Origin of the sequence: Shimia sp. CNT1-13L.2 (genome assembly GCF_024331145.1) — a bacterium.
Taxonomy (GTDB): Bacteria; Pseudomonadota; Alphaproteobacteria; order Rhodobacterales; family Rhodobacteraceae; genus Shimia.
Window position 1 is genome coordinate 514,922 of the sequence record NZ_JANDJO010000002.1, and the last position, 110,850, is coordinate 625,771.

Annotated in this window: 115 protein-coding genes (1 of these 115 running past the window's edge); 59 read left to right on the plus strand and 56 right to left on the minus strand. The window is 61.5% G+C overall.

Features of this window, described 5'->3' with window-relative positions:
* The 4 genes in view from NNA36_RS06185 to glmU are tightly spaced (each overlapping or abutting the next) and all read right to left on the minus strand, a layout consistent with a single transcriptional unit that may run on beyond the window.
* A protein-coding gene (locus tag NNA36_RS06185) for a DNA alkylation repair protein (protein ID WP_255105301.1) crosses the window boundary here: on the minus strand, positions 1-638 show its 5' portion. The gene continues 40 nt to the left of window position 1, outside the view; the window shows 638 of its 678 coding nt (coding positions 1-638); its start codon is at positions 636-638; the stop codon falls past the left edge of the window.
* A complete protein-coding gene (locus tag NNA36_RS06190) occupies positions 628-1,185 on the minus strand; it encodes a pyridoxamine 5'-phosphate oxidase family protein (RefSeq protein WP_255105304.1) in 558 nt (185 codons plus the stop codon). Before NNA36_RS06190 ends, NNA36_RS06185 begins: the two co-directional genes overlap by 11 nt.
* Positions 1,185-3,008 carry a glutamine--fructose-6-phosphate transaminase (isomerizing) gene (gene glmS / locus NNA36_RS06195; protein ID WP_255105306.1) on the minus strand — a complete coding sequence of 608 codons (1,824 nt, stop codon included), beginning with the start codon at positions 3,006-3,008 and terminating at the stop codon, positions 1,185-1,187. Before glmS ends, NNA36_RS06190 begins: the two co-directional genes overlap by 1 nt.
* Positions 3,008-4,363 (minus strand): bifunctional UDP-N-acetylglucosamine diphosphorylase/glucosamine-1-phosphate N-acetyltransferase GlmU, encoded by a 1,356-nt coding sequence (gene glmU / locus NNA36_RS06200; RefSeq protein WP_255105308.1) that lies wholly within the window; start codon positions 4,361-4,363, stop codon positions 3,008-3,010. The genes glmS and glmU overlap by 1 nt, the downstream gene beginning before the upstream one ends.
* A gap of 135 nt (positions 4,364-4,498) precedes the next feature.
* Here glmU and NNA36_RS06205 point away from each other — a divergent pair, with 135 nt between their 5' ends.
* Entirely contained in the window at positions 4,499-5,170 is a 672-nt protein-coding gene (locus NNA36_RS06205) for an HAD-IA family hydrolase (protein WP_255105310.1), read from the plus strand.
* Here the strand turns inward: NNA36_RS06205 and NNA36_RS06210 are convergent.
* Positions 5,143-6,453: an MmgE/PrpD family protein gene (locus NNA36_RS06210; protein ID WP_255105312.1), complete on the minus strand. Its 1,311-nt coding sequence runs from the start codon at positions 6,451-6,453 to the stop codon at positions 5,143-5,145. The two genes, NNA36_RS06205 and NNA36_RS06210, sit on opposite strands and share 28 nt — an antisense overlap.
* Before the next feature lie 154 nt (positions 6,454-6,607).
* Between NNA36_RS06210 and NNA36_RS06215 the strand changes: the two genes are divergently transcribed.
* From NNA36_RS06215 to NNA36_RS06370, 32 genes are all read left to right on the plus strand, one after another.
* Positions 6,608-7,801: a DegT/DnrJ/EryC1/StrS aminotransferase family protein gene (locus NNA36_RS06215; RefSeq protein ID WP_255105314.1), complete on the plus strand. Its 1,194-nt coding sequence runs from the start codon at positions 6,608-6,610 to the stop codon at positions 7,799-7,801.
* 184 nt (positions 7,802-7,985) lie between these two features.
* On the plus strand, positions 7,986-9,149 hold the full coding sequence (locus tag NNA36_RS06220; protein WP_255105316.1) for an isovaleryl-CoA dehydrogenase: 1,164 nt from the start codon (positions 7,986-7,988) through the stop codon (positions 9,147-9,149).
* Between the two features lie 49 nt (positions 9,150-9,198).
* A complete protein-coding gene (locus tag NNA36_RS06225; protein ID WP_255105319.1) occupies positions 9,199-9,699 on the plus strand; it encodes a lysozyme inhibitor LprI family protein in 501 nt (166 codons plus the stop codon).
* Positions 9,700-9,718: 19 nt separating this feature from the next.
* Positions 9,719-11,326, plus strand: a complete 1,608-nt coding sequence (locus tag NNA36_RS06230) for a carboxyl transferase domain-containing protein (protein WP_255105321.1) — start codon at positions 9,719-9,721, stop codon at positions 11,324-11,326.
* A 79-nt stretch (positions 11,327-11,405) separates the two neighbouring features.
* Positions 11,406-13,355 carry an acetyl/propionyl/methylcrotonyl-CoA carboxylase subunit alpha gene (locus NNA36_RS06235; protein WP_255105325.1) on the plus strand — a complete coding sequence of 650 codons (1,950 nt, stop codon included), beginning with the start codon at positions 11,406-11,408 and terminating at the stop codon, positions 13,353-13,355.
* Positions 13,352-14,011 (plus strand): glutathione S-transferase family protein, encoded by a 660-nt coding sequence (locus tag NNA36_RS06240; RefSeq protein WP_255105328.1) that lies wholly within the window; start codon positions 13,352-13,354, stop codon positions 14,009-14,011. The genes NNA36_RS06235 and NNA36_RS06240 overlap by 4 nt, the downstream gene beginning before the upstream one ends.
* A 3-nt stretch (positions 14,012-14,014) precedes the next feature.
* Positions 14,015-14,680 carry a glutathione S-transferase family protein gene (locus tag NNA36_RS06245; RefSeq protein ID WP_255105330.1) on the plus strand — a complete coding sequence of 222 codons (666 nt, stop codon included), beginning with the start codon at positions 14,015-14,017 and terminating at the stop codon, positions 14,678-14,680.
* Positions 14,673-15,530, plus strand: a complete 858-nt coding sequence (locus NNA36_RS06250; RefSeq protein WP_255105333.1) for a hydroxymethylglutaryl-CoA lyase — start codon at positions 14,673-14,675, stop codon at positions 15,528-15,530. Before NNA36_RS06245 ends, NNA36_RS06250 begins: the two co-directional genes overlap by 8 nt.
* 40 nt (positions 15,531-15,570) lie before the next feature.
* Positions 15,571-16,356 carry a crotonase/enoyl-CoA hydratase family protein gene (locus NNA36_RS06255; RefSeq protein WP_255105335.1) on the plus strand — a complete coding sequence of 262 codons (786 nt, stop codon included), beginning with the start codon at positions 15,571-15,573 and terminating at the stop codon, positions 16,354-16,356.
* 474 nt (positions 16,357-16,830) lie between these two features.
* Positions 16,831-17,196: an NADH-quinone oxidoreductase subunit A gene (locus NNA36_RS06260; protein WP_255105337.1), complete on the plus strand. Its 366-nt coding sequence runs from the start codon at positions 16,831-16,833 to the stop codon at positions 17,194-17,196.
* The gene (locus tag NNA36_RS06265; RefSeq protein WP_255105600.1) at positions 17,196-17,720 is read left to right on the plus strand and encodes an NADH-quinone oxidoreductase subunit B family protein; all 525 of its coding nucleotides are present in this window, start codon (positions 17,196-17,198) and stop codon (positions 17,718-17,720) included. Before NNA36_RS06260 ends, NNA36_RS06265 begins: the two co-directional genes overlap by 1 nt.
* Entirely contained in the window at positions 17,717-18,322 is a 606-nt protein-coding gene (locus tag NNA36_RS06270; RefSeq protein WP_255105339.1) for an NADH-quinone oxidoreductase subunit C, read from the plus strand. The genes NNA36_RS06265 and NNA36_RS06270 overlap by 4 nt, the downstream gene beginning before the upstream one ends.
* Positions 18,322-19,536 carry an NADH-quinone oxidoreductase subunit D gene (locus NNA36_RS06275; RefSeq protein ID WP_255105340.1) on the plus strand — a complete coding sequence of 405 codons (1,215 nt, stop codon included), beginning with the start codon at positions 18,322-18,324 and terminating at the stop codon, positions 19,534-19,536. The genes NNA36_RS06270 and NNA36_RS06275 overlap by 1 nt, the downstream gene beginning before the upstream one ends.
* On the plus strand, positions 19,536-20,663 hold the full coding sequence (gene nuoE / locus NNA36_RS06280) for an NADH-quinone oxidoreductase subunit NuoE (protein WP_255105342.1): 1,128 nt from the start codon (positions 19,536-19,538) through the stop codon (positions 20,661-20,663). Before NNA36_RS06275 ends, nuoE begins: the two co-directional genes overlap by 1 nt.
* A 3-nt stretch (positions 20,664-20,666) precedes the next feature.
* Positions 20,667-20,894, plus strand: a complete 228-nt coding sequence (locus tag NNA36_RS06285; protein ID WP_255105343.1) for a DUF5337 domain-containing protein — start codon at positions 20,667-20,669, stop codon at positions 20,892-20,894.
* Between the two features lie 4 nt (positions 20,895-20,898).
* Entirely contained in the window at positions 20,899-22,197 is a 1,299-nt protein-coding gene (nuoF, locus tag NNA36_RS06290) for an NADH-quinone oxidoreductase subunit NuoF (protein WP_255105345.1), read from the plus strand.
* Between the two features lie 3 nt (positions 22,198-22,200).
* The gene (locus tag NNA36_RS06295) at positions 22,201-22,596 is read left to right on the plus strand and encodes a hypothetical protein (protein WP_255105348.1); all 396 of its coding nucleotides are present in this window, start codon (positions 22,201-22,203) and stop codon (positions 22,594-22,596) included.
* A complete protein-coding gene (locus NNA36_RS06300) occupies positions 22,593-23,006 on the plus strand; it encodes a DUF5333 domain-containing protein (RefSeq protein ID WP_255105351.1) in 414 nt (137 codons plus the stop codon). Before NNA36_RS06295 ends, NNA36_RS06300 begins: the two co-directional genes overlap by 4 nt.
* 3 nt (positions 23,007-23,009) lie before the next feature.
* Positions 23,010-25,022, plus strand: a complete 2,013-nt coding sequence (gene nuoG, locus NNA36_RS06305) for an NADH-quinone oxidoreductase subunit NuoG (RefSeq protein ID WP_255105353.1) — start codon at positions 23,010-23,012, stop codon at positions 25,020-25,022.
* A gap of 6 nt (positions 25,023-25,028) precedes the next feature.
* Positions 25,029-25,445 carry a hypothetical protein gene (locus tag NNA36_RS06310; RefSeq protein ID WP_255105356.1) on the plus strand — a complete coding sequence of 139 codons (417 nt, stop codon included), beginning with the start codon at positions 25,029-25,031 and terminating at the stop codon, positions 25,443-25,445.
* 6 nt (positions 25,446-25,451) lie between these two features.
* Complete coding sequence (gene nuoH, locus NNA36_RS06315) at positions 25,452-26,492, plus strand: NADH-quinone oxidoreductase subunit NuoH (protein ID WP_255105359.1); 1,041 nt, start codon at positions 25,452-25,454, stop codon at positions 26,490-26,492.
* Position 26,493: 1 nt separating this feature from the next.
* Positions 26,494-26,988, plus strand: a complete 495-nt coding sequence (gene nuoI, locus NNA36_RS06320) for an NADH-quinone oxidoreductase subunit NuoI (RefSeq protein WP_255105362.1) — start codon at positions 26,494-26,496, stop codon at positions 26,986-26,988.
* On the plus strand, positions 26,985-27,392 hold the full coding sequence (locus NNA36_RS06325) for a carboxymuconolactone decarboxylase family protein (protein WP_255105364.1): 408 nt from the start codon (positions 26,985-26,987) through the stop codon (positions 27,390-27,392). Before nuoI ends, NNA36_RS06325 begins: the two co-directional genes overlap by 4 nt.
* Positions 27,389-27,997 (plus strand): NADH-quinone oxidoreductase subunit J, encoded by a 609-nt coding sequence (locus tag NNA36_RS06330; RefSeq protein ID WP_255105365.1) that lies wholly within the window; start codon positions 27,389-27,391, stop codon positions 27,995-27,997. The genes NNA36_RS06325 and NNA36_RS06330 overlap by 4 nt, the downstream gene beginning before the upstream one ends.
* 37 nt (positions 27,998-28,034) lie before the next feature.
* Positions 28,035-28,340, plus strand: coding sequence for an NADH-quinone oxidoreductase subunit NuoK (nuoK, locus tag NNA36_RS06335; RefSeq protein WP_255105368.1), 306 nt, complete (start codon positions 28,035-28,037; stop codon positions 28,338-28,340).
* 6 nt (positions 28,341-28,346) lie between these two features.
* A complete protein-coding gene (gene nuoL / locus NNA36_RS06340) occupies positions 28,347-30,488 on the plus strand; it encodes an NADH-quinone oxidoreductase subunit L (RefSeq protein WP_255105371.1) in 2,142 nt (713 codons plus the stop codon).
* Complete coding sequence (locus NNA36_RS06345) at positions 30,488-32,035, plus strand: NADH-quinone oxidoreductase subunit M (protein WP_255105373.1); 1,548 nt, start codon at positions 30,488-30,490, stop codon at positions 32,033-32,035. The genes nuoL and NNA36_RS06345 overlap by 1 nt, the downstream gene beginning before the upstream one ends.
* A gap of 15 nt (positions 32,036-32,050) precedes the next feature.
* Positions 32,051-33,499, plus strand: coding sequence for an NADH-quinone oxidoreductase subunit NuoN (nuoN, locus tag NNA36_RS06350; RefSeq protein ID WP_255105375.1), 1,449 nt, complete (start codon positions 32,051-32,053; stop codon positions 33,497-33,499).
* Between the two features lie 96 nt (positions 33,500-33,595).
* On the plus strand, positions 33,596-34,348 hold the full coding sequence (locus NNA36_RS06355; RefSeq protein WP_255105378.1) for a biotin--[acetyl-CoA-carboxylase] ligase: 753 nt from the start codon (positions 33,596-33,598) through the stop codon (positions 34,346-34,348).
* Between the two features lie 19 nt (positions 34,349-34,367).
* A complete protein-coding gene (locus NNA36_RS06360) occupies positions 34,368-35,144 on the plus strand; it encodes a type III pantothenate kinase (protein ID WP_255105381.1) in 777 nt (258 codons plus the stop codon).
* Complete coding sequence (locus NNA36_RS06365) at positions 35,141-36,808, plus strand: ribonuclease J (RefSeq protein ID WP_255105383.1); 1,668 nt, start codon at positions 35,141-35,143, stop codon at positions 36,806-36,808. Before NNA36_RS06360 ends, NNA36_RS06365 begins: the two co-directional genes overlap by 4 nt.
* A 91-nt stretch (positions 36,809-36,899) precedes the next feature.
* Complete coding sequence (locus NNA36_RS06370; protein WP_255105386.1) at positions 36,900-37,742, plus strand: phytanoyl-CoA dioxygenase family protein; 843 nt, start codon at positions 36,900-36,902, stop codon at positions 37,740-37,742.
* A 31-nt stretch (positions 37,743-37,773) separates the two neighbouring features.
* On the opposite strand, the gene NNA36_RS06375 is transcribed toward NNA36_RS06370, so the two are convergent.
* From NNA36_RS06375 to NNA36_RS06395, 5 genes are all read right to left on the minus strand, one after another.
* The gene (locus tag NNA36_RS06375; RefSeq protein ID WP_255105389.1) at positions 37,774-39,147 is read right to left on the minus strand and encodes a DEAD/DEAH box helicase; all 1,374 of its coding nucleotides are present in this window, start codon (positions 39,145-39,147) and stop codon (positions 37,774-37,776) included.
* Between the two features lie 162 nt (positions 39,148-39,309).
* On the minus strand, positions 39,310-40,284 hold the full coding sequence (locus tag NNA36_RS06380) for a glycosyltransferase family 2 protein (RefSeq protein WP_255105392.1): 975 nt from the start codon (positions 40,282-40,284) through the stop codon (positions 39,310-39,312).
* Positions 40,281-41,036 carry a hypothetical protein gene (locus NNA36_RS06385; RefSeq protein WP_255105394.1) on the minus strand — a complete coding sequence of 252 codons (756 nt, stop codon included), beginning with the start codon at positions 41,034-41,036 and terminating at the stop codon, positions 40,281-40,283. The genes NNA36_RS06380 and NNA36_RS06385 overlap by 4 nt, the downstream gene beginning before the upstream one ends.
* A gap of 46 nt (positions 41,037-41,082) precedes the next feature.
* Entirely contained in the window at positions 41,083-42,690 is a 1,608-nt protein-coding gene (locus tag NNA36_RS06390; protein ID WP_255105396.1) for a peptide chain release factor 3, read from the minus strand.
* Positions 42,691-42,814: 124 nt separating this feature from the next.
* On the minus strand, positions 42,815-43,837 hold the full coding sequence (locus NNA36_RS06395) for a Hint domain-containing protein (RefSeq protein ID WP_255105398.1): 1,023 nt from the start codon (positions 43,835-43,837) through the stop codon (positions 42,815-42,817).
* 147 nt (positions 43,838-43,984) lie between these two features.
* Between NNA36_RS06395 and NNA36_RS06400 the strand changes: the two genes are divergently transcribed.
* The 4 genes from NNA36_RS06400 to NNA36_RS06415 all read left to right on the plus strand — a co-directional run bounded on the left by NNA36_RS06400 (position 43,985) and on the right by NNA36_RS06415 (position 48,487).
* Positions 43,985-44,764, plus strand: a complete 780-nt coding sequence (locus NNA36_RS06400; RefSeq protein ID WP_255105400.1) for an SDR family oxidoreductase — start codon at positions 43,985-43,987, stop codon at positions 44,762-44,764.
* Positions 44,764-45,873, plus strand: coding sequence for a hypothetical protein (locus NNA36_RS06405; RefSeq protein ID WP_255105404.1), 1,110 nt, complete (start codon positions 44,764-44,766; stop codon positions 45,871-45,873). The genes NNA36_RS06400 and NNA36_RS06405 overlap by 1 nt, the downstream gene beginning before the upstream one ends.
* Positions 45,874-45,956: 83 nt before the next feature.
* A complete protein-coding gene (locus NNA36_RS06410; protein ID WP_255105407.1) occupies positions 45,957-47,330 on the plus strand; it encodes a sodium:proline symporter in 1,374 nt (457 codons plus the stop codon).
* Between the two features lie 65 nt (positions 47,331-47,395).
* Positions 47,396-48,487, plus strand: a complete 1,092-nt coding sequence (locus NNA36_RS06415) for an ABC transporter ATP-binding protein (RefSeq protein ID WP_255105410.1) — start codon at positions 47,396-47,398, stop codon at positions 48,485-48,487.
* On the opposite strand, the gene NNA36_RS06420 is transcribed toward NNA36_RS06415, so the two are convergent.
* Positions 48,484-49,137: a YafY family protein gene (locus tag NNA36_RS06420; RefSeq protein WP_255105414.1), complete on the minus strand. Its 654-nt coding sequence runs from the start codon at positions 49,135-49,137 to the stop codon at positions 48,484-48,486. The genes NNA36_RS06415 and NNA36_RS06420 overlap by 4 nt on opposite strands.
* Positions 49,138-49,340: 203 nt before the next feature.
* On the opposite strand from NNA36_RS06420, the gene NNA36_RS06425 reads away from it, so the two are divergent.
* The 4 genes from NNA36_RS06425 to NNA36_RS06440 all read left to right on the plus strand — a co-directional run bounded on the left by NNA36_RS06425 (position 49,341) and on the right by NNA36_RS06440 (position 52,085).
* Positions 49,341-49,559 (plus strand): twin-arginine translocase TatA/TatE family subunit, encoded by a 219-nt coding sequence (locus tag NNA36_RS06425; RefSeq protein WP_255105417.1) that lies wholly within the window; start codon positions 49,341-49,343, stop codon positions 49,557-49,559.
* 18 nt (positions 49,560-49,577) lie between these two features.
* Positions 49,578-50,063, plus strand: a complete 486-nt coding sequence (gene tatB / locus NNA36_RS06430; RefSeq protein ID WP_255105420.1) for a Sec-independent protein translocase protein TatB — start codon at positions 49,578-49,580, stop codon at positions 50,061-50,063.
* Entirely contained in the window at positions 50,060-51,010 is a 951-nt protein-coding gene (locus tag NNA36_RS06435) for a twin-arginine translocase subunit TatC (protein WP_255105423.1), read from the plus strand. The genes tatB and NNA36_RS06435 overlap by 4 nt, the downstream gene beginning before the upstream one ends.
* 235 nt (positions 51,011-51,245) lie before the next feature.
* The gene (locus NNA36_RS06440; protein ID WP_255105426.1) at positions 51,246-52,085 is read left to right on the plus strand and encodes an ATP-binding protein; all 840 of its coding nucleotides are present in this window, start codon (positions 51,246-51,248) and stop codon (positions 52,083-52,085) included.
* Between the two features lie 37 nt (positions 52,086-52,122).
* Here the strand turns inward: NNA36_RS06440 and NNA36_RS06445 are convergent, their stop codons facing one another.
* The 23 genes from NNA36_RS06445 to NNA36_RS06555 all read right to left on the minus strand — a co-directional run bounded on the left by NNA36_RS06445 (position 52,123) and on the right by NNA36_RS06555 (position 74,309).
* Positions 52,123-53,313: a peptidoglycan DD-metalloendopeptidase family protein gene (locus NNA36_RS06445; protein ID WP_255105428.1), complete on the minus strand. Its 1,191-nt coding sequence runs from the start codon at positions 53,311-53,313 to the stop codon at positions 52,123-52,125.
* Positions 53,314-53,420: 107 nt separating this feature from the next.
* Positions 53,421-54,071: a protein-L-isoaspartate(D-aspartate) O-methyltransferase gene (locus tag NNA36_RS06450; protein ID WP_255105430.1), complete on the minus strand. Its 651-nt coding sequence runs from the start codon at positions 54,069-54,071 to the stop codon at positions 53,421-53,423.
* A complete protein-coding gene (gene surE, locus NNA36_RS06455) occupies positions 54,068-54,850 on the minus strand; it encodes a 5'/3'-nucleotidase SurE (protein ID WP_255105432.1) in 783 nt (260 codons plus the stop codon). The genes NNA36_RS06450 and surE overlap by 4 nt, the downstream gene beginning before the upstream one ends.
* Before the next feature lie 212 nt (positions 54,851-55,062).
* Positions 55,063-55,707: an SDR family oxidoreductase gene (locus tag NNA36_RS06460; protein WP_255105434.1), complete on the minus strand. Its 645-nt coding sequence runs from the start codon at positions 55,705-55,707 to the stop codon at positions 55,063-55,065.
* Between the two features lie 149 nt (positions 55,708-55,856).
* Positions 55,857-56,111, minus strand: coding sequence for a hypothetical protein (locus tag NNA36_RS06465; protein ID WP_255105437.1), 255 nt, complete (start codon positions 56,109-56,111; stop codon positions 55,857-55,859).
* A gap of 176 nt (positions 56,112-56,287) precedes the next feature.
* Entirely contained in the window at positions 56,288-56,857 is a 570-nt protein-coding gene (locus NNA36_RS06470; protein ID WP_255105441.1) for a DUF2199 domain-containing protein, read from the minus strand.
* A gap of 12 nt (positions 56,858-56,869) precedes the next feature.
* Entirely contained in the window at positions 56,870-58,396 is a 1,527-nt protein-coding gene (purF, locus tag NNA36_RS06475; RefSeq protein ID WP_255105443.1) for an amidophosphoribosyltransferase, read from the minus strand.
* A 349-nt stretch (positions 58,397-58,745) separates the two neighbouring features.
* On the minus strand, positions 58,746-59,915 hold the full coding sequence (locus tag NNA36_RS06480; RefSeq protein WP_255105602.1) for a glycerophosphodiester phosphodiesterase family protein: 1,170 nt from the start codon (positions 59,913-59,915) through the stop codon (positions 58,746-58,748).
* Positions 59,916-60,121: 206 nt separating this feature from the next.
* Positions 60,122-60,676 carry a CvpA family protein gene (locus NNA36_RS06485; RefSeq protein ID WP_255105446.1) on the minus strand — a complete coding sequence of 185 codons (555 nt, stop codon included), beginning with the start codon at positions 60,674-60,676 and terminating at the stop codon, positions 60,122-60,124.
* Between the two features lie 32 nt (positions 60,677-60,708).
* On the minus strand, positions 60,709-62,076 hold the full coding sequence (gene radA / locus NNA36_RS06490) for a DNA repair protein RadA (protein WP_255105448.1): 1,368 nt from the start codon (positions 62,074-62,076) through the stop codon (positions 60,709-60,711).
* Between the two features lie 17 nt (positions 62,077-62,093).
* Positions 62,094-62,522, minus strand: a complete 429-nt coding sequence (locus NNA36_RS06495; RefSeq protein WP_255105450.1) for a paraquat-inducible protein A — start codon at positions 62,520-62,522, stop codon at positions 62,094-62,096.
* A gap of 462 nt (positions 62,523-62,984) precedes the next feature.
* Positions 62,985-63,731 carry an ABC transporter ATP-binding protein gene (locus tag NNA36_RS06500; RefSeq protein WP_255105452.1) on the minus strand — a complete coding sequence of 249 codons (747 nt, stop codon included), beginning with the start codon at positions 63,729-63,731 and terminating at the stop codon, positions 62,985-62,987.
* Positions 63,728-64,177 (minus strand): hypothetical protein, encoded by a 450-nt coding sequence (locus tag NNA36_RS06505; RefSeq protein ID WP_255105454.1) that lies wholly within the window; start codon positions 64,175-64,177, stop codon positions 63,728-63,730. Before NNA36_RS06505 ends, NNA36_RS06500 begins: the two co-directional genes overlap by 4 nt.
* Positions 64,174-64,956 (minus strand): ABC transporter permease, encoded by a 783-nt coding sequence (locus NNA36_RS06510; protein WP_255105456.1) that lies wholly within the window; start codon positions 64,954-64,956, stop codon positions 64,174-64,176. The genes NNA36_RS06505 and NNA36_RS06510 overlap by 4 nt, the downstream gene beginning before the upstream one ends.
* Entirely contained in the window at positions 64,953-65,987 is a 1,035-nt protein-coding gene (gene alr, locus NNA36_RS06515; protein WP_255105458.1) for an alanine racemase, read from the minus strand. Before alr ends, NNA36_RS06510 begins: the two co-directional genes overlap by 4 nt.
* Before the next feature lie 107 nt (positions 65,988-66,094).
* A complete protein-coding gene (locus NNA36_RS06520) occupies positions 66,095-67,042 on the minus strand; it encodes an isopenicillin N synthase family oxygenase (protein ID WP_255105460.1) in 948 nt (315 codons plus the stop codon).
* A gap of 10 nt (positions 67,043-67,052) precedes the next feature.
* Positions 67,053-68,003: a hypothetical protein gene (locus NNA36_RS06525; protein ID WP_255105462.1), complete on the minus strand. Its 951-nt coding sequence runs from the start codon at positions 68,001-68,003 to the stop codon at positions 67,053-67,055.
* Complete coding sequence (locus NNA36_RS06530) at positions 68,003-69,490, minus strand: replicative DNA helicase (protein WP_255105464.1); 1,488 nt, start codon at positions 69,488-69,490, stop codon at positions 68,003-68,005. Before NNA36_RS06530 ends, NNA36_RS06525 begins: the two co-directional genes overlap by 1 nt.
* Positions 69,491-69,782: 292 nt before the next feature.
* Entirely contained in the window at positions 69,783-70,463 is a 681-nt protein-coding gene (locus tag NNA36_RS06535) for an orotate phosphoribosyltransferase (RefSeq protein WP_255105465.1), read from the minus strand.
* A gap of 133 nt (positions 70,464-70,596) precedes the next feature.
* The gene (locus NNA36_RS06540; protein WP_255105467.1) at positions 70,597-70,896 is read right to left on the minus strand and encodes a hypothetical protein; all 300 of its coding nucleotides are present in this window, start codon (positions 70,894-70,896) and stop codon (positions 70,597-70,599) included.
* Positions 70,893-72,056, minus strand: a complete 1,164-nt coding sequence (locus NNA36_RS06545) for a hypothetical protein (RefSeq protein ID WP_255105469.1) — start codon at positions 72,054-72,056, stop codon at positions 70,893-70,895. Before NNA36_RS06545 ends, NNA36_RS06540 begins: the two co-directional genes overlap by 4 nt.
* 166 nt (positions 72,057-72,222) lie before the next feature.
* On the minus strand, positions 72,223-73,263 hold the full coding sequence (gene pyrC, locus NNA36_RS06550) for a dihydroorotase (RefSeq protein ID WP_255105471.1): 1,041 nt from the start codon (positions 73,261-73,263) through the stop codon (positions 72,223-72,225).
* 98 nt (positions 73,264-73,361) lie between these two features.
* Complete coding sequence (locus NNA36_RS06555) at positions 73,362-74,309, minus strand: phosphoadenosine phosphosulfate reductase (protein WP_255105472.1); 948 nt, start codon at positions 74,307-74,309, stop codon at positions 73,362-73,364.
* 179 nt (positions 74,310-74,488) lie between these two features.
* On the opposite strand from NNA36_RS06555, the gene NNA36_RS06560 reads away from it, so the two are divergent.
* Positions 74,489-75,397, plus strand: coding sequence for a MoxR family ATPase (locus NNA36_RS06560; RefSeq protein ID WP_255105473.1), 909 nt, complete (start codon positions 74,489-74,491; stop codon positions 75,395-75,397).
* Between the two features lie 39 nt (positions 75,398-75,436).
* Entirely contained in the window at positions 75,437-76,693 is a 1,257-nt protein-coding gene (locus NNA36_RS06565) for a VWA domain-containing protein (RefSeq protein WP_255105475.1), read from the plus strand.
* A gap of 67 nt (positions 76,694-76,760) precedes the next feature.
* On the opposite strand, the gene NNA36_RS06570 is transcribed toward NNA36_RS06565, so the two are convergent.
* The 8 genes from NNA36_RS06570 to NNA36_RS06605 form a co-directional block, all read right to left on the minus strand.
* Positions 76,761-77,180: a TerB family tellurite resistance protein gene (locus NNA36_RS06570; protein WP_255105476.1), complete on the minus strand. Its 420-nt coding sequence runs from the start codon at positions 77,178-77,180 to the stop codon at positions 76,761-76,763.
* A 632-nt stretch (positions 77,181-77,812) separates the two neighbouring features.
* Positions 77,813-78,106, minus strand: a complete 294-nt coding sequence (locus NNA36_RS06575; RefSeq protein WP_255105477.1) for a DUF1330 domain-containing protein — start codon at positions 78,104-78,106, stop codon at positions 77,813-77,815.
* A gap of 31 nt (positions 78,107-78,137) precedes the next feature.
* Positions 78,138-78,833, minus strand: coding sequence for a hypothetical protein (locus NNA36_RS06580; protein ID WP_255105478.1), 696 nt, complete (start codon positions 78,831-78,833; stop codon positions 78,138-78,140).
* 120 nt (positions 78,834-78,953) lie between these two features.
* A complete protein-coding gene (locus tag NNA36_RS06585; protein ID WP_255105479.1) occupies positions 78,954-79,712 on the minus strand; it encodes a hypothetical protein in 759 nt (252 codons plus the stop codon).
* A 29-nt stretch (positions 79,713-79,741) separates the two neighbouring features.
* The gene (locus NNA36_RS06590; RefSeq protein WP_255105480.1) at positions 79,742-80,707 is read right to left on the minus strand and encodes a DMT family transporter; all 966 of its coding nucleotides are present in this window, start codon (positions 80,705-80,707) and stop codon (positions 79,742-79,744) included.
* A gap of 82 nt (positions 80,708-80,789) precedes the next feature.
* Positions 80,790-82,433, minus strand: coding sequence for a CTP synthase (locus NNA36_RS06595; protein WP_255105482.1), 1,644 nt, complete (start codon positions 82,431-82,433; stop codon positions 80,790-80,792).
* A gap of 186 nt (positions 82,434-82,619) precedes the next feature.
* Positions 82,620-82,979, minus strand: a complete 360-nt coding sequence (secG, locus tag NNA36_RS06600; RefSeq protein ID WP_255105484.1) for a preprotein translocase subunit SecG — start codon at positions 82,977-82,979, stop codon at positions 82,620-82,622.
* 239 nt (positions 82,980-83,218) lie between these two features.
* Positions 83,219-83,791 carry a hypothetical protein gene (locus NNA36_RS06605; protein ID WP_255105486.1) on the minus strand — a complete coding sequence of 191 codons (573 nt, stop codon included), beginning with the start codon at positions 83,789-83,791 and terminating at the stop codon, positions 83,219-83,221.
* 171 nt (positions 83,792-83,962) lie between these two features.
* On the opposite strand from NNA36_RS06605, the gene nthA reads away from it, so the two are divergent.
* From nthA to NNA36_RS06620, 3 genes are read left to right on the plus strand one after another with little or no spacing between them, the layout of a single operon-like run.
* Entirely contained in the window at positions 83,963-84,586 is a 624-nt protein-coding gene (gene nthA, locus NNA36_RS06610; protein WP_255105489.1) for a nitrile hydratase subunit alpha, read from the plus strand.
* Entirely contained in the window at positions 84,583-85,251 is a 669-nt protein-coding gene (nthB, locus tag NNA36_RS06615; protein WP_255105492.1) for a nitrile hydratase subunit beta, read from the plus strand. The genes nthA and nthB overlap by 4 nt, the downstream gene beginning before the upstream one ends.
* Positions 85,248-85,562: a nitrile hydratase accessory protein gene (locus NNA36_RS06620; RefSeq protein ID WP_255105494.1), complete on the plus strand. Its 315-nt coding sequence runs from the start codon at positions 85,248-85,250 to the stop codon at positions 85,560-85,562. The genes nthB and NNA36_RS06620 overlap by 4 nt, the downstream gene beginning before the upstream one ends.
* Here the strand turns inward: NNA36_RS06620 and NNA36_RS06625 are convergent.
* On the minus strand, positions 85,559-85,954 hold the full coding sequence (locus NNA36_RS06625; protein WP_255105498.1) for a DUF6524 family protein: 396 nt from the start codon (positions 85,952-85,954) through the stop codon (positions 85,559-85,561). The genes NNA36_RS06620 and NNA36_RS06625 overlap by 4 nt on opposite strands.
* An 89-nt stretch (positions 85,955-86,043) precedes the next feature.
* Positions 86,044-86,334: a YciI family protein gene (locus NNA36_RS06630; RefSeq protein WP_255105501.1), complete on the minus strand. Its 291-nt coding sequence runs from the start codon at positions 86,332-86,334 to the stop codon at positions 86,044-86,046.
* A 187-nt stretch (positions 86,335-86,521) separates the two neighbouring features.
* Here NNA36_RS06630 and NNA36_RS06635 point away from each other — a divergent pair, with 187 nt between their 5' ends.
* From NNA36_RS06635 to NNA36_RS06645, 3 genes are all read left to right on the plus strand, one after another.
* Positions 86,522-87,835, plus strand: coding sequence for an adenylosuccinate synthase (locus NNA36_RS06635; RefSeq protein ID WP_255105505.1), 1,314 nt, complete (start codon positions 86,522-86,524; stop codon positions 87,833-87,835).
* Between the two features lie 14 nt (positions 87,836-87,849).
* On the plus strand, positions 87,850-88,092 hold the full coding sequence (locus NNA36_RS06640; protein ID WP_255105508.1) for a DUF2842 domain-containing protein: 243 nt from the start codon (positions 87,850-87,852) through the stop codon (positions 88,090-88,092).
* Positions 88,093-88,369: 277 nt separating this feature from the next.
* Entirely contained in the window at positions 88,370-89,608 is a 1,239-nt protein-coding gene (locus NNA36_RS06645) for a DUF4041 domain-containing protein (RefSeq protein WP_255105511.1), read from the plus strand.
* 126 nt (positions 89,609-89,734) lie between these two features.
* Here the strand turns inward: NNA36_RS06645 and NNA36_RS06650 are convergent, their stop codons facing one another.
* The gene (locus NNA36_RS06650; RefSeq protein WP_255105514.1) at positions 89,735-91,732 is read right to left on the minus strand and encodes a hypothetical protein; all 1,998 of its coding nucleotides are present in this window, start codon (positions 91,730-91,732) and stop codon (positions 89,735-89,737) included.
* Between the two features lie 138 nt (positions 91,733-91,870).
* On the opposite strand from NNA36_RS06650, the gene NNA36_RS06655 reads away from it, so the two are divergent.
* Positions 91,871-92,554, plus strand: a complete 684-nt coding sequence (locus NNA36_RS06655; protein WP_255105516.1) for a thiamine diphosphokinase — start codon at positions 91,871-91,873, stop codon at positions 92,552-92,554.
* On the opposite strand, the gene NNA36_RS06660 is transcribed toward NNA36_RS06655, so the two are convergent.
* The 6 genes from NNA36_RS06660 to NNA36_RS06685 form a co-directional block, all read right to left on the minus strand.
* On the minus strand, positions 92,478-93,419 hold the full coding sequence (locus NNA36_RS06660) for a DMT family transporter (protein ID WP_255105518.1): 942 nt from the start codon (positions 93,417-93,419) through the stop codon (positions 92,478-92,480). The genes NNA36_RS06655 and NNA36_RS06660 overlap by 77 nt on opposite strands.
* Before the next feature lie 159 nt (positions 93,420-93,578).
* Positions 93,579-94,334 carry an ABC transporter ATP-binding protein gene (locus NNA36_RS06665; protein WP_255105520.1) on the minus strand — a complete coding sequence of 252 codons (756 nt, stop codon included), beginning with the start codon at positions 94,332-94,334 and terminating at the stop codon, positions 93,579-93,581.
* A gap of 15 nt (positions 94,335-94,349) precedes the next feature.
* A complete protein-coding gene (locus NNA36_RS06670) occupies positions 94,350-95,105 on the minus strand; it encodes an ABC transporter ATP-binding protein (RefSeq protein ID WP_255105522.1) in 756 nt (251 codons plus the stop codon).
* Positions 95,106-95,117: 12 nt separating this feature from the next.
* Entirely contained in the window at positions 95,118-96,317 is a 1,200-nt protein-coding gene (locus NNA36_RS06675; RefSeq protein ID WP_255105523.1) for a branched-chain amino acid ABC transporter permease, read from the minus strand.
* Between the two features lie 3 nt (positions 96,318-96,320).
* Positions 96,321-97,352 carry a branched-chain amino acid ABC transporter permease gene (locus tag NNA36_RS06680; protein WP_255105525.1) on the minus strand — a complete coding sequence of 344 codons (1,032 nt, stop codon included), beginning with the start codon at positions 97,350-97,352 and terminating at the stop codon, positions 96,321-96,323.
* A gap of 176 nt (positions 97,353-97,528) precedes the next feature.
* Positions 97,529-98,866, minus strand: coding sequence for a substrate-binding protein (locus NNA36_RS06685; protein WP_255105527.1), 1,338 nt, complete (start codon positions 98,864-98,866; stop codon positions 97,529-97,531).
* A 218-nt stretch (positions 98,867-99,084) separates the two neighbouring features.
* Here NNA36_RS06685 and NNA36_RS06690 point away from each other — a divergent pair, with 218 nt between their 5' ends.
* The 5 genes from NNA36_RS06690 to NNA36_RS06710 all read left to right on the plus strand — a co-directional run bounded on the left by NNA36_RS06690 (position 99,085) and on the right by NNA36_RS06710 (position 104,931).
* Positions 99,085-100,383 carry a helix-turn-helix domain-containing protein gene (locus NNA36_RS06690; protein WP_255105529.1) on the plus strand — a complete coding sequence of 433 codons (1,299 nt, stop codon included), beginning with the start codon at positions 99,085-99,087 and terminating at the stop codon, positions 100,381-100,383.
* A 76-nt stretch (positions 100,384-100,459) separates the two neighbouring features.
* On the plus strand, positions 100,460-100,828 hold the full coding sequence (locus NNA36_RS06695; protein WP_255105531.1) for a response regulator transcription factor: 369 nt from the start codon (positions 100,460-100,462) through the stop codon (positions 100,826-100,828).
* Complete coding sequence (locus NNA36_RS06700; RefSeq protein ID WP_255105532.1) at positions 100,825-101,091, plus strand: hypothetical protein; 267 nt, start codon at positions 100,825-100,827, stop codon at positions 101,089-101,091. The genes NNA36_RS06695 and NNA36_RS06700 overlap by 4 nt, the downstream gene beginning before the upstream one ends.
* Complete coding sequence (locus NNA36_RS06705) at positions 101,092-103,782, plus strand: ATP-binding protein (protein ID WP_255105533.1); 2,691 nt, start codon at positions 101,092-101,094, stop codon at positions 103,780-103,782.
* 69 nt (positions 103,783-103,851) lie between these two features.
* A complete protein-coding gene (locus tag NNA36_RS06710; protein ID WP_255105534.1) occupies positions 103,852-104,931 on the plus strand; it encodes a FliM/FliN family flagellar motor switch protein in 1,080 nt (359 codons plus the stop codon).
* On the opposite strand, the gene NNA36_RS06715 is transcribed toward NNA36_RS06710, so the two are convergent.
* The 4 genes from NNA36_RS06715 to NNA36_RS06730 all read right to left on the minus strand — a co-directional run bounded on the left by NNA36_RS06715 (position 104,920) and on the right by NNA36_RS06730 (position 107,183).
* Complete coding sequence (locus NNA36_RS06715) at positions 104,920-105,348, minus strand: TIGR01244 family sulfur transferase (protein WP_255105535.1); 429 nt, start codon at positions 105,346-105,348, stop codon at positions 104,920-104,922. The genes NNA36_RS06710 and NNA36_RS06715 overlap by 12 nt on opposite strands.
* An 11-nt stretch (positions 105,349-105,359) precedes the next feature.
* The gene (locus NNA36_RS06720; protein WP_255105537.1) at positions 105,360-105,794 is read right to left on the minus strand and encodes a DUF6691 family protein; all 435 of its coding nucleotides are present in this window, start codon (positions 105,792-105,794) and stop codon (positions 105,360-105,362) included.
* On the minus strand, positions 105,794-106,219 hold the full coding sequence (locus tag NNA36_RS06725) for a YeeE/YedE thiosulfate transporter family protein (RefSeq protein ID WP_255105604.1): 426 nt from the start codon (positions 106,217-106,219) through the stop codon (positions 105,794-105,796). Before NNA36_RS06725 ends, NNA36_RS06720 begins: the two co-directional genes overlap by 1 nt.
* Positions 106,220-106,319: 100 nt before the next feature.
* Positions 106,320-107,183, minus strand: a complete 864-nt coding sequence (locus NNA36_RS06730) for an MBL fold metallo-hydrolase (RefSeq protein ID WP_255105541.1) — start codon at positions 107,181-107,183, stop codon at positions 106,320-106,322.
* A 134-nt stretch (positions 107,184-107,317) separates the two neighbouring features.
* Between NNA36_RS06730 and NNA36_RS06735 the strand changes: the two genes are divergently transcribed.
* From NNA36_RS06735 to NNA36_RS06745, 3 genes are all read left to right on the plus strand, one after another.
* On the plus strand, positions 107,318-107,647 hold the full coding sequence (locus NNA36_RS06735) for a TraR/DksA family transcriptional regulator (RefSeq protein WP_255105544.1): 330 nt from the start codon (positions 107,318-107,320) through the stop codon (positions 107,645-107,647).
* A 28-nt stretch (positions 107,648-107,675) separates the two neighbouring features.
* Positions 107,676-107,891: a hypothetical protein gene (locus NNA36_RS06740; RefSeq protein ID WP_255105547.1), complete on the plus strand. Its 216-nt coding sequence runs from the start codon at positions 107,676-107,678 to the stop codon at positions 107,889-107,891.
* A 140-nt stretch (positions 107,892-108,031) separates the two neighbouring features.
* Entirely contained in the window at positions 108,032-110,125 is a 2,094-nt protein-coding gene (locus tag NNA36_RS06745) for a 3-hydroxyacyl-CoA dehydrogenase NAD-binding domain-containing protein (RefSeq protein ID WP_255105549.1), read from the plus strand.
* Here NNA36_RS06745 and NNA36_RS06750 read toward each other — a convergent pair.
* Complete coding sequence (locus tag NNA36_RS06750; protein ID WP_255105551.1) at positions 110,122-110,337, minus strand: hypothetical protein; 216 nt, start codon at positions 110,335-110,337, stop codon at positions 110,122-110,124. The genes NNA36_RS06745 and NNA36_RS06750 overlap by 4 nt on opposite strands.
* Before the next feature lie 217 nt (positions 110,338-110,554).
* Here NNA36_RS06750 and NNA36_RS06755 point away from each other — a divergent pair, with 217 nt between their 5' ends.
* Positions 110,555-110,830, plus strand: a complete 276-nt coding sequence (locus NNA36_RS06755) for a DUF2312 domain-containing protein (protein WP_255105553.1) — start codon at positions 110,555-110,557, stop codon at positions 110,828-110,830.
* The last annotated feature ends 20 nt before the right edge of the window (positions 110,831-110,850 follow it).

The window sequence follows — 110,850 nt, forward strand, 5'->3', positions numbered from 1 at the left end:
TTGAGGCGGTCGCCGTAAGTTTCGAGGAAGGCGCTGGCGCGGGGCACGTCATGTTTCGAGAGGTCGCGCACCCACCATGCGACGGCCTTTTGAATGAACCATTCCGGATCGTCGACATATGACGCGGCCCAACCGAGCACGCGGTCGCGGGCTTGGAGTTCGGCCGGTTTGGGAAAGTTCTGCTTGGCCCAGGGCAGGGTGATCACGAGGGCCGCGCGGCGTGTCCACATGTGATCCGACGTTGTCCATGCCTCGACGGCATCAAGGCGGGAGGGATCGGCGACAAGGCGTTTCTGGCCGGCCATGCAGACGTGATCGGCAATGGCCCAGCCGTCGAAATCGGGCACCCAGGTCTGGATCAGGTCCCAGGCGGCATCATCCGGACGGATGCGGGCCTGCGTCAGGAGTTTGGCCGCCGCAATGCGCGCTTCGAAGATGTCGGTTTTCCAGAGGTCAGCCGCGAGAGCGACGCGCTCATCCACCGTCAGGGTCTGACGCCAGGCTTTTGTCACGTCGTTCAGGGCCGGATTCGGGATGCCCAGAACCTCGCGGGTCTGCTTGTGATAGGCCGCCATCTGTTCAGCGCGGCCGGGCTCGATGTGGGATTTCAGCTCTGCAAGCGCGTCGTCACGTGTCATCGGAAGGCCCCAGAATGTCGGTTGGCAACCCGTCGATGGTGTGCTGGTTGCGCTCTTCCCAGTAGGTGCGAATGCCGTCTGCACCGCGATCCTCGGCCCATTTGGCAAGGGTATCGCGTTCGCCGACGTGGTCATAGAAGGGCACGGCATAGCCGCAGGATGTCTGCACCATGTCGACGGTCATGTCATAGATCTGGCGGGCGCTGACGATCTCGGGGAACATGGCGTTCAGCTCGTCAAACTCGGCATCGCGGCGGTGCAGGGTGCGGGCGCTGCCATAGGCGCGCAGGATCATCGGGCGCTTTTCGAAGCCGCACCACATGAGGGTCATGCGGTTGGCAAGCTTGAGGTGGCCGGCGGTTTCATTGCCGCTGCCGGTGAGATTGCGCCAGATGATGCGGTTTTCCCCCAGCACCCGCAGGCTGTCCATGCCCTTGGGCGAGATGTTGACGCGGCCCGTGGGGGCGGCGCTGCCGACAAAGAACATGTGCTGCGCTTCGATGAAGGCGCGGTGCGGGGCTTCGATGCTGGGGAACTGTTTGGCCATTATTCCACCGTCACGGATTTGGCGAGGTTGCGTGGCTGGTCAACGTCGGTGCCTTTGGCAACGGCGGTGTGATAGGCCAGAAGCTGCGCCGGGATCGCGTAGAGGATGGGCGAGAGGATCGGGTCGACCTCGGGCAGGGTGACAACCTCCCAGGCCCCTTCGGCCCCTTCGTCTGCACCGGGGGTATCGGTGATCAGGAGCACCTTGCCGTTGCGGGCCATGACTTCCTGCATGTTGCTGACGGTCTTGTCGAACAGGGCGTCACGGGGGGCGAGAACCACCACGGGAACATGTTTGTCGATCAGGGCGATGGGGCCGTGTTTCAACTCGCCGCTGGCATAAGCTTCGGCGTGGATGTAGCTGATTTCCTTGAGTTTCAGCGCACCTTCAAGGGCCAGCGGATACATCAGACCGCGACCCAGGAACAGAATGTCGCGCGCCTCGGCGAGCTTGCGGGCAGCTGATTGCAGCTTGCCTTCGCGTTCGAGCGTGGCGTTCAGGATGCCCGGCAGGGTGCGCAGGGCCGAGAGTTTGTCCTGAATGTCCTCTGCCGACATGACGCCCCGGTCGGATGCGGCCTTGAGGGCAAGCATCAAAAGCACCGTCAGCTGGCAGGTGAAGGCCTTGGTCGAGGCGACGCCAATCTCGGTGCCGGCAAGAATGGGCAGGGCGAGATCGCTTTCGCGGGCGATCGAGCTTTCGGGAACATTGACGACCGAGACGATCTTGTCGGCCTTGCCGTCGCAGTAGCGCAGGGCGGCGAGTGTGTCGGCGGTTTCGCCGGACTGGCTCACGAAAAGGGCGAGGGTGCCCTCGGTGATCGGCGGTTCACGGTAGCGGAATTCAGAGGCGATATCGACCTCGACAGGCAGCTGCGCGACCTGTTCGAACCAGTATTTCGCGGTCAGGCAGGCATAGTAGGCGGTGCCACATGCCACCATTGTCAGGCGGTTCACCTTGGTGAAATCAATGCCATCGCCGGGCAGGACGACCTTGGCACCATCGCCGGACAGGTAGTGGCGCACGGCCTCGCCGATGACGGTGGGCTGTTCGGCGATTTCCTTGGCCATGAAATGCTTGTGGCCGCCCTTGTCGACGCGGGCCTGATCAATGCGGATGGTGCGCATCTCGCGGTTGGCAATCTCGCCGGCCTCATTGCGTATTTCAAGCGATGTGCGGGTGAGAACGGCGCTGTCGCCTTCCTCGAGATAGGTGATCCGGTCGGTCAGCGGGGCCAGCGCGATTGCGTCGGAGCCGACGAACATCTCTCCGTCCCCGTGGCCGATGGCGAGAGGAGAGCCCTTGCGCGCGGCAACGATCAGATCTTCCTCGCCCTCAAAGAGGAAAGCGAGGGCAAAGGCCCCCTCAAGGCGGGCAAGGGTTGCGCGGGCGGCGTCGACGGGCGACAAGCCCTGTTCGATGTGGTGCTGCGTCAGCAGGGCGACGGTTTCGGTATCGGTCTCGGTGGCAAAGTCGATGCCTGCTTCGGACAGTTCGGCCCGCAATTCGCGGAAATTTTCAATGATCCCGTTGTGCACCACGGCAACGGGGCCGGCGCGGTGGGGGTGGGCGTTGTCAACCGAGGGCGCACCGTGGGTGGCCCAGCGTGTATGGCCGATGCCGGCCTTGCCGCGCAGGGGATCATGCACCAGCAGGTCGGAGAGGTTGACCAGTTTGCCAACGGCACGGCGACGGGCGAGATCGCCTTCGTAAACGGTGGCGATCCCGGCGCTGTCATAGCCGCGATATTCGAGGCGTTTCAGGGCTTCAACAAGGATTGGGGCCGCTTCGTGGTTTCCGAGAACCCCTACAATACCGCACATTATTTGGCCTCCTTGTCGCGTTTGGCTTTCTTAGACTTTAACAATTCGAATAATTTTCGCGCCAGCCCCGGTTTGTTGACCTGTTCGGCGCGGGCAAGGGCCAGGGCCTCGGACGGCACGTCCTTGGTGATTACCGAACCGCTTGCCGTCATCGCGCCATCTCCCACGGTGACCGGAGCGACGAGCATGGTGTTAGAGCCGATGAAGGCATTGGCGCCGATGGTTGTCTTGTGCTTCATGACGCCGTCATAGTTGCAGGTGATGGTGCCTGCGCCGATGTTGGTCGCCGCGCCGACAGAGGCATCGCCGATATAGGTGAGGTGGTTGACCTTGGCGCCGGCATCCAGCGTGGCATTCTTGATTTCGACGAAGTTGCCGATCCGCGCGTCTTCTGCCAACTCGGCACCCGGGCGCAGGCGGGCGTAGGGGCCGACAATGCTGCCGCGGGACACGTGGCACCCTTCGAGGTGCGAAAAGGCGCGGATGTGGGCGCCGCTTTCGATGGTCACGCCGGGGCCGAAATAGACGTTGGGTTCGATCACCGTGTCACGCCCGATCACCGTATCGTAGGACAGCATGACGGTGTCCGGCTGTTGCAGGGTGACCCCCATTTCCATCAGCTCGGTGCGGGCGCGAGACTGGAAAACCGCCTCGGCCTGCGCGAGGTGCAGGCGCGAGTTGATGCCGAGGGTTTCGGCCTCGTCGCAGGCAACAGCCGTCACCGAAAGGCCGCGTTCGCGGGCAATTCCGACGATGTCGGTCAGGTAGTATTCGTCCTGTGCGTTGTTGGCTTCGACCGCGTCGATCATCGAAAAGAGCGTGCTTTTCTCAACCAGCATTACGCCACTATTACAGAATGTTATGGCGCGTTGCTCATCTGTCGCATCAGCGAATTCGACGATCGCTTCGAGGCTGTCACCCTGCATCACGAGACGCCCGTATTTGCCGGGGTCTGCCGCTTCAAAACCAAGAACGACAACCGCGTTGTCCTGACGGGCGGCGGCCATGCGCTCGAGGGTTTCGGGCTGTACGAAAGGCGTATCGCCGAAGAGGACAATCACGTCGCCTTCGAAGTCTTCAAGTGCCGCGCGTGCGGCGTCGACGGCGTGGGCGGTGCCCTTTTGCTCTTCCTGAAGGACGACCGTCGCCTCCGGGTCATATGCCTCGACACTTGCCTTGACCGCGTCGAACCCGTGGCCCGCGACGATGATAGTGCGGGCGGGGTCGAGAACCGCGCCGGACTGCATCGCATGGACGAGCATCGGCGCGTTGGCGATCTGGTGGAGGACCTTGGGTTGGTCCGAGTTCATCCGGGTGCCTTTGCCTGCGGCAAGGATGACGAGGGCAATGCTCATGTGTTTTCTCTTTGAATTTGTGTTGTGCCCGTTTTATCCGTTCACGGTATCGACGCAAGGCCGAGGCCCATCAAAAGGCATTACGGCGTGTAACAGCGTTGGGCGGAAACATGCCATTTCGAGGGGTAAGGGCAGATGCGAACAGTGGTCTTTGATCTGGATGGCACCTTGGCCGATACAAGCGGTGATCTTCTTGCCGCTGCCAATGCCTGCTTTCGCGATATGGGCGAGGGCGATGTTCTGAGTGTCGAGACCGACGCGGGCACGGCGCTGCGGGGGGGCAAAGCAATGTTATCCCTCGGCCTGACACGGATTGGCCGGATGGATCAGGCAACGGTCGAGAAATACTATCCGGTGCTGCTGGAGGCTTATGGCGCGGCGATTGATACGCATACCGTCATGTACCCCGGTGCGATGGAGGCCGTGGCCGTGTTGAGCGACATGGGCTATGGCGTCGGGATCTGCACCAACAAGCCCGAACGCCTTGCCGAGCAGTTGATGGCATCGCTTGGGGTGCGGGATGCGTTTGGCGCTTTGATCGGGGCCGACACGCTGCCGGTGCGCAAGCCTGATCCCCTGCCGCTTACGGAAACCGCGCGGCGGCTTGGGGGTGATCCGGCGCAGACCGTTCTGATCGGGGACAGCGTGACCGACCGCGAAACCGCGCGAAACGCCGGTGTGCCGTCTGTTCTGGTGACTTTTGGCCCCAGCGGCGAGGATATGGCGGCGCTGGAGCCGGAAGCCCTGTTGCAGGACTATGCCGACCTTCCCGCGCTGGTTCAGGCCTTGATTGGCGTGAATAGCTGATCTGTCAGGGGTGCCAGGCCGGTTTCGGCCAGCCCCATGATCGCCGTTTCCAATGCGCGGGCGCGATCCTTTCCAAAAACCGGTTCTGTTAGGCCGTGGAACTTATCGCTGAGGTCCTGAGGCGTGGGCGGATTGGTGTGATCCCAGCGCGGTTCGTTCCAGTCGCCTTCGTGGCGGGTGCCGTCTTTCAGGACCAGCGCCACGCGGGCAAGGCGTTTGGCGGGGAAGTGTTCGTTGGCGTGGTCGGACTCCTGCATGTCCATTGCATCCGACAGGCGCAGGATTTCCGGATCAAACAGGGCGTCGCCCTCAAGGTGTTCCGGGCGCACGGTGCCGTGGACGGCGGCGACCGCGGTGGGGAAGGACGTTGAGTATTGCGCCTCATCACCGCTTTGCGGGCGTTTCATGGCAAGGCGCACGGATTCGTGGAAGGTGTGGACTTCGATTTTGGCAATCTGGTCGGCGGTGACGTCATGCGCCTTTTGCAGGGCCATGGTGCCTTCCATCGGGGCCTGGGCCCAGCGGCAGACGGGGTAGGGTTTGTAGTATTGCTCAAGGCAGTACCAGCGGGTGCCGAGGTCGGTCCAATACTCGGATGCGTCCTCGACAGTGATGGCCGGCGCGCCGGTGAAACCCTTGGCGGCAAGGCGTGCAGCAGAGATGCCGCACATTGATCCCCAGCCGGCCCCATCCTTGACCATTGTCGGAAAGTCGATGCAGCGCATCATTTGGCTGCGCGGGCCGTGGTATTCGGCGATGCCAAGGGCGTGGCGGGTGGTTTCGCGGTCCAGCCCCATGAGGCGGGAGACGGCTGCTGCTGCGGCGACAGCCCCCCAGCTGCCCGAGGTGTGGTAATCGGGGGCGGTGGCGTGCTGGGCCATGGAAGTACGGGCGCCGATCTCGTAACCGACCACGATGGCTTCGAGAAGTTGTTTGCCGGATGCGCCAACTTCATGCGCCGCAGCGATAGCGGCGGGGATCATGGGGGCGGCGATGTGGCCCTTGGCCGGGTTGAAGCCGTCGTGACCATCAACCGAGTCGATGGTCATGCCTGCGGCCAGCGCAAAGCCGAGCGGGCTGCTCGTGCGGCCGTCGAACATCAGGGGGATTGTGCCGCCGAAATCTTCGTGAGCGTGGGTGCAGATGATGGCAGAGGTCTGGGTCTGGCTGCCGGCAACCCCGACGCCCAGAACATCAAGGAGGTTCAGGTGGGTCTGGGTGCGCACCTTTTGCGGCAGGTCTTCCCAAGTCAGCGTGTGAATGAAGTCAATTTGGTCAGCCATCGTTTTCTCCCTCTCATAAGGGGAAGCGTAGCAGCCCATCGTGAGTCCAGAAGTCTGTTCGCGACATGCAGATGTGGTTTTCAAGGCGGTTTTCGCCGATCTTGCGGTGGAATGGACGTTGACGGCGTGCGGGAAGGGCGACAATGCTGCGTCCATGACTGAGATATTCGAAGGCAATTTCACCCAGCAGGAACCGATCCCGGACGAGGCGATCGAGGCGGCGCTGCGCGTGATGCAGAGCGGACGTTTGCACCGCTACAACGTGGGGCCGGGCGAAGATGGCGAAGTGGCGCTGCTCGAGCAGGAGTTCGCGGAGCAGATGGGCGCGAAATACTGTCTTGCGGTGGCGTCTGGCGGGTATGCCATGGCCACGGCCCTGCGGGCATTGGGTGTGAAACCCGGAGACCGGGTGTTGACCAATGCCTTTACCCTTGCGCCGGTGCCGGGGGCGATTGCCAGTGTTGGTGCGGTGCCGGTGTTCGTTGGGGTGACCGAGGCGCTGGTGATTGATCTTGATGATCTTGAGGCCAAGGCAGGGCAGGCGGATGTTCTGATGCTCAGCCACATGCGAGGGCATCTGTGCGACATGGATCGCCTGATGGAGATTTGCGACAGCCACGGCATCAAGGTGGTCGAGGATTGCGCACATACGATGGGCGCCAAGTGGCGCGAGACCCTTTCGGGGCGTTACGGTGTCTTTGCCTGTTATTCCACCCAGACTTACAAGCACGCCAATTCGGGCGAGGGCGGTTTGCTGATCTCGGATGACGACCTGCTTATGGCGCGGGCGATCATGCTGTCGGGCTCTTACATGCTGTATGAACGTCACCTTGCGCGGCCGCCGGTCGAAGTGTTCGAGCAGGTGAAATACGTGACGCCCAATGTCTCGGGGCGGATGGATCATCTCAGGGCCGCCATTCTGCGCCCGCAGTTGCGTGATCTGGGCACGCAGGTTGAACGCTGGAACGCACGGTACCGCGTTGTTGAGGAAGGGCTGCGCGATACGCCGGGCCTTACGGTTGTCGAGCGTCCGGAAGAAGAGACCTATGTCGGGTCTTCCATCCAGTTCCTTTTGCTCGACTGGAGTGAAGAGAAGATCGCCGAGGTAGTGAAACGCTGTGCGGCACGGGGTGTCGAGGTCAAATGGTTTGGTGGCTCTGAGCCTGTCGCCTTTACCTCGCGCTATGACAGCTGGCGTTACGCGCCTTCCGAACGGATGCCGGAGAGTGATCGCGTTTTGGGCGGGATCATGGACATGCGCATTCCGTTGACGTTCAGCCTTGAGGATTGCGCGCAGATCGCGCGGATTATCCGGTCAGAGGTGGCGGCTGTTTTCCAGGGCGCCTAACGGGCGTTTCGCAATCGGTTTCATTGAATGGTGTCTGTTGGACCGGTCCGCTTTGGCGGGCCGGTCTTTCGCATTCTGCGTGACCCAACGTCGTAGTTATACGGGAGTCGGAATATTTCTTGAACGGAATCGGCTTGTCGCGTAGTTATATGAACAAGCGTTCAATAATGGGAGACTTTGAGCGATGTTCATGCACACAATGAATTTTGATCTGGGTGAAGACGTCAACGCGATGCGCGAGATGGTGCATCGCTTCGCCCAGGAGCGGATCAAGCCGATGGCCGCGGACGTCGATTTGAAAAACGAATTCCCCAACGAGCTTTGGAAAGAGTTTGGCGAGCTTGGTCTTCTGGGTGTCACGGTGCCCGAGGAATACGGTGGGGCGGGCATGTCCTATCTTGCGCACGTCATCGTGGTCGAAGAGATCGCCCGTGCCTCGGCCTCGGTTTCGCTGAGCTATGGTGCGCATTCGAACCTCTGCGTGAACCAGATCAAGCTGAACGGCAACGAAGAACAGAAGCAGAAGTATCTCCCACGTCTTCTGTCGGGTGACCATGTTGGCGCGCTGGCCATGTCGGAGCCGTCGGCAGGATCGGACGTGGTGTCGATGAAGCTGCGTGCGGAAAAGCGCAATGACCGCTTTGTCCTGAACGGCAACAAGTACTGGATTACCAATGGTCCGGATGCGGATACCCTCGTCGTCTATGCCAAGACAGATCCGGATGCGGGCCCCAAGGGCATCACCGCCTTCCTGATCGAAAAGGAAATGAAGGGTTTCTCGACCTCGCCGCACTTTGACAAGCTGGGGATGCGCGGCTCGAACACCGCCGAGTTGATCTTTGAAGACGTGGAAGTGCCGTTCGAGAACATCCTTGGCGAAGAAGGCAAGGGTGTGAAGGTTCTGATGTCGGGCCTTGACTATGAGCGTGTGGTTCTTGCCGGGATCGGCACCGGGATCATGGCGGCCTGCCTTGACGAGGTGATGCCCTACATGGTCGAGCGCAAGCAGTTTGGTCAGCCGATCGGTAACTTCCAGCTGATGCAGGGCAAGATCGCCGACATGTACACCAAGATGAACTCGTCCCGCGCCTATGTTTACGAGGCGGCCAAGGCCTGTGACCGTGGTGAGATCACCCGTCAGGATGCCGCTGCCTGCTGTCTCTATGCCTCAGAGGAAGCGATGGTTGTTGCGCACCAGGCCGTTCAGGCCTTTGGCGGTGCCGGTTACCTTTCGGACAACCCGGTGGGCCGTATCTTCCGCGATGCCAAGCTGATGGAAATCGGCGCGGGGACGTCGGAAATCCGCCGGATGCTGATCGGTCGCGAACTGATGGCGAAACAGGCGTGATCTGGTGGCGGGGAGACCCCGCCATCAAGACACTTGCGGAGGCCTAGCGATGAGACTAAAAGCACTGATTTTTCTGCCGTTTATGGCGATGCCTGCCATGGCGCAGGAGATGGTGTTCTCGGCTGCGGCGACGGAAAGCTGTCTTGCCGCACTTGATGAGACGGGTGACCCCAAAAGCTGTATCGGGTCGTCGGCCAATGCCTGCATGGAGGCCACGCCCGGCGGGTGGTCGACCGTGGGTATGGGGGGCTGTCTCGAACAGGAGCGCCTCTATTGGGACGCGCGTCTGAATGCGGCCTACGGGGCGGTTCGTGCTGGTGCCAAGAGCGTGGATGCGGAGATGCGCGAAATCGGGGCGAGCGCCCCGTCGCAGGCCGAGGCGTTGCTGGCGATGCAGCGGGCCTGGATCGCCTACCGCGATGCCTCCTGCGATTATGAACGCTCTCTCTGGGGCGGGGGGACTGGCGGTGGCCCGGCAACCGTGTCCTGCCAAATGTACCTGACCGGCGAGCAGGCGCTTTACCTAGAAGCGCAGCTTGTTGTGAACTGAATTCGAAGGATTTGAAATCATGGCGAAAATCCAATCCAAGGCTCTGACCACGTCAGACGATTTCCAGGCCAACCGTGCCGCGCATCTCGAGGCGCTGGGCGTGGTGGCGGAAGCGGCGGCCAAGGCGACCCAGGGCGGCGGCGAGCGTTCGCGCGAGCGTCACGTCAGCCGTGGCAAGATGCTGCCGCGCGAGCGGGTGGCGAACCTGCTTGATCCGGGCTCTCCTTTCCTTGAGGTCGGTGCCACGGCGGCGCATGACATGTATGGCGATGCCGCGCCCTGTGCCGGTGTGATTGCCGGGATTGGCCGGGTTGAAGGCCAGGAAGTCATGGTGGTCTGCAACGATGCCACCGTGAAGGGCGGCACCTACTATCCGATGACCGTGAAGAAACACCTGCGGGCGCAGGAGATCGCGGAAGAATGCAACCTTCCTTGCATCTACCTTGTGGACTCGGGCGGTGCGAACCTGCCGAACCAGGATGAGGTGTTCCCGGATCGCGAGCACTTTGGTCGCATCTTCTTTAACCAGGCGAACATGAGCGCCCAGGGCATTCCGCAGATCGCGGTCGTGATGGGCTCCTGTACGGCAGGGGGCGCCTATGTGCCGGCGATGTCGGATGTGACAATCATCGTGAAAGAGCAGGGGACCATCTTCCTTGCCGGCCCTCCGCTGGTAAAGGCCGCGACGGGCGAGGTTGTGTCTGCCGAAGACCTTGGTGGCGGTGATGTCCACACGCGCCTCTCTGGCGTGGCGGATTACCTGGCCGAGGACGACGCCCACGCGCTGGCGCTGGCACGTCGCGCGGTGAGCCACCTGAACCGCACCAAGCCGCAGACCGTGCAATGGCAATCGTCTGAAGAACCAGCCTATGACCCCGAGGAAATCCTTGGCGTGGTTCCGGCAGGGCTGCGGACGCCCTATGACATTCGCGAAGTCATTGCCCGCACCGTGGATGGGTCGCGGTTCGATGAATTCAAACCCCGCTTTGGCGAGACGCTGGTGACCGGTTTTGCCCATGTCAAAGGTTGTCCGGTTGGTATCGTGGCCAACAATGGCGTGCTCTATTCCGAAAGTGCCGCCAAGGGCGCGCATTTCGTGGAGCTGTGTTCGCAGCGGGGTATTCCGCTGGTGTTCCTGCAAAACATCACCGGTTTCATGGTCGGGCAGAAATACGAAGCCGAAGGCATCGCCCGCCATGGCGCAAAGATGGTGACCGCCGTGGCCACCACCAAGGTGCCGAAGATCACCATGCTGGTGGGCGGCTCTTTCGGGGCCGGCAACTATGGCATGGCCGGTCGCGCCTATAGCCCGCGTTTCCTGTGGACCTGGCCTAACAGCCGGATCTCGGTGATGGGCGGCGAACAGGCGGCTGGTGTTCTGGCCACCGTGAAACGCGACGCCATCGAACGGCAGGGCGGGGAATGGTCGGCCGAGGAAGAGGCTGCCTTCAAACAACCCACGCTGGACATGTTCGAGCACCAGAGCCACCCGCTCTATGCTTCGGCGCGCCTTTGGGATGACGGCATCATCGACCCGCGCAAGACGCGCGATGTGCTTGCCCTGTCGCTGTCGGCCTCGCTTTGTGCGCCGATCGAAGAGACCAGGTTCGGCGTGTTCCGGATGTAATCTTCTTCTTTGCTCAAATACTCCCGGGGGTCCGGGGGCAGCGCCCCCGGCTCCGTCCTAACCAACAAGGACCAACCCGATGTTCAATAAAATCCTGATTGCAAACCGTGGCGAAATCGCCTGCCGCGTGATGGAAACTGCCCGTGCGATGGGTGTGAAAACCGTGGCTGTTTACTCGGATGCGGATGCGCTTTCGAAACATGTCGCGATGGCGGACGAGGCCGTGCATATCGGCGGATCGGCGCCTGCCGAAAGCTATCTTAAGGGCGATGTGATCATTGCTGCCGCGCAGGAGACCGGTGCGCAGGCGATCCACCCCGGTTATGGGTTCCTCTCCGAGAACCCGGACTTTGTGGACGCGGTTGAAAAGGCCGGTCTGGTCTTCATCGGCCCCTCGGCAGATGCGATCCGCAAGATGGGGCTCAAGGATGCCGCCAAGGCGTTGATGGAAGAGGCCGGTGTTCCGGTGGTGCCGGGCTATCACGGCGACAATCAGGATGCGGCTTTCCTTGCATCAGAGGCCGAGAAGATCGGCTATCCCGTTCTGATCAAGGCGGTTGCCGGCGGTGGCGGCAAGGGGATGCGCCTTGTCGAGGCACCCGAAGAGTTCGCGGATGCGCTTGCCAGTGCGCAGGGCGAGGCCACCACGGCCTTTGGCAATGCGGATGTTCTGATCGAGAAATACGTGACCCAGCCGCGCCACGTCGAGGTGCAGGTCTTTGGTGATGGCACCCATGCGGTGCATCTGTTCGAGCGGGACTGTTCGTTGCAGCGTCGCCACCAGAAGGTGATCGAAGAGGCCCCCGCGCCGGGCATGAGCGCCGAGGTGCGTGAGGCGATGGGGCAGGCCGGTGTGCGTGCCGCCGAGGCGATTGGCTACAAGGGCGCGGGTACGGTCGAGTTCATCGTGGACGGCTCAGACGGGTTGCGGGCGGATGGGTTCTGGTTCATGGAAATGAACACCCGCCTGCAGGTGGAGCATCCGGTGACCGAGGCGATCACGGGCGTTGACCTTGTGGAATGGCAGCTGCGGGTTGCGGCAGGGGAAAGCCTGCCTGCGAGCCAGGAAGAGCTGACGATCTATGGTCACAGTTTCGAGGTGCGCCTTTATGCCGAAGATGTGCCCAAGGGCTTCCTGCCTGCGACGGGCACCCTGAGCCATCTGGATTTCCCGGAAGGGGCGCGCTCGGACAGCGGGGTTCGGACCGGCGACACGATCAGCCCGTTCTATGACCCGATGATTGCCAAGATCATCACCCATGGGCCAACTCGTGCAGTTGCGCTGTCGCGGATGCGCACGGCACTTGCCGAGACGCAGGTTGGCGGCACGGTGACCAACCTCGCATTTCTGGGTGCTTTGTGTGACCACGCGGGCTTTGCCGCGGGCGAAGTGGACACGGGCCTGATTGCACGGGATCTGGATGACCTGGTGCAGGAGGTGGCCCCGACCGCGGCCCAGACCGCATGGGCGGGAATGGTCGCGCTGGGTCTGAACGCGGCATCGGCCCCGGAAGGCGGGTTCAATCTCTGGGGACCGCTGGAGCGCAGTGTCACCATCGCGCATGGCGACGAAGAGGTCGTGGTCAAGGTGATGATGGATGGTGCCGACAGGGCAGAGGTTCTGGTTGGCGAGACAACCGTTGTTGCCGAACGCATCGGTGGCGGCTGGCATCTTGATGGCAAACGCGCCGCGCCCGTGGGCGTAAGTGACGGCAAGGTCAGCGTTTTTGCCCGCTACGGGATGGAGTTCGACGTGGTTGATCCGCTGGCGCGGGATGCCGATGGTGGCGCGGCGGGCAACGTGATTGCAGCACCGATGCCGGGCTTGGTGAAGGCGATCTTTGCCGAGCCGGGACAAGAGGTGAAGGAAGGCGATCGCCTTGCCATTCTGGAAGCGATGAAGATGGAACACTCGCTTTTGGCCGCACGCGATGGCATCGTGGCCGAGGTTCTGGCCCATGCTGGTGATCAGGTGCAGGACGGTGCCGCGCTGATCCAGCTGGTCGAGGAGGACGAGGAGGCCGCATGATCCTGTTGCACCACATTCCGTTTTCGCGATCGTTCCGCGTGCTCTGGCTTCTTGAGGAGATGGGGCTGCGCGCGGAGCTCAAGCACTATTCCATCACCGATGGATCGTTGCGTGCGGCGGAGTTCAAGGCGATTTCTCCGGTGGGACGTGTGCCCGCGCTGGAAATTGACGGGATCACCATCTTCGAAAGCCCGGCCATCATCGAATACCTTGCCGAGACCCGGCCCGAGCACGGGCTGGGACGGTTGCCGGGCGATCCCGAGCGGGTGGCGTATCTCGAGTGGCTGGGGTTTGGGGAAACGCAGGCCAGTATACTCGGCTCGCTCAACATGCAGCATCTGTTCATGGGGGATCCGACACCGGCCTCTCCGGTGATGATGAAACTTGAGGCGGCCCGTCTTGGTGCAACGCTGAAGGCCATGGACCGGGTGCTTGCGGATCGCGACTGGCTGTTGCCGTCGGGGTTTTCGGCGGCGGATACGATGATGGGGTTCAACCTGTTCTCGGCGCCTTACTATGTGCGGCTTGACCGTTTCCCGAATGTGCAGGCCTATATCGCGCGGATCGAAGCGCGTCCGGCCTATCAGAAGGCCCGTGAACTGGATGGGCAGCAGGAGTTCTACAAGCAGGACTTCTATGACGTGCCGGAGGCCTGAAGGATGAAAATCGTTTTGCACCATGCGCATGAGGCGCGTTCGATGCGCGTGCTTTGGATGCTGGAAGAGCTGGGCGTGCCCTATGACGTGGTGTTGCACAACTTTTTCGACAAATCGCTGCGCAGCCCGGATTATCTTGCCATCAACCCGGCGGCACGGGTGCCAGCGCTGGAGATCGACGGGCAGGTTATCTGCGAAAGCGGGGCGTCCATTGAATACCTGTGCGAGCTGTTTCCCGAAAAGGGGCTTGGTCGGCCCGCTGGCGATCCGGAGAGGATGGCGTGGCTGGATATGCTGCATTATGCCGAAAGCATTGGGCAGCATGTGGCGAACCTGACCCAGGCGCATATTGTTCTTTACAAGCCTGACATGCGGTCTCCGACCCAGATGAACCTTGAGGCGCGACGTTTGCTGAAGGTTCTGGGGCGGCTGGAAAACCGGCTTTCGGATGGGCGCGAGTTTGTCATGCAAAGCGGCTTCAGCGGTGCCGACTGTGCCGTCGGCTATGGCGTCGACGTGGCGCGCCGCTTTGTGGCCTTTGACGCATTGCCGCGCGTTGCGGCCTATCGCGACCGTCTTGTGGCACGCCCCGCATTCAAGGCTGCTCTTCCGCCAGAGGGGGTGCAGTGCATCTATACCCAGGATTTTTATGAGGCACCGGATGTCTGACTTTGTCGAAATCTTCGAAATGGGCCCGCGCGACGGGCTGCAGAACGAAAAACGCCTGATCCCGACCGAGGAGAAGATCGCGCTGGTGGATTGCCTGAGCGAGGCCGGGTTCAAACGGATTGAAGTGGCCAGTTTCGTGAGCCCGAAGTGGGTGCCGCAGATGGCGGATTCCGCCGATGTTCTGGCGGGTATTTCGCGGGCCAAAGGCGTGTCCTATGCGGCGTTGACCCCGAACATGAAGGGGTTTGAGGGCGCGGTTGCGGCAAAGGCGGACGAAATCGCCATTTTCGGGTCGGCGTCCGAAGGGTTTTCTAAGGCCAACATCAACGCGACGATTGCCGAATCCATTGAACGCTTTGTTCCGGTTGCCGAAGCCGCGAAGAACATTGGCCTGCCGGTGCGGGGCTATGTCTCTTGCGTGACGGATTGCCCTTATGACGGTGCGACACCGCCGGAACAGGTGGCAAGGGTCGCTAGGATGCTCGCCGATCTGGGATGCTATGAGATTTCGCTGGGCGACACCATCGGGCAGGGCACGCCGGAAACCATTCGCGCGATGCTGGAGGCGGTTCTTCAAGAAGTGCCAGCTGCAAAGCTGGCCGGACATTACCATGATACCGCGGGGCGGGCCTTGGTGAACATCGAGGCCTCGCTCGACCTTGGGCTGCGGGTGTTTGATGCGGCCGTTGGCGGGTTGGGCGGTTGCCCCTATGCGCCGGGGGCCAAGGGCAACGTGGCAACAGAAGCGGTGCACGAGCGCGTGCGTGCGCTTGGGTTTGACACCGGTCTGGATGCGGCGGTTCTGGCCAAGGCCGGAGCCATGGCGCGGGCGATGCGGCAGGAGGGGTAAGTGCTCTGCCTGAAGAATTCTCATCACGAGGGGAAGATGAATGTTTGAAACAGTGACCATTGAAACGGATGCACGTGGTGTCGCGACGCTGACGCTGAACCGGGCCGAAAAGCACAACGCGATGTCCGGCGAGATGCTGGTGGAGTTGAAGGCGGCGGCCGAGCAGCTTGCCGCCGATGATGCGGTGCGCGTGGTGATCCTGACGGGGGCGGGCAAGTCGTTCTGTGCCGGTGGTGATCTGGGCTGGATGCGGCAGCAGATGGAGATGGACGCCGCGACCCGGGGCAAGGAGGCCCGCAAACTGGCCGAGATGTTACAGGCTTTGAACACGCTTCCCAAGCCACTGATTGGTCGTGTGCAGGGCAATGCGTTTGGCGGCGGCGTTGGCATGGCCAGCGTGTGTGACGTGACAATCGGTGTCGACAGCCTGACGATGGGTCTGACCGAGACGCGGCTTGGCCTCATTCCGGCGACGATTGGCCCCTACGTCGTGTCGCGCATGGGTGAGGCGATGGCGCGGCGCGTGTTCATGTCGGCGCGCCTGTTCAAGGCGGATGAGGCAGTCACACTTGGGCTCTTGGCCAAGGCGGTTCCGATGGAAGATCTGGACGCGGCGGTCGAGGCGGAAGTGGTGCCGTATCTTTCGTGCGCACCGGGGGCGGTGGCCTCTGCCAAGGCGCTTGCACGGGCCTTGGGGCCCCGGATCGATGACGAGGTGATCGACATGACGATCGCGGCCCTGGTCAAGGCCTGGGAGGGGGACGAGGCGCCGGAAGGCATCGCGGCGTTCTTCGAGAAACGGAAGGCTGCCTGGATATCTTCGTAAGCGAACCCCTAGAATTTTTTCACCTGCGCCGCCCTAACATCGGGGCGGCGTTTGCCGTTTTGCGCCCTGTTGCAGGGGCGATTTCTGCAAAGAATGAGTCTCTGGCGTTCAATTCGTGCGGACCTTGGCTTTGGTTGTCGATAAATTGATCGCCAAGTTGACGCAGGGTGCCCAAGAAAATTAATTTCGCATTTTTCCTGCATCTTTGGGCTTGCGACGCGGCTGTGTGGTCGGCTTGGCGCATCAGCCGGCAAAAACGCCGTATTTCTTTATGAAATGGGGGTCGACCAATTGCCGCAGGATGGTTGAACAGAGAGTGTATACCTTTGTATGCAAGGGCGATGCGCCTTAATTTCATATTATTGAATGTGTGCGCGCTTGGTTGACCCTGCCATGGGGCAGGGGTAAACCCGCTCTAGTAAATACAGCCATCTGACTGCACGAATTTTTCAACGTGCATGAAAGGAGCCACCTGTGGAAGAGATGCTGAGGGAATACCTTCCCATCCTCGTCTTTCTGGCCATCGCCGTTGCCCTTGGCCTCGTTCTGATCCTCGCAGCTGTCGTTCTTGCCGTACGCAAGCCTGATCCTGAGAAGGTGAGTGCTTATGAGTGCGGTTTCAATGCCTTTGATGACGCGCGGATGAAATTTGACGTCAGGTTCTACCTGGTATCGATCCTGTTCATCATCTTCGATCTTGAGATCGCGATGCTGTTCCCCTGGGCCGTTGGCTTCAAGGACATCTCGATGGTCGGCTTCTGGTCGATGATGGTTTTCCTGGCTGTTCTGACCATCGGCTTTGCCTATGAATGGAAGAAAGGGGCGCTCGAATGGGAGTGATGACCGGAGCGAACACCGCCGGAGCGGACCGTGAGGTCGCCACCCAGGCGCTGAATGCCGAGCTTCAGGACAAGGGCTTTATCCTGACCTCGACCGAAGACATCATCAACTGGGCCCGTACCGGTTCGCTGCACTGGATGACCTTTGGTCTGGCCTGCTGCGCGGTTGAGATGATGCAGCTTTCGATGCCGCGTTACGACCTTGAACGTTTTGGCACCGCACCGCGGGCTTCGCCGCGCCAGTCGGACCTGATGATCGTTGCCGGGACACTTACCAACAAGATGGCACCCGCGCTGCGCAAGGTTTACGACCAGATGCCCGAGCCGCGTTACGTGATCTCGATGGGCTCCTGTGCGAACGGCGGCGGTTACTACCACTATTCCTACAGCGTTGTGCGTGGCTGTGACCGGGTTGTTCCGGTCGACGTTTACGTACCGGGCTGCCCTCCGACCGCGGAGGCCCTGCTTTACGGCATCATGCAGCTGCAACGCAAAATCCGCCGCACGGGGACGATTGAACGATGAGCGAAGCCCTCAAAGAACTCGGAGCTCAGATCGAGCTCAAGCGCCCGGACTGTGTTCTGGGTTGGGATGTGACCTACGGCGAATTGAACATTGACGTGGCCCCGGCGAACATCGCCGGGTTCGTCGAGTTTCTGAAGTCTGACGCGAACTGCAAGTTTACCCAGCTTCTGGACATTGCCGGTGTGGACTATCCCGACCGTGCCAAGCGTTTCGACGTTGTGTACCACCTGCTGTCGATGACCCAGAACCAGCGTATCCGTCTGCGTGTGAGCGTGCGCGAAGACGAGATGGTTCCCTCGGTGACCGGCGTGTTTGCCTCGGCCAACTGGTACGAGCGCGAAACGTTCGACATGTACGGCGTGATCTTCTCGGATCACCCCGACCTGCGTCGCCTGCTGACCGACTATGGCTTCCGCGGCCACCCGCTGCGCAAGGATTTCCCGACCACCGGTTATACCGAGGTGCGCTATGACGAAGTTCAGAAGCGCGTGGTCTATGAGCCGGTGAAGCTGCCGCAGGAATACCGCCAGTTTGATTTCATGAGCCCGTGGGAAGGTGCGCAGTACATCCTGCCGGGTGACGAGAAAGGGGAGGCGAAGTGATGGACGGCTCCAAAGGTTTCGAAGACGCCCTGACCGGCGAACAGAAAATCCGCAACTTCAACATCAACTTTGGCCCGCAGCACCCTGCGGCGCACGGCGTGTTGCGTCTGGTGCTCGAGCTGGACGGCGAGATCGTGGAACGTTGCGACCCGCATATCGGCCTGCTGCACCGTGGCACCGAAAAGCTGATGGAAAGCCGCACCTACCTGCAGAACCTGCCGTATTTCGACCGTCTCGATTACGTGGCGCCGATGAACCAGGAACATGCCTGGTGTCTGGCCATCGAGAAGATGACCGGCACCGAGGTGCCGCGTCGCGGCCAGCTGCTGCGCGTGTTGTGGTCGGAAATCGGCCGTGTGCTGAACCACCTTCTGAACATCACCACGCAGGCGATGGACGTTGGTGCGCTGACCCCGCCGCTTTGGGGCTTTGAAGAGCGCGAAAAGCTGATGGTGTTCTACGAGCGCGCCTGTGGTGCGCGTATGCACGCCAACTATTTCCGCCCCGGTGGTGTTCACCAGGATGTACCGGACGCGCTTCTGGATGACATCGAAGAGTGGGCGATCGAGTATCCGGCGAAGATTGACGATATCGACGGCCTGCTGACCGAGAACCGGATCTTCAAGCAGCGTAACGTTGATATCGGTGTCGTGACCCAGCAGGACGTGCTTGATTTCGGCATGACCGGCGTAATGGCGCGCTCAGCGGGCCTTGCCTGGGACCTGCGTCGCTCGCAGCCTTACGAATGCTATGACGAGTTCGACTTCCAGGTGCCTGTTGGCAAGAACGGTGACTGCTATGACCGTTACCTGATGCGCATGGAAGAAATGCGCCAGTCGACGTCGATCATCCGTCAGGCCATCGTCAAGCTGCGTGAAGCGACGGGTGACGTCATGGCACGTGGCAAGATGACCCCGCCCAAGCGCGGCGAGATGAAAACCTCGATGGAAAGCCTGATCCACCACTTCAAGCTCTACACCGAAGGGTTCCACGTTCCGGCTGGCGAATGTTATGCCGCCGTCGAAGCGCCCAAGGGCGAATTCGGCGTTTACCTCGTTGCCGATGGCACCAACAAACCCTACCGCGCCAAGATCAGCTGCGCCGGCTACCGTCACCTTCAGGCCATGGACCACATGGCCACGGGTCACCAGCTTGCCGACGTCGCCGCCATCATCGGCACGATGGACATCGTTTTTGGGGATATTGACCGCTAATGCTTCGTCGTCTTCATTCTGAACAACCCGAGAGCTTTGCCTTTAGCCCGGCCAACCAGGCCTGGGCGGAAGCGCAGATCACGAAATATCCCGAAGGCCGCCAGGCAAGCGCGGTTATCCCGCTGTTGTGGCGTGCGCAGGAGCAGGAAGGCTGGCTGACCAAGCCCGCGATCGAAGGCATCGCCGATATGCTTGGCATGGCCTATATCCGCGTGCTGGAAGTGGCGTCCTTCTACTTCATGTTCCAGTTGCAGCCGGTTGGTTCGGTGGCCCACATCCAGATCTGCGGCACCACGTCCTGCATGATCTGCGGTGCGGAAGACCTGATTGCCGTGTGCAAAGAGAAGATCGCCGAGAAGCCGCACCAGTTGTCGGCGGATGGCAAGTTCTCGTGGGAAGAGGTTGAATGCCTTGGTGCCTGCACCAACGCACCGATGGCCCAGATTGGTAAGGACTACTACGAAGACCTGACCGCCGAAGGTCTGGCTGCGATGCTGGACGAGATGGCGGCCGGCAAGGTTCCGGTTCCGGGGCCTCAAAATGGCCGGTATGCTGCCGAGCCGCTCTCGGGTCTGACTTCGCTGACCGAATATGACAGCGGCAAGACCCAGTATAACGCGTCGGCACAGCTGGCGACCGACATCGGTGACAGCATCAAGCGGATCGACGGCACCGAAGTGCCGCTGCGCACGCCTTGGGTTGGCGCGGATGGCACCGTTGCAGGCCGTAGCCCTTCGAAGCCGCAGGCCCCGGCCGAACCGGAAGCGCCGAAGCCTGCCGTGAAGCAGGCCGAGGAGGCCAAGAAAGCGGCGGCGCCCAAGAAGGCAAAACCGAAGGCCGAGAAAAAAGCGGCTGAAGCACCCGCGGCGGATGCCGGACCGGACGATCTCAAGCAGTTGAAGGGCGTTGGTCCGAAGCTGGAAAAGAAGCTGCACGCCGCTGGCGTGACGACCTTCGCGCAGATCGCGGCCTGGGGGCCGGACGATATTGCCGAGATGGACGACAAGCTGTCGTTCAAGGGCCGCATCGAGCGGGACGGCTGGGTCGACCAGGCCAAGACGCTTGCCGAAGGTGGTGCAACCGAGTTTTCCAAGCGCGTCGCCAAGGGCGGGGTCTACGAGGACTAAGACATGACGGGTGAGCAACAGGAACAGTATCTGGCAAAGCGGGGCCGTGTCGTGGCCATCGTGATTGCCGCGACGATGCTGATCTGGATGGCCGCCCAGTGGTTGGGACAGGCGATGGGGCTACCGGGACGGTATGCGCTGTTGTTTGATTTCGCCGCGATTGCCGCGCTGATTTGGGCGGTGGTGAACATTTATCAGATCTGGCGCCTGCGCCGGGAAATGCAAGGGTAACAAGATGCTCAAAGACCAGGACCGTATCTTTACCAATCTCTACGGTATGCACGATCGCACGCTGGCGGGCGCAAAGGCGCGTGGCCATTGGGATGGCACCGCGAAGATCATCCAGAACGGACGTGAATGGATCATCGACCAGATGAAGGCCAGCGGCCTGCGTGGTCGGGGTGGTGCGGGCTTCCCGACCGGTCTCAAGTGGTCCTTCATGCCGAAAGAAAGCGACGGACGTCCGGCCTACCTGGTCATCAATGCCGACGAATCCGAGCCGGGCACCTGTAAAGACCGCGAGATCATGCGCCACGATCCTCATACCCTGATCGAAGGGGCGTTGATCGCCTCTTTCGCGATGAATGCGAACACGGCCTATATCTATATCCGTGGCGAATTCATCCGCGAGCGTGAAGCCCTGCAAAACGCCATCGACGAAGCCTATGACGCGGGTCTTCTGGGCCGCAACGCTGCTGGCTCGGGCTGGGATTTCGATCTCTTTCTGCACCACGGGGCAGGGGCCTATATCTGTGGTGAGGAAACCGCGCTGCTGGAAAGCCTTGAGGGCAAGAAAGGCATGCCGCGCATGAAACCGCCGTTCCCGGCGGGAGCGGGCCTTTATGGTTGCCCGACCACCGTGAACAACGTGGAATCGATCGCCGTTGTGCCGACCATCCTGCGCCGTGGCCCGGAGTGGTTCACCTCATTTGGTCGTGCGAACAACGCGGGCACCAAGCTGTTTGGTATTTCCGGCCACGTCAACAACCCCTGTGTTGTCGAAGAAGCGATGTCGATCTCGTTCGAAGAGCTGATCGAAAAGCATTGTGGCGGTATCCGTGGCGGCTGGGACAACCTGTTGGCCGTGATCCCCGGCGGATCGTCGGTGCCCTGTGTGCGCGGTGAGAACATCCGCGACGCCGTGATGGACTTTGACTATCTGCGTAACGAGCTTGGCTCGGGTCTCGGGACCGCAGCCGTGATCGTGATGGACAAGCAGACCGATATCATCAAGGCGATCTGGCGTCTGTCTAAGTTCTACAAGCACGAGAGCTGTGGTCAGTGTACGCCGTGCCGCGAAGGTACCGGCTGGATGATGCGCGTGATGGACCGCCTTGTGAAGGGCGAGGCCGAGATCGAGGAAATCGACATGCTTTGGGATGTGACCAAGCAGGTTGAGGGCCACACGATCTGTGCCCTGGGCGATGCGGCTGCCTGGCCGATCCAGGGTCTGATCCGCAACTTCCGCGAAGAGATCGAGGATCGCATCAAGGCCAACAAAACCGGGCGCATGGGCGCCATGGCGGCCGAATAAGGAATGTCGGGTATGATTGGGCAGGACAAGATGAACAAACCGGGCAAGCGCGCCCGCATCGGTGTTTCGGGCATCGTTGCGCCGCTGTGTCTTGCGCTTGGGCTTTCCGCATGTGCCCAGTTCAGCAACGAAGACATCCTGACCTTCGACGGCTTTTACTTCCGCACGGATGTTGACCTTTTCGAGCGCAAGGTCCGAGACCACTTCCGCGTCGAAGTACGCAATCCGCAGCAATCGCTGGCCGGTGCGCGCGAAGCGGGGCGTCATCAGGCGATCCGACATTGCATTGAGCAATTCGGCACCTCGGCCATCGAATGGGTTTCCGGACCGGATGTAGAGGACGCCGAGTTGATCTTCGACAATGATAAACTTGTCTTCGAGGGGTATTGCAGGCCATGATCCGTCGTCTCTCGCATATGTTTGCCTGCGCCGCAGTGGCAGCCCTTGTTGCAGGGGCTGTTTCCGCGCGTCCGCATCTGAGCGAGGTTGATGAAATCAACGACGGTCTGTTCGTGATCGCCGTGGCCAAGGAAATCCGGGATTACTGTCCGGAGATTTCGGCACGCACCCTGAAAGCCTATGATTTCCTTTGGAAATTGCGCAAACAGGCGCGTGAAATGGGATACTCGGATACCGAGATCAAGGCCTATATCGGCGACGATAAGGAAAAGGCCAAGATGCGCGTACGTGGTGAGGCGTATCTGAAAGAACACGGGGTCACCTATGAAGACCCGCAAACCTTTTGCGCGCTTGGGCGCGTGGAAATCGAAAAATCGAGCCGGATCGGCGCGCTGTTGAGGGCGAAATAAGAGATGTCTGACCTACGCAAGATCGTTATCGACGATACTGAAATCGAGGTGGAAGGGGCGATGACCCTGATCCAGGCCTGTGAAGAGGCCGGGGTCGAGATTCCGCGCTTCTGTTACCACGAGCGCCTGTCGATTGCTGGCAACTGCCGCATGTGCCTTGTCGAGGTCGTGGGTGGCCCGCCGAAGCCGGCGGCGTCATGCGCGATGCAGGTGCGCGACCTGCGCCCCGGGCCGGAAGGCCAGCCGCCGGTGGTGAAAACCAACTCGCCGATGGTCAAGAAGGCGCGTGAAGGCGTGATGGAGTTCATGCTGATCAACCACCCGCTGGATTGCCCGATCTGCGACCAGGGCGGTGAGTGCGATCTGCAGGACCAGGCCATGGCCTATGGTATCTCGAACACCCGCTTTTCCGAAGCCAAGCGTGCCGTAGACGATCTGGATCTCGGGCCGCTGGTGGCAACCACAATGACCCGCTGCATCAGCTGTACCCGCTGTGTGCGTTTCACCACCGAGGTGGCGGGCATTGCCCAGATGGGCCAGACCGGTCGTGGCGAAGATGCGGAGATTACCAGCTATCTGAACCAGACGCTGGATTCGAACATGCAGGGCAACATCATCGACCTGTGTCCGGTTGGTGCCCTGACCTCCAAGCCTTATGCCTTCTCGGCCCGCCCGTGGGAACTGACCAAGACCGAAACCATCGACGTGATGGATGCGCTTGGGTCGAACATCCGCGTCGACACCAAGGGCCGCGAAGTGATGCGTATCATGCCGCGTAACCACGATGGCGTGAACGAAGAGTGGATTTCGGACAAGAGCCGTTTCGTCTGGGACGGCCTGCGCCGCCAGCGTCTCGACAAGCCCTATGTGCGTGTTGATGGCAAGCTGAAGCCGGCAACCTGGGGTGAAGCTCTGGCCGCCGCTTCGGACGCCATGAAAGGCAAGAAGGTTGGCGCGCTGGTGGGCGATCTTGCTCCGGCCGAGGCTGTCTTTGCCCTGAAGCAGATTGTTGATGGTCTGGAAGGCAATATCGAATGCCGCACCAACGGCGCGGTTCTGCCGGCCGGCAACCGCTCGGCCTATGTGGGCACGGCGGCGATTGAAGATATCGACAGCGCCAAGGCGATCTACCTGATCGGAACCAACCCGCGCGACGAGGCACCGGTGCTGAACGCGCGTATCCGCAAGGCTTGGGCCAAGGGTGCCGACGTGATCGTGGCGGGCACCAAGGGCATGGATCTGACCTATGACTATTCCTATGCCGGTCCGGGCCGTATGCCGCTGAACCGTCTGGCCGACGAAGCCGTGGCGCGTGAAGGTGCCATCGTGATCGTGGGGCAGGGTGCTATCTGCGAAGGCGACGGCATTGCCGTGCTTGGTCAGGTGATGACCCTGACCGAAAAGCTGGGCGGCAAGATGATGGTTCTGCACACCGCTGCAAGCCGTGTTGGCGCGATGGACCTTGGGGCCGTGACCGAAGGTGGTCTGGATACCGCGATGGAAGGTGCCGAGGTGGTCTTTAACCTTGGTGCGGACGAAGTGGAGATCGCGGACGGTCCCTTCGTGATCTATCAAGGCAGCCACGGCGACCGCGGTGCACACCGCGCCGACGTGATCCTGCCAGCCGCGGCCTATACCGAGGAAAACGGCCTGTTCGTGAACACCGAAGGTCGCCCGCAGCTTGCGATGCGTGCCGGGTTTGCGCCGGGTGAGGCCAAGGAAAACTGGGCCATCCTGCGTGCCCTGAGCGCGGAGCTGGGCGCGACGCTGCCTTATGACACGCTGGCGCAGCTGCGTCAGGCGATGGTGGCTGAGGTGCCGCATTTCGCGCAGATCGATCAGGTGATCGACAATGGCTGGGATGCGCTTCCGGGCAAGGAACTGGCGAAGTCGCCGTTCCAGGTTGCGGTCAAGGATTTCTACCTGACCAACCCGATTGCCCGCGCAAGCGAGCTGATGGCCGAGTTGAGCGCCAATGCCAAAGGGCGCAACGAAGCAAAGGTTGCGGCAGAGTAAGCACATATGCATTTGAACGCCCTCATATCCCCAGTTCTCCCGGCGCTTGCGCTGGGGGTCACTGCGTGCGCACCCGTTGATGGCAACGGCGTGACACGTAACGGGGGTGTTGCGGATCTGGATTACATCGGTGTGGAAACCCGTCTGCTTGAAGACGACCTGGTCAATTTCCGCGCCGCTCTGTCCGGTTCCGAAACGGGTGAGGACGTGCGTGCCTATGCCGAATGCGCTGCCGCGCAATACGCGTTGATTCGGGGATTTGGATTTGCCCGGCATCTGCGCACGAATGTTGAGATTGAAAACGGAATCTGGCGGGGTGACGCGGTCTATGTCATCTCGGCTTCGCTTCCCCGTGGTCTCAAGACGATCGACGCTGAGGTGATCGTCTCGAACTGCGAAGAGAACGGAATACCCACGGTGTGAGGACCCATGACTGAATTCTTTACCACCACCTACCTGGGGATCTTCCTGCTGATCGTAGGACAGGTTCTCCTGATCGTCGTGCCGCTTCTGGTGGCGCTGGCGTTCCTCCTTTACGCCGACCGTAAGATCTGGGCCGCCGTCCAGATGCGCCGTGGCCCCAACGTGGTGGGCACCTTCGGTCTATTGCAGAGTTTCGCGGACTTCGTGAAATACGCGGTGAAGGAAATCGTTTACCCTGCGGGTTCCGACAAGGTCGTGTTCCTGTTGGCCCCGATGGTATCGCTGGTCATGGCGCTGATCGCCTGGGCGGTGATCCCGTTCAATGATGGGTGGGTGCTGTCGGATATCAACGTCGCGATCCTATATGTCTTCGCGGTCTCGTCGCTTGAGGTTTACGGCGTGATCATGGGTGGCTGGGCGTCGAACTCGAAGTATCCGTTCCTCGGCTCGCTGCGCTCTGCTGCCCAGATGATTTCTTACGAGGTATCGATCGGCCTGATCATCATCGGTGTGATCATCTCGACCGGCTCGATGAACTTTGGCGACATCGTACGCGCCCAGGATGGGTCGTATGGCATCTTCAGCTGGTACTGGCTGCCGCACTTCCCGATGCTGTTCCTGTTCCTGATCTCTGCCATGGCCGAAACCAACCGCCCGCCGTTCGACCTTCCGGAAGCGGAATCGGAACTGGTTGCCGGTTATCAGGTTGAATATTCGTCGACCCCGTTCCTGTTGTTCATGATCGGCGAATACGTGGCCATCGTTCTGATGTGCGCTTTGACCTCGCTCCTGTTCCTTGGTGGGTGGCTGTCGCCGATCCCGGGCCTGCCGGATGGCATCCTGTGGATGTTCGCCAAGATCGGTTTCGTCTTCTTCATCTTCTCGATGGTGAAGGCGATCACCCCGCGCTACCGCTATGACCAGCTGATGCGTATTGGTTGGAAAGTGTTCCTGCCGATGTCGCTGGTCTGGGTTGTTGTCGTGGCGTTCCTTGCAAAATTCGAAGCCTTCGGCGGTGCTTATGCACGCTGGGCGATTGGAGGCTGATATGGCGAATATCGATTACAAACGCGCCGCAGGCTACTTCCTGCTCAGCGATTTCATCGGTGGCTTCAAACTGGGCCTGAAGTACTTCTTCGCGCCCAAGGCCACGATCAACTATCCGCACGAGAAGAACTATCTCTCGCCGCGTTTCCGTGGGGAACACGCCCTGCGCCGCTATCCCAACGGGGAAGAGCGTTGCATCGCCTGTAAACTCTGCGAGGCGATCTGTCCGGCACAGGCGATCACCATCGATGCGGAACCGCGCGAAGACGGCAGCCGCCGCACCACGCGTTACGACATCGACATGACCAAGTGCATCTACTGCGGTTTCTGTCAGGAAGCCTGCCCGGTGGACGCAATTGTTGAAGGCCCGAACTTTGAATTCGCAACCGAAACCCGCGAAGAGCTTTTCTATGACAAGGAAAAGCTGCTTTCAAACGGGGAGCGTTGGGAAGCCGAGATCGCGCGTAACATCGAACTGGATGCGCCGTACCGATGACCGATAAGACGAACCCTTTTGAAGCGATGATCCAGCAGGCACAGGAGATGGCCAAGGCCATGAATCCTGCGCTCGAGTCCTTCACTCCGAAGGGGTTCGAGAACCTGTGGCCAACAATGCCCAAGGACATGATGGAAATGTTCTTTGGCAACACGCTGAACAAGGACGGGCTTGATGCGAAAACCCGTCTTCTGCTGACGCTGGCGGCCATGACGGTTCTGGGTGCGCAAGCCGACGCACAGATCAGAATGACCGTGCGCCACCTCATCGAGGCGGGCGCCACGAAACAAGAAATTGTCGAGACCATCGGCCAGATGTCGATGTTCGCAGGCATCCCCGCCATGACCCGCGCCCTGGAACTTGCGCAGGATGTCCTGGCCGACCAAGAGGAAAGTGACACATGACCATCGCAGCGCTGGCCTTCTATCTGTTTGCGATCTGCGTGATCGCCGGCGGGCTGTTCACCGTCATCAGCCGCAACCCCGTACACTCGGTTCTGTGGCTTATCCTGGCCTTCCTGTCTTCGGCGGGGCTGTTTGTCCTGCTGGGTGCGGAATTCGTCGCCATGCTTCTTATCATTGTCTACGTCGGTGCCGTTGCGGTGCTGTTCCTGTTCGTGGTGATGATGCTGGATGTCGACTTTGCCGAGCTGAAAGCGGGCATGGCACAATACCTGCCGCTTGGCCTTCTGATCGGTGTGGTTCTGCTCATGCAGCTGGGCATGGCCTTTGGTGTGTGGCAGGCCTCGGACGTTGCCGAAGCGCAGCGCGCCGCCGTGACGCCTGAAGGTGTCGAGAACACCGCCGCCCTGGGCCTTCTCATCTACGACCAATATTTCCTGCTGTTCCAACTGGCAGGCCTGATCCTTCTGGTGGCCATGATCGGTGCCATCGTTCTGACCCTGCGCCATCGCAAGGACGTCAAGCGTCAGAACGTGCTCGAGCAGATGTGGCGTGATCCGGCAAAGGCCATGGAACTGAAAGACATCAAACCGGGGCAGGGCCTTTAATGGCCCGCCTCTGGAAGAATAAGACCGAGGGACGAACATGATCGGACTTGAACATTATCTAGGGGTGGCAGCGACGCTGTTTGTCATCGGTATCTTTGGCCTCTTCCTGAACCGGAAGAACGTCATCATCCTCCTGATGTCGATCGAACTGATGCTGCTTTCCGTCAACATCAACCTGGTCGCTTTCTCGAGCTTCATGAACGATCTGGTCGGGCAGGTGTTTACCCTGTTCGTTCTGACCGTTGCCGCGGCAGAGGCCGCGATTGGCCTGGCGATTCTGGTCTCGTTCTTCCGCAACCGCGGCACCATCGCGGTGGAAGACGTCAACGTAATGAAAGGCTGATCGGCAATGGAAAAGATCATTCTATTCGCACCGCTTGTCGGCAGCCTTATTGGCGGCTTCGGCTGGCGCTATATCGGGGAGAAGGGCGCGCAATACGTCACGACCGGGCTTTTGTTCCTGGCCTGCGCGCTGTCGTGGATCGTGTTCCTGACCCACGGGCCGGAAACCCAGCACATCCATATCCTCGACTTCATCCGCTCGGGATCGCTTGATACCTCCTGGTCGATCCGTCTGGACCGCCTGACCTCGATCATGCTGATCGTTGTCACCTCGGTTTCGGCGCTCGTGCACCTCTACAGCTTCGGCTACATGGCGCATGACGAGAACTGGAAAGAGGGCGAGAGCTATAAGGCGCGCTTCTTTGCCTACCTGTCGTTCTTTACCTTTGCCATGCTGATGCTGGTGACCTCGGACAACCTGGTCCAGATGTTCTTTGGCTGGGAAGGCGTGGGCGTCGCGTCCTATCTTCTGATCGGCTTCTACTACAAGAAACCCTCGGCCAATGCGGCGGCCATCAAGGCGTTTGTCGTCAACCGCGTGGGTGACTTTGGTTTCGCCTTGGGTATCTTCGGCCTGTTCTTCCTGACCGACAGCATCAACTTCAACGATGTCTTCGCGGCCGCACCGGCGCTGGCGGAAACCCAGCTTCACTTCCTGTGGACCGAATGGAACGCGGCAAACCTTCTGGCCTTCCTGCTGTTCGTCGGCGCGATGGGTAAATCGGCCCAGCTTCTGCTGCACACCTGGCTGCCGGACGCGATGGAAGGCCCGACCCCTGTGTCGGCCCTGATCCACGCCGCAACCATGGTGACCGCGGGCGTCTTCCTTGTCTGCCGCATGTCGCCGCTGATGGAATACGCGCCCGAAGCCACGGCCTTTATCACCTTCCTTGGTGCCACCACCGCGTTCTTTGCCGCGACCGTGGGCCTCGTGCAGAACGACATCAAACGCGTGATCGCATATTCGACCTGTTCGCAGCTTGGCTACATGTTCGTGGCGGCGGGTGTCGGTGTGTACTCGGTTGCGATGTTCCACCTGTTCACCCACGCCTTCTTCAAGGCGATGCTCTTCCTTGGTGCCGGTTCGGTGATCCACGGCATGCACCACGAGCAGGACATGCGGAACTATGGCGGCCTGCGCAAGAAACTGCCCTATACCTTCTGGGCGATGATGATCGGGACGCTTGCCATCACCGGTGTTGGCATTCCGCTGACGCATTTCGGTTTTGCCGGCTTCCTGTCGAAAGACGCCGTGATCGAAAGCGCCTATGCAGGCACCGCCGGCGGCTATGCCTTCTGGATGCTGGTCATCGCGGCGCTGTTCACCTCGTTCTACTCGTGGCGTCTGATCTTCCTGACCTTCTATGGCGAGGCACGTGGCAACAAGCACACGCATGACCACGCGCATGAAAGCCCCAAGGTCATGCTGATCCCGCTGGGTGTTCTCGCCCTGGGTGCGGTGTTCTCGGGTATGCTGTGGTACTCGTCTTTCTTTGGCGACAACGTGAACAAGTTCTTTGGCATCCCCGGTGGCGATCACCATGCCGAAGCCTCGGAGCACGGTGATGATCACGCCAAGGCAGACGATCACGGCGGCGACCACGCCAAGGCGGATGATCACGCACATGATGACCACGCGGCCAAGCATGACGATCCGGCGTACAAGCCCGTCATGGCCGCGCATCACGGCGAAGCTCCGCAGGGCGCGATCTTCATGCACCCCGACAACCATGTTCTGCATGACGCGCACTATGTCCCGAAATGGGTCAAGCTGAGCCCGTTCTTTGCGATGATCATCGGTTTCGTGGTGGCCTTCTGGTTCTATATCGTGAACCCGGCACTGCCGAAGCGTCTGGCCGAAGAGCAACGTCCTCTCTACCTGTTCCTGCTGAACAAATGGTACTTTGACGAGATCTATGACGCGATCTTCGTGCGCCCGGCGATGGCCCTTGGCCGCTTCTTCTGGAAGCGCGGCGACGGCAACGTCATTGACGGCTTCCTGAATGGCGTGGCGATGGGCATCGTGCCCTTCTTCACCCGCCTCGCTGGCCGTGCCCAATCCGGTTACATCTTTACCTATGCCTTTGCCATGGTGATCGGCATCGTTGTCCTGATCGCCCTGATGACGCTCAGCGGAGGAGCGCACTAATGAACGACAGCCTGCTCTCCCTTGTGACCTTTATTCCCGCGCTGGCGGCTGTGATCCTCGCAGTCTTCCTCCGCGGGGAAGAGGCAGCGGCGCAGCGCAACGCGAAATGGGTTGCGCTGGTGGCGACGGTGATCACCTTCCTGGTGTCGCTGTTCATCCTGGCAGAATTCGACGCCTCGAATACCGGCTTCCAGTTCGTCGAAGAACGCGAATGGCTTCTGGGCCTGAAGTACAAACTTGGCGTTGACGGTATCTCGGTTCTCTTCGTGATGCTGACAACCTTCATGATGCCGCTGGTGATCTGGGCATCCTGGGGCGTTGAGAAGCGCGTGAAGGAATACATGATTGCCTTCCTGCTGCTTGAGACGCTGATGCTCGGCGTGTTCATGGCGCTGGATCTGGTGCTGTTCTACCTGTTCTTCGAAGCAGGCCTGATCCCGATGTTCCTGATCATCGGTATCTGGGGTGGCGCCAACCGCATCTATGCCTCGTTCAAGTTCTTCCTCTACACCTTCCTTGGCTCGGTTCTGATGCTGGTTGCGATGGTGGCGATGTTCGCGGACGCGGGCACCACCGACATCCCGACCCTGATGAACCACCAGTTCGGCTCGGAAAGCTTCTCGGTGCTGGGTATCCACATCGTCGGCGGTATGCAGACGCTGCTGTTCCTGGCGTTCTTCGCATCCTTCGCGGTGAAAATGCCGATGTGGCCGGTGCACACCTGGTTGCCGGACGCGCACGTTCAGGCACCGACGGCTGGCTCGGTTGTTCTGGCGGCGATCCTGCTGAAGATGGGCGGCTATGGCTTCCTGCGCTTCAGCTTGCCGATGTTCCCGGTCGGCTCGGCCGTGATGACCGACCTGGTGCTGTGGATGTCGGCCATCGCCATCGTCTACACCTCGCTGGTTGCGATGGTTCAGGAAGACATGAAAAAGCTGATCGCCTATTCGTCGGTTGCGCATATGGGCTATGTGACCATGGGTATCTTCGCGGCCAACCAGCAGGGGATCGACGGTGCGATCTTCCAGATGCTGAGCCACGGCTTTATCTCTGGCGCGCTTTTCCTTTGCGTCGGCGTGATCTATGACCGGATGCACACCCGTGACATCGACGCCTATGGCGGCCTTGTGAACCGGATGCCGGCCTATGCGCTGATCTTCATGTTCTTCACCATGGCCAACGTCGGTCTTCCCGGTACCTCGGGTTTTGTGGGCGAATTCCTGACCCTGATGGGGATCTTCCAGGTCAACACCTGGGTAGCTCTGGTGGCAACATCTGGTGTGATCTTCTCGGCGGCCTATGCCCTGTGGCTTTATCGCCGCGTGGTCTTTGGCGACCTGATCAAGGAAAGCCTGAAAGCGATTTCGGACATGACCGCCCGTGAGAAGTGGATCTTTGCGCCGCTGGTGGCGATGACCCTGATCCTCGGTGTCTATCCGTCGCTTGTTACCGACATCATTGGCCCCTCGGTCGAGGCGCTGATTTCCAACTACGAAACCGCTCTGGCTGATGCCCCGATTTCGGGCACCCAGATGGCATCGCACTAAGGAGAGCTTGAGAAAATGATCCAGGCTGATCTGAATATTATCCTGCCGGAAATCATTCTGTCGATCTACGCGATGATTGCGCTGATTGCGGCGGTGTATACCGGCAAGGACAAGCTGGCGGGTATGCTGGTCTGGTTGACGGCGGTTGTCTTTGTCCTGGTTGCCGCATGGATCGGCATGTCGGGCGAGGGTGCCAACAGCGCCTTTGGCGGCATGTTCCAGGACGACGGCTTCTCGCGGTTTGCCAAGGTGACCATGCTTCTGGCCGGTGCCGCGGTGCTGGTGATGGGCCAAGACTACATGGCGCGTCGCGGCATGCTGCGCTTTGAGTATCCGCTGCTCGTGACCCTGTCGATTGTCGGCATGATGGTCATGGTCTCGGCAGGCGACCTGATGGCGCTTTACATGGGCCTCGAACTGCAATCCCTGGCCCTTTACGTCGTTGCGTCGATCCGTCGTGACAGCGTGAAATCGACCGAAGCCGGCATGAAGTACTTTGTTCTGGGCGCGCTTAGCTCGGGTCTGTTGCTGTTCGGCTCGTCGCTGGTCTACGGTTTTGCTGGCACCACGACTTTCGCGGGTATCATCAATGCGGCCGGAACCGGTCATGTTTCGCTTGGTCTGCTGATCGGTCTGACCTTTGTTGTGTCCGGTCTGGCCTTCAAGGTGTCTGCGGTTCCGTTCCACATGTGGACGCCGGACGTTTACGAAGGTGCGCCGACCCCGGTGACCGCGTTCTTCTCGACCGCGCCCAAAGTGGCGGCGATGGGTCTTTTTGCCCGCGTACTGCATGACGCCTTTGGCGGTGTTGTCGGCGACTGGCAGCAGATCGTTGCGCTGCTGTCGCTTCTGTCGATGTTCCTTGGTGCGGTGGCCGCGATCGGCCAGACCAACATCAAGCGCCTGATGGCTTATTCGTCGATTGCGCATATGGGCTATGCCCTGATGGGTCTTGCGGCCGGTACGGCCTTTGGTGTGCAGGCGCTGCTCATTTACATGGCGATCTACGTGACCATGAACGTCGGCACCTTTGCCTTTATCCTGAGCATGGAAAAAGACGGCCAGCCGGTGACCGATATCAATGCGCTCAACATGTATTCGAAGCGCGAACCCGGCAAGGCGCTGGCGGTTCTGGTTCTGATGTTCTCGCTGGCCGGTGTTCCGCCGCTGGTCGGGTTCTTCGGCAAGTTCTACGTGCTGCGCGCCGCCTATGACGCAGGTCTGGCATGGCTTGCGATCCTTGGTGTAGTTGCCTCGGTAATCGGTGCCTTCTATTACCTGCGTATCGTCTTCTACATGTACTTCGGTGAAGAAGGCGACAGCCTCGACAAGAACAAGTCGCCGGTGCTGTGGGCTCTGCTGATGGGCTCGGCTGCTGTGATCGGTCTGGCCTGGTTGCCGGGTCTGAACCTGCTTGGTCTAGAAACTATGGCACAGTCGGCGGCAACTGCGCTGCTGAACTAAGCATCCAACATCACCTGAAATTCGGAGCGCGCCCTTTCGGGCGCGTTTCTTTTTGGGTATGTGCCTTTGAACACGAGATTTCCAAGAGGTGCGGGCATGAGCGATTGGCCCACGGGATACAGCAAGCGGATACTGGACGAGGTGGATAGCACCAATGCCGAGGCCGGACGCATTGCGCCAACATTGACCCAGCCGGAATGGATTCTCGGACTGCGCCAAACTGCGGGACGTGGGCGGCGGGGACGTGCGTGGCGCGACCCACAGGGCAACTTTGCGGGGACACTGGTGATGCGCCCGGCCGAGCCACCAGACCGGATGGCCTTGCGGTCTTTCGTGGCCTCTCTGGCGCTTTACGATGCCTTTGTTGCCGCAACCGGTCGGACGGATGCCTTTACGCTAAAATGGCCGAACGATGTTCTTTTGAACGGCCGCAAGGTGGCGGGTATTCTTCTGGAAAGCGCCGGGTTCGCCGGCGGCATGGTTAGCCACATCGCCATTGGCATCGGCATCAACCTCGCGCAGGCACCTGATGCCGAGACCCTTGAAAGCGGCTCGGTCGCGCCGGTCTCGCTGTTTTCGGAGACGGGCGTCAAGGTCACGCCCGAGGCCTTTCTTGACCTCTTGGCACCGGCCTATGCGCGCTATGAAGAGCAGTTCCGCACCTACGGGTTCGAGCCGATCCGCACCGCATGGTTGGCCAAGGCGGCCAGGCTGGGAGAGGTGATCACCGCGAGGACGCAGCGTGATGAAACCGTTGGGACATTTGAAACAGTGGACACTGACGGCAATCTGGTGTTGAAGACCCCGAAAGGGTCTGTCGCCATTGCTGCGGCGGATGTATTTTTCTGACAGCCCAAAGGGGACACGTATGCTCCTGGCCATCGACTGCGGCAACACGAACACGGTTTTTTCGATCTGGGACGGTGAGAAGTTCCTGTGCACATTGCGGACTTCGACGCACCATGCGCGGACGGCAGACGCATACTTCACCTGGTTCTCGACCCTGATCAAACACTATGAAATTGATCTCGACATCACCGATGTGATCATTTCGTCGACCGTGCCGCGCGTGGTTTGGAACCTACGGGTGTTTTCGGATCGGTTTTTCAACTGCCGTCCCCTTGTTGTCGGCAAGCCGGAGTGCTTGTTGCCCTGTGAGGCCCGTGTGGATGAAGGCACGATTGTTGGCCCGGATCGCCTTGTGAACACTGCCGGTGCATTTGATCGGTATGGTGGCGATTTGATCGTGGTCGACTTTGGCACAGCGACAACGTTTGACGTTGTTTCTGCGGATGGCGCCTATATCGGGGGCGTGATTGCACCGGGTGTGAACCTGAGCCTTGAGGCACTGCACAATGCCGCTGCCGCCCTGCCGCATGTCGACATTGCCAAGCCGCAGGCGGTGATCGGCACCAACACTGTGGCCTGCATCCAATCCGGGGTGTTCTGGGGCTATGTCGGTCTCGTGCGCGAGATCTGTGAACGTATCAAGGCCGAACGCGAACGGCCCATGAAAATCATCGCGACAGGTGGCCTTGCGCCGCTCTTTCAACAGTCGGTCGATCTTTTCGACAGCTTCGAAGAAGACCTGACCATGCACGGCCTGACCGTGATCCACAATTACAACAAGGAACACACCGCGTGAGCAGTGAACGATTGATCTACCTGCCCCTTGGCGGGGCGGGTGAAATTGGCATGAATGCCTATGTCTATGGCTACGGAAAACCGGGCGAAGAGCGTCTGATCCTCGTCGATCTGGGGGTGACCTTTTCCGACATGGACACCAGCCCCGGAGTTGATCTGATCTTCCCGGACATGTCCTGGCTGATTGCCAACAAGGACCGTCTTGAGGCGATCTTCATCACCCACGGTCACGAAGACCACGTGGGCGCAGTTGGCCATTTCTGGGAGCAGCTTGGTGCGCCTGTCTATGCACGGGCCTTTACCGCGGCGCTGGCCCGGCACAAGATGTCGGATCGCGGTGCGCCAGAGGCCGAGGTTCTGACGGTGTCGGCCTGGCCCGAAGTCACCAAGGTCGGCCCGTTCTCCGTTGGGTTCCTACCGGTAAGCCATTCGATCCCCGAAAGTGCGGCGCTGGTTATCGACAGCCCCGCAGGGCGGGTGATCCATTCTGGCGACTTCAAGCTGGACACCAACCCGATTGTGGGCGAGCCGTTTGATGCTGAGTTGTGGACCGAGGTCAGCAAGGATGGCGTCAAGGCGCTGATCTGTGACTCGACCAACGTTTTCTCGCCGAATGCGGGCCGTTCGGAAAGCGAGCTGGGCCGTGAGATCGAAGCCCTTATCTCGGCGGCGCCCAATACGGTTGTGGCCACGACATTCGCGTCAAACGTGGCGCGGGTGAAAACGCTTGCCGAAGCCGGTGAGCGGGCGGGGCGTTCGATCTGCCTTATGGGGCGCGCGATGCGCCGCATGATCGAGACGGCGATTGAGACCGGTGTTCTGGACAGCTTTCCCAAGGTGGTCAGTCCTGAAGATGCACGTGCGATCCCGCGCGAGAACCTGATGCTTCTGGTAACGGGCTCTCAAGGCGAACGCCGTGCGGCTGCGGCACAACTGGCGCGAGGCAAGTACAACGGTATCCAACTGAAGGACGGGGATACGTTCCTGTTCTCGTCGAAAACCATCCCGGGCAATGAACGCGGCGTGATCCGCATCATGAACCAGTTCTCGGAAATGGGAGTCGACGTGGTGGATGACTCGTCCGGCCGTTACCATGTGTCCGGCCACGCCAACCGCCCCGATCTCGAAGCGCTGCAGGACATCGTGAACCCGCAGATGGTGATCCCGAACCATGGTGAACACCGCCACTTGCGCGAACATGTCAAACTGTCGAACAACCGTGGTCGTGCGTCCATCGTCGCGGTGAACGGTACGATGCTGGACCTCTCCGGCGATGAACCGCGCGTCGTCGACTATATCGAGACGGGCCGGACCTATCTGGATGGAGCTGTGAAGATCGGCGCTCTGGACGGGATCGTCCGCGATCGTATCCGCATGGCGTTGAACGGGCACCTTGTTGTGAACGTGATCCTTGACGAAGACGATGAGCCGCTGGGTGAAGCATGGTGCGAAATCAAGGGCTTGCCAGAGCAGGGGCGCAGCTTTGCGCCGCTGATCGACGTTCTGGAAGAAGACCTGACCCAGTTCCTTGGCCGCGCCAGCGAAAAGACCCTCGCGAATGATGACAAACTTGAGGAAGAGCTGCGTCGCATTGCCCGCAACACCTGTAACGATGAAATCGGACGCAAGCCCGAGGTCACCGTGATTGTCAGCCGGCTGAGCTGAACGCAGGTTCGCGACACGAATTCGTCGAAAACACGATAGATCGCGCAGGCGTCTGCGCGGTCGGATGGGGTATGGCAAGGGAGGAGATGCCGTGGCCCATGTTGCAAGAGACTTGATCGATCTTGAACGCTATCCCATTGATCGGGCCTGTGACGCCCGCGATGCCCTGATCAAGAGCGTGCGGGCCGATCTGGCGCGGGACGGTTGCGCGGTGATCAAGGGGTTTCTGACCCCCGAAGGAATCGATGCCCTGCGCCGAGAGGCGGATCGGGTGGCCGACAAGGGCCATCGCAGTTTCAACCGCACCAACGCCTATTTCACGCAGGATGATTCCAGCCTGCCAGAGGATGATCCGAGACGGCAGTTCTTTGATCGCTCGAACACCTTCATTCCCGCGGACAATTTTGCAGCGGATGGGCCGCTTCGCTGTGTTCATGACAGCGCCGGATTTGACGCGTTCATTCAGGATTGCCTGCAGGAAGAGAACTTCTTCCGCTATGCCGATCCGCTGGCGGATGTGATCGTGAACATGGCCGAAGAGGGCAATGGCTTTCCTTGGCATTTCGACACCAACAACTTCACCGTGACGCTGGCAATCCAGAATGCCGAGGAGGGCGGGGCCTTTGAATACGCGGCCGCGATACGGGAAGAAGGCGAGAACTTTGAGGAAGTGAGCCGTGTGCTGGCGGGGACGTCAGATCGGGTGACCGTGCTGGAACTGGAACCGGGTGATCTGCAGTTGTTTCGCGGCCGGTATTCGCTCCATCGTGTTGCCCCTCTCAAGGGGGCAACCCGCAGATATGTCGCGATTTTTTCCTATGTGGAAGAGCCGGGGATGGTGGGTTCGCCGGAGCGCACAAAGCAGCTTTATGGCCGTGTGTTGCCAATCCATCTTGAGCGCGCAGGTCTGCGCGCGGACAGCTATCTGGACTAAAAAAACGGACGCCCGAGGCGTCCGTTTTCAATTAGCTTGCGCGGCGTTCGTCGAAGCTCAGCGCGATGAAGCTGGGCATGTGATCGCCCATGCCGACAACGGGTTCGTCGCGGCCACGACCACCACCGCGCGAGCGGTTGGAGCCGGAGCGCGAGGAGGATCTGCTCTCGTCCCGCTTGGTGCTCTTGGTTTCCTTGGCCGGCTTCGGTTCCTTGGGGGCCTCGGGTTTCTCCGCCCGTGGTTTGCGGGCGGGCGCCTCGACCTTGACCTCGACGCGGGTGATCTGCTTCTGGATCAGGGTTTCGACGGCATCGAATGCCTTTTCGTCACGAGGCGAGCAGATGGTGAAGGCCTTGCCTTCGCGGCCCGCGCGACCGGTGCGGCCAATACGGTGCACATAGTCTTCGGCGTGGCCGGGAACATCAAAGTTGAACACGTGGCTCACGCTGGGAATGTCGAGGCCACGGGCCGCCACATCGGAGGCCACGAGGAACTGCAATTCACCGCTGCGGAAGGAATCGAGGGTCTTCATGCGCTGCGACTGATCCAGGTCACCGTGGATCGGGGCGGCGTTGAGGCCGTATTTCTTCATGGATTTCGCGCAGATATCCACGTCGGTCTTGCGGTTGCAGAAGATGATCGCGTTGGTGCAGGTTTCGCCCTCACGCTTGATCAACTCGCGCAGAACGCGGCGCTTTTCACTGCCTTCGCGATCGCGGCGCGAGGCTTTGAACATCACGACACCCTGTTCGATGGTTTCCGACGCTGTGGCCTGACGGGCCACTTCGATGCGGGCAGGCGCGGACAGGAAGGTGTTGGTGATGCGTTCGATCTCGGGGGCCATGGTGGCCGAGAAGAACAGGGTCTGACGGGTGAAAGGCGTCAGCGAGAAGATGCGCTCGATGTCGGGGATGAACCCCATGTCGAGCATACGGTCCGCCTCGTCCACCACCATGACCTGAACGCCTGTCAGCAGCAGCTTGCCGCGTTCGAAGTGGTCGAGAAGGCGGCCGGGGGTGGCGATGAGCACGTCAACACCACGGTCGATCAGCGCATCCTGTTCCTTGAAGGAGACCCCGCCGATCAGCAGCGCCTTGGTCAGTTTCAGGTGCTTGGAATAGGTATCAAAGTTCTCGGCAACCTGTGCGGCCAGTTCCCGTGTCGGGCACAGAACGAGGCTGCGCGGCATACGGGCGCGGGCGCGGCCGCGGGCCAGAAGGGACAGCATGGGAAGCGTGAAGCTTGCGGTCTTGCCGGTGCCCGTCTGGGCGATGCCCAGCACGTCCTTACCCTCAAGCGCAGGAGGAATCGCTCCTGCCTGAATGGGGGTGGGGCTTTCGTATCCCGTTTCGCTGATCGCTTTCAGCACCTTCGGGTTGAGGTTCAGGTCAGAGAATTTTGTCATGCGTATCCGTGGTTTACGGACACGATTTGGCCCGTAGCGACTGATGTGGGTCGGACCCGGATGGTCCCGTGGTTGATCACATGTATGACCCACGCGCGCCTTGTAGCCCAAAGCCTGTCTCGGGTCAATCAGAGCGGGGGAAACGCTTTGTTTTCCGCCCGTTTAGCGCGTTTTCTGCCAGTCCGGGAAGTGGGCTTCGCGCCGGGCGTCGAGATCCAGCCGGAATTCTCGCAACAGGTTTCGTTCGCGCAGGCCGGAAATCAGGGCGGGCCGCGCAAGGCAGATTTCGTTGAAAAAGGCACGGATCGCCTCGTCGCCGCCAGTCTCACGCAAAGTGGTAAACAACTGGTGGAGAGAGAGGCCGCCGAACTCTGACGGGCGCACGGGTTTGAGTTCGGCGCGGTAGGAGCCTTTCTCGTGGCGGTAGTCGAAGTGGCGCTGCCAGTCCTGCCAGCTTTTGACGTGGATGTGGCAGAGGTCGATCCCGTCGAGCGTGACGCGCGGGCCGACTTCGTCATTGCCGCGCATTCCGCGATGGATGCGGAATTGCAGGGGCGGCAGGCCGGTGCGCAGGAAGGTTTTGCCGAGTGTGTGGCTGATGAAACCGCCGCGCACGTAGTTGCCGAAATCGGGGTAGAGTGCGGCTTCCATCTTTTCGCGCGCGGTGGTGTCGGGCACCCAGGCCTTTGCGTAGATCGTGGCCGGGTCGAGGCCTTCTACGTCTTCGCTGGCAAGCGCCTCGGCCGGCGCGACGCGGGCGGCTGCGATGCCGTTTTCGACGCGGCCTAGGAGCTGGTCCAGAGGGTCGCCCACAGGGCTGAGAAACTCGTCAACGTCGATGTGCCCCAGCCAGTCCAGGCCGAATTCTGGTGCCATTTCATAGGCCTGCGTGGCGTTGTGGGTCTGGCGGGGCTGGTGTTTTTCGGGTTTGCGCCCAACAGTCCCGCGCCAGTAGGCACCGTCGGTGCGGGTGACGGTGACCTGTGGATGGGCTTCGAGGGCGGCCTGCGCCTTGGGGTTCTGATTGTCGAGATAGATGAAGAGGTGATGCGCGCCCTGATCAAGGTGATAGGCGACAAAGTTCAGCACCTCTTTTGGGGGTGCCTTGATGGTCGAGACAAGGCCCCAGCGCGTCACGAGTTGTCCTTGAGCTTGAGATAGACTTCTTTCATGCGTTTGAGACGCCGGAAAATGCCGCCGTGATCGCGGTTGAGCTCTTCCATGAGGTGGTTGGCCAGGGGGGCGATGCCGGGATCGGTCATGGCCAGTTCCCAGACCGGCGCAAGAATGTTGGCATCAAGCCCGCCCCAGCGCAGCGAGAAGGGATCCATCAGGAGGGGTAGCTTGGCCTTGATCTTGCGGGCAAAACCATAGGGGGTCTGCGGGTCGAAACCGCTGTAGAGACGCTCGTATTCATAGAGTTTCATCATGCCGAACAACATGCGCATGGCCTGTCCGACCTGGCGCTGGACGTCAGTGTTGCCGTGGTCGGCAAAGGTGCTGATGGCCGAGACTTTCCAACGGATATCAAGGGCTTCGATCAGGTGTTCATGCTCCTCGGCCCAGATGCGCAGGAACAATGGCGCGGTCTGCTCGGGCGCGTCGGATTTGCGCAGGTTCGAGATCAGCAAGGCGTTGAGATAGGCAAGCTCGGTATTGCCGACGAACTCTTCGGCGATGGCGCGGCGTTTGGTGGCCCAGGACGAGCGTTTCTCGCCCTTTTGTTTCTTGGTGGCTGCCTCGGTAACGATTGTTGCCTTCAGCGGGGCCAGATCGACGTCGAGGGGCGGCAGGGTTTCCGCGCCGAAATCAAAGGGCGCACGGCGGCTGTTGTGCCGCTCGGACAGCGTTGCCAAGCCGCCGGGATAGGTAACATTTTCACTGCTCATGCCACATGATTGCACGGGGGGCGACCCCGTGCAATTGCGCTTTGACCTAGACCGCCATTTCCTTGGTCGCGGTCAGTTTGACATCGGGATAGTCGCGTACGACGCGGTCGATGTCCCACTGGAGGCGGGTGAGGAACACCACGTCGCCATCATGGTCATAGCTGATGTGTTGCTTGTTGGAATTCACAAACTTATCAATGGCTTGCGTGTCTCCGCTCGCCCAGCGGGCCGAGGTGAATTGCGACTGTTCGAAACGCACGGGCAGGCCGTACTCCATCTCGATCCGGCTGGCCAGAACCTCGAACTGAAGCGCGCCGACGACGCCGACGATAAAGCCGGAACCGATCATCGGTTTGAACACTTTGGCAGCACCTTCCTCGGCGAATTGCATCAGCGCCTTTTCAAGGTGCTTGGCCTTCATCGGATCGCCTGCGCGGATGCCTTGCAGGAGTTCCGGCGCGAAGGAGGGAATACCTGTAGCACGCAAAGCTTCGCCTTCGGTTAACGTATCGCCGATGCGCAGCTGGCCGTGGTTCGGAATGCCGATGATGTCACCAGCCCAGGCCTCTTCGGCCAGTTCGCGGTCGGAGGCGAGGAACAGCACGGGGCTCGAGATCGCCATCGGCTTCTTGGTCCGCACGTGAGTGAGTTTCATGCCGCGTTTGAAGTGACCCGAGGCGAGACGAACAAAGGCAACGCGGTCGCGGTGCTTGGGGTCCATATTGGCCTGCACCTTGAAGACGAAGCCGGAAACCTTTGTTTCATCAGGGGAAATCTGGCGAGGCTCGGCGCTTTGCGGCTGTGGTTCCGGGCCATAATTGGCGATGCCGTCCATCAGTTCCTTGACGCCGAACGAGTTGATGGCCGAGCCAAACCAGATCGGGGTCATGTGACCTTCGAGCACAGCTTGCGGATCGAGTTTCGGCAGGAGTTCGCGGGCCATCTCGACCTCTTCCTGCAACTGTTCGAGCAGGTGCGCGGGCACGTGTTCTGCCAGTTTGGGATCATCAAGTCCCTGAATTTGCACGGTTTCCGCGATGACGTTACGGTCGGCGCGGTCCATCAGTTCAAGACGGTCGTTCAAAAGGTCGTAGCAGCCGACGAACTCGCGGCCGACACCGATCGGCCAGGAGGCCGGGGTCACGTCGATGGCGAGGTTTTCCTGAATTTCATCAATGATCTCAAAGGTGTCGCGGCTCTCGCGGTCCATCTTGTTACAGAAGGTCAGGATCGGCAGGTCGCGCAGGCGGCAGACTTCGAACAGTTTCTGGGTCTGGCTTTCGACACCCTTTGCCCCGTCGATCACCATAACCGCAGCGTCAACCGCCGTGAGCGTGCGATAGGTGTCTTCCGAGAAGTCCGAGTGGCCGGGCGTATCAACGAGGTTGAAGCGGAACTCTTTGAAATCAAAGGACATTGCCGATGCCGAGACCGAAATGCCGCGATCCTGTTCCATCTTCATGAAGTCCGAGCGCGTGCGGCGGGCTTCGCCCTTGGCGCGCACCTGGCCAGCCATCTGGATCGCGCCACCGTAGAGAAGGAACTTCTCGGTCAGCGTGGTTTTACCGGCATCCGGGTGCGAGATGATCGCAAAGGTGCGGCGGCGGCCAATTTCAGGCGGCAGATCGGGGCGGTTTGATGAAACGTCAAGCATGCGCACGCATATAGAAGGGCCGGGGCGGCGGCGCAATATGGCTGTCGGTGCCACGTCGGTATTACGTCGGTATTGCGGAGGTGCGCCTGTCGGCTCTCCGGCGTTATCCGGGATTAAGAAGTGGTTACTTGGTCGAGGCGCGGCGCAGCAGATCGACCGCGTCGGGGCGATCCAACAGGTTTTCGTTCACTTCGAATTCCTGTTGCAGCACCGCGGGACGGTTGTCACCGCGCGGCAGGTGCATTTGTCCCAGATCCTGCGGCAGCACGGGTTGCGTGCGTTTGTCGGCCTGCATGGTCTCGGCCGAGATGCCTTCGGCAAAGATGATCTGGTGACGGTCGAACAGAAGCTGGAAGTAATCGACGAAACCGCCCTCGTGGACGCGGACGGTTTCGCCGTTGACAAGGTGGCGCGCCCGGACGAGCAGTTCCGGGCGGCCTGCGCCGATGTGGTCATGGCGCTGATAGATGAAAAGACGGTGGTCGGGGCTGACCATCAGGTCGCCGGCATTGTTGAGGGTGCCTGCTGAAATCAGGATCGGCGCGAACTCACCAAGCGCACGCATGGTGTGGGTGCCAACCCAGCGTACCTCTTGCGGGCCGTCGTCGCGGGTGAGGACCTTGTCGCCGGGGCGGATGTCTTCGATCGGTTTCTGTTCGCCGGTGGCCATGGTGATGCGGGTGCCGCGGGTAAAGCTGACGCAGGCCATCTGGGCCATACGCTGGCGCGCGCCGGTGCGGTCGATGCCGACAAGGGAATACGGGGTCTTTGGCGACAGCGGGGCGAGAGGGGCCGCGTGGATCTGGGCCACGTTGCCGTCTTCGTCCACTTCGACCATGACGATGATCTCGATCGTCGCCCCGGTAGGAGGCATAACGGTCAGGACGCAATCGGCGTGCAGGGTCGCGCCGGGCGTGCCACAGCTGCTTTCGCTGGCGATCTGGAAGCTGTTATCGTCGGTCACGACAAAGGACAGGCTGCGCACGGGGGCGCCGGGGGTCAACTCGTAAATGTCGTCGGGCACCAGTTCATCGGCAAAAGACAGCGCGTCGCCAAGGTTTGCCCCATTCGTGACGCAGAGGTCTTCTGCATCATGGACGGGCATTCTCTGGGCGGGCATGGCCGAGGTTTCACTGGGGCGAGACATTTGATTGTTTTCTCTTTTTGCTGCGCGACGTGCAAGTCATCGCGCAGAATTGTGGCGCTTTCGGGGATCAGGATCGGCAATTTGCTGGCGTCTTTTTGAAATTGCGGGTTACTTGGTGGGCAACAATGAGTTTGGGGAGAAGAATTCATGGATCTTGGAATCAGGGGAAAACGGGCGTTGGTCTGTGCATCGTCCAAGGGTCTTGGGCGCGGGTGTGCCGAGGCGCTGGCCGAAGCAGGCGTGGATCTGGTGATGAACGCGCGGGGGGCTGAGGCACTTGAGGCGACGGCCGCGGAGATTCGCGAGAAATACGGCGTGAATGTCGTGACCGTAGCCGCGGACGTGACCTCGGCGGAAGGACAGGCGGCGGTTCTGGAAGCGGCGCAGGGCGTGGACATCCTTGTCAACAACGCCGGTGGCCCGCCGCCGGGCATGTGGACCGATTGGGAGCGCGAAGATTTCCTATCGGCGCTGGATGCCAACATGCTGACGCCGATTGCCTTTATGAAGGCGCTGGTGCCGGGCATGATCGAAAAGGGTTGGGGCCGCGTGGTGAACATCACTTCGCAGTCGGTCAAGGCCCCGATTGCCGTGCTTGGCCTCTCGAATTCGGCGCGTGCGGGACTCACGGGTTATGTCGCGGGGACGTCGCGGCAGGTGGCGCAATACGGTGTGAACATCAACAACCTGCTGCCGGGCAGCCATGACACCGACCGGATTGCGGCGCTTGATGCGGGGGCTGCCAAGAACGCGGGTGTTTCCGTGGAAGAGGCGCGGGCGACCCGACAGTCGACCATCCCCGCCGGTCGGGATGGCACCATCAGTGAATTCGGGGCCACTTGTGCCTTCATGTGCTCGCAGCATGCGGGCTTCATGGTGGGCCAGAACATCCTGTTGGATGGCGGTAACGTGAACGCCACGCTCTGATGGCAGAGGGGTTTTCTCTCAAGGACGAGTTGTTCAATGCAACGACATTGGGCGATCTGGCGGCAGAGTATTCTGCCGCCTTGTCTTTCTTTGACGGGGAAGCGTTTCACGCCGAGGTGGTTGCGGGCCTTGAGGGGCGCGAGTTGATGGAGCGGTTGGAGTGGATCGCGGATTGTGTCGAGGCGCGGTTGTCGCCCGCGTTTCCCGAGATGGCGGATCAGTTGGAGGCCGCGATGCCTGCGCCGCTGGATCCGGGTCTGCGAGACGACGATTTCGGGCGGTTCATTCACGCGGTGCCGGGTATCCTTGCGGTTCGCCACGGGCTTGAGGCGCACCGCGAGCGGGCGCTTGACCTGCTCTATGCCGCGACCCAGCGGTTTTCGGTGGAGTTTTATATTCGTCCGTTCCTCAACCGCTGGCCCGAAGAGACCATGGCGCGGCTGGAGGCCTGGGCGGGGGATGCGAATTACCACGTGCGCCGCCTGGTGAGCGAGGGGACACGCCCCAAGCTGCCCTGGGCGAAGAAGATCGACCTGCAACCGGGAGAGGCGCTGCCGTTGCTGGACCGGCTGCACGGGGATGCGACGCGGTATGTCACGCGGTCGGTGGCGAACCACATGAACGACATCGCCAAGGTGGACGCAGAGGCCGTGGTGGCGCGGCTTGAGGCGTGGCGCGAGGCCGGGGTGCAGGACGGCAAGGAGCTTGACTGGATGACGCGCCATGCGCTGCGGACGCTGATCAAGGACGGGCATCCGGGGGCGCTGGCGCTGTTGGGGTATCGGCCGGATGCGGCGGTTGAAGTGGAGCTGCGGCTGGCAGATGGGCCGGTTCGGATTGGCGAGGCGCTTGAGTTCACCTGTACGGTCAATAGTGCAAAGTCCGAGCCCGTTCTGGTGGATTACATCCTGCATTTTCACAGGCCAAACGGTAAGACGGGGCGCAAGGTGTTCAAGCTCAAGCAAGGCAAGACACCGATGACGGTGACCAAGGCTCACAAGCTGAAGGGCAATGCCACGACGTTCCAGTTGCATGAAGGGCCGCACCGGATCGAGGTGCAGGTCAACGGGCGGGTTGTGACAGGGGCCGATTTCGACCTGATCTCCTGACGTTTCATCACGTTCGCGTGGGGGGTGGTAGGCGTTTGAATTTCCTGTTGTTAGAGCAGCTTGCAGGACAAAGGAAAACGCACATGCAAGCCACCGCCATCATCGGGATATTTCTGTTCATCATCGTTGCCAGCCTTCTTGCGGCACCGCGCCGGGCGTCGGTTGCGGGGTTCTTTGGCGGAATGGGCGCGACGGGCGCGGCGCCGGGGCTGTGGACACTGGTTCTAAGCCAGGTGACGACGTGGATTTTTGCCCGGTCGCTGATGAATTCGGCGATCCTTGGTTACTACTACGGGATTGCGGGCGTTCTGGCCTATGCGGCTTACTACGGATCGTTCCTGACCGGCGGCTATATCGTGGGCCGGATGCGCCAGCAGGGCGCGCGGTCGGTGCAGGACTGGCTGGTTGACCGGTTCGGCACGGTTGGCACCGGCTGCTATAACCTCGTGATCGCGCTGCGCCTGTTGTCCGAGGTCTTTGCCAACCTGATCGTCGTTGGTCTGATCTTTTCGGCGGCCCTGCCGGAAGTGGCATGGGCCAAGGATGGCGCAATCCTGATCGTGGGCGCGCTGGCGCTGGCCTATTCGGCGTGGGGCGGCTTGAGCGCGGCGCTGCGTACGGATGTGGTGCAGATGGTTCTGTTTCTCGGCGTCTTCGGTGTTGCTTTCCTTGCGCTGATCCTGAGCCCCGGTTTTGACATTGGTGCGGTTCTGACTGCCGAGGGGGCTTCGGGGGGGTACAACGGCTGGGTGCTGCTGCTGGTGGCCTTTCTTCAGGTGTTTTCCTATCCGGTGCATGATCCGGTGATGATGGACCGCGGGTTCCTTGCGGATGAGAAGACAACGAAAAAGAGCTTTCTGCACGCCTTCTGGATTTCGGCGCTATGCATCATCGGGTTCGGGTTTTTCGGCATTCAGGCGGCGCTGGACGGTGCGGCCTATGAGGGACAGTTGATCGGGACATGGGGGGCGACACTGCCGGCGTGGGTCTTCGTGGCGCTGCTGGTGTCCCTTTTGGTGTCGGCCCTGTCGACGCTGGATTCGGCGCTGTCCTCTGCGGCACGGCTGGTGGTGGAAGAGTTGCGCCTTGCGCCGCGCAGCCTGAATGGCGGGCGGCTGGCGATGCTGGTCTTTGCGCTGGCGGGCGGTGCGCTGACGCTTTGGGGCAACCAGACCCTGTTTGACGCGGTGGCCGTCAGCGGCACGGCGTCGATGTTCCTGACACCGGTTCTGGTGGCCGGGCTGATCGGCGCGCGCCATGTGGCGGTTTGGGCCTATGTGGTCAGCTTCGTTGCGGCGATGGCGGGCGCGGCGGCCTATTTCTTCCGTGGCACCGAGGCCATGGCGGCGATCCTGTATGACGGCCACAAGTACGAACAGCTTTTGCAGATCTGTATCGTGGTGCTTGCCGTGGGCTTTGCGGCGGTGCTGGCGGGGTCGCGTAGGGTTGCGAGCTAGGCGGGGGGCTGCTAAGGGTCAGAAAATTCCGATGGTTTTCATCGGGCATTGACCAAGAGGCAGACGTGACCGACCCGATCCAGAGCCCGCATCCCCGTCTGGAAATCCGCAACCTGAAGCGCCGGTTCGGTGACCGGCAGGTGGTGGATGGCGTGTCGCTGACCATTCAGCCGGGGCATGTGACCTGTCTTCTGGGGCCTTCGGGCTGTGGCAAGTCGACGACGCTTCGGATGATTGCCGGCGTCGACATGCAGGATTCCGGTGAGATCTATGTGGATGGTGAGCTGATCTGCGACACGGTTTTCCGGATTCCGCCGGAACGCCGCAAGATCGGGCTGATGTTCCAGGATTTCGCGCTTTTCCCGCACCTGAGCGTGGCGGACAACGTTGCTTTTGGTCTGAAGGGGCCGAAAGAGGAAAAGCGGGCGCGGGTTGAAGAGCTGCTGGCCAAGGTGAACCTTGGCTGGACCATCGACAAGTTTCCCCATGTGTTGTCTGGCGGCGAACAGCAGCGGATCGCGCTGGCGCGTGCCCTTGCGCCGCGTCCGCGTATCATGCTGATGGACGAGCCGTTTTCCGGGCTGGACAACCGTCTGCGTGATGGCATCCGCGACGAGACGCTGGCGGTTCTCAAGGAAGAGGATACCGCGGTTCTTCTGGTGACGCACGAGCCGGAAGAGGCGATGCGGATGGCGGACGAGATCGCGCTGATGCGGGATGGCAAGATCGTTCAGCAGGGTGCCCCCTATAACATCTACAATGCGCCCGTGGACAAAGCGGCGGTCGCATTCTTCAGCGATGTCAACGTGATCCGTGGCGTGAGCAACGGTGCTCTGACCGAAACCCCCTTTGGCCAGTTCCTGACACCGGGTCTGGAAGATGGGGCGGCGGTCGAGATCGTGATCCGTCCGCAGCATCTCAAGCTGGATTTCGACCGTCATGGCAAGGGGCCGATGCCCACCGCCACGGATGGGGTTGCGGCGCGGGGCGTGGTCAAGCGCGCGCGTTTCATGGGCAACGAGAGCCTTGTGGAATTCGTGATGGACCACGACGGATCGGAGTTGAAGGTGACGGTTCCGAACGTCTTCATGCCCAAGGCGGGCACGCCGCTGTGGCTGACCATTCGCCGTGACCGGTGTTTCGTCTTCCCGGCCTAGGCCGAGTAATCTTCCAGCCGTTTTCCCGGTTCGTCCACGAACAGGCCGGGCAGGACCGTGACCTGTTCGATCTGATCAGCCCGGAGCGTGGCAAAGCCATCGGTGGTGTCGCACCAGACAAGGCAGGTCCAGACTCGTCCCCAATAGTCGAGTTTCAGGGGGCGCACGTCGCGCAGGCTCTGGTCCTGCATGGTGAGGCGCAGTTTCTGGCGGTTTCGAATGGCGCTGCGCAGGGTGGTGAGGTGGCGGAAGCCATAGGCCGCGTCGGCGAAGGGATAGACGGCAAAGCCGAAGGACGCCGGCGCGCCGTGGCGATCTTCGGGCAGCACGGCGTCAATCTTGGCCGAGAGGGTCTTGGCGGCCTCCTGCAGCTCACCATCAACCCCGTTGCCGACGGCGGCCAGACCAAGGTGCAGGGCCTCAAGCTCGGTCTCGGTGAGGTTTAGCGGGGGCAGGGTGATGGCGGCGCGGGCGGAATAGCCGATGCCGCGTTCGCCTTCGACCGGAACACCCGATGCGGCCAGCGTGTCCATGTCGCGGTAGATGGTGCGGATCGACACTCCGAGATCGCGTGCCATGTCTTCGGCGCGGTGCAGTTTTCCGTCTTTCAGGATTTCGATCAGCGAATAGAGGCGGTCGGAGCGTTTCAAAGGAGTGATTCTCTGTCGGTTTTTTCCCATTACTGACAAAAATCTGACAACTGACAAGCTGTTGACAAAACTCGTGCCAGAATCCGCTCAAAAAGGGGGGATACGGGCGGATTTGGCGCTTTCCGTTCCCTTGGCGAAGTTTTATTTAGGGCAGGTAATTCCCGAGGCGGCGCGGGTCCGCCCCGATGTATAGGAGACATACCATGGGTATCGGAAATATCGGCCTTCCCGGCCTTCTTTTGATCGCAGTTGTCGTGCTGGTGCTTTTCGGGCGCGGCAAGATCTCGGGCCTGATGGGCGAAGTGGGCAAGGGTATCACCTCGTTCAAGAAGGGCATCAAGGAAGGTGAAGACCAGCTGGAGCAGGAAGCTGCTGATGCAGCCAAGGACGTGACCCCCGAAGAAGACAAAGACAAAGTCTGATAGGGGGGCTGAAGCGCCATGTTTGATCTCGGTATGGCCGAGCTCCTGGTGATCGGCGTGGTTGCGCTGATTGTTGTGGGGCCAAAGGATTTGCCGATCCTGTTCCGTCGTGTGGGCCAGTTTGTCGGCAAGGCCAAGGGCATGGCGCGCGAGTTTTCCAGCGCCATGAACCAGGCGGCTGACCAGGCGGGCGTGAAGGATGTGACTGACACGCTCAAGGGCGCGACGCAGGGCATGAACAAGATCGCCAACCCGCTGCAGACGGCGGCGGATGCGGTCAAGGACACGGCCAAGTCGGCGGTCGACATCAATCCTGACAGCGAGACCGGAAAGCTTGCGGCCAAGCGGGCGGAAGACAACCGCAAGGTCAAGGAAGCGATGGAGAAGAAGGCGCAGGAGCGTCTTGAGACCGAGGCCAGGGAAGCCGAAGAGGCGGCCGCCAAGGCACGCGCCCGCGCCGAGGCCGCGCGCAAGAGCAGCGAAGCAACAGAGGATGAGGCATGAGTAGCCAAGACGACATCGACGATACGTCCGCGCCGCTCATCGAGCACCTTGCGGAACTGCGTACGCGCCTGATCCGGTCGGTTCTGGCCCTGCTGGTCGGTGTCAGCATCTGCTTTATCCCGATCGGTGGCGATTTTATCGCCGTGCATATCCTGAACTTCCTGCTGGCCCCGATCGAGGCCTCGTTGCGGGCGCTGGGGGATCCTTCGCCGACGCTGCAATATACCTCGCCGCAGGAGTACCTGTTCACCCTGTTTCGCATTTCGCTTGTCTTTGGCTTTGCCATGGCCTTTCCGGTCATTGCCTTCCAGATGTGGCGGTTCGTGGCACCGGGGCTTTATCGCAATGAGCGGGGGGCGTTCCTGCCCTTCATGATTGCCTCGCCTTTCATGTTCCTGCTGGGCGCGACCTTTGCGCATTTTGTCGTGACACCGCTGGCGATGGCCTTTTTCCTTGGCTTTGCCGATGTGAGTTCGATCTTTGCCAACCTGATGTCGGGGGCAACGCCGGAAGTGCCGGGCGAAGTGGTTGCCGTGCCTGAAACGCAGGAAGGTATCCGCGTGACCTTCTTTGGTAAGGTCAATGAAAGCCTTGATATCACGTTGAAATTCATCCTGGCCTTTGGCCTGTGTTTCCAGCTTCCGGTGCTTTTGACCCTGATGGGCAAGGCCGGCCTGGTGAGTGCGGATGGCCTCGGCAGCGTGCGGAAATACGCGATGGTTGGCATCCTGGTGCTGGCCGCGCTGGTGACGCCGCCGGATGTGGTGACCCAGCTGATCCTGTTCACCGTGGTCTATGGTCTTTACGAGGTGTCGATCTTCCTCGTGCGTCGGGTCGAGAAGACCCGCAAGGCCAAGCTTCAGGCCGAGGGTGTGTGGTTCGAGGATGAGGAAGAAGAGTTCGACGATCCGCTGATGAAGGAATTCGACGAGGACGACAAGAAATAGGCCCTGTTGAGATGAGATGGAAAGACGCGCCGGAGACGGCGCGTTTTTTTATGTGTGGAAGCGTGGGGGCACGAGCCTGGATGCTGCGTTCGGGGGAGGGGGCAGGTGCCTCCGGCGGGAGTATTTGGCGTGCATTGAAGCGAGGGGGCTTCGAGTGCGGAAGGGTGCGTCTCTGGCTTGCCGAGGCTGTCGGAACGTGGTTTGACAAGCGTCAGAGAATGATGGAGGCCAGAACATGGATGAGAGCGCGTTGACCCGCATTGCCGAGGCGTTGGAACGGATGTCGCCGGCACCGATGGCGGCCCCGGATTTTGCGGCTGCGGATGCCTTTGTCTGGCATGTTGCGCCGGACCGTCTTGAGCCGGTGGCCAAGGTGAACCGCGTTGATCTGTCCCTGCTGGTCGGAGTGAACCGGTCGCGGGACACTCTCTTGGAGAATACCCTGCAATTCGCACGCGGTCTGCCGGCCAACAACGCCCTGTTGTGGGGCGCGCGCGGGATGGGGAAATCCTCGCTTGTGAAGGCGGTTCATGCCGAGGTGCTGCGCCAGGGGCTGGGGTTGAAGATCGTGGAATTGCAGAGAGAAGACCTTCCCAGCGTGTCGCGCCTGTTGAACCTGTTGCGCGACAGCGGCGAGCGGTTCCTCTTGTTCTGTGATGACCTGTCGTTCAGCCATGACGACCAGCACTACAAGAGCCTCAAGGCGGTACTGGATGGCGGGATCGAGGGGCGGCCTGACAACGTGGTCTTTTATGCCACGTCGAACCGGCGTCACCTGATGCCGCGTGACATGATCGAGAATGAACGCTCTTCGGCGATCAACCCGTCGGAGGCGGTGGAGGAGAAGGTCTCGCTTTCGGACCGTTTCGGGCTGTGGCTGGGCTTCCATCCCTGTTCGCAGGATGAATATCTCGAGATGATCCGCGGCTATTGCGGGGAATATGGTGTCGAGATCGACGAGGAGACGCTCTGGGCGGAGGCCATCGAATGGCAGGCCACGCGCGGGTCGCGGTCGGGTCGGGTGGCCTGGCAGTATTTCACCGATCTGGCCGGACGGCGCGGCGTGACGATCTGAGGCGGGTGTCCCGGACGCTGTCCGGGACATGCCGGGATCACTTGAGGTAGGGCATCGGATCGACCGAGTCGAAGCCCTTGCGGACCTCGAAATGCACGAAGTTGTCTTTCTTGGGCACGGCGGCGATGGTCTGGCCGCGTTTGACGTTGGCGCCCTTGTCCACCTTCACGCCATCGACGTTGTAGTAGACCGTCATCAGGTTGCCATCGTGGCGCACGACGACAATGCGCACGTTGTCGGCATCCGTGGTGATGGCGGCGACCTTGCCGTCGCGGGCGGCCTTTACCGGGCTGCCGGCGGGGGCAGAGATGTCGATGCCGTTGTTCTTGCCCTTGGCGTAGGGGCGGATGATCTTGCCATCAACCGGATAGCCCATCTTAGAGGTCGATGTGTTCTGCGCCTTGCCGAGATCGGGGGCGGGCGGCGTCTTGACCGGGGCTTCGGCGGCCGGCAGGGGCTTGGTCGAACTGGGCGGGGTCGGTGTGGGTGTGCCCTGACCTGGGGCCGTGACCGTCGCCGCGGCGGCGGGCTTGGCAGCGGATTTCGCATTGGCGTCAACTGGCGGGATCAGCAGGATCTGACCTTCGCGGATGGTGAAATCGCTGTTGAGGCCGTTCCATTCCGCCAGCGCGCGCGGCGTCACGTTGTAGAGGCGCGAAATGGTGAAGGCACTTTCGCCACGGCGGACCTTGTGTCGGATCGGCTCGAATCCGGTTTCACCCTTGGGCGCGTTCTTGGGGGCCGGTTGCAGCGGCTCGGTGCTGACCGGGGTGGACGGCGCGGTGCTGTCCAGCGCGTTACCGGCCAGCGCGGCGATGTCGACGCCTTCGGGGGCGGTGACCACACCGCGGCCACCGGTTTCGGGCGAGGGTTCGGCGACGCGGTAAGGCAGGGCCACGATCTCGCCCCGGCGCAATTCGTCTTCGGCGCGGATGCCGTTGTAGCGGGCCAGGTCCTCGACCGGCATATCGATGCGTTCGGCCACGTCGTTCAGAGTGTCTCCGCGACGGGCCACGGCGACCTGGTAGTTCGGATAAGAGATGATGCCGCGGCGATCAGGGCGCGGGCGGTCGGCGGTGGCGGCCTTGGCGGCGGTCGTGGTGTCCAGCCCCGCACCGAGCCCGCCGCGCAGGTCGATGTCGAACCCGTCCTCGCAAGCGGCCACAAGGCCAAGCGCCAGACCGGCCATCATAAGCCGCGCGGGAATACGTTTCTGCGAAGGTGCCATCTCGATATCCTCAAAGGCCGGCCACGTCTTGACTGCGCGGAAGGCGTTAATGCACTGGTACCAGGATCGGGCGTTTGCGCCTCTGTTATAGGTGCCTATGCCCCAGATCAGCTATCGGGGGCAAGGCCTTCGATCAGCGGAACAAAGCGCACGGGGCGCAGTTCTTCGTAATCAAAGCCGGTTTCGGTGCGATGCACACGAATGAGGCTCTGGACCGCGTCCGACTGACCGACGGGTACCACCATGATACCGCCGACCTTGAGCTGGGCCAAGAGGGGGCCGGGCGGGTCTTCGGCGGCGGCGGTGATGATGATGCGGTCAAAGGGGGCCTGATCGGGCAGGCCGAAGCTGCCGTCGCCGGACAGGGTGGTGATATTGGCAAGGTCCATCGCTTCGAACACGGCGCGGGCCTCGCGCACGAGGCGGCGGTGGCGGTCGATGGTATAGACGCGGCGGGCAAGCTGGCTGAGGATGGCGGCCTGGTAGCCGGATCCGGTGCCCACTTCGAGCACCTTGTCGCGTGGCTGCACGTCAAGCGCCTGTGTCATCAGGCCAACCACCGAGGGTTGCGAGATGGTCTGGCCGCAGGCAATGGGCAGCGGCGTGTCGTCATAGGCGCGTTCGGAAAAGATGCCGCGCACGAAGGGGGCGCGGTCGATGGTTTCCATTGCCGTCAGAACACGCTGATCCGTGACGCCCTTGCTGCGCAGGGCGAACATGAATTGCATCTTGAGTTCTGCGGCGGCGTTGTCGATCATTCGATGGCTTTCAGGGCGTCGAGCGCGTCATGGGCGGTGAGGTCGGCGCGCATCGGCGTGACCGAGATGTAGCCGTCGAGGTTGGCGGCGGCATCGGTTCCGGGCGCGGTCTGGATGCGCTGGTTGCCGCCCTTTGCCCAGAGGAAGCGACGGCCGGTTGGCGAAGCCTGGGCTTCGACCGAGAAACAGGTGCCCTTGCGCAGGCCCTGGGTGGCGACGCGGGTGCCCTTGACGTTCGCGGCGAGGACCGGCGGGAAGTTCACGTTGTAGAACAGGCCATAGTCGCTTGGGTTGGGGGGCGTGGCGTCGAGGATTTTGCGGATCACCTCGGCACCGAATTTGGCAGAAGCCTCGAAGGGGTTTTCGATCTCGTAGTTTTCAGGCCCGAGGTATTGCGAGAGCGCCATCGCGGGCAGGCCCTGAAGGGCCGCTTCCATCGCGCCGCCGAGGGTGCCGGAATAGAGCGCGTTTTCAGCCGAGTTGTTGCCGCGGTTGACGCCCGAGAGGACAAGATCAGGCGGGTTGTCTTTCATCACGTCGTGAATGCCGGCCATAACGCAATCTGCGGGGCTGCCTTCGGCGGCAAAGCGGCGTTCGCCCATCTTGGCGATCATGGTCGGGTGGGTATAGCTGATGCAATGCGCCACGCCGGATTGTTCGAAGGCGGGGGCGACTGTCCAGACTTCGCCGTCGGGGCCGGCCAGGTCGGTGGCGATGTCGTGCATGACCTTGAGGCCCGGCGCGTTGATGCCGTCGTCGTTGGTGATGAGAATGCGCATGGCTGCCCCCGGTGCTGACCTCAGTGGTTCGTTGCATTCTGTCTAGGGGGCCAGGCCGTGACGGGCAAGGGAAACGGCGCGTTTTGTAGCGGGTTTTAACCGGCGCTAAAGGCCGGTGCCGCATTGAGGGGGGAATGCGGGCGCGGCGGGCATGAAAAAGCCCCGGACCAGTTGCGTGATCCGGGGCCTGAAATGCGTCTTGTGCAAGGCGATCAGAGGTCGAGGGTGGCCAGAAGGCGGGCGGCCTCGTCGCGCGGATTGCTCAGGGTTTCGCGGTCTTCGCCGGGGAAGAACCGGGCGCGGGTGCCGGTGGGCATGCCGTTTGGCGACAGGATCGACACACGCGGGCCGGTGTTCACGGTTTCGGCCTGCCAGCTGCGGGCAAGTGCGATCTGCGCGGCCTTGGTGGCACCGTAGGAGCCGAAGAACTTTTGGCCGGCGCGGTCGTCTTCGAAAAAGACAGCGTGGCCGGTATCACCGAGCAGCGGAGACAGGAAGGGGATCAGGCGTCCGGTGGCGGTCACGTTGATCGACACGGCCTTGTCGAGGTCTTTCTGGTCGATGTGGTTGGTCGGGGTGAGCGGCGCACCGTGGACGGCGCTGTGGACCCAGAGGTCGACCTTGCCCCAGCGATCATGGATCGAGCGGCAGAGTTGGGCCATCGCGTCGATATTGGTGATGTCCATCGGGGCCAGCGTGGCCTTGCCGCCCTTGGCCTGGATATTGTCGTCCAGTTCCTCGAGCGCGCCGGTGGTGCGGGCCACGGCGACGATGTGGTATTCGGGGGCGAGGGCTTCGGCGAAGGCCGCGCCAAGGCCGCGGGAGGCGCCGGTGATCAGGGCTAGTTTCTCGGTCATGGGGAGGGTGTGCGCCCTTGTGCGGCAAAGGTCAAGGGGGCGAATTTGCCGATCTGCATCGCGTCGGTATCCCGTCGGTATTACGGCGGTGGGCGTGTGCGGACAGATGCGTCTCCGGCGGGAGTATTTGCGGTGCATTGAAGCGGGTGTCAGCCCGGCAGGTGCAGGCGCGTGGTCTTGTCGCCGCGCTGGAGGGTGACGCTGGTGCCGTCGACGCCGACGAGGCGGCCCATCGGGGTCTTGTCGTCGCGCCCTGCCGAAAGGGTGCGGCCCGAGGGTAGGAGGAACAGGGCGCGCAGGTTGGTTTCCGGGCCCATGATCCCGATCAGGGTCAGGCGGGCGCGGTTTTTCAGCACGCCTTTGTCGGTGGCCAGCGCGGCCACGTTGTCGGGGGTGTCGGTCATGTGAGTGGTGATCTGCTGTTGTTGCTCTGGCCCCATATGGGGCAGGGGCGCGCAGTTAGAAGGCGTGCGTGCAAAGCGCAAGAGGCAGATGGCGGGATTTTGCCGCGATGCAGCAATTTTGGGCGGATTCGTGCTGAAACCCCAAGGAAACATGGGGAATCTGGCGCGTTGGAGCGTCAGTCGGCCATCAGGAACGGGCGGATGTCATCGCCGGAGGCGGCGTAGATGTCGAGCAGCTGATCAAAGGAGATGCCGTTTTCCTGTGCTTCGGCCAAGGGGCCGGAGAGGGCGATCAGGACGGGGCGCTGGCCGGCGTCGCCCGGTTGCAGGGCGCAGGCGATCGGGTCTTCGCTTTCGAAACCGGGGAGATCGTTCATCAGCCAGGCCTCTCCGCCTTCGAACCCGTCGGCGGCGCCGGTGGCTTCGTCGATATAGGCATAGAAGGTGTCAGGCTGGACGCTGGCCCAGGGGCCGAAAAAGAACACCTCGTCGCTGCCGCGGATCGGCAGGGGGAGAACGCATTTGAGGAAACGGTCTTCATCGATGCGGCAGAGATCGCTGGAGAGGCGATCTTCGCCGACCTGAAGGTCCGGGGTGCCGGCCTCGGCCAGATCGCCGTGCGGCCAGCTGTCGGGGTGATCGTAGCCGATGTCGAAGATGCCGTTGAACCGGCGTCCGCTTTGCGGGCAGACGCGGGTTTCATCGTGCAGACGCCGCCAGCGGGCGTCGAGGGCGAGAAGGGTCATCGCCCTGGTCCCCTAGCCGTGCGAGGCCGCGGCGGGCGCGTTCCACGACGCGCCGGGCTGCGGCATGTCCTTGATCTTCTTGCTGACGCGGCTGCTGCTTTCGAGGGCTTCGAGGTAGTCGGGCGACACCGAGCCGGTGATGTAGTTGCCGTCAAAGCAGGAGCAGTCGAAGGTGTCGATCTCGGGGTTGCCTTCCTGGGCCGCCCAGATCAGATCGTCAAGGTTCTGGTAGAACAGGGCATCTGCGCCAAGTTCCTCGCGGATTTCCTCGATGGTCTGGCCGTTGGCGATCAGCTCGTGCTTTGTGGGCATGTCGATGCCGTAGACATTGGGGTATTTCACCGGCGGCGAGGCCGAGGCGATATAGACCTTCTTGGCGCCTGCTTCGCGGCACATCTGGACGATCTTCTTGATGGTGTTGCCGCGCACGATCGAGTCGTCGATCAGCAGGACGTTGTGGTCCTTGAACTCGAGCGGGATGGCGTTGAGCTTGCGGCGCACGGATTTCTGGCGCTCGGCCTGGCCGGGCATGATGAAGGTACGGCCGACATAGCGGTTTTTGACGAGGCCTTCACGGTAGGGGATGCCGGTGGCCTTGGCGACCTCGAGCGCAACCGGGCGGGCGCTGTCGGGGACCGGGATGATACGGTCGATCTGGAGGTCGGAGTCCTGGATCTGCTTGGCGAGGGCCTGACCCATGCGCATCTGGGTCTTGTAGACCGAGATCCCGTCGAGCAGCGAGTCGGGACGGGCGAGGTAGACGTATTCGAAGATACAGGGCGTGAGCTTGCCTTCGACGGCCTGGAACTCGTGCTTGTTGCCGTCGAGGTCGATCAGGATCGCTTCGCCCGGTTTCAGGTCACGCAGCTTCTGGAAGCCGTTGATGCCGAAGGCCACGTCTTCGGAGGCAAAGGCATAGTCATCGCCGTCACCCTCTGCGTCGCGCTTGGCGACAGAAAGCGGGCGGATGCCGTGCGGGTCGCGGAAGGCGAGCATGCCGACACCGGCGATCAGGCAGATCACCGAATAGGCGCCCTGGACCCGTTCCATGGTCATTTTTACGCCGGCAAAGATATTGCGGATCGGATCGGCATTGCCGTTCACCTTGATGGCGTCGGCCACCTTGTCGGCGAGGACGTTCAGCAGGATTTCCGAGTCGGAGGTGGTGCGCAGGTGGCGGCTGTATTTTTCCGTGACCTTTTCGCGCTGTTCCTCGGTGTTGGTAATGTTGCCGTTGTGCACGAGGTAGATGCCGTAGGGCGCGTTCACGAAGAACGGCTGGGCCTCGGAGGCGCTGAGCGAGCCGGCGGTGGGGTAGCGGACATGGCCCATGCCGATGTGGCCGCGGAGGGTTTCGGCGTCGGAGGGCTGGAAGACGTCTTTGACGAGGCCGTTTTCCTTGCGCTCGCGGAAGTTCTCGCCGGTGTAGGTCACGATGCCCGAGGCGTCCTGACCCCGGTGCTGAAGCATCAGCAAGCCGTCGTAGATTTCCGCAAAGACCTCATCGGTCCGGCTTGCAATGCCTAGAATCCCGCACATAGGTTGGCTCCAATTTCACGTTGGCTGTGTCTCAGACACGGGGCTTTGAAGGGAGAGGCCGACGATGTGTCGGCCACAAGCTTCACGCTGATGAGGGGGAGGGCCTTGTGTGCCGTCTTGGTGCCGGATGCGAAGGTGCGTTTCGTCGGATGTGCGACGACCCCTTCGGCAGGTGGCATAGGGCTGGACAAGGTGGGTGCTCCGAATCCGTGTGGCGTGTTTCGAGGCCCCTCTTAAGGGGTCACGCGCAGTATGTCACGAAAGGATCACAATCAGAAGTGTCGCGGTGTTGTGCATATTCGACGCGGGCCGCGAAAGGGCCCGCGCCGGTGGTTTGCGGCTACGTGGATCAGTTCAGATTCATGCAGCTTGCATAGTAGGTGACCGTGGCGGGCCAGTCCGAGAAGATACCTTCGATTCCCACTTCTTCATGCAGGGCGTGCAGCATGGTGAAATAGTCGGCGTCGGTGTCGATGGTTTCCTTGACCGACTGGAAGTACCAGCCGCCGCCATTGGTGAGCGGGCCGGAGCGTTCGAGGGTCCAGGTGATCAGCTTGAGACCGGCGTCTTTGGCGGCTTTGGTGTAGGGCGAGGCAACGATCTTGTCGCCTTCGGTGGTGACCAGCATCCACATCGGCGGGGCGATGTAGTTCACGCCCATATCCTTGAGCTCCTGCATGGAAGGCTCAAAGGTGGCGGGGTCCATGTGGTCGAAGGTTTCGACGTTGTAGCGACCGTCGAGGAAGACCGCCTGCTTGCCGAACTCGGGCTCGTTCTTGATCCAGTAGAGCACGTCGTCGAGGTTGAAGGACTGGGCAAAGACGTCGCTGGCAGGGATGCCGGCGGCCTTGTATTCGTCGACCAGCTTCTGCGCGTACATTTCCTGGGTGAAGCCATCAAAGGGCATTTCGACCGAAGGGGATTTCAGTTCCGGGGTGAACTTGGCACCCAGCGACTTGAACAGTTCGATCGACTCGGCATGGGTCATCAGGGTGCCATCTTCGACCGAGTAGAGATCGGTGCGCCAGTTGGCGGTGCCGTCCATGTAGGCCTCGACCGTGGTGGCCGATTTGTCGGCGGCGTCCATCTTGCCGCGCAGGGTGCGGTATTCGGCGAGGGTGATTTCCGAGGTCCGGCATTCTGCCTTGGCGTTCTGGTCGCCAGAGGCCGGGGTGAAAGGCGCGACGCAGGTGTCGGCCAGCGGGCTGGCGAGGATGTTGGTGGTGGTGTGCAGGTCGTTCTGGGCGTGGCGGCAGACCAGTTCCTTGTCCTTGGTAAAGGTCACGTCGCATTCCAGAATGCCGGCACCCATGCGGGCCGCTGCACGGTTGGATTCAACGGTGTGCTCGGGGAACTGCAGGGGGGCTCCGCGGTGACCGATGGAAAAATCGGTGCGCTTCAGGGGGGTGGTGGCGCAGGCGGCGAGCTGTTGTTTCAGCTCACCTTCGGGCATGCGGTCCACGAGGTAGAGCGGGCGCGGGCCGACGTGGATGTCGCTGGCAGAAGCGAGGGCCGCCATGGCGGTGAAGGCCGTGGCAGCCAGGGCTGCAAATGTTGGTTTCATGAGGAACTCCATTGTCGATGGACAAGAGATCATCCTGAAAAGGCACAGGCAGATGACGCTTTTCTAACCAATCGGTAAAACCGATGCGGAGGTATTTTTTTACGTTGCGCAAAGAAAAAGGCCCGCGCGGGACGCAGGCCTTGAAAGCGATGGGACGGGTTTTATTGACCGCAGACGCCAACCAGCTCTTCGTATTGGGTTGTGATCCAGCCAAGGGCCTGCGCCGGATCGCGGTCTTCGATCTGGTCGGTCATGCGGCTGAAGACGGCGGCCGAGCGGCTGTCGTCGACCATGGGGATGGCCTGCGAGGTGGCAATGGTTTCGTAGACGAAGAAGGCGATGGCGACGAGGAGAATGCCGCGCAGCACACCGAAGAGGAAGCCGAGCCCCTGATCGATGCCACCAAGCGCCGAGCGTTGCACCAGCGAGGAAAACAGCGGGGTGAACAGCGAGACGATCACCAGCGACAGGGCAAAGACGATGGCGAAGGAGGCGATGATCGAGAGTTCGCAGCTGTCGGCGAGGTATTCGCCAACGACCGGGATTTCCTTGACCAGCGGTTCGACCTGCGGCGCGAACATGAAGGCGAGGATGGCGGCGGCAATCCAGCCGACGATGGCCATGCCTTCGCGGACGAGGCCGCGGCTGTATGCCAGCAGTGCCGAGATGATGATGACGCCTGCGACAACGCCGTCGATAACCGTGAAACCTTCCATACCTGTCCCGTCCCTGTTGCCGCCTGTCGCGGCTATCCTGCTCCGAACACGTCCCCGACAAAGCCTGCCAGATCGCCAACACGGTTGAGGCTCATGCCGTCAATCGCCGGTGATTTGCCGCCTTTCGGAGCGATTGCCGTTGTGAAACCAAGTTTTTGCGCTTCTTTCAACCTGTTTTCGGTCTGGCCGACGGCGCGGAGGGCACCTGAGAGGGAGATTTCGCCAAAAACCACCGTATCGGCGGGCAGGGCGCTATCTTCGCGGGCAGACAAAAGGGCGGCTGCAACCGCAAGGTCGGCGGCGGGTTCGTTGATCTTCATGCCGCCCGCGACGTTGAGATAGACGTCGAGACCGGTGAAGGGGATGCCGCAGCGGGCCTCGAGCACGGCGAGGATCATGGCGAGGCGGCCGCCGTCCCAGCCGACCACCGTGCGCCGCGGTTGCGAGTGTGGCGAGGGGGCGACCAGCGCCTGAAGTTCGATCAGGACGGGGCGGGTGCCTTCGATGCCGGCAAAGACGACCGAGCCGGGCGAGGGTTCGCCGCGGTCGGACAGGAACAGGGCGGAGGGGTTCAGCACCTCGCTGAGGCCACCGCCGGTCATTTCGAAGACGCCGATCTCATCTGCAGGACCAAAGCGGTTCTTGACGGCGCGCAGGATGCGGAACTGGTGGCCGCGTTCGCCTTCGAAGTAGAGCACCGTGTCGACCATGTGTTCGACAACGCGGGGACCGGCGATCTGGCCCTCTTTGGTGACGTGGCCCACAAGGATCACCGCCATGCCCTTGCGCTTGGCAAAGGAGGTCAGCTCGTGGGCGGCGGCACGGACCTGCGAGACCGATCCGGGGGCGGAGCCGACGTTGTCGGACCACATGGTCTGGATCGAGTCGATGATGGCCAGCTGGGGTTTTTCCGCCTCCAGCGTGGTGTGAATATCGCGCAGGTTGGTTTCCGAGGCGAGCTGGACCGGGGCCTCGGTCAGGCCAAGGCGCTGGGCACGCATACGTACCTGGGCCGAGGCTTCTTCGCCGGAAACATATATTGTTTTCAGGCCGCTACGGGCGAATTGTGATGCGGCCTGCAAGAGCAGGGTCGACTTGCCGATGCCCGGATCACCGCCCACGAGGATGGCGCTTGCCGGCACCAGCCCGCCGCCGAGGACGCGGTCGAGTTCGCCAAGGCCGGAGTGGGTGCGTGGGGGCGGGGTTTCTTCGGTCCGCAGGTCGGTCAGCGGGATGGTGCGGCCCTTGGCGGTGCCAAGCGCGGTCGAGGAGGGGCCGGAGGAGAGCGGGGTCTCTTCCGAGATGGTGTTCCATTCGCCACAGGCCTCGCAGCGGCCGGACCATTTGGAGGTGATACTGCCGCAAGCGGAACAGGAGAACTGGGTTTTTGATTTTGCCATGTTCTCGTTTTGCCCCCTTATCGGCGGCGCGTCAAATGGCTTATCGCGATAGAGGCGAGAATTGCGCCGGTAAAGAGGTAGAGGCCCCAGCCCGTCTGCACCGTGACATGGCCCGCGCCTTTGACGATGACCACGTAGAGCGCGATCAGGAAGACATCGGCCATCGCCAGTTTGCCAAGGATTTCAAGGGCCGGAACCACCTTGCGCCGCATCAGGCCGAAGTGGACCAGCGCGAGACCGATGGTTTTCATGTAGGGCGCGAAGATGGCGAGGAAGGTGACCAGCAGCGCGAGCGTCGGATCGGTGTCCCACAGCGATTGCAGGCCGGAGATGATGGAGATCTCGCTGAGGCCGAAGATCGGCAGGAGGCCCGCATGCAGGAGAGGGGCGAACCATGCAATGGGAAACAGGACCAGTAGGGCGAGGTTGGCAATACGGAGCGTCATGTGGAAGAGCTAGGCCGTGGGGGGACAGCGCGCAAGGGGGAGGATTGCGTGCGTCGGTGTCATATCTGGGGGAATCGGGGTTAACGCGTTGGAAGCAGGGGATTTTGTGCTGCGGTAAAACGTCGGTATTACGTCGGTATTGCGGAGGTGCGATCTGCCGGGGTTTGCGGGGTTAACGGGCCGTGCGGTGGTGGCGAGGTTAACGAAGTGTTGCGGTGAAATTGGCGGGCGCCGGGCAGCGCCTGCCTGGGGAGGCGCATGGGCGCGACGGTGCAAAGTGGGCTGTCCTTGATGGGGGAAGTGGGGTGATCACGGGCGGGTACGTTGTAAAGCGCCTGCCGGGGGGGCAGGCAGGCGCTGCCCGGCGGGGCCGGGCGGGATAGATCGTCTAGGGCCGCGTTTGGGGCGCCTCCGGCGGGAGTTTTTGGGGTGCATTGAAGCCTGCACCGGTCAGGGACCGGTTTAGCGTACCGCCTCGATCGGGCCTTCGGCGCTGCCGGAGATGAACTGGGTCAGGTAGGGATCGCCGGAATTGTCCATGTCGGCGACGGGGCCGGTCCATTGGATGACGCCGTCGTGCAGCATGGCCACCTTGTCAGCGATGGCGCGGACCGAGGACATGTCGTGGGTGATGGTCATGGCGGTGGCGCCCATTTCGACCACGATTTCGCGGATCAGGTCGTTGATGACGCCGGACATGATCGGATCAAGCCCGGTGGTGGGTTCGTCGAAGAAGATGATTTCCGGCTCGGCGGCGATGGCGCGGGCGAGGCCGACGCGTTTCTGCATGCCGCCGGAGAGTTCGGAGGGGAAGAGATCGGCCACATCAGGCGTGAGGCCGACACGGCGCAGTTTCTCGATGGCGATGTCGCGGGCTTCGTCCTTGGGGCGTTTCAGCGAGCCGCGCAGCAGGCGGAAGGCGACGTTCTGCCAGACGGTGAGGCTGTCGAAGAGGGCGCCGCCCTGGAACAGCATGCCAAAGCGGGCGAGGAAGGCATCACGGTCGCCCTTGGTGGCGTCCTTGCCATCCACCGTGATGGTGCCCTGATCGGGGGACAGGAGGCCGAGGACGCATTTCAGGGTCACCGATTTGCCGGTGCCGGAGCCGCCGATGATGACCATGGATTCGCCCTTGGGGACGTGCAGGTTGACGCCGCGCAGAACCTTCTTGGGGCCAAAGGCCTTGTGGACGTTGTCGAAGGTGATCATTGCGAGACCTCGCAGGGTTGGGGCGGCTCTTGCGGTTGGGTCCAGGGGCGCTGGGTTGTCTGGTGACTTCTGCGGGCGGTGAGGGCCGTGGGGTCGGTTTGCGGATCGCCGGTGAAGGTGACCACGTAGCAGGTGGCGTGGTGGTTGCGCATGCCCCTGGCGCTGTTGCTGATGCCGAAGTGTTTCTCGGCCCAGGTTTCCTTGTGGTGGGTTTCAAGGCTGCACGAGGTTGTGGTGCAGAAGAAGCCGAAGTCTTGCAGGCGGGCGATGGCCTCGGGGCGGGAGCGGCCGGAGAGGTGTTTGGCGAAGGCCTTGTTGAGGGCGGTCTCGCGGCTCTCGTAGTCCTTGTAGAAGTTGTAGTGCATCAGAACGGGATCGAGGCCCGACGGGGGCGGGCCGCAGGCGGCGAGGGTGCCGAGGGCAAGGAGGGCGAGGCCGCGGTTCATGACACGAAGAAGATCGAGGTGAGCAGGAAGTTGGCGGCGAGGATCAGCACGGCGGCGGCCTGAACCGAGGCCTTGGTGGCTGCGCCCACACCCTGTGCGCCGCGCCCGGAGTGCATGCCGAAGTAGCAGCCCATGGTGGCGGCGATGCCGCCGAAGACCGAGCCCTTGATCAGCGAGGAGATCACGTCGGAGCGTTGCAGGAAGTCGACGGTGTTGGTGATGTAGGTGGCCGGGTTGAAGCCCAGTTGCTGGGTGCCGACGACAAAGCCGCCGAAGATACCGATGATGTCGCCGATGCCAACCAGCGCGGGCACCACGAGGAGGGCGGCCAGCACGCGGGGGGCGGCGAGGTATTTCATCGGGTGGGTCGACAGGGTGGTCAGCGCGTCGATCTGTTCGGTCACCTTCATGGTGGCGATCTCGGCGGCGATGGATGAGGTCACGCGGGCGGCGACCATCAGGCCGACAAGCACGGGGCCGAGTTCGCGCACCATGCCGATGGCGACGATCTGGGGCACCACGGCTTCGGCCGAGAAGCGCGAGCCGCCGTCATAGATTTGCAGGGCAAGGGCGGCGCCGGTGAAGATGGCGGTGAGGCCGACCACGGGCAGCGACAGCCAGCCGATGTTGAGAAGGGCGACGGCGAATTCGCGGCCATAAAAAGGCGGGCGCAGGATGTGGGTGAGTGCGGCAAGCGCAAAGAGCGCGACACGCCCGATGGTGGCAAAGACGCTGATGGTGGCGCGGCCGAGGGCCGCTAGGGGCGTCACGAGGATCATGACTTGTACCGCCGGTAATAGCGTGCGCCCATCGAGGTGAGGATTTCATAGCCGATGGTGCCGGCCCAGTCGGCCAGGGTGTCGACCGACTGGTGCTGGCCGATCAGTTCCACGGAGGCGGGGTCTTCGGTGGCGTCGGTGATGTCGACGCCAATCATGTCCATCGAGATCCGGCCGATGATCTTGCAGCGGGTTTCGCCGGCGTGGACCCAGGCCTCGCTGCCCATGCCACGGATCAGGCCGTCGGCGTAGCCGGCGGCGATGGTGGCAACGCGGGAGGGGCGTTCGGCGGTCCAGGTGTTGGAATAGCCGACGGTTTCGCCGGGGGCGACGTCGCGGATCTGGATCACCGGAATGTCGAGGGTGACAACGGGGGTGGCTTCGACATAGGGCATGCCGCCGTAGAGGCCGACGCCGGGGCGGGTTAGGTCGAAGTGGTAGTCGGGGCCGAGCAGGATGCCGCCGGTGGCCGCAAGGGAGCGGGGCACGTCGAGGCCGTCGGTCATGTCACGGAACACCGCAAGCTGGTGCGGGTTCATCGGGTGTTCGGGATCGTCGGCGCAGGCAAGGTGCGACATGATCAGTGTCGGGCCCTGTTCGATCGCGATGTCGCGGACGGCGGCCCATTCGTGGGGCTCCATCCCGAGGCGGTTCATGCCGGTATCAAGCTGGATGCCGAAGGGCGCGCCGGGCAGGGCCTCGAAGTGGCGCAGCATCTGGTCGAGCGAGTTCAGCATCGGGGTGAGTTGCAGATCGGAGATCATGTCGGTGTCGCCGGCCATGTGACCCGAGAACACACAGATTTCCGGCCCCGGACCGAGCGCCTGACGCAGGGCGGCGCCTTCTTCGGTGGCGGCGACAAAGAACTTGCGCGCGCCCGCATTGGCCAGAGCGCGGGCGACGCGGTCGGCGCCAAGGCCATAGCCGTCGGCCTTGACCACGGCTGCGGTCTCGCAGGCTGTCATTGCATCCAGTGCCCGCCAGTTGGAGGTCAGGGCGTTGAGGTCGATTGTCAGTGTCGCGGTAGCCATGCGGTCGTTTTTGACGGTGTTGGGGACAAGGTCAAGGGGAAAGCGGGCGCATGGGAGAAAGGGTGCCGATGACGCGACTTCCCTGCGTCAATGGCGGTGCCGGGGCGTCATGTCGTGGTTGGTTTATGGGCATCATAGGCGGCTTCGAGTTCGCTGCGCAGGAAGGTATCAAAGCGGATCGGATCAAAGCGGGGCGTGCCGGTGCCGGGCAGGGGCGCGATGGTGGTCGCGACGTTGGGATCATAGAAGAACGGGCAGGAAAAGCGTTCGCGGCCAGAGCGGTTGATCACCCGGTGTGGCGTGGAGAGCAGGCGACCGTTGCTGAGGCGGTGCAGCATGTCGCCGACGTTGACCACGAAACTGCCGGGGATGCGGGGGGCATCGACCCAATCGCCGCCGGGGGTGCGGACCTGAAGACCGCCGACATCGTCCTGGGCAAGGATGGTCAGGCAGCCGAAATCGGTGTGCGGGGCCGAGCCATAGAGGTCGTCTGGCGCGGCGGCTGGTGACGGCGGGTAGTGCAGGAGGCGCAGCCAGATGGTGGGGGTGTCGAAGGCGGACATGATCGCGGTGTCACTCACGCCCGCGGCCTTGAGGGCGACCTGCATCAGGGCATGGCCGAGATGGGAAAGCTGTTCGGCATAGGCGGTCAGCGTGTCGCGAAAGCCGTCGAGGTCGGGCCATTGGTTGGGGCCGGAGAGGTAGAGGTCGGGGTCGGCGGCGCTGTCTTCGCGCATCATCATGAAGCTGGCGGACTGGTTGGGTTTTGTCACCTCTGCCAGTTGCGAGTTCACGTCGGTCGAGCTGTCGATGGGGATATAGCCGCGATGGGTGCGGTTCACCTTGATCGCAAGTTTCTGTTCTATCGGCAGGGCGTGGAAGCGGCGGGAGGCTTCGAAAACCGCGTCGACCAGTGCGGGGTCGATGCCGTGGTTGACGATGTAACCAAAGCCCGTTGTGCCATAGGCGGCGCGGAAATCCGAGATGAGGGTGGTCTGGTCGCCCTCGTGCAGGGCGCTGGCGTCGATCACGGGGATTTCGGTGAATTCGGTCATTCGGCCCTCGTCAGGTTGGCGTGTCCAGCGCGGCGGGTGCTGTCGGGAGCAAGGTTTCAATATGGGTGCGGGCCGCGTCAAGAGAGATGGCGGGTTTGACGGTGGTTGTGATCGGCTCGGAAAACAGGGTTGTGCGCCCTTTGGTCCATGTGGCGCAGGTGCGGGCGTTGTCGTCGGCAAATTCCGCAAGCATTGCGGCGCGTTCTGTGGCGGTGAGGCAATCGTTGCCGGCCAGTGTTTTGCCAGAGGGATCGGCGATCAGGGCGCGGATCAGGTGGCGACGGACGGGTGGTGTCAGGTCAGGGAGGGTGCCAAGCGCCTGACAATAGGGCAGGGCGAGCGAGGCATTGGTCTGGCCCGAACCAAGCGCGTCTGTTGGTGGGGCCTGCCAGCCGACGCGGTGGGCGAAGTCCGCCACCACGTTGCCACCCGGAAATTCGGCGCGTTCGTAAGGCACGACGATCAGGTTTTCGCGGCCAAAGGCAGTGTCAAAGGCGTCGAGGATCGGGGCATAGGCGAGGCGGTCGCCAAGAAAGGCGCGATAGGCCGCGACATCGCCCTTGAAACGTCCGTTCTTGAGGTGCTGTTTGTACATCGCCTCGAAGTATTCGTCTTGCCTGCGCAGGTAGACAATCACGCGGGTGCGGGCGCGTTGCGGTGCGGAAAGGAAGCGGGCGAAGACCTGCGCGACTTCGGGGCGCAGGAACATTTCGCAGGACAGGATATGGGTGGCGTCGGGGTTGGCCTTGAGTTCCTCGCGCAGGCGCAGGAAAGGCGGGCGCGGGCGGTTGGCGACAAAGGCCTGCCACATGCGGTTGTGTGAAATGTGGTTGCGCCCCGCGCTGGCAAAGCGCAGGCCGCTTTGGGCAAGGCTTTGGGGACAGGCGTCCAGGGCGGATTGAATGGCCGTGGAGCCTGTCTTTTGCGAGCCGATGTGCAGGATCAGCAGGGGGCGCGACATCAGAAGCCTTCGTCTGCGCCGTCCTGCTGCCAGGGTTTGACGAGGTTGCCGAAGCGGGTGAAGCGGCCCTCGAAGGAGAGTTCCACGGTGCCGATCGGGCCGTGACGCTGTTTGCCGAGGATGACTTCGGCCTTGGCGTGCAGGCGTTCCATGCGCTCCTGCCACGCGGCCATTTCCTCGAGCCGGTCATCCGAGGGTTTTTCCCGTTCCACGTAGTATTCTTCGCGGAACACGAACATCACCACGTCGGCATCCTGTTCGATCGAGCCCGATTCACGCAGGTCCGACAGCTGCGGGCGTTTATCGTCGCGGCTTTCCACGGTCCGTGACAGCTGGGACAGGGCGATCACCGGGATGTTCAATTCCTTGGCGATGGCCTTCATGCCCATCGAGATTTCGGCGATCTCCTGAACCCGGTTGTCGGCGGTACCGCGGCAGAGCTGGAGGTAGTCGATGATCAGCAGATCAAGGCCGTGGGTCCGCTTGAGGCGACGGGCACGGGCCGCGAGCTGCGCGATGGGCAGGGCGGGGGTGTCGTCGATGTAGAGCGGGCAGGCCTCGAGCGATTTGGCAGCATCGACGAAGCGGCGGAACTCGGCCTCGGTCATGTCACCCTTACGGATTTGTTCCGAGGGGATTTCGGCGGCCTCGGAGAGGATACGCGAAGCGAGCTGTTCGGCGCTCATCTCGAGCGAGTAGAAGCCGACCACGCCGCCTTCGACCGCGCCTTCGGAGCCGTCGGGTTTGATGCCCTTCTTGTAGGCCTTGGCGACGTTGAAGGCGATGTTGGTGGCCAGCGAGGTTTTCCCCATCGAGGGACGACCGGCGAGGATCAGAAGGTCGGAGGGGTGCAGGCCGCCGAGTTTCTTGTCGAGGTCGATCAGCCCGGTGGAGATCCCGGCGAGGCCGCCGTCACGCTGATAGGCGGCGTTGGCGGTGTTGACCGCTTCTGTCACCGCCTTCAGGAAGGAGACGAAGCCGCGCTCGGTCTGGCCCTGCTCGGACAGTTTGTAGAGCGCCTGCTCGGCCTGCACGATCTGTTCGCGCGGCTCGAGTTTGATATCGGCCTTGCGCGCCGAGGTAGAAATGTTGTCGCCCAGGCCGATGAGTTCACGGCGGATCGCCATGTCATAGATCATCTGCGCATAGTCGCGGGCGGCGAAAGACGAGATGGCGGCCCCGGCCAGACGTGCGAGGTAGGCGGGGCCGCCCAGCTCCTTCAGACCCTCGTCATCTTCGAGAAAGGCCTTCAGCGTCACCGGCGAGGCCAGCGCGTTCTTGGCGATGCGGGCGGCCGCGATTTCATAGATCCGCGCGTGGACGGGATCGTAGAAATGGTCTGCCGTGATCACCGAAGCGACGCGGTCGAAGATGTCATTGTTGGTGAGGATCGCCCCCAGAAGCTGCTGCTCGGCCTCGATGGAATGCGGCATCGGATCGGCGTCTGTCGACTCGCCGGTCGGATTGATGGCTGCGATTTCGTTCATTCTCTGTCCCCAAGGTCGGGCGCCCCGTCTTTGGCGAGGCTGTGCCCAGTTCCCAGTACCACTGGTTCTATCCTCAAATTGGTGTGGCACCTATCAGGATAAGTCGGTGGATATGCCTGTAGATAACGTCGGTCACGTTGAGTTAGGCGCGCTCTGCGCTCCAAGATATTGTGGCACAGGGTTGCGATTCGTCCAAATCACGTCGAGTCGAGACGTTTTGGGGCAGTCTTGTCCACAAACTGCCCCAGAGAGTTATCCACAGAAAAAGTGTTAACAGCGGGCTGACCGAGGGTCAGCCTTTCTTGTTGGCTTCCTGCCATTCGCGGGGCGATTTCAGGAAGTTTTCAACCTCTGCAAGGGTTTCCTCGGAAAAGGCCTTTTGGGCGCGGGCTTCGGCGAGGACGTCCCACCAGGTGCAGAGATAGTGCAGATCAACGCCGTGATCGCCCAGTGTCTTCGTGGTTTCCGGGAAGATGTCGTAGTAGAAGATCACCGCGGTGTGGCCACAGGTGGCACCGGTGTCGCGAATGGCGTCGACGAAGCTCAGCTTGGAGCCGCCGTCGGTGGTGAGGTCTTCGACTAGAAGGACGCGTTCGCCTTCGCTCATGGCGCCTTCGATGCGGGCGTTCTTGCCATAGCCTTTGGGTTTCTTGCGCACGTAGGTCATGGGCAGGGCCATGCGTTCGGCCACCAGCGCGGCAAAGGGGATGCCCGCGGTTTCGCCACCGGCGATGTTGTCGAAGGCCTCGAAGCCCGCGTTGCGCATGACGGTGACGGTCAGGAAGTCCATCAGCGTGCTGCGGATGCGCGGGAAGGAGATCAGCTTGCGGCAGTCGATGTAGGAGGGCGATGGCAGGCCGGAGGCCAGGGTGTAGGGCTCATCGGTGTTGAAGTTCACCGCGCCGATTTCCAGCAGCATACGCGCGGTCAGGCGGGCAATTTCTTCTTGCGAGGGATAAGAGGTGGGGATCATATCTGGCTCCGGTGTTTTCCGGTTACATATCGCAGATCTTTCGGGAATGAGAAGACTAGAAACGGAGTCACGGCAGACTTGTTGGTCTGCCGTGACTCTTTAGTTTTTGAAGGCCCGGTTCAGATCCGGCGGCTCAACCAGAGTCTGAGGGATTTGTAATCGTGTTTTGTTCGCTGGATTGTGCCTTGCCCGTGAGACTGGTGATCATGGTCGACATCTGGGTAAGCGCGGACCCAAAGAAAAACCCGATGATAATGCCGCCCCAGTCCTTTATTTCAGGTGGCGTCTGGACCGAATTATCCTTGTATATTATTGCGTACAGCGGAATGAGTGTGGCGCTGCCAATGATAAGAATGGCCAATAATCCTGAGATTGCAGTTTGCCAAATCAGAATTCGGGCAATCGAATTTTCGATTGGTTTGGGCGTACTCATTCACTACTCCTTTTTTTGAAACAACGGTACATATCCGCGAAATGACGACTGCACCGGCGGGTGTTTGATCCGCATATTTTGGTGAGATGCTCGTCGAAGGCTTCACTGGAAAGTCCAGAGGTCGTTGGATCGCACTTCGTCGTTTGGACGACGGTCTGGTAGGTTACCATGATGTCGGAATGTGGCTTTGTATTGTATGTATCGTCAGCTTTGACGAGAAAATCATAAGACGCGAAAAACTGGGACAGGCATTCGTTCCGGTCGTATTCGACTGTGATTTGACTGCAGTAGTTAATGAAATCCTTGGCAATGAATCCAGCGTTGCGGTTTTTGTCTCTGACGTATTTAGTGCGCTGTTGGTATAGAAAGCGAAGTGTGGACCAGTAGTTCCGACGGAATTCCGGTTGGCCAAAGGCGTATTGGCTCAGACTGATCTTCTGCATGCCAAGCAGGATCTCTTTGGCGGCGTTGGTACCGCCCTCGGTGGAGGTATCGCCGAGAACCACCGTTCTGATTTTGCTGGCGATACCTTGTGCGTCGGGGTTGTGAATTTGGAAATAATGCTGGTGTTGGAGCCGGCCCAGTGGGGCGGATCTGGCCAAAAGTTTCGCAGTCAAGACACCAATGCCGCGATAATGATCGGAGTCAAAGGGGCGTTTCAGCAAAGAAATGAAGTCGTTTTCTCTTTTCCGTAGTACCGCCTCGGTTGACGAGAAGGAATCCACATCCTTCTCGATCTCGTTCAGGCGATTGCTGAAATAATTTTTGGACGTATCAAGTCCGCGCAATGCAAAAAACTGATTTTGTTCAGCGACTTCTGCGGCTGAAAACACGTCACAGGGTTCGATAATAGCCAAGCTGATATCCAACGACTTGTCCACGAACCTAAAGCAGATGATTTTAGCGCCCTGAGGCACGTTGGCGGCATTTACTCTGCCTTTTACGCGACCTCCGCCTATGGTGGCCTCTAGCTGACCTGCGTAGAGTTCGGACTGATCATTGTCTTGAAGGCTATAGATGAGTTTCAGGCTGTCCCCGGAGACTATGGCGGTCAGGACATCGCTGGCCGGGGCGTCAAAGCCAATGCCTCTTACTTCAGCTCCTGCAGAAAAAGCCGATAGCAAGATCAGTGCAGCAGGGACCGCTGGGAAAACGCGCATCTGGAAATCTCAAAAGTGATGACAAAAATCGGAGGAAGTTTGCCAAGATTTTGAAAGCATTTCAACCTAAGCGCGGTGTTTCAGTTCTACTACCGTACTTGTGAGTGCCTGCCGATCCATTTGAAGCGCGAAATAGACGGGTTGTCCCAAAGCGGATTGAGCTCTCTCAGCCTACGCTCCAGTAGAGCGGGAAGCCGGGGTCGAAGACGGTGACGGTGTGCTCGCCCGCCTGCAGGGCGTTGGGGTAGGTCACTTCGGTGTCGCCCTTGGTCAGGGTGATGGTGTCCGTGTTGACCGGCAGGCCGTAGAAGGCGGGGCCGTGCAGGGAGGTGAAGCCTTCGAGCTTGTCCAGCGCGCCGGCCTGTTCGAAGGTCTGGGCGAGGATCGACAGGGCGTTGGGGGCGGTGAAACAGCCCGCGGCGCAGCATTCGGCCTCTTTGGCGTGGGTCGGGTGCGGGGCGCTGTCGGTGCCGAGGAAGAAGCGCGTGTCGCCCGAGGTGGCCGCGGCCAGCAGGGCTTCGCGGTGTTCGCGGCGTTTCAGGATCGGCAGGCAGTAATAGTGCGGACGCATCCCGCCCACCAGCATGTCGTTGCGATCCAGGATCAGGTGCTGGACCGTGATCGTCGCGCCGAGGTCCTTATCGTTGGCCAGTACATAGTCGGCACCGTTCTTGGTTGTGATGTGCTCCATCACGACGCGCAGGCCCGGTGTGGCCTTGCGGATCGGGTCGAGGACGCGGTCGATGAACACGGCTTCGCGGTCGAAGATGTCGATCTCGCGGTCGGTCACTTCGCCGTGAACACAGAGCGGGCAGCCGATCTCGGCCATCTTCTCGAGTACGGGGCGGACCTTGTCGAAGTTGGTGACACCCGAGGAGGAATTGGTGGTGGCCCCGGCCGGGTAGAGCTTGACCGAGGTGATCAGGCCGCTGGCGTGGGCGGCGGCGAGGTCTTCGGGATCGGTGTCCTCGGTCAGGTAGAGCGTCATCAGCGGCTGGAAGGTCATGCCTTCGGGCAGGGCGGCCATGATGCGCTCGCGGTAGGCGGCGGCCTGTGCACCGGTCACGACGGGTGGAACCAGGTTCGGCATGACGATGGCACGGGCAAAATGGCGGGCGGTTTCTGGCAGGACGGTCTGCAGGATGGCGCTGTCGCGCAGGTGCAGGTGCCAGTCGTCGGGGCGGGCGATTGTCAGGGTGGTGCTCATGCTTTTGGGCCATACACAAAAGCGATGCGCCGCGCCAGTGGGGCGGTGCGAAAAAGCGCCGGTTTTCTGGGGATTCGCCCTTTGCGTTGGCCTGTGCGTCAGCCCGCCAGTTTGCCGCGCGAGGCGGCGTTTTCCAGCAGTTCGAGCTTGCGGCGGAAACGGGGGGCGTCAAGGCGCTGTACGACGTTGGCGCAGAGGTAGGCCTTGAGCAGCGGGCGCTTCTGTTTCTCGATGGCGAGAAGCAGGCGGTCGAGGTAGGGCACATGGGTGCGGCGTGCGCGGAACAGGCGGTGGGCGGCGTGGGCATCCAGTTCGCCCTTGCCGGCCTTGGCCAGCAGGCGGAACAGGATCTGCATCTCGAAGAAATCATCCTCGAGGCGGTCCCCCATGTTGGGCAGTGGCAGGAGCGTGGTGTTCTCGGCGCGGAACAGAGCGGCATGGATCGCGTCTTCGCGCTCCATCGGGTCATAGCAGATAAAGACCTTTTCGGCGGCCTCGGTCATGTCGGGGGCATAGCCGTAGCGGGTGGTAAAGGAGGTCTTGCGCATGTTGCGGAAGCGGGTGTCCCAGCCGGTCAGTTGCGGATCAAGGGTGGCCTGGGGTTGCAGGGCGACAACCGTGGCACCGGGGGCGCAGACCGAATAGGTGGCGGCGGCATAGGCACAGCCGGGGCCTGCGCCGTAAAAGATCACGCGTTCGAATTCGTCGAAAAAGCCGTCATCGACGAGGCGGTCGAAATAGGCAAAGACCGCCGGATCGCGGAACCAGCTTTGGCCTTCGGACAGGATGCACAGGTGCGACCAGCCCAGTTCGCGCACCAGTTCAAAGCCCAAGGGCTGGCCGGTGTCGGCGCGATCCTGAATCGATTCGATGGTTTCAAAGGTCACGAGCAGCAGCGGCTTGTCTTCGACAAAGGTGCTGTGGTGATGCGCGCCAAGCGGCTGGTAGTAGCCGTGTTCCTCGGCGATTTCTTCCAGTTTTTCAATCCACTCTGCGGGTTTCAATCCCAGCATGGGGGTATCGAAACCGTTTGGTGCGTCTTGCATGCTCTTAACCCTTTCCCCCACGTCACTTGGCGAATGCGCCGATGGGGATACCTTTTGATTTATCACTATTGGGACATTGCGGCGAAAATTGGAAATTTTGCCAGCAATGCAGGGGCTTCAGCGCCTTGACCGCGGGGGCGGGCATCGGGCAGCCTTTGAGGCGAGAGAGAGGGGGCAGGATGCAGGATTTCAATTCGATAGACGCGGTGCAGGCGGCACTTGGCGAAGAGGGCTATGTCTGCGGGCGGTCGCTTGCGACGGTGGTGTTCCTGTCGCTGCGCCTTGGGCGGCCCCTGTTCCTTGAGGGGGAGGCGGGTGTCGGCAAGACCGAGATTGCCAAGGCGATTGCGGCGGCGCTGGGCCGTCGGTTGATCCGGTTGCAGTGTTACGAGGGGCTGGATGCGTCAAGCGCGGTTTACGAGTGGAACTTTGCTGCGCAGATGGTGGCGATCCGCACGGCAGAGGCGAGCGGCAGCGCGGATCGCGAGGTGTTGAACGCGGAACTGTTCGGGCCGGATTACCTTGTGGAGCGGCCCCTTTTGCAGGCGATGCGGCCCGATCCGGCGGGTGCGCCGGTGTTGCTGATCGACGAGCTGGACCGCACGGACGAGCCGTTCGAGGCGTTTCTCTTGGAGGCGTTGAGCGATTTCCAGGTGACGATCCCGGAAATCGGCACCATTGCAGCGCCCGAGCCGCCGATCGTGATCGTGACGTCGAACCGGACGCGGGAGGTGCATGATGCGCTGAAGCGGCGGTGCTTGTATCATTGGGTGGATTACCCCGATTTCGAGCGCGAGATCGCGATCCTTCAGGCGCGGGCACCAGAGGCGGCAGAGGCGCTGAGCCGCGAGATCGTGGCCTTTGTCCAGCAGTTGCGGACCGAGGACCTGTTCAAGAAACCCGGTGTGGCCGAGACGATTGACTGGGCCAAGTGCCTGTTGGCGCTGGATGTTCTGACGCTGAGCCCTGAGGTGATTGCCGACACGCTGGGTGCGGTGCTGAAGTATCAGGACGACATTGCCAAGCTTCAGGGATCAGAGGCGGGGCGGCTTCTGGATCAGGCGCGGGCCAGCATGGAGGTGGCCTAGTGTGCGCTGACTGCATGTGGTGCATGCGAGGCGTCTGGCATGGCTGAACACATCCCCCTCGAGCTGCCGGATGCGCCGAAGCTAAGCCACAACATCACCTATTTCGCACGGGCCCTGCGCAAAGCGGGGCTGCCGATCGGGCCGGGGCGCGTGATTGATGCGATCCGCGCGGTTGAGGCGGCGGGGTTCACGCGGAAAGAGGATTTTTACTGGACGCTGCACGCCTGTTTCGTGTCCAAGCCCGAGCATCGCACGGTCTTTGCGCAGGTGTTTCGCCTGTATTGGCGGGATCCGCGGTATCTTGAGCATATGATGGCGATGATGCTGCCTGCGGTGCGCGGGGTGCAGGAAGAGCGCACGGCGCAATCCGCCGAGAAGCGAGCGGCCGAGGCGCTGTTGGACGGGGTGGAGCGCGATGCGCCGGATGTGGCGCAGGAAGAGGGTGGCAGCGAGATCGAGGTGGACGCTTCGTTGACGATGTCGGCCGAGGAACGCTTGCGGACGCTGGATTTCGAGCAGATGAGCACGGATGAGGTGGCGCGGGCCAAGCGGATGCTGGCGAGGCTGGCGCTGCCGGTCAAGCCGATCCCGTCGCGGCGGGGCAAGGCGGATGCGCTGGGCCGGCAGGCCGACTGGCGGCGCACGCTGCGGGCGGCAATGCGGCAGGGGGGCGACATCCGGGCGCTGGCGCGCAAGAGCCCGCGACCGCGCTGGCCGAACCTCGTGGTGATTTGCGATATTTCGGGTTCGATGAGCCAGTATAGTCGGATGGTTTTGCATTTTCTCCATGCCGTGGCCAATCAGAAGGGGGCGGGATGGGCCAAGGTGCACGGGTTTACCTTTGGCACGCGGCTGACCAATATCACCCGCCATCTGGCGACCCGCGACGTGGATGCCGCATTGCGGGCGGCGGGGTCGGAGGCGCAGGACTGGGAAGGTGGCACGCGGATCGGCGCATGTCTGCATGATTTCAACCGCGACTGGTCGCGGCGGGTGATGGGGCAGGGGGCTGTGGTGTTGCTGATCACCGACGGTCTGGATCGCGGGACGCCGGAGATGCTGGCCAAGGAGATGGAGCGGCTGCACCTGTCGTCGCGCCGCCTGATCTGGTTGAACCCCCTGCTGCGCTGGGAGGGTTTTGCGCCCAAGGCGCAGGGTATCCGCACGATGCTGCCGCATGTCGACAGTTTTCGGGCCGGGCATTCGATTTCGACGCTGGAAGAGCTGGCCGAGGCAATCTCGCGGCCCGATGATGTGGGCGAGAAGGCGCGGCTGTTGGCGGCGGTGGGGGAGTGACTGCCTAGGCAGGTGCAGCCCGGCGGGGCCGCCGGGCGATTTCTACTTTATTTGCATTGCCCTGACCCTAGAGCGGCAGGCGGTCATCCGGTGAAATGCCGAGCATCTGTTCGATTTCCAGCAGGGTTTCGGATTCCTCGGGCGCGCGGGTGCCATCGGCGAGGATCACACGCGCCATCGCCTGAAGCATCTCGAGCCGGTGCGGATAGTCGACGTTCTGGCGGATCAGCAGGGCGAAATCCGGCGTGCCGGGGGCCTGTGCCTCGAGCTTTTCGCAGGTGGCGCGCATCTTGGCGGCGGGGATCGGCTTGAGATCGAAGGTTTCGGCAAGGATGCGGTCGATCTCGCCGATTTCAAGCGCGTGGTAGTTGGCATCCGACCGCGCAAGCCGCACGAGGAGGGCACCAAGGGCGAGATGTTCATCCGGTTCCGGCAAGGGCGGTTCCGCAGGCTGGCCGCGCAGACGGTTGATCAGGCTTTCAAACATCAGTCTGGTATCCTTGTTGAATTATTGTTCTTCATATCAGAGCTTCTTCCCCCATCCGCTTCATCTAAAGCGGGACCGAATATTCAAGCAGATGCGCCGTTGCTTTCTTGCGCGTGATCTTGCCCTGGCCAAGCTGTTCCATCATCTCTGCATGTCCTAGCGAATTGAACGTTCAATCTGTGCCTAGGTTCTTAATACAAACTCCGTGATAGGTATCGGCAGAAAACGTAGTCGGACCTGCCTCTCTTGAATGGTAGGAAAACTTTGACTGATTTGGAGGGTTCTTTTCGTCTTCAGGGAAAACTGACAGCAATCCAGATGATCGATCCTCACCGATGAAAAGTATGTCTGCTTTCCCATATGAGTCAGTGTGTACATAGGCCGCTTGGTCGGTATCGAAAACCATTCTTCTTCCCGCAAGATTGCAGCCGCCGCCAGTGTCCCTGCATACTTGTGGGAAATAGCAATCATAGGTGTCCGCATATGCTGGCACCGACACACATATTCCCAAACAAACCAGCAAAAACCGTAACCCCATCAAAGAACTTTCTGTTTGTTGCGATCCATGTCACGTCGTGGGGCAGGTAGCGTTGAGGCCGCTCTTGATGGTTCGGTTTTTTTGCCCCCAAACATCAGTCTTCGTAGCCTTCGATGATGATCAGCTCTCCGGTGGAGACAGGATCGCGGTGCGCCTTGGCGGCCTGGTAGGCTTCGGAGTGGTAACAGTCCAGCGCGGCCTGATAGGAGGGGAATTCGATCACGACGTTGCGCGAGCGGGGTTCGCCTTCGACCGCTTCGAAGGTGCCGCCGCGTACCAGGAAACGGGCTTCATAGGCGGCAAAGGCCGGGCCGTTGGCGGCGATGTAGTTCTTGTAGGTGTCAAGGTCTTGGACGTCGATGCGCCCGATCCAGTAGCCTTTGGCCATGTGTTGGTGTCCCCGTTGGTGTTGGTCTTGTTCAGAAAAGCATGCGTTCAATCTGGAAGAGGATGTCGTCCAAAGCAATCCCCCCCGGATCGGAATTGGTGATGAGAATGCCGCCGATGCGGGCGCGGGTGTCGGAGGTGCGGAAGCCGTAGCTGGTGATCGAGGGGCCGGGGTGCAGGGTGTGCTGGTCGAGGACGTGGCCCATGCGGGTCATGAAGGTCAAGGTCAGGGTGCCACGGGGCGCGGTGCCGAGCGGCTTGGCGTAGTCGGTGTGGACGCGGAAGCCGAGGGCGAACTGGTCGTGGTCGAACAGGATGGCAACGGCGCCTTCGCCCCGCCCCGAGATCGTGTCAAAGCCGTGCGGGCCGAGGGGCAGGAGGGCGTTGGAGGCAAAGCCGCGGTGGTGCGCGACCGAGAGGTTCTGGCGGCGCGGGCCGGGGCGGATGGCAAGTGGGCGGTGGGCGGCGGTCTGGCCAAGGATGTCATGCGGGGTGCCGGTGGCGGCGGGGCGCTGGGTGATCGACTGGCCGGCAAAGTGTTCGCCCAGCCAGATGCCGGTAAAGCGCAGCGGGTGATCGAGGTTGAAGCCCGGTTCGGGGCGGGAGGGCAGGGTCTCGAAGGTCAATGTGGTCGAGAGTTCGCGGGCGAGCGTGTCGTAGGGCACGGGGGTGACCTCGGCCGTCAGGGGGGAGGTCAGGCAGGTGAGGAGGATGGCAAGCCAGCGCATGAGGGGAGCCTAGGGGGCGGATGTGCGGACTGCAATGGGGGGACTTGGGTGTCCGGATATGGATCGAAGCGCCCGGCGGCTCTGCCGGTCTGCGCCTGCCCTGGCAGGCACAGCCCTCTGTTAAGGGTCTTGGGTTTGGGATGGGGCGAGCAGGCTCAATGCTGCCAGCCTGTCAAAGCGCAGGTTGTCGAGGGCGATGCCTTCGGGGTCGGAATTGGTGATCAGTAGACCGGCGATGTCGGGGCGGTCGTCCTTGCGGGCAAAACCGTAGGTGGCCTCGGACAGGGGGCCGAGGGTGTGGCTGTCGATGACGCGGCCGTCGCGGGCGAGGAAGGTGAGGGTGGCAAATCCCTGTTCGCCGCCGCGGATGTCGAGCGCGATGGCGCTTTGGTCCCAGTCGAAGATCACCGCGATGGCGCCTTCACCCACGGCTTCGGTGCGGGGATAGCCGGCGGGACCGTGGCCTTGCAGGACCGAGGTGCGCATCAGGCGCAGGATGCCCAGTGACTGGTTCGGCGCGCCGGGCAGGAGGGTGAGGGGCGCAAGGGCGGTGCCGTTCACCCGGTCGAAGGTGCCGTCGCGGCCAAGGTCCTGACCGGCAAAGCGTTCCCCGAACCGCGCGCCGTCCTGTTCGAGGATGCCGTTGATCAGGCGGCCCACCCCGAAGGAGGAAGGCAGATCGTCAAAGGTGATGCGACGGGACAGATCGAGCGTGTCGGGATCGGTTGGGCAGACTGGGGTCTCGCAGGCCCATGCGGGCAGGGCCAGAAGGGAAACCAGTGCGAGGGAAAGCAGGCTGCGCATGGGGCCAGTGTAGCGCAGCTTGTGATTTTCGCAAAACCGGGCGGAAAACTCTTCTGGAAGAGTTTTCGGGGGCAAGAATTTTCCAGAAAATTCTTGGCGCTTGTCTAGTCGGTTCCGGGTTTGCGGCGCCGGCGGAAACGAGGGCGTGGGCGTGCGGTGACGTTGGCGATGTTGCGCACGCGGCGGGCCGAAGACAGGGTGATGGCGGCAAGGATGATACAGCCCGCGATGATCTGTTGCCATGTCAGCACCTCGGCAAAGGCAAGCCAGCCGATCACGAACATGGTGGGCAATTCGATGCTGCCCGCTACGGCGGATGTGTTGGCACCGATCACCGGTGAAAAGCGCATGTAGAGGTAGTTGGGCAGGAAGGCGGTGAACAGGCCGAGCACGCAGAGCGCGATCAGGGCTTCGCCGGATTGCGGCAGCACCTGTTCGGCAGGCAGGCTGAGCAGGACGGGGATCAGCACGATCATCGAGCCGAGCGGCACGGTTGTCATGCGTTCGCGCGGTGTCAGAATGGTGAGGCGGTGCGAGATCACGTTGATCACGAAGCCGAAGCTGACCGGGGCCAGCAGTGCCAGGGCGATAGCCGACCACGTGGCGCCTTCGCCGTTGATCTGGCCCGCGCCGAGGATGGCGGCACCAAGGATCAGGAGCGAGGCCACGCAGGCCCGCAGCGTGAGGGCCTCGCCAAAGAGCAGACGGCTGAACATGAGGGTGAACAGCGGGTAGGTCATGTAGAGGATACCGGCGGTGGAGACTGGCATCACGTCGAGCGATCTCACGTAGAAAATCCAGCCGAGACCGGTGCCCATGCCCGCGAAAATGCCCCAGAGCGAGGCGCGGTGGTGGCTGGCGTCGAGGCGGATGTGGCGAAACAGCAGGATCGGGGTGAAGGCGTAGCGAAAGAAGGCGATGGCGGGGGCGGCCATGCCGGCTTCGGACAGCAGACGGGCGAAATAAGGCACGGTGCCAAAGGCGGCCGACGCCCCGATGACAAGGATCAGGGCAACGGTCGGGGAGTGCAGCAGGCTTGCAGACCCGGAACTCTGTTGCGCGTTTTCCATGAAAAAAGCCTGCTCCGGGGGGAGCAGGCTGTCTGTCTGGCGCGCGACATTCGGGATGTCGCGAAACCGGGGTCTGTTTGCGTCACACGAGTCGCGAATTGTCTTTCGCGGCGCGGACGAAATCCTTGAACAGCGGGTGCGGGTCGAAGGGTTTCGACTTCAGTTCCGGGTGGAACTGGACACCGATGAACCACGGGTGATCCGCCCATTCGACGATCTCGGGCAGGCGGCCATCGGGCGACATGCCGGAGAATTTCAGGCCGCATTCCTCGAGTTTCTCGCGGTAGGTGATGTCGACCTCGTAGCGGTGGCGGTGGCGTTCCTCGATGGCGACGGAGCCATAGACTTCGTGCACTTTCGAGCCGTCCGCGAGGGCCGCGTCATAGGCACCGAGGCGCATGGTGCCGCCCTTGTCGTCGGTGGCCTTGCGCTGGACCTTGGCGTTGCCCTGAACCCATTCCTTGAGGTGGTAGACCACCGGTTCAAAGCGTTTGCCGCCGGCCTCGTGGTCGAATTCCTCGGAGCCCGCGGTTTTGATGCCGGCCACGTTGCGGGCGGCTTCGATCACGGCCATCTGCATGCCGAGACAGATGCCAAGGTAGGGAATCTTGCGTTCGCGGGCGAATTGCGCCGCCTTGATCTTGCCCTCGGTGCCGCGTTCGCCAAAGCCGCCGGGCACGAGGATCGCATCATAGCCTTCGAGGTAGGGGGCGGCGTCGGTCTTGTCGAAGACCTCGGCGTCAACCCAGTTGACGTTGACCTTGACGCGGTTGTGCATGCCGCCATGCACCAGCGCTTCCTTGATCGATTTGTAGGCGTCTTCGAGCTGGGTGTACTTGCCGACGATGGCGACGTTGACTTCGCCGTCGGTGTTGTGGATGCGGTCGTTCACGTCTTCCCAGACCGAGAGGTCGGGGCGCGGGGCCGGGGCGATGCCGAAGGCATCCAGAACCGCCTGGTCGAGGCCTTCGCGGTGGTAGGCCAGCGGGGCTTCGTAGATCGACTTGAGATCGTAGGCGGCGACAACGGCTTCTTTGCGCACGTTACAGAACAGGGCGATCTTGCCGCGTTCCTTTTCCGGGATCGGCTGTTCGGAGCGGCAGACCAGGATATCGGGGGCGATACCGATGGATTGCAGTTCCTTGACCGAGTGCTGGGTTGGTTTGGTTTTCAATTCGCCGGAGGCCGCGAGATAGGGCAGCAGGGTCAGGTGCATGAAGATGCACTGGCCGCGCGGCTTGTCGTGGCTGAACTGGCGGATGGCTTCGAAGAAGGGCAAGCCCTCGATGTCGCCGACGGTGCCGCCAATCTCGCAGAGCATGAAGTCGACTTCGTCATCGCCAATGTTGATGAAGTCTTTGATCTCGTTGGTGACGTGGGGCACGACCTGGATGGTTTTGCCCAGGTAGTCGCCACGGCGTTCTTTTTCGAGCACGTTCGAGTAGATGCGGCCCGAGGAGACCGAGTCGGTCATGCGGGCGGGGACGCCGGTGAACCGTTCGTAGTGGCCGAGGTCGAGGTCGGTCTCGGCGCCGTCGTCGGTGACGAAGACTTCGCCGTGTTCGAAGGGCGACATGGTGCCCGGATCGACGTTCAGGTAAGGATCGAGTTTGCGCAGTCGCACGGTGTACCCGCGCGCCTGAAGCAACGCGCCAAGAGCTGCTGACGCGAGGCCCTTGCCCAGCGATGAAACAACCCCACCCGTGATGAAAATATACCGTGCCATTGGTCGGCGTCCCCCGTGATTTCCAGTATCTTCCAAGCGCCCGCGCAGACCGGAATCTGACGCAGCATCACGGGACTTAAGTATAACAAGATTCGCATCAACTTGGCAACAGGACCGCAAGATGCTGTTGCGGCCCCGAAGGAATTCTCAAGTTGTGGTGTGAAAGGAGGCAGGGCCCCCGAAAGATCAGTCGGCGCGCGGGACCAGCGGTTCGCTGGTGCCATCGGTCGTGGGCGGCAGGAGCGAGCCTGCGTCCGAATCCGTAGTGGTGTCCGCTGCCGGAACGCTGTCGCCGAGACGGTCCAGAACCGAGCCGCCGGCAGATTTCTGTGCGGCGATGATGGTCAGTGCAATCGAAGTACAGATGAACGCCGCGGCGAGAATCCATGTCACCTTGCTGAGCGCGGTGGCCGCAGACCGGCCAGACACAGCACCTCCGCCGCCGCCACCCATGCCAAGACCGCCCCCTTCCGAGCGTTGCAGCAGCACGACACCGATCAGTGCCAGCGCGAGGAGGAGGTGGATGATGAGGACAACGTTTTCCATGAGGACCTGTCAAAGCGTTCGGTTGGTTCAGCGCGCTATGTATGCAAGTTTGCCGCGCGGGGCAAGCGGCTTTCGGGGGGAATGTGGGCCACGCTGTCGCGGGAAATCACGCGGATTGCGGATCGCAGAGAAATCGCTTTCGAAAATGCGAGGTCTTTGCATGTGTCGAGACAGGCCGCGCACGATAAGTGTTTGCCGCGGCGGGCGCGTAAACATGCAGGGCCGGAGGCTCTGGCGGTCTAGCCCGGTGCGTTTGCCAGGGAGCATCTGATGGCGCTTTCGAAGGCCTTGGCGAGATCGGAGCCTTCGTTGGGAAAGGCCACCAGCTGTTTTCCGCGGTTGTCGTAAACAGAGATCGGTTTGCCCTGCGCGATGAAGGATTGCAGCTTGGAGATCGAGATGCGGCTGCCGCTTTGCAGGTCGTGGCTCATGCCAGAGATCATTGCGCCACCGTAGAGGGCGGCGGGGATCTTGATCTGTCGGGATCCGGACCTGAGCGACAGGCGACCGCGGGCGAATTTGTAGTTCCAGCCGCTTTTGGCGACGTAGAAGGACCAGGCCCTGTCGTTCTTGGCTTCGAACTCGAGCGATGCGGTCTGGGCAAACAGAACGGCGCTGCACAGGGTATAGCGGCCTTTCTTGCCGGTCTGCGGGATCAGGTAGGTGGCCGGTTTCTTGACCACGTACCAGTGGCCGAACCTTTCGACTTTCTTGCTGTTTCGTGTGGCGGGGTCTGCGCTGGTGGCGGTTGCGATCAGGCCAAAGCCGATCAAGACAAGGGCCAGAAAAGGTAGTTTCGCAAGGGTTTTCATCGGACGTCTCCTTTCGGGAAAAGAGGTGTGCTGTGATGGGCAACAAGCCTAGGCGACCTGACATGCGGGGCCATGATCTCGGTCAAAGTGGTGAAAGGGCGCGGTTTGACGGATTGGGACGGTGCGTTTCACCGCTTGCCATGAGCGGTTTTTCTCTGCCAGTGTCGGGCCATGCCACATGACCATTCTGACCACGATCACCCGCACGCATTGTTGCCGCCCGAGCCTGCGCTCAGGGTCAAGGCGCTGGAGACCATCCTGACCGAGAAGGGGCTGATCGATCCGGCGGCGCTGGACGAGATCATCGACACCTACCAGAACAAGATCGGGCCGCAGAATGGCGCGCGGGTGGTGGCGAAGATGTGGAGCGATCCGGCGTTTCGTGCGGCGATGCTGAGCGATCCGATGCCGCTGTTGGAAGAGATGGGGTTTTACGGGCGTCAGGGCGAGCACATGGTGATCGTCGAGAATACACCGGAGGTGCATAACGTGGTCGTCTGTACCCTGTGCAGCTGTTACCCTTGGCCGCTGCTGGGGATACCGCCGGGGTGGTACAAGTCGGATGCCTACCGGTCGCGGGTGGTGCGCGAGCCGCGGAAGGTTTTGGCAGAGTTCGGGCTGGACCTGCCGGAGGGCAAATCCGTGCGGGTCTGGGATTCGACGGCTGAGATCCGGTATCTGGTGGTGCCCGAGCGGCCCGAGGGTACGGAGGGGATGAGCGAAGAGGAATTGGTGGCGCTTGTCACGCGGGATTCGATGATCGGCACCGGTCTGGCGCAGGAGCCGGGCGCATGAGCCGGGTGCATGACATGGGCGGTCGGTTCGGTGACGGGGCAGTGACCCCCGGTGATGATGCGACATTCGCCGAGGACTGGCACGCGCGGGCTTTGGCGGTGACGCTGGCGGCGGGGGCCTTGGGGCAGTGGAACATCGACAGTTCGCGCCACGCGCGGGAATTGCTGGCGCCGAAGGATTACAGCCGGTTTTCCTATTATGAGAAGTGGATGGCGGCGCTGGCCGATCTGCTTGTGGAGCGTGGCGTTGTGAGCCGTGAAGAGCTTGCCGCGGGGCATGGTACGGGGCGTTCGGAGCTGGCCGGTCGGGCCTTGCAGGCCGATAAGGTTGCTGGCGTTCTGTCGGGGGGCAGCCCCTATGTCCGCGAGGATGCAGAGGCGGCGCGGTTCAGGGTGGGCGACAGGGTGACAACCCGCAGGCCCGCCCGCAATGCGCTGGTTGACGGAGGGCACACGCGATTGCCGTCATACGCGGCGGGCGCGACGGGGACGATTGTTCTGTGCCACGGGGGGCATGTGTTTCCCGATTCCAACGGGCATTACCTTGGCGAGGCGGCCCAGCCGCTTTACGCGGTGGCCTTTGCCGCGCGTGACCTTTGGGGCGAGGGTGCCGAGGGGGACGAGGTGGTGCTGGACCTCTGGCAAAGTTATCTGGAGCCCGCATGAACCAGCCTGATCCCGTTTTCGAGGCCCCGTGGCATGCGCAGGTCTTTGCGCTGACGGTCCATTTGCATGAGCGCGGGTTGTTCACGTGGCCGGACTGGGCCACGGGTTTTGGCGCGACGCTGGCGCGGCACGGGCTGGAGCGCGAGCTGAACGGTGGGGATGATTACTTTAACGCCTGGCTGGAGACGCTGGAAACGGTCCTGCGCGAGGCGGGGAAGGCAGATGCGGTGCAGGTGGAGGCCGTCAGGGCGGCGTGGGAAGAGGCCTATCTTTCAACGCCGCACGGGCAGCCGGTCAGGCTGGCGGATTAATCCTCGACATCATCCATGTCGTACTGGCCCGACAGCATCCGGCGCACGATTGACCAGCCAAGGCCAATGCCCAGAACGGCAGAAAGCGCGAAGATGCCGATCCATGTGTTCATGTTGGGATTGTCGAGCGAAAGCATGTTCCAGTCATAGAGCACCCATACCATCGCGCCGACAACCGACAGCACCAGAAGCATGCCAAAGCCGCCGATCGAGCGCAGGGTGGCCCGCAGGTAGATGATGTAACCAATCACCAGAAGCAGCCCGAGCAGCACCGAGAGCGGTGTCTCCTCGAGGTAGTTCTCCATAGTCCAGCGAATGTAGTTCCACTGGGTAGGGTTGTAGGTGAGGGCCAGCAAGATGAATGCAAAGACCCAGCGCAACAACAAGCCCATGCGCCTTCCGCTCCTTTTTTACCCATGGTTTGCGCAAAAAAGCCGGGTCTGTCCAGATGTTGGCGAGAATTTCCCTAGGTTTCTGCGCGTTAAAGGGTCACGGGGCGGTCGATTGCCTTTCCCCAGGCCATAATGCGGTAGCTGCGGTGGTCCGGATGGAAGTAGGGATCGTGGCGCACGAGATCTTCGACATCGCCCCGTTCGGCGGCCTCGACCACCCAGAGGCCACCGCAGAAGGGCGCGTCGGGATCAGTCCGGAGACCGCCGCCGACGAGAATGCGGTCGGAATAGAGATCGAGATAGGCCAGATGCGCCGCGCCATGGCGTTTGCGATGGGCCAGCATTTCCTTAGTGTCTTCGAACAGAACGATCCAACGCATGAGTCTTTCCTTCCCGCTTGGTTGGCGGCAGAGTTTCGCGCCCGTGGCGGTAGGGAAAGGGCCAGTTTGGCGTGGGCGATACCCCCAATTGCGCCGAAAAGCCGCGATCTGCGGCACATTTGCGGTTTCGCGCCGCAGACAAGATGGCTAAAAGGGCGCGGGTTTGACCTCTTGAAAAGGACCGAAAATGGCAAACGTCGTCGTCGTGGGCGCCCAGTGGGGCGATGAAGGCAAAGGCAAGATCGTTGACTGGCTCAGCGAACGCGCGGATGTGATTGCGCGCTTCCAGGGTGGCCACAATGCAGGCCACACCCTCGTGATTGACGGCAAGGTCTACAAGCTGCACGCGCTGCCCTCGGGTGTTGTGCGTGGCGGCAAGCTGTCGGTGATCGGCAACGGTGTTGTGCTGGACCCCTGGCACCTTGTGAACGAAATCGAAACCGTGCGTGCGCAGGGCGTCGATATTTCGCCGGAAACCCTGATGATCGCAGAGAACACCCCGCTGATCCTGCCGATTCACGGGGAGCTTGATCGGGCGCGCGAGGAAGCGGCCAGCAAGGGCACCAAGATCGGCACCACCGGACGCGGTATTGGTCCGTGCTATGAGGACAAGGTGGGCCGTCGTGCGATCCGCGTTGCCGACCTGGCGGATGAAGCCACGCTGGAAGCGCGTGTAGACCGTGCGTTGCAGCACCATGACCCGCTGCGCAAGGGTCTGGGCATTGAAGCGGTTGACCGTGATGCCCTGCTGGCGCAACTCAAGGAAATTGCACCGAAAATCCTGCCCTATGCGGCGCCGGTCTGGAAGGTGCTGAACGAGAAACGCAAGGCGGGCAAGCGCATTCTGTTCGAAGGGGCACAGGGCGCACTTCTGGACATCGACTTTGGCACCTATCCCTTCGTGACCTCGTCGAACGTGATTGCCGGCCAGTCGGCGACGGGTGTTGGCATCGGTCCGAACTCGATCGATTTCGTGCTGGGCATCGTCAAGGCCTATACCACCCGCGTGGGCGAGGGGCCGTTCCCGACCGAGCTGCTCAAGGAAGATGGTACGCCGGATGCCGATGGCGAGCGTCTGGGCACCCGTGGCCACGAGTTCGGCACCACCACCGGCCGTCAGCGCCGCTGTGGCTGGTTCGATGCGGCCCTGCTGCGCCAGACCTGTGCAACCTCGGGTGTGACCGGTATCGCGCTGACCAAGCTGGACGTTCTGGACGGGTTCGAGACCCTGAAAATCTGTGTCGGCTATGAGCTGGATGGCGAGCGTCTGGACTATCTGCCGACCGCGGCGGACCAGCAGGCGCGCTGCACCCCGATCTACGAAGAGATGCCGGGATGGAGCGAGTCGACCGAAGGCGCGCGCAGCTGGGCGGAACTGCCGGCCAATGCCATCAAGTACGTGCGTCGCGTCGAAGAGTTGATCGATTGTCCGGTTGCGCTACTTTCCACTTCGCCGGAGCGGGATGACACGATCCTCGTGACCGATCCGTTTGCGGACTAAGAGGTAGACCAACCATGGCAATGAGCTACAAGTCACGTCGGCGCTGGGCGCTGTTGATCCTGCTGGTGGGCATTCCGCTTTACCTTGGCGTGGCCTGGGGTGTTCTGAGCCGTCTGGGGCTTTGGGAACTGCCGGTGCTGGTGGAATTCGTGATCTACGTGTTCTTCGGCGTGGCCTGGGTGTTCCCGCTGAAGCCGATCTTCCTTGGCATCGGCCAAGCCGACCCGGACGATCCGGACCACGGCACATGGGATTAAACAAAAACGCGTCAGGTGACTGGCGCGTTTTTTTGTTGTTGGACAGTTTGTCGCTAATTTTCATTGAGCTTTCCAACGATTTTTAACCGTTGGCAATTCCGATGCGGTTCGATCTGAGCTAAGAATTCTGCAATCCACCTTTGGTAGAGTGATTGTTCTGAGATTTTTGTAGAGGTTGAAATTGGACCCAGTTGCGATTGGTTTGATAGTATGGATGCTCAGCGCTCCCGTTTTTCTTGTTCTCTGGTTGCGAAGCCATTTTAGGCGGAAGCGAGCCTTGGGAGAACTCGAACGGTTCGCGGAAATAGTTTCCATTGAAAAGGAAGTGGTCAAGAAGAAGCATGAGGTTGAGGCACTGGAGACCGACATCGAAACTCTTCAGGCAACTTACGGCGAAAAGAAAAAATATCTTGATCAGCTATTAGAGCAGGTAGCTGTCTATGATGACCGCTTGGCCTTTGCTGAACTGGGAATGTATGAGCCACATTTCGAGTTTGGGGATAGCGAACAGTACAAAGACCAAATTAAGAAAGTACGAACCCTTCAAAAGGCGATGGTCTCGGCAAAAGAGGCGACGATCTGTCCGGCTGATTGGACGGTTGAAGGGAGCCGTGCCAAAGGGCAGACAATGATCAACCGTCAATCGCGCTTGACGATGCGGGCTTTCAACAATGAGTGTGAGGCCGCAATCGCCAATACCAGATGGAACAATGTGGTTGCGATGGAAAAGCGCATCCTGAACTCGGCTAAAGCAATTTCAAGAGAAAACACCTCTCTCCAACTGAGCATCAATGACGCCTACGTCGCGTTGAAGATCGACGAGTTACACTTGACGCACGAGTATCGTGAGCAGCTAAAGATCGAAAAGGATGAACGCGCCGAACTTGCCAGGGTTGAAAGAGAAGAAAAGAAGCTGGCAGCTGAGGCAAGAGCGGCGGAAAAAGAAGAGATGAAATATCAAGCGCTCTTGGAAAAAGCGCGAAGAGAAGCAGGCTCTGATGAGGTTAGTGACAGCTTGAAGCAAAAAATCCACGATCTCGAGAGCGCTTTGGAAGAGGCGCGCGCGACCTCTGAGCGCGCACGCGCAATGGCGGAAATGACTAGGTCAGGGTATGTGTATGTAATTTCCAATGTGGGATCGTTTGGAGAAGAAATGGTTAAGATTGGCCTGACGAGGCGTCTCGACCCTGGTGACCGTGTTCGCGAACTGGGAGACGCGAGTGTTCCGTTTGGTTTCGATACACATGCCATGATTTATTCAGAAGAGGCGCCAGCCTTGGAAGCTGCTCTACACAAAGAGTTCTCAGAACAACGCGTCAATATGGCCAACATGCGGAAGGAATTCTTTCGCGTGTCCCTTGACGAAGTGGAAGACGCTGTTGCGCGACTTGCTCCAGATGCTGACTTCTTCAAGGACAGAGAAGCGCAGGAGTGGCACGAAACCTTGGCAAGGCGGAAGGAGAAATTGCAAGAGGTCGCTCCATCCGAACTTGAAGCGCTGCCCGCCGCAATTTGACATAGTTCGCGCGGCTTTCTCGAAAGGGGTCTTCTGGATTGAGTTTGGGTTGATAGTTGTCTGAATCTAAAGCGAAAAAAGCCGCCCCTGATGGAGCGGCTTTTGGCGTTTTGGGGCTTGCCCGGATCAGCCGGCGGCGCGGTCTTCGGGGCGGTAGCCGATCAGTTCGGAAGCCGTGAAACGGCCGCCTTCGATCTTGGCAATCTTGTTTTCGCGCAGGAGCTGGCCGAAGGAGCGCAGGCTGTCTTCGCGGGTGTAGGCGTTGCTGCCGTCGACATCGCGGGCGAGGCGCATGACCATCGGGCGCGAGAACTTGTCCTGACCTTCAACGAAGGTGAGGTAGGCGGCGGCGGCTTCGAGAACCTCGGGCAGCTTGGTGGCGCCCATTGATTCCGCGAATTCCGCAAAGCTGCCGGCCTCGGCCGGGTCCATCTGCGACGGGGCGGCGGGGGCCGGTGCCGGGGCATCGGCGGCGCGTTCGCCAACCGAGACGCGGCGCGGACGTACGGGGCTGCGCGGTGCTTCGGCCTCGGGGGCTGGGGCGGCTTCGACCGGCGCGGCGGGTTCCTGCGGTTCCGCGGCGGGGGTGTCGACGCGCTGTTCGGCCACAAGTTTCAGCGGGGCCGCGGGGGCCTTGGGACGGCTCGGGCGGACCTCGGTTTCCTCGGGAGCCTGGCCGGTCACGTTGCGCACCACGCTGGCGAGATCGCCGCGATAGGGCTCGGTGGCGTCCTGCGGGGCGCGGGCGGCGCCGGAACGCTGTTCCGCTTTGGTGGCGGCAACGGCGGCACGCAGATGTGCGATGGCCTGGCGACGACGGTTGCCGTCCGGTTCGTTCATGTGCTGGTCGGCCTCGGCCATCAGGCGCGGCATGTCGCTTTCGGCGTCGCGGTCGGCATCGGTCAGGTGTTTGCCACGCTCCGAACGGTCAGCCTCGGGCTCTTCTTCGGCTTCCATCTGGTCGGCGCGGTTCAGTTCGGCCTCGACCTGAGCCAGTTCGGCCAGCAGTTCGGCTTCGTCCTCGGGGGTCAGGCTGGAGACACGGCCGGGTTCGTCGGTCTTGGTCTCTGCGGTGTCCTCGGCGATCGGTGCTTCGGGTTCGTCTTCTTCCGGCTCGGCCTCAAGCAGACCTGCAGAGACTGCCTCTTCGAAGTCGGCCTTTTTCATGCGGACAACGCGGGCACGGACCGGGCGTTCGACCGGGGCCTCTGCCACGATCTCTTGCTCGGCGGGCTCTTCGGCAACGTCCTCTTCGGCGGCTGCTGCGGCCATTTCATCGTCGAGTTTCAGAACCGATTCAATCTCTTCGCGGGCTTCGGTCAGGAAGCTGTCGGCGTGTTCGTCTTCGGAATAGTCTTCTTCTTCGGGTTCGTTGCGCGACTTGGACACCACGGCGCGGATACGCTGGAGCTTGGCGGCGATGGAGTTTTCCTCGGCGGGGAAGTCCTCGGGCTCTTCGACCAGTTCGGCAATGTCTTCGGCGGCGTCCTCTTCGGCGAGGGCGTCTTCGATGGCGGAGAGGTCGAGCGTGTCGTCCTGTGCGGGGGCGCTGGCCACCTCGTCGTCGGCAAAGTCCTGTTCCTCCAGCGCGCCTTCGAGATCGGCGACAATGGTGGCGTCCTGATCTGCGATGGCCTCTGCGACAGGGGCGTCTTCGACGATGTCTTCGGCGACCACCTCTTCGATGGTTTCTTCGACCATCTCGGTCTCGGGGGCGGTCACGGCATCGAGAATCTCGTCGGTGACGTCTTCGACTTCCGGTTCAATCTGTTCTTCCGGGGATTCGGCCTGCGGTTCGGCAACCTCGACGGGCGCCGCTTGGGCCACGGGTGCGGGGGCTGCCTCGGGCTGCGGCGCGGGGGCGGCGGGGGCCTCGGTGGTCAGGTAGATCGAGCCCTGCTCGGTGCGCGCCTGTACGCGGCGTTCGACCTCGCGCTCGGCGATGCGGGCCAGCATTTCGGCGTCGGGGGTGGGGGGCTCGGCACCGAAGTACCTATCATCTGCCGCGAGATCGCGGAAATACTCAGCAATTGCTTTCATGGTGTCGAACGAGTCATCGAAACCCTCAAGCGTACAGGAGAACGTGCCGTATGAGACCGTCAAAACTTTGTTATTCGTAACCATCAGATGCGGGTCCTTTGAACTACTCGAGGTTCTGTTTACCACGACAGTCGAGACGAAAGCTGACCGATTCTGTGAAAGACAGCGTATCATTTTGAGGCTAGATTGTGGCGCGTTTCTTAAAATTGGAGGGAAACCGGGGTGTCTGAGGCGATTGTGCATAGTTTGGAACCAATCACCCTTGTTGGGGCGGGATTGGTCGGGAAAACCGATCTGGACACCTGTAGACGCTTAGCACCGCGTGTTGTTGCGGCAGATGGCGGGGCCTTGCATTGCCTTGAATACGGGGTGATGCCCGAGGCGGTTGTCGGCGATATGGACTCGTTGGAGGGGGCCGGGGTGGAGGGCATTCCGCAGGATCGCCTGCATGTGGTGTTTGACCAGAACCGGACCGATTTCGACAAGGCGCTGCATAGTATAAGGGCGCCGTTGGTGATCGGGATGGGGTTCAGCGGGGCGCGGCTGGATCACCAGCTTGCCTGTTTCAACGCGCTGGTGCGCAACTGTGATCACCGCTGCATCTTGCTGGGTGACACGGATATTGCCTTTCTCGCGCCGCCGTCGATTGATCTTGATCTGGAAGAAGGCGAGCGGGTCTCGCTGTTTCCGATGGGGCTGGTTGAAGGGGTGTCGGACGGGCTGCACTGGCCGATTGGCGGGCTGACCTTTACGCCGGACGGGCGTGTGGGAACATCGAACCGCGCGACGGGGGCGGTGTCGCTTCAGTTCACGGCACCGAAGATGCTGATCATCCTGCCGCGTGACTGTCTGGGACGGGCGGTTGAGGCGTTGCTGACGCAATCCGCGACATGGCCCGCTCTCTGAAGACGATATAAAGACCGGCGGCCATGGTCACGCAAATACCGATGGCGGCGAGGCCATTGGGCAGGTCGGAGAAGATAATCCAGCCGATCAGCGTGGCGAAGGGGATCTCGAGGTATTGCATCGGTGCCAGCGTGGCCGAGGGGGCATAGCGCAGCGACCATGTCATCAGGAGGTGGGCGAGGGTGCCGAGTGCGCCGATGAACAGGAGCATCGCCGTGGTGCTGGTGTCGGTCCAGACGATCGCGGTTTCGGGCATGTTGATATGCGGGCCGATCAGCAGGAACGGCAGGATCATGAGCGAGGCCATGGTGCCGCTGACGGCCTGAAGGCTGATCGGGTCGGTTTCCTTGGCGATCTGGCGGGTGACCAGCATGAACAGCGAAAAGACCACCGCCACCACGAGGGGCAGGAGGGCGGGCAGGCCGACCTCGGCAAAGCTCGGCTGGATCACCATGAGGGTGCCGACAAAGCCGACAACGCAGGCCAGGATGCGGCGCAGGCCGACTTCTTCGTCGAGGACGAACTTGCCAAGCAGCAGCATCAGGAAGGGCATGACGAAGGCGATGGCCACGGCATCGGCCAGCGGCAGGAAGCGCAGGGCGGTGAACATGGCGCCAATGCCGATGATATGCAGGACGGTGCGGATGATCATGAGATTGAAGGTGCGGCGGCGCATTCGCCATGGGCGGTTGGTGGCGGCAACGACGGGGATCAGCAGCAGTGCCTGAATGCCGAAACGCACCAGAAGCAGTTGGCATAAGGGAACGAGTTGACCCAGGATCTTCGCAACAGCGTCTCCTAAAGGGGCAAGCACACAAAAACCAAGCATCAATAAAATGCCGAGGAGAGGTCGATCCTGAGCCATGGGGTGACGCTAATCCGAAACAGTTGCGCGGTTCAATCCTGAGCTTAGCAATGTGACCCAGCGTAAATCACGAAAAAAACGGGCCGGTACGAAGACCGGCCCGACAGGGAGTGAGCTCGGTCTATGGATCAACACCGAGCATCGGGGAACTTTTGGCGATCAGATCGCCAGGTATTCTGCGCGCAGCTCTTCGTTCGAGAGCACTTCCTCGGCAGAGCCGTCAAAGACGATGCCGCCGGTATCGAGGATCACCGAACGGTCGGCGAGTTCGAGGGCGCGGACCGCGTTCTGTTCAACGAGGATCGTGGTGATGCCCTGTTCCTTGATGATGCGCAGGGTTTTCTCGATCTCGTCGACGATCACGGGGGCGAGGCCTTCGTAGGGTTCGTCGAGCAGCAGTACCTTGATGTCACGCGCAAGCGCCCGTGCAATCGCCAGCATCTGCTGTTCACCACCAGACAGCGTGACGCCTTCCTGTTTGCGGCGTTCGCCGAGACGCGGGAAGAGATCGTAGAGGCGTTCAATCGACCAGCCGATAGGCGGTGCGATTTGCGCCAGTTGCAGGTTCTCTTCCACGGTCAGGCCGGGAATGATGCAACGATCTTCGGGCACCAGGCCGATTCCGGCGGCGGCGGCCTCATGGCTTTTCATGAGGTGCAGCGGCTGGTGGTCGAGCCAGATTTCGCCGTGGGTGACCTGCGGGTCATCCATGCGGGCGATCGAGCGCAGGGTCGATGTCTTGCCAGCGCCGTTGCGGCCCAGAAGCGCGAGGATCTCGCCTTCGTGCACGTTGAACGAGATGTTCTGCACGATGTAGCTTTCGCCGTAGTAGCTTTCCATGTTCCAGACGGAGAGGAAGGCGGGGGCGGTTTCGGCCAGGTTGTGGCCCTTGGAGAAGTCGGGTTTGACGTTCATTTGGGTCTCTCCTGATTATGCCGTTTCGCCCAGGTACGCTTCGCGCACCTTGGGATTGCCGCGGATGTTTTCCGGGTCGTCTTCGACGAGGGGGGTACCCTGTGCCAGAACGGTGATCCGGTTGGCCAGCGAGAACACGACGTGCATGTCGTGTTCGATGATCGCGATGGTGATGTCGCGTTCGTCGCTGATCTGCTTGAGCAGGTCGATGGTGTTGTTGGTATCGGCCCGCGCCATACCGGCGGTGGGTTCGTCCAGAAGCAGCAGGCGCGGCTCCTGGGCGAGGCACATGCCGATCTCGAGGCGGCGTTTGTCACCACGCGACATGGCAGCGGCGTGCATGTCACGCTTGTCGGCCATGTTCATTTCCTCGAGCATGTGCTCGGCCCGTTCCACGATGTCCTTTTCGTCCATCATGTTTTCGATGGCGTGCATGCGGAAGGCACCGTCGCGCTTGGCGAAACAGGGGATCATCATGTTTTCCATGACGCTGAGTTCGCCGAAGATCTCGGGTGTCTGGAACACGCGGGAAATGCCCATCTGGTTGATCTCGTAGGGGCTGCGGCCCAGCACCGACTGGCCGTCGAACATGACAGAGCCGGTGTCGGGGATGAGTTTGCCCACGAGGCAGTTCAGGAGGGTCGACTTGCCGGCGCCGTTGGGGCCGATGATGGCGTGGACGGAGTTTTCCTTCACGCTCAGGTTGACGTCGCTCAGAGCCTGGAGGCCGCCGAACCGTTTGCCAACATCTTTGACTTCAAGAATGCTCATCAGTCGTTCTCCTTATTCAGCGGGTTCGGTTTTGGCGGTTTCGGTGTCATCGGCCTTTTTGCCTTTGATGGCTTTGCGGATGCGTTGACCACCTTCGACCAGGCCACCGGGCAGGAAGATCACGACGAGCATGAACAGGATGCCGAGGGTCAGGTGCCAGCCTTTGCCGATGAAGGGGTGGATGATGAAGACAACGAAGTCTTCAAGACCATCGGGCAGGAAGGCGAACCACTGGTGCAGGATGTTGTCGTTGATCTTCGAGAAGATGTTCTCGAAGTACTTGATGAAGCCCGCGCCCAGAACCGGACCGATCAGGGTGCCGGTGCCGCCGAGGATGGTCATCAGAACAACTTCACCGGATGCGGTCCACTGCATACGCTCGGCGCCTGCCAGCGGGTCCATCGAGGCCATCAGGCCGCCTGCGAGACCAGCGTACATGCCGGAGATCACGAAGGCTGCCAGCGTGTAGGGACGCGGGTTGAGGCCGGTGTAGCTCAGGCGGTTCTGGTTCGACTTGATCGCGCGCAGCATCATGCCGAAAGGCGAACGGAAGATGCGGATCGACAGGTAGAAGGCGAGGATCATGATCAGCGCCGAGAAGTAGTAGCCGACGTTGAAGGTGAAGACCCATCCGGCGATTTCCAGATCCGTGCTGCTGCGCATTTCCATGCCGAAGAGGCTTGGAACCGGGATGTTGCCGCCAGCGGTCTGGCTTGCGCCAAGGATACGCGGGTCGTTCAGGGTCAGTTGCAGGCCGGTTTCACCACCGGTGATCGGGGTCAGAACCGAATAGGCCAGTGCAAACATCATCTGGGCGAAGGCGAGCGTCAGGATCGAGAAGTAGATGCCCGAGCGACGCAGGCTGACGTAGCCGATGACGACTGCGAAGAGGCCGGCGACGATGACCGCGAGCACGATGGCGGGCAGCACGTTCATGCCTAGGATCTTGAACATCCAGACCGCGCCGTAGGAGCCGATGCCGAGGAAGGCAGCGTGGCCGAAGGAGAGGTAGCCGGTGAGGCCGAAGAGGATGTTAAAGCCGATGGCGAAGATCCCGAAGATCACGAAACGCTGCATCAGGTCCGGATAGCCTGCGTTGAACTGTGCCATCGCCGAGCCTTCGGGGAAGGGGTTCAGGATGAAGGGTGCAAACAGGGTCAGCACCACAACGATCAGCAGGAGGGAGGTGTCTTTTTTGTTGAGACCCAGCATGAGTTATTCCTCCATCACGCCTTTGCGACCCATCAGGCCACGCGGACGCGTCAACAGAATGATAATGGCAACCAGGTAGATGATGATCTGGTTGATGCCCGGGATGAGGTCGATGACTTCGCGCATGGAGGCAAAGCTTTCGAGGATGCCCAGCAGGAAGCCTGCCAGAACCGCGCCCGGAAGCGAGCCCATGCCGCCGACAACCACAACAACGAAGGACAGCACGAGGAAGTCCATGCCCATGTGGTAGTTGGGCGAGTTGATCGGGGTGTACATGACGCCTGCGAGGCCGGCCACGGCGGCTGCGAGGCCGAACATGATGGTGAAGCGCTTGTCGATGTCGATGCCCAGGAGGCCCACGGTTTCACGGTCTGCCATGCCGGCACGCACGACCATGCCGAAGGTGGTGAATTGCAGGAAGGCAAACACACCGCCGATGATCACGACCGAGAACATGAAGTAGACCAGACGCCAGTAGGGGTAGATGATGGTGTTCGGGTCGAAGCCGATCGCGGCCCCAAAGTCGAACGAGCCCTTGAAGGCGTCGGGCGCCGGGGTCGGGATCGGGTTGGCACCGAAGTAATACTTGATGATTTCCTGCAGAACGATGGCCAGGCCGAAGGTCACGAGGATCTGGTCGGCGTGCTCACGCTTGTAGAAGTGCTTGATCAGGCCGCGTTCCATGATGACGCCGACCAAGAGCATGATCGGGATCGAGAACAGGATGGCGAGCGGGACGGACCAGTCGATCAGGGCGGCACCGGTTTCCGGGCCGAACCAGCTTTCGACGTAGGGGGTTTTGACCTTGAGCGGGTTGCCGAGGAAGTCGGTCTTGTTCGGGTCGATCGTCTCGAAGCTCAGGTTGAGGATCTTGCTGAGGGTCACGGCACAGAAGGCGCCGATCATGAACAGGGCGCCGTGGGCGAAGTTCACCACACCCAGCGTCCCGAAGATCAGTGTAAGCCCAAGCGCGATCAGCGCGTAGGCCGAGCCCTTGTCGAGCCCGTTTAGGATTTGAAGGATTATTGCGTCCATGGTTCCCACCCGTAGGTTTTGTCTGGGGTCGCTCCGTTAGATCAGTGCCCCGATCCTTGGAATGAAAAGCCCGTCCTCCCACCCGCGAAGGGGCAGAGCGTAGCGGTGTCGCGATGCTCGATTTGGGGGCGGACAGAGAAACCGGTCGCGCCGGGGGCGCGACCGGAAGGTCCGGATTAGGCGCCCGGGTTGCAGGTGCCCAGTTCGCCGCCGAAGATCGCCGGATCGTAGGTAACCTGTGCGGTCGGGGTAACTTCGACGATTTCGAGAAGGTCGAATTCCGAAGTCGGGTTTTCCTTACCGCGCACAACCAGAACGTCTTTGAAGCACTGGTGGTCTTCCGCACGGTACAGGGTCTTGCCGTTGCCCATGCCGTCGAACTCGAAGCCTTCGAGAGCTTCTGCAACACCGCAGGGGTTGAAGGTGCCTGCGCGCTCACATGCGTCAGCGTAGAGCATGGCCTGAACGTAGCAGGTGTGTGCAGCCTGCGACGGCGGGAAGCCGTACTTGGTGCCGAACGACTTGACGAATGCCTTGGAGCCTTCGTCCTGCAGCGACCAGTGCCAGTTGGTGGAACCGTAGATGCCCTTAACGTTGGCACCGGCACCCTTGGCCATCAGGCGCGAGTAGAGCGGAACAACGATTTCGAAGTTCTTGTTGTTGACCAGCTTGTCACGCAGGCCGAACTGAACCGCGTTGGTGAGCGAGTTCACCATGTTGCCGCCGTAGTGGTTCAGAACCAGAACGTCCGCGCCCGATTGCAGAACCGGAGCGATGTAGGACGAGAAGTCGGTCTGGGTCAGCGGGGTTTTCACGGCCGCAACGGTTTCCCAGCCAAGAGCTTCGGTCGAGGTGCGAACCGCTTCCTCGGTGGTGTAGCCCCAGTTGTAGTCGGCGGTCAGGTGATAGGCCTTACGGTCGGTGCCGTAGTTGTTGGCCAGGATCGGCGCAAGCGCGGCACCCGACATGTAGGAGTTGAAGAAGTGGCGGAAGCCGTTGGCCCGCTTGTCCTTGCCGGTGGTGTCGTTCGAGTGGGTCAGGCCGGCCATGAAGATGACGCCTGCCTCCTGGCAGAGTGCCTGTACGGCAACCGCAACGCCCGAGGACGAACCGCCGGTGATCATGACAGCGCCGTCTTTTTCGATCATCGACTTGGCCGATGCGCGGGCTGCGTCCGATTTGGTTTGGGTGTCGCCGGTTACGAATTCGACTTTCTTGCCCAGGATGCCGTTACCTTGCAGCGCCTTGGACGAGAAGGTGTTCATCATGCCGCCGTCGCCGCCACCGTTCAGGTGCTCAACAGCCAGCTCGTATGCGCGCAGTTCGTCTGCACCCTCGTCCGCGTAGGGACCGGTCTGGGGCACGTTGAAGCCCAGGGTCACGGAGCCGCCGGTGGGCTCGTTGGTGTAGGCAGCAGCAGACGACGCGGTAAAGATGGTCGGAAGCGCTACGCCAGCGCCAGCGACGGCACCGGACTTGAGCACGCCGCGACGTGTCATAGTGGTTTTGGACATTTAATCCTCCCGTTTGGTAAACAATGGCGATTGGCTCCTCTTCCGCACGCCATAAGCACTTTTGTGCAAATTCATTATCGGGGAGGGATAGAAAATTCCGCAACAACTGCTTTTAGCGTAACAATTTTTTTGTAAAGTAATCCACAATACCATAGTATGCACTGTAAAGAAATTTTTCGGCGCTGCAGAAAGCCGTTGAAAACAACAAGGAAAACACCATGGCCCGCGACACTTTGACAGGCAGCCGTATTCGGGAGCGACGGGCGATGGCGGGGATACGTCAATCAGAGCTTGCGCGCGAGGTCGGTATCTCTGCCAGTTACCTCAATCTGATCGAGCACAACAGGCGCAGAATCGGCGGTAAACTCCTTGTGGACATAGCCCAGGTGCTTGGGGTGGAGCCATCCCTGTTGAGTGAGGGGGCCGAGGCGGCATTGATCGCGACTCTGCGGGAGGCGGCGGCGGATGCGCCTTCAGTGCAATCGGAGCTGGACCGGGTGGACGAGTTTGCCGGACGGTTTCCGGGCTGGGCGGAGCTGATTGCGGACAACCACCGCCGGGTGGGCACGCTGGAGCGGGTTGCGGCCACGCTGACCGACCGGCTGACCCACGATCCGCATCTGGCCACCTCGATGCACGAGGTTCTGACGATGGTAACGGCGATCCGCTCGACCGCGGGCATTCTGGCCGAAACCAAGGAAATTGAACCGGAATGGCGCAACCGGTTCCAGCGCAACCTGAACGAAGACAGTCAGCGGCTGGCCGAGAGCACGCAGCAGCTTGTGACTTACCTTGATGGGGCTGGGGATGTGGGGGCGAGCCTGACCTCGCCGATGGAAGAGGTGGAAATGATGCTGGCCGAGCACAATTACCGCTTTACCGACCTGGAGGAGAGTGACGAGGGGCTTGAGGCGTTCATCGAGGCGCAACCGCAGCTGACCTCACATGCCTCGCGGGATGTGGCGCTTGGGGTGCTGCGTCAGCTTAGGCGCGATGCGGTGATGATGCCGCGGGCGAGTTTTGGCAAGGCGATGGGCGAGTGGGGGCTGGATTTCCCGCGTCTTGTAAAAGAATTCCGCGCGCCGATGGCGGCGGTCATGCGGCGGATTTCCATCCTGTCCAATGATTTCTGGTCGTCGCCCATCGGGATGGTGGTCTGCGACGGCTCGGGAACGCTTATCTTTCGCAAGCCGGTCGAGGGGTTCGCGGTGCCAAGGTTCAGCGCGGCCTGTCCGAAATGGCCATTGTTCCAGGCCTTGAACCGGCCTTTGCGGCCGATCCACCAGACCGTGACGGTGACGGGGCGGGATGCGCGGCAGTTTGATTGCTATGCCATATCCGAGACCATTGGGCCGCTCGAATTCAACGAAGACCCGCTGTATCACGCTTTCATGCTGGTGGTGCCGATCGAGGGGGATGCAGGGGCAACGCGCGAGGTTGGCTCAACCTGTCGGGTATGTCCGAGCCTTGACTGTGTCGGCAGACGGGAACCATCCATTCTTGTTGATGGGATTTGACTTGGCTTTTTGGTGCGGGCAGTTAAGATCGGCGGGCGCGGCCGTAACATCGGTTGAGGCAGGGAGGGTATAATGTATGGGAAAGAGCGTTCTTCTGATTGAGGACGAGCCGAACATTATTGAGGCGATCAGTTTCATCCTGTCGCGGGATGGCTGGGCTGTTTCCACGCATTCGAACGGGCATGATGCGGTTGACGTCGTGCGTGGCGCGGTGCCCGATATTCTCATTCTCGACGTGATGCTGCCGGGCAAGAGCGGGTTCGACATCCTGCGCGAATTGCGTGAAACCCATGGACCCGAGAGCCTGCCGGTGCTGATGCTGACCGCGCGTGGCCAGTTGAAGGATCGCGAAATGGCGGAAAAGGCCGGTGTGAACCGGTTCATGACCAAGCCGTTCTCTAATGCTGAAGTGCTTGAGGCGGTGCGCGATCTGGTCGACGCATGAGCAAGCGGCAGAGTTCCGTTTTCTTGCAAAGGCGAAACTATCGCCGCAGGCGCCTTGTTGACCTGATCCGCATGATGCCGGTGATCGGCGCGCTGCTCTGGGCGGTGCCCCTGTTGTGGCCGACGGGTGAAGATGGCGGCGTGACCACGTCAAAGGCGCTGGTTTACGTATTTCTGGTGTGGTTCGGGCTGGTGGTCGTCACGGCGCTGTTGTCGCGGCTGGCGTTGACGGCGCAGGTGGACGAGAACCTCAAGGACGGCTAGATGGCGACGCTCAACATACTTGTGGCGGTCTGCCTGATCTACGTGATTTTCCTCTTCGTGGTGGCCTTTGCCGCCGAACGCGAGGCGCGGCGGGGTAAGGGCGGGTGGCTGCGGTCGCCGCTGGTCTATACGCTGTCGCTGTCGATTTACTGTACTGCGTGGACGTTCTACGGGGCGGTAGGTTATGCCGCGCGGTCGGGGCTTGAATACCTGACTATCTATATCGGCCCGAGCCTCGTGATGATTGGCTGGTGGTGGATCCTGCGCAAGCTGGTGCGGATCGGCCGGGCACAGCGGGCGACCTCGATTGCCGACCTGATTTCCTCGCGATATGGCAAGTCTAACCTGCTGGCGGTGGGGGTGACGATCCTCGCCGTGATCGGAACCACGCCCTATATTGCGCTTCAATTGCAATCGGTTACGCTTAGTTTTGCGGTGTTTTCCGACGCTGGATCGACCTTTGAGGCGCTGGCGGATCAGGAAAGCACGGCGCTGTTGGTCGCGATGGGGCTGGCGTTGTTCACGATCCTGTTCGGCACCCGGAACCTTGACGTGAACGAACGCCATCACGGTGTGGTCATGGCCATCGCGGTGGAGGCCATCGTAAAGCTTTTTGCGCTCTTGGCGGTTGGGGTGTTCGTGGTCTGGGGCGTTGGTGGGGGCCTGTCGGAGACACTGGACAAGATCGATGCCTCGAAGATCGGCATGTGGGAGATGCGTGGAGATCGCTGGGCCTCGCTGATCTTCTTGTCGGCGGCGGCCTTTCTGTGCTTGCCGCGCATGTTCCAGGTGATGGTGGTGGAAAACGATGATGAAAGCCACCTGCGCACCGCATCCTGGGCGTTTCCGGCCTATATCATGGTGATGAGCCTGTTCGTGGTGCCAATCGCGGTGGTGGGGCTGGACCTGTTGCCGGAAGGATCGAACCCTGACCTCTTTGTCCTTACGTTGCCGTTGGCGACGGGGAACGAGGGGCTGGCGATGCTCTCTTTCCTTGGTGGGTTTTCCTCGGCGACGTCGATGGTGATCGTGGCGGCGCTGGCGTTGTCGACGATGGTGTCGAACCATATCGTGATGCCGATCTGGCTGACGGCGACAGGTGGCGGTGCGACGGTTTCGGGCGACGTGCGCAACGTGGTGATCCTGGCGCGGCGGTTCTCGATTGCGGGGGTGGTGTTCCTTGGGTTCCTGTATTTCCAGCTTTCGGGTGGCGGCACCGCGCTGGCCTCGATTGGTCTTGTTTCCTTTGCTGGTGTCGCGCAGTTCCTGCCGGTGTTGCTGGGCGGGGTTTTCTGGCGGGGCGCGACACGCAACGGGGCCTTTGCCGGTTTGACCGTGGGGTTCATGGTCTGGGCCTATTGCCTGATGCTGCCAAGCTTCGGCCCCGGCGTTCTGATCCCGGAAACAGTAATGGAGCACGGGATCTTCGGGATTGATTGGCTGCGGCCCTATGCGTTGTTCGGGATCGAGGGAATGGATCCGCTGGTCCATGCAGTCCTGTGGTCTATATCGCTGAATTCAGTTGTGTTTTTCCTTGCGTCCCTGATCGGGTTTCCAACCCCGCTTGAGCGTTTACAGGGCGCGCAGTTCGTGAATGTCTACGAACACACGGAGAACCTCCAGAGCTGGAGCGGCAGCTTCGCGCAGAGTGAAGACCTGATGGTGATGTCGCAGCGTATTCTTGGCGCGCGTGAGGCGCAGATCCTGTTTGAAAGCGAGGCCCAACGGCAGGGTGTGGGCGGTTACCTGCCCGAGCCCAGCCCGGATTTCCTGCTGGTGCTGGAGCGTGAGTTGTCGGGTTCGGTTGGGGCGGCGACGGCCCATGCGATGATTGGCCAGATCGTTGGCGGGGCCTCGGTTTCGGTGGAAGACCTGATGGCGGTGGCGGATGAAACCGCGCAGATGATGGAGTATTCCAGCCGCCTTGAGGCCAAGTCGGAAGAGCAGAGCCGGACTGCGCGGCAGTTGCGGCAGGCCAACGAGAAGCTGACCGAGATTTCGGTGCAGAAGGATGCCTTTTTGAGCCAGGTGAGCCATGAATTGCGCACGCCGATGACCTCGATTCGGGCGTTCTCGGAAATCCTGCGGGATAGCGAGCGGCTGAGCGAGGTGGAGAAGGTCAAGTATTCCTCGATCATCCATGACGAGGCGTTGCGTCTGACCCGTCTTCTGGATGACCTGCTGGACCTGAGTGTGCTTGAGAACGGGCAGGTGAACCTTAACGTGCAGACCGGTGATCTGGGCGCGCTTCTGGATCATGCGCTGGCCTCGGCGCTGACGGGGGCGGGCAGTGAAGGGTTTACCGTGCGCCGGGATCAGGCCAAGGAGGCGGTTGCGCTGAATACCGATCTGGATCGCCTGAGCCAGGTGTTCATCAACCTGATCGCCAATGCGCGCAAATACTGTGATGCAGAGGCGCCCGCGCTGACCATTCGTGTTGTGCAGAACGGGGCCTCGGTACTGGTGGATTTCGTGGACAACGGATCGGGTATTTCCAAGAAAGATCAGGCGGTTATCTTTGAGAAGTTCGCGCGGGTCGGGGAGATGAAAGCCGGCGGCGCGGGGCTTGGGCTGGCGATTTGCCGCGAGATCATGGCGCGGCTTGGCGGGTCGGTGAACTATTTGCCGGGACAGGGCGGTGCTGCGTTTCGGGTGATCGTTCCAAGGACGTTGCGCAAGGCGGCGGAATAGGGGTGTTGTAAAGCCTCTGGTAACCTCGTGTGCCTAGACTGGGGTGATACTCGTGTCAGGCAGCAGGCAATGACGGAACAGGACGTAAAATCGGTCTTGCGAAAGATGGCGACGCCCAAGGGCAGCGCGGGAACGGTGCGGGCCGTGCCGGTGGCGCGGCTGATGCGGCGCGCGCTTGAGACGGCGGCGCAGGACAGCCTTGGGGTGCCGCTCGAGGTGCGGTCTGTGCGGCAGTCATCGGTCAAACACGAGGACCTGCGTGAACTGTTTGCCGGTTTCGGGTTCATGGCGCTTCTTGAGGGGAGGCCCGCCGCAGGTGTCGCGATCGAAACCCCGGTGTTGGGTGGCGTGGTCGAGCATCAGACCATCGGCACCGTGTTGCCGCAAGGCGCGGGCGAGCGGCCGCCGACACGGGTGGATGCGGCGTTGATGGCACCGCTTCTGGATGATGCGCTGACGCGGTATTCGCAGAGCCTCGAGACGGCGGATACGTCGTTCTGGGGGCGCAATTATGCCTTTGGGGCGATGGTGCCAGAGGCGCGAACACTTGTTCTGGCGCTGGGGGACGGGCTGTATCACCTGTTCGAGATGGAGGTGTCCCTTGCCAGTGGCGCGCGCGAAGGGCGGCTTGTCATGGCCTTTCCCGACCATGTGGAACCGGCAGAGGAGCAAGAGGGCGGGGATGCGGTGTCAGAGACCGTGCGGCAGGGCGTGCTTTCGGCCCATGTCACGCTGGATGCGGTGCTGGCGCGGGTGCAGCTTCCCTTGTCGCAGCTTCAGGGCCTTTCGGTTGGCGAGACAATCCCGCTTGAGGCTGGTGTGCTGGACCGGACCTGGCTTGTGATGGAAGAGGGGGGCGTGTCGGCGCAGGTCACGCTTGGCCAGATGAATGGCGCGCGGGCTGTGCGGCTGATCGGGCAGGCCGGACGGGGCGAAGAGGGCGGTGAAAAAGATGCGACGGCGTTCGTGCAGATGCACGAGGAGGCGCGGGTGGCCGAACCTGACCTGTCGGATTTGCCGGAGGTGGCCCTTGATATGCCGATGATGGATCTTGAGACTGGTATGGAAGACGGCGAAGCCCTCGATGATCTGGAAGATCTGTTATCGGGAGAGGGCTTGGCCGAAGATGATATCGCCTTAACCGCCTGACGCCAGCGAGGCGATGCGGGGCGCGAGCGGGCGCATGTCATAGCCGCCCTGCGCTGCGGCGTTGACGATTTCGTCAACCGTGAGGGTATCGGCATGGCCCAGCGACCAGCACACCGTCGAGCGGGTGCCGGATGCGCAATAGGCCAGAACCTTGCCGGGGGCCTCTTCCAGCGTCTTGCGTTGCAGGGCGCAGCGGTCGGGCGTCATGGTGTCATGGGTCAGAGGGTTGACCACGAAGGTCAACCCGGCCGCCGTTACCGCGTCACCGATGGCATCGGCTTGATGCGAGGGCGGAACCTCGGCATCGGGGCGGTTGCAGATGACATGTGTGAACCCTGCGTCGGCGAGGGCGGCAACGTCCTCGGCCGAGATTTGCGGGGCAACGAAGTATCGGGGCGTGATCTGACGAATATCCATGATGCTCTCGATTACTCGGCTGGAACCGCCTTGTCCAGTTGCGAGCGCACCATCGGTGCGGCCCACATTCCGGCGAGCATGGCCACGAGGAAGACCCAGTGCGGCCAACCGCCATAAGACAGAGAGGCAACGGCCGGTCCGGGGCAGAGGCCGGCGAGGCCCCAGCCGGCACCGAAGAGGACCGAGCCTAGAACGAGGTTGCGGCCGATTTTGGGTTCCGGCGGGGTGGGGAACTCTCCGCCAACAATCGGGCGGCGGCCCTTGGTGAGCATCCAGGCGATGGCCATGGGCAGGATTGCCCCGCCCATCACGAAGGCAAGGGTCGGATCCCAGTTGCCGAAGACATCAAGCCAGCCCTGCACCTTGGTGGTGTCGGTCATGCCGGAGACGAAGAGGCCGGCACCGAACAGGCCACCCGCGATGAAAGCAAACACAAGGCGCTGCATCAGATCACCCCCAGAATGTGACGGAAGAGGACCACGGTCAGGCCACCTGCCATGATGTAGAAGACGGTGGCGACCATGCCGCGCAGCGACAGGCGCGAGATACCGCAGACCCCGTGTCCGGAGGTGCAGCCATTGGCGATACGGGTGCCGATGCCGACAAGGAGACCCGCTGCAACCAGCACGGCGAGGTTCTCGCTGGCGTGGGTTTCGAAGGGGCGGTAGAGCGGTTTCAGCACGATCGGCAGCAGGAAGACCCCGATCAGAAAGACAATGCGTTCCATGGCCGAACTGCGGCCCGATCCATCGACGAGGCCGCCGATGATACCGCTGGCGCCCATGACGCGCCCGTTGGCAAGAAGGAAGACGGCACCGCCGGTGCCGATCAGGAGGCCGCCAACCAGCCCCCAGATCCAATCAACTGGGATAGATTCAAACATCGCATTTCCTCTTGGTCCTGATGCGAGACTATGAGGTGGCGCGCCCTATCCGCATTTGGACGCGACACCGGTGTTCTTTGGAAAGGGGTCAGAGTTTGTTGACCGGCACTTTCAGGAAGACATCGCCCTTTTCATCCGGTTCGGGCATCTGGCCAGCGCGCATGTTGACCTGAAGCGAGGGGATGATGAGCTTGGGCATGTCGAGGGTGGCGTCGCGTGCGTCGCGCATTTCGACAAAGGCGTCCTTGTCCTTGCCCTCGCCAACGTGGATGTTGCGCGCCCGCTGTTCCGCGACGGTGGTTTCCCACGCGTATTCATCGCGACCCGGGGCCTTGTAGTCGTGGCCCACGAAGATACGGGTCTCGTCGGGCAGGGCGAGGATCTTCTGGATCGACTGGTACAGGATCTCGGAGGAGCCACCGGGGAAATCGCAGCGGGCGGTGCCGAAATCGGGCATGAAGAGGGTGTCGCCCACGAAGGCGGCGTCGCCGATCACATAGGTCAGGCAGGCGGGGGTGTGGCCCGGGGTGTGCAGCACGTCACAGCGCATCTGGCCGATCATGATGCTGTCGCCCTCGGTGAAGAGCTGGTCGAACTGCGAGCCGTCGCGCTGGAACTCGGTGCCTTCGTTGAAGACCTTGCCGAAAGTGTCCTGAACGATGGTGATGTTCTTGCCGATGCCGATCTTGCCGCCCACCTGTTCCTGGATATAGGGCGCGGCGGAAAGGTGATCGGCGTGGACGTGGCTTTCAAGCAGCCATTCGACGTTGAGGTTGTTGTCCTTGACGTAGGCGATGACCTCATCGGCCGAGGCGGTGCTGGTGCGACCTGACGAGTAGTCGAAGTCGAGCACGCTGTCGATGATGGCGCAGGAGGCGCCTTCGGGGTCTTTTACCACGAACGAGATCGTGTTCGTCGCATTGTCAAAAAAGGCGGTTACTTCTGGCGTCATCGAGAATCCTCCGTTTGCAGAAAGACATATATTATTTTGCGCATATGTATCAAGAGGAAGTGTTGCGTTGACCTATATCAATGCCAGATCAACCGGAACGTGTCAGTCTGTGGGCGCATTTTGAGGAAGACGCGATGACCGATGTAACGACCCGCAAAAAAGCCCTTTTGAAGCGCCTGTCGGAGCTGGATGAAAGGCTGCACCTGATCGAGGAAGAGCTGGACGCACCCAACTCGAAAGACTGGGAAGAGATGGCTGTCGAGCGGGAAGGCGACGAAGTTCTCGAGCAGTTGGGCCAGAGTGGCCAAGATGAGATTCTGCGTATTCGTGCAGCACTCAAACGCATTCGTGACGGAGAATACGGCATTTGCGTGCGTTGTGGGGACGACATCTCGGCTGAAAGGTTGGATGTGCTGCCTGATGCGCCATTGTGTAAGAATTGCGCGGCTGCAACGGCCGGGTGAGTTGGTTTTTTGAGGAGGAACCAAGAAAATGACTATTGAAGACCTTCTGGCCAAGGCCGAAGCCCTGTTGCCGGAAATCGAAGCAGCAGAGGGTGATGAGCGGTACAACCTGCACCAGGACCTGCACCGGCTTTTGGAAAATATTCGTATGCGCGGCGGCAAGGTTCCGGCGCATCTGCGGACCCGCGACCTTGAATTGGTCGATGAAGAAGTGGAAGACGCATTCGACAACATGCCGATCTGAACAGGTCGGGAGACTTGCAAAATGGCACTCGCGGGCGACTGCGGGTGCCATTTTTCTTTTTGTTTTCTTGCTTTGAGCGTGGGGCTTCGTACTGTGGAGGGGAATTACAGTACGTGTATTGAGAGTAGGGGAACGACGGTATGGAGGACGCGGTCGAATACCTTGTCAAAGGCGAGGTTGCGGTTCTTGCAGTGAACAACCCGCCGGTGAACGCCCTTGGGGTGGCGGTGCGGCAGGGGCTTGTGGCGGGTCTGGACCGTGCGCTGGCCGACGACACCGTAAAGGCCATAGTGATCCTAGGGCGCGGACGGACCTTTCCTGCGGGGGCGGATATCTCGGAGTTCAACGCGCCGCCGATCGATCCCTGGCTTCCCGAGGTCTGCAACCTGATCGAGGCATCGAGCAAGCCGGTTGTAGCGGCGCTGCATGGCACGGCGCTGGGCGGCGGGTTCGAGGTGGCCTTGTCGGCGCATTACCGGATCGCTGTGACGGGGGCGCGGGTTGGCCTGCCGGAAGTGACATTGGGCATCCTGCCCGGTGCCGGGGGGACGCAGCGCACGCCGAGGCTGGCCGGGGCGTCTGCGGCGCTGGACCTGATGCTGTCGGGCAAGCCGATCGAGGCGTCATCGAAGACAGCGGAATGCTATTTCGACCGGATCGTTGAGGGGGAACTCGAGGCGGAGGCGCTGCGCTTTGCCGAGGAGCTGATTGCAGAGGGCGCGCCGGTGCGCCCGACGAAAGACGCGATGCAGGGGTTTGCCGATCCCATCGGCTATCAGAAGGCGGTGGCGTCGCGGCGCAGCGCGATTGCCGAACACCCGGAACTTGCGCCTGCCGAGATCATCAACTGTGTCGAGGCGGCAGAGCTTTTGCCGTTCGCGCAGGGGCTGACTTTCGAGCGGGCGGCTTTCGAGACGCTGGTGTCCTCGGACCAGAGCGCGGCGTTGCGGCACGCGTTCTTTTCCGAGCGCAAGGCGGCCAAGTTTCCCGAACTTGAGGCAGGGCGTCGCCGGGCGGTGCGTCGCATTGGTATCGTGGGTAGCGGGCGACAGGGCACTGGCGTGGTGCTGGCCTGTCTCGCGGCTGGATACGAGGTGCTGATTGTCGAGAACTCGGAACAGATTGCGCGCAACCGGATTGACCAGATTTCCAACATGCTGAACCGGCAGGCGCGCAACGGCAAGATTTCCACACAGGACGTCGAAAGCGGTTTGGCGCGGCTGAGCGGGCATAGCGATTTCGTGGCCCTTGCGGACGTGGACATGGTGATCGAGGCGGTGCCGGAGAAACGCGAGATCAAGCAGCGGGTTTATTCGCAGCTGGATGCAGTGATCCGGGAGGACACGGTGCTGGCGACCACGTCGCTGTGGACGGATGTGCGCGAACTGGCGGAGATGACCGAGGACCCGCAGAACGTGGTGGGGTTGCGGTTCTCGCGACCGGTGCGGATCGGGCGAATTGTCGAGGTCGTGGCGGGGCCCCAATCCGGCGCGGAAGCGGTGATGACGGCGCTGGACGTGGTGCGACGCATGGGCAAGGTGCCGGTGCGCGCAGGCGGCGGTGTGGCGCATATCGGGCGCAGCATTCTTGGGGCCTATCGCCACGCGGCGGACCTGTTGGTCGAGCAGGGCACGACGCCCTACCTTGTGGACGAGGCGATGCGCGACTGGGGTATGGCCAAGGGGCCTTACCAAGTGATGGATGTCGAGGGCCTTAACAGCAGCCTTGGCGAGCGGCAGGCGAGAGCCATGCAGGGGGGCGAGAGCGAGCGCGATATCCGGTTCGCCGATCTTCTGCTTGAGGCTGGGCGCGAGGGGCGTGACGGCGGCAAGGGGTTTTATCTTTATGACAGTCCGAAGTCCGCCGGTGTGCCCGATCCGGAGGTGATCGAGATCCTGCGCCATGAACGCGAACGTCTTGGGATCAGGGCGCGCGGGTTTTCAGCCGGGGAGATCCAGCACGCCTGTCTTGCGGCGATGGCCAACGAGGGCGCGCGCCTGTTGCGACTGGGGATAGCCACGCGGCCTTCGGATATCGATGTGGTGATGATGCTGGCCTACGGTTTCCCGCGCTGGCGGGGCGGGCCGATGAAGGCGGCTGATCTGGCCGGGCTGCTGACCGTGAAGCGCGACATCGAGAAGAACGCGCCGATGGACGGCGTGTTCTGGCGGCTTGAGCCGATCTTTGACGAGCTGATCAAGAACGGGCAGGGCTTTGACGCCCTCAATGCCTAGGCGAGGAACAGGCCGAGGATCACCAGCATCAGGCCGATGACCGACAGGAAAAGCGAGCCGAGGTTCAGAGGCATCACCTTTTGAACGGCGGCGCGCAGGTCTTCATCGCTGAGGCCGGCGTTGCGGGCCTTGGCGACCTTGACGATCGACAGAACGAGGCCGCAGAGGCCGATAAGCGAAACAAGGGCACCGCCCCAGACAAGCCATTGCATGCTGTCATCCTTTTCGAGTTGCACCCCTGCCTTGTGGCGGGCGCGGTAAAACCGGTTCCGCGATGGCCTAGCGGAAGTGTCGGCGCGGGGCAAGCGGCGGGGTGGAAAAGGGGCGTGCATTTTCCCGCCGTCAGCCGGTTTTGGCGTCTTGCGGCGGTTCGGGCAGGGGGATAGGTTGCGGGCCTGATAAAACGCCAAACCATCGCCTGGAGGCCATATGAACGACTACGTCACCGAAGAAGCCAACTCGCCGGATTCGAGCTATCGCGTTACCGCGGGCGAACTGCGCCAGTTCATCGAGCGGTTCGAACGGCTGGAGATGGAGAAGAAGGACATCGCCGACCAGCAGAAAGAGGTGATGGCCGAGGCGAAATCGCGTGGCTATGACACCAAGGTGATGCGCAAGATCATCGCGCTGCGCAAGCGCGACAAGGATGACATCGCCGAGGAAGAAGCGGTGATGGAAATGTACAAGGAAGCGCTGGGCATGTGATCCATGCCCATGCCCGGGCG

Bases quoted from the DNA above. Each gene is read 5' to 3' on its own strand.
- glmS (WP_255105306.1), bottom strand. From the start codon at position 3,008: ATGTGCGGTATTGTAGGGGTTCTCGGAAACCACGAAGCGGCCCCAATC.
- NNA36_RS06735 (WP_255105544.1), top strand. From the start codon at position 107,318: ATGACCGATGTAACGACCCGCAAAAAAGCCCTTTTGAAGCGCCTGTCG.
- NNA36_RS06255 (WP_255105335.1), top strand. From the start codon at position 15,571: ATGTTTGAAACAGTGACCATTGAAACGGATGCACGTGGTGTCGCGACG.
- nuoE (WP_255105342.1), top strand. From the start codon at position 19,536: ATGCTTCGTCGTCTTCATTCTGAACAACCCGAGAGCTTTGCCTTTAGC.
- NNA36_RS06510 (WP_255105456.1), bottom strand. From the start codon at position 64,956: ATGATCCTCGTGACGCCCCTAGCGGCCCTCGGCCGCGCCACCATCAGC.
- NNA36_RS06535 (WP_255105465.1), bottom strand. From the start codon at position 70,463: ATGATCCCCACCTCTTATCCCTCGCAAGAAGAAATTGCCCGCCTGACC.
- NNA36_RS06685 (WP_255105527.1), bottom strand. From the start codon at position 98,866: ATGTCCAAAACCACTATGACACGTCGCGGCGTGCTCAAGTCCGGTGCC.
- pyrC (WP_255105471.1), bottom strand. From the start codon at position 73,263: ATGAGCACCACCCTGACAATCGCCCGCCCCGACGACTGGCACCTGCAC.
- NNA36_RS06730 (WP_255105541.1), bottom strand. From the start codon at position 107,183: ATGACGCCAGAAGTAACCGCCTTTTTTGACAATGCGACGAACACGATC.
- NNA36_RS06440 (WP_255105426.1), top strand. From the start codon at position 51,246: ATGGATGAGAGCGCGTTGACCCGCATTGCCGAGGCGTTGGAACGGATG.
- nthB (WP_255105492.1), top strand. From the start codon at position 84,583: ATGAGCCGGGTGCATGACATGGGCGGTCGGTTCGGTGACGGGGCAGTG.
- NNA36_RS06445 (WP_255105428.1), bottom strand. From the start codon at position 53,313: ATGGCACCTTCGCAGAAACGTATTCCCGCGCGGCTTATGATGGCCGGT.
- NNA36_RS06300 (WP_255105351.1), top strand. From the start codon at position 22,593: ATGATCCGTCGTCTCTCGCATATGTTTGCCTGCGCCGCAGTGGCAGCC.
- NNA36_RS06590 (WP_255105480.1), bottom strand. From the start codon at position 80,707: ATGGAAAACGCGCAACAGAGTTCCGGGTCTGCAAGCCTGCTGCACTCC.
- NNA36_RS06570 (WP_255105476.1), bottom strand. From the start codon at position 77,180: ATGTTTGAAAGCCTGATCAACCGTCTGCGCGGCCAGCCTGCGGAACCG.
- purF (WP_255105443.1), bottom strand. From the start codon at position 58,396: ATGTGCGGGATTCTAGGCATTGCAAGCCGGACCGATGAGGTCTTTGCG.
- NNA36_RS06385 (WP_255105394.1), bottom strand. From the start codon at position 41,036: ATGAGCAGTGAAAATGTTACCTATCCCGGCGGCTTGGCAACGCTGTCC.
- NNA36_RS06560 (WP_255105473.1), top strand. From the start codon at position 74,489: ATGCAGGATTTCAATTCGATAGACGCGGTGCAGGCGGCACTTGGCGAA.
- NNA36_RS06215 (WP_255105314.1), top strand. From the start codon at position 6,608: ATGACTGAGATATTCGAAGGCAATTTCACCCAGCAGGAACCGATCCCG.
- NNA36_RS06485 (WP_255105446.1), bottom strand. From the start codon at position 60,676: ATGGAAGGTTTCACGGTTATCGACGGCGTTGTCGCAGGCGTCATCATC.
- NNA36_RS06530 (WP_255105464.1), bottom strand. From the start codon at position 69,490: ATGAACGAAATCGCAGCCATCAATCCGACCGGCGAGTCGACAGACGCC.
- NNA36_RS06745 (WP_255105549.1), top strand. From the start codon at position 108,032: ATGGAGGACGCGGTCGAATACCTTGTCAAAGGCGAGGTTGCGGTTCTT.
- nuoH (WP_255105359.1), top strand. From the start codon at position 25,452: ATGACTGAATTCTTTACCACCACCTACCTGGGGATCTTCCTGCTGATC.
- NNA36_RS06650 (WP_255105514.1), bottom strand. From the start codon at position 91,732: ATGGTTACGAATAACAAAGTTTTGACGGTCTCATACGGCACGTTCTCC.
- NNA36_RS06565 (WP_255105475.1), top strand. From the start codon at position 75,437: ATGGCTGAACACATCCCCCTCGAGCTGCCGGATGCGCCGAAGCTAAGC.
- NNA36_RS06605 (WP_255105486.1), bottom strand. From the start codon at position 83,791: ATGAAAACCCTTGCGAAACTACCTTTTCTGGCCCTTGTCTTGATCGGC.
- NNA36_RS06425 (WP_255105417.1), top strand. From the start codon at position 49,341: ATGGGTATCGGAAATATCGGCCTTCCCGGCCTTCTTTTGATCGCAGTT.
- NNA36_RS06310 (WP_255105356.1), top strand. From the start codon at position 25,029: ATGCATTTGAACGCCCTCATATCCCCAGTTCTCCCGGCGCTTGCGCTG.
- NNA36_RS06670 (WP_255105522.1), bottom strand. From the start codon at position 95,105: ATGAGCATTCTTGAAGTCAAAGATGTTGGCAAACGGTTCGGCGGCCTC.
- surE (WP_255105432.1), bottom strand. From the start codon at position 54,850: ATGCGCATTCTCATCACCAACGACGACGGCATCAACGCGCCGGGCCTC.
- NNA36_RS06625 (WP_255105498.1), bottom strand. From the start codon at position 85,954: ATGGGCTTGTTGTTGCGCTGGGTCTTTGCATTCATCTTGCTGGCCCTC.
- nuoN (WP_255105375.1), top strand. From the start codon at position 32,051: ATGATCCAGGCTGATCTGAATATTATCCTGCCGGAAATCATTCTGTCG.
- NNA36_RS06240 (WP_255105328.1), top strand. From the start codon at position 13,352: ATGATCCTGTTGCACCACATTCCGTTTTCGCGATCGTTCCGCGTGCTC.
- NNA36_RS06520 (WP_255105460.1), bottom strand. From the start codon at position 67,042: ATGACCGAATTCACCGAAATCCCCGTGATCGACGCCAGCGCCCTGCAC.
- NNA36_RS06230 (WP_255105321.1), top strand. From the start codon at position 9,719: ATGGCGAAAATCCAATCCAAGGCTCTGACCACGTCAGACGATTTCCAG.
- NNA36_RS06190 (WP_255105304.1), bottom strand. From the start codon at position 1,185: ATGGCCAAACAGTTCCCCAGCATCGAAGCCCCGCACCGCGCCTTCATC.
- NNA36_RS06375 (WP_255105389.1), bottom strand. From the start codon at position 39,147: ATGACAAAATTCTCTGACCTGAACCTCAACCCGAAGGTGCTGAAAGCG.
- NNA36_RS06505 (WP_255105454.1), bottom strand. From the start codon at position 64,177: ATGAACCGCGGCCTCGCCCTCCTTGCCCTCGGCACCCTCGCCGCCTGC.
- NNA36_RS06400 (WP_255105400.1), top strand. From the start codon at position 43,985: ATGGATCTTGGAATCAGGGGAAAACGGGCGTTGGTCTGTGCATCGTCC.
- secG (WP_255105484.1), bottom strand. From the start codon at position 82,979: ATGGAAAACGTTGTCCTCATCATCCACCTCCTCCTCGCGCTGGCACTG.
- NNA36_RS06545 (WP_255105469.1), bottom strand. From the start codon at position 72,056: ATGCGCGTTTTCCCAGCGGTCCCTGCTGCACTGATCTTGCTATCGGCT.
- NNA36_RS06500 (WP_255105452.1), bottom strand. From the start codon at position 63,731: ATGATCACCTTCGACAACGTCCACAAGGCCTTTGGCCCCAAGAAGGTT.
- NNA36_RS06210 (WP_255105312.1), bottom strand. From the start codon at position 6,453: ATGGCTGACCAAATTGACTTCATTCACACGCTGACTTGGGAAGACCTG.
- NNA36_RS06710 (WP_255105534.1), top strand. From the start codon at position 103,852: ATGACGGAACAGGACGTAAAATCGGTCTTGCGAAAGATGGCGACGCCC.
- nuoK (WP_255105368.1), top strand. From the start codon at position 28,035: ATGATCGGACTTGAACATTATCTAGGGGTGGCAGCGACGCTGTTTGTC.
- NNA36_RS06540 (WP_255105467.1), bottom strand. From the start codon at position 70,896: ATGAGTACGCCCAAACCAATCGAAAATTCGATTGCCCGAATTCTGATT.
- NNA36_RS06740 (WP_255105547.1), top strand. From the start codon at position 107,676: ATGACTATTGAAGACCTTCTGGCCAAGGCCGAAGCCCTGTTGCCGGAA.
- NNA36_RS06405 (WP_255105404.1), top strand. From the start codon at position 44,764: ATGGCAGAGGGGTTTTCTCTCAAGGACGAGTTGTTCAATGCAACGACA.
- NNA36_RS06480 (WP_255105602.1), bottom strand. From the start codon at position 59,915: ATGGCGGCCCTCGCTTCTGCCAGCGACATCCACGTCGGCCCGCGCCCG.
- NNA36_RS06330 (WP_255105365.1), top strand. From the start codon at position 27,389: ATGACCATCGCAGCGCTGGCCTTCTATCTGTTTGCGATCTGCGTGATC.
- nuoL (WP_255105371.1), top strand. From the start codon at position 28,347: ATGGAAAAGATCATTCTATTCGCACCGCTTGTCGGCAGCCTTATTGGC.
- NNA36_RS06660 (WP_255105518.1), bottom strand. From the start codon at position 93,419: ATGGCTCAGGATCGACCTCTCCTCGGCATTTTATTGATGCTTGGTTTT.
- NNA36_RS06390 (WP_255105396.1), bottom strand. From the start codon at position 42,690: ATGCTTGACGTTTCATCAAACCGCCCCGATCTGCCGCCTGAAATTGGC.
- NNA36_RS06460 (WP_255105434.1), bottom strand. From the start codon at position 55,707: ATGACCGAGAAACTAGCCCTGATCACCGGCGCCTCCCGCGGCCTTGGC.
- NNA36_RS06235 (WP_255105325.1), top strand. From the start codon at position 11,406: ATGTTCAATAAAATCCTGATTGCAAACCGTGGCGAAATCGCCTGCCGC.
- nuoF (WP_255105345.1), top strand. From the start codon at position 20,899: ATGCTCAAAGACCAGGACCGTATCTTTACCAATCTCTACGGTATGCAC.
- NNA36_RS06435 (WP_255105423.1), top strand. From the start codon at position 50,060: ATGAGTAGCCAAGACGACATCGACGATACGTCCGCGCCGCTCATCGAG.
- NNA36_RS06225 (WP_255105319.1), top strand. From the start codon at position 9,199: ATGAGACTAAAAGCACTGATTTTTCTGCCGTTTATGGCGATGCCTGCC.
- NNA36_RS06640 (WP_255105508.1), top strand. From the start codon at position 87,850: ATGGCAATGAGCTACAAGTCACGTCGGCGCTGGGCGCTGTTGATCCTG.
- NNA36_RS06690 (WP_255105529.1), top strand. From the start codon at position 99,085: ATGGCCCGCGACACTTTGACAGGCAGCCGTATTCGGGAGCGACGGGCG.
- tatB (WP_255105420.1), top strand. From the start codon at position 49,578: ATGTTTGATCTCGGTATGGCCGAGCTCCTGGTGATCGGCGTGGTTGCG.
- NNA36_RS06465 (WP_255105437.1), bottom strand. From the start codon at position 56,111: ATGACCGACACCCCCGACAACGTGGCCGCGCTGGCCACCGACAAAGGC.
- NNA36_RS06220 (WP_255105316.1), top strand. From the start codon at position 7,986: ATGTTCATGCACACAATGAATTTTGATCTGGGTGAAGACGTCAACGCG.
- NNA36_RS06665 (WP_255105520.1), bottom strand. From the start codon at position 94,334: ATGAACGTCAAACCCGACTTCTCCAAGGGCCACAACCTGGCCGAAACC.
- NNA36_RS06285 (WP_255105343.1), top strand. From the start codon at position 20,667: ATGACGGGTGAGCAACAGGAACAGTATCTGGCAAAGCGGGGCCGTGTC.
- NNA36_RS06325 (WP_255105364.1), top strand. From the start codon at position 26,985: ATGACCGATAAGACGAACCCTTTTGAAGCGATGATCCAGCAGGCACAG.
- NNA36_RS06205 (WP_255105310.1), top strand. From the start codon at position 4,499: ATGCGAACAGTGGTCTTTGATCTGGATGGCACCTTGGCCGATACAAGC.
- NNA36_RS06410 (WP_255105407.1), top strand. From the start codon at position 45,957: ATGCAAGCCACCGCCATCATCGGGATATTTCTGTTCATCATCGTTGCC.
- NNA36_RS06555 (WP_255105472.1), bottom strand. From the start codon at position 74,309: ATGCAAGACGCACCAAACGGTTTCGATACCCCCATGCTGGGATTGAAA.
- NNA36_RS06575 (WP_255105477.1), bottom strand. From the start codon at position 78,106: ATGGCCAAAGGCTACTGGATCGGGCGCATCGACGTCCAAGACCTTGAC.
- radA (WP_255105448.1), bottom strand. From the start codon at position 62,076: ATGGCAAAATCAAAAACCCAGTTCTCCTGTTCCGCTTGCGGCAGTATC.
- NNA36_RS06700 (WP_255105532.1), top strand. From the start codon at position 100,825: ATGAGCAAGCGGCAGAGTTCCGTTTTCTTGCAAAGGCGAAACTATCGC.
- NNA36_RS06250 (WP_255105333.1), top strand. From the start codon at position 14,673: ATGTCTGACTTTGTCGAAATCTTCGAAATGGGCCCGCGCGACGGGCTG.
- NNA36_RS06755 (WP_255105553.1), top strand. From the start codon at position 110,555: ATGAACGACTACGTCACCGAAGAAGCCAACTCGCCGGATTCGAGCTAT.
- NNA36_RS06295 (WP_255105348.1), top strand. From the start codon at position 22,201: ATGTCGGGTATGATTGGGCAGGACAAGATGAACAAACCGGGCAAGCGC.
- NNA36_RS06720 (WP_255105537.1), bottom strand. From the start codon at position 105,794: ATGCAGCGCCTTGTGTTTGCTTTCATCGCGGGTGGCCTGTTCGGTGCC.
- NNA36_RS06270 (WP_255105339.1), top strand. From the start codon at position 17,717: ATGAGCGAAGCCCTCAAAGAACTCGGAGCTCAGATCGAGCTCAAGCGC.
- NNA36_RS06355 (WP_255105378.1), top strand. From the start codon at position 33,596: ATGAGCGATTGGCCCACGGGATACAGCAAGCGGATACTGGACGAGGTG.
- NNA36_RS06275 (WP_255105340.1), top strand. From the start codon at position 18,322: ATGGACGGCTCCAAAGGTTTCGAAGACGCCCTGACCGGCGAACAGAAA.
- alr (WP_255105458.1), bottom strand. From the start codon at position 65,987: ATGGCTACCGCGACACTGACAATCGACCTCAACGCCCTGACCTCCAAC.
- NNA36_RS06395 (WP_255105398.1), bottom strand. From the start codon at position 43,837: ATGTCTCGCCCCAGTGAAACCTCGGCCATGCCCGCCCAGAGAATGCCC.
- nthA (WP_255105489.1), top strand. From the start codon at position 83,963: ATGCCACATGACCATTCTGACCACGATCACCCGCACGCATTGTTGCCG.
- NNA36_RS06360 (WP_255105381.1), top strand. From the start codon at position 34,368: ATGCTCCTGGCCATCGACTGCGGCAACACGAACACGGTTTTTTCGATC.
- NNA36_RS06245 (WP_255105330.1), top strand. From the start codon at position 14,015: ATGAAAATCGTTTTGCACCATGCGCATGAGGCGCGTTCGATGCGCGTG.
- nuoG (WP_255105353.1), top strand. From the start codon at position 23,010: ATGTCTGACCTACGCAAGATCGTTATCGACGATACTGAAATCGAGGTG.
- NNA36_RS06495 (WP_255105450.1), bottom strand. From the start codon at position 62,522: ATGACGCTCCGTATTGCCAACCTCGCCCTACTGGTCCTGTTTCCCATT.
- NNA36_RS06635 (WP_255105505.1), top strand. From the start codon at position 86,522: ATGGCAAACGTCGTCGTCGTGGGCGCCCAGTGGGGCGATGAAGGCAAA.
- NNA36_RS06620 (WP_255105494.1), top strand. From the start codon at position 85,248: ATGAACCAGCCTGATCCCGTTTTCGAGGCCCCGTGGCATGCGCAGGTC.
- NNA36_RS06630 (WP_255105501.1), bottom strand. From the start codon at position 86,334: ATGCGTTGGATCGTTCTGTTCGAAGACACTAAGGAAATGCTGGCCCAT.
- NNA36_RS06715 (WP_255105535.1), bottom strand. From the start codon at position 105,348: ATGGATATTCGTCAGATCACGCCCCGATACTTCGTTGCCCCGCAAATC.
- NNA36_RS06470 (WP_255105441.1), bottom strand. From the start codon at position 56,857: ATGACCCTTCTCGCCCTCGACGCCCGCTGGCGGCGTCTGCACGATGAA.
- NNA36_RS06595 (WP_255105482.1), bottom strand. From the start codon at position 82,433: ATGGCACGGTATATTTTCATCACGGGTGGGGTTGTTTCATCGCTGGGC.
- NNA36_RS06695 (WP_255105531.1), top strand. From the start codon at position 100,460: ATGGGAAAGAGCGTTCTTCTGATTGAGGACGAGCCGAACATTATTGAG.
- NNA36_RS06525 (WP_255105462.1), bottom strand. From the start codon at position 68,003: ATGTCGCGCCCCCTGCTGATCCTGCACATCGGCTCGCAAAAGACAGGC.
- NNA36_RS06580 (WP_255105478.1), bottom strand. From the start codon at position 78,833: ATGCGCTGGCTTGCCATCCTCCTCACCTGCCTGACCTCCCCCCTGACG.
- NNA36_RS06680 (WP_255105525.1), bottom strand. From the start codon at position 97,352: ATGGACGCAATAATCCTTCAAATCCTAAACGGGCTCGACAAGGGCTCG.
- NNA36_RS06265 (WP_255105600.1), top strand. From the start codon at position 17,196: ATGACCGGAGCGAACACCGCCGGAGCGGACCGTGAGGTCGCCACCCAG.
- NNA36_RS06705 (WP_255105533.1), top strand. From the start codon at position 101,092: ATGGCGACGCTCAACATACTTGTGGCGGTCTGCCTGATCTACGTGATT.
- NNA36_RS06750 (WP_255105551.1), bottom strand. From the start codon at position 110,337: ATGCAATGGCTTGTCTGGGGCGGTGCCCTTGTTTCGCTTATCGGCCTC.
- NNA36_RS06345 (WP_255105373.1), top strand. From the start codon at position 30,488: ATGAACGACAGCCTGCTCTCCCTTGTGACCTTTATTCCCGCGCTGGCG.
- NNA36_RS06675 (WP_255105523.1), bottom strand. From the start codon at position 96,317: ATGCTGGGTCTCAACAAAAAAGACACCTCCCTCCTGCTGATCGTTGTG.
- NNA36_RS06450 (WP_255105430.1), bottom strand. From the start codon at position 54,071: ATGATCGACAACGCCGCCGCAGAACTCAAGATGCAATTCATGTTCGCC.
- glmU (WP_255105308.1), bottom strand. From the start codon at position 4,363: ATGAGCATTGCCCTCGTCATCCTTGCCGCAGGCAAAGGCACCCGGATG.
- nuoI (WP_255105362.1), top strand. From the start codon at position 26,494: ATGGCGAATATCGATTACAAACGCGCCGCAGGCTACTTCCTGCTCAGC.